Below are 111,475 nucleotides of genomic sequence, written 5' to 3'. Positions count from 1 at the left end.
GTCGACCGCGCCGGTCAGAGCGTCCTGAGCCTCCTCAAGAGCCGCACGGAGCATCTCCTCCTGCTCGCGGATCTCGGCGGCCTCGCGCTCCATGTCCTCGGGGTCGCGGCCGCGCCGCTCCTCCTCGCGCGCCTCGGCGGCGTTGCGGTGCCGCTCCTCGGCGAGGTCGGCGACGCCCCGCAGCCGCTCCTTGAGCGCGGAGAGCTGGAACCAGGTGTCCTGCACCTGGGCGAGCCTCGGCGCCTCGGCGGCCTCCTCGGCCTCCAGGACGCCCTCGCGCTCCTGCGCCCCGGCGAGCGCCCGCTCCGTCTCGGCGCGGCGCTCCCGGATCGCGGCCTCGTCGGCGGCCTCCTGTTCGAGCTTCGTGCGCAGCGTGACCAGGTCGTCGGCGAGCAGCCTGAGCCGCGCGTCGCGCAGGTCGGCCTGGATGACGGCGGCGCGGCGCGCGATCTCGGCCTGCTTGCCGAGCGGCTTGAGCTGGCGCCGCAGCTCGCCGGTGAGGTCCTGGACGCGGGTCAGGTTGCCCTGCATGGCGTCCAGCTTGCGGAGCGCCTTCTCCTTGCGCTTGCGGTGCTTGAGGACGCCCGCCGCCTCCTCGATCACCGCGCGCCGCCCCTCGGGCCCGGCGTGCAGGACGCGGTCGAGCTGCCCCTGCCCGATGATCACGTGCATCTCGCGGCCGATGCCGGAGTCCGACAGCAGCTCCTGGATGTCGAGCAGCCGGCACGGGTCGCCGTTGATCGCGTACTCGCTGGACCCGGACCGGAACATCAGCCGGCTGATCGTGACCTCGGAGTAGTCGATGGGCAGCGCGCCGTCGGCGTTGTCGATCGTCAGCACGACCTCGGCGCGGCCGAGCGGCGCCCGGCTCGCGGTGCCGGCGAAGATGACGTCCTCCATCTTGCCGCCGCGCAGCGACTTCGCGCCCTGCTCGCCCATCACCCAGGCCAGCGCGTCGACCACGTTGGACTTGCCCGACCCGTTCGGCCCGACGACGGCGGTGATGCCCGGCTCGAACTTCAGCGTCGTCGAGGACGCGAAGGACTTGAAGCCGCGCAACGTCAGGTTCTTCAGATACACGCGCTAGCAGCCCCCTCCTCCTCGACACGTCCGACGCACGATACCGGCCGACGCCCCGCGGAGACCGTCACGCAGCCCAAGCAAGGTCACAACCACGCCCCAGAACGGCACAAAAACACCAGAGCGCCATAAACCAAACCCGACCCGAACCTTGCCCAAACCATGACCCGCGAAGCACCAGGGGACGCCAGAAATGGCGACCGTCCCCACTTACCGCCAATCAGGGCCCGGCCAGCAACGACGCCAATCCGCAATGGCTTCTCTCGGACGGAACCTGAGCCGGGGCCACGGCTCGCGCGGCCGGAGGCGCCCCCGGCGCCGGAGGCCGCGCGAGCCGCCGACGCAGGCGACCGCAGCGACGCCCCACCCACCGCAACAGGCACAAGAAACCGCAACGGCGTCGTGAGGATCGCCTGCGTCGCGCGGGGGGTCAGGGGGGTCGCCCCCCCTCGACAAAACAAAGGGACGCCACGTCGCGGCGTCCCTGTTCACACTGGGATTTTCAGGCGCCGATCAGGTCAGCGCCGGTTCACGGTCCTTCACCGCGAGCGACATCACATCGTCGTCCGCCGCCGTCGCAAGCGCGTCGTTCTCCGCCTGGAGCCGTACGAGCTCGGCCTCCAGGTCACGTACGCGCTGCTGAAGGCGCCGCATCTCCGCGACCATCCGGGGGTCGGGACCGCCGACGTGGCCGAGTAGAGCCTTCGCCATGACTAAGGGTCCTCCACGCTGAGTAACCAGCAGGGATCGCGCACGAGAATCAATCGAAGTCGGTGCGCGTATCGTCTAGAGTCGCACCGGCCGCTGTCCTGGTCAAGACGCACATCACAGGCCGGTAACAACCTTCCTCTACTAGTTTAGCAGGTATAAACCAGAACTCCCTACCCGGTCAGCGCTCCACGAAACCCCGGGCCTCGCCGCGGGCCCCGCTCCAGCGCTCCGCGACGCCCGTCACCTTCCCTGGCCGGGCCGTCAGCGCGCCGCTTCCGGAGTCGTCGCCGGTCAGCAGGTCGAGGAGGCGGCGGCAGCGCTCCCGCGGCCCCTCCGCGACGACCTCGACGCGTCCGTCGGACAGGTTGGTGGCGCTGCCGACGAGGCCGAGTTCGAGCGCCCGCGCCCGCACCCACCAGCGGAACCCGACGCCCTGCACGCGGCCCCGCACCCACGCGGTGAGCCGCACGACCTCGTCGCCGCCGTCACTGTGCGCGTCCGTGCCCGCGTCCATGCCCGCGTCCATGGTCTCCCCCGTTCCGCTCATCGGCTCACCGTCCGTCCACGCCCCGCCCTAGTACCGTGCCCGCCGGGGCCGGGGCTGGCACGTCGGGCAGCTGTAGGACGACCGGTTCATGAACTCGTCGCGGCGGATCGGCGTCCCGCAGCGGCGGCACGGCTCGTCGCGCCGCCCGTAGGCGTCGAGGGAGCGCTCGAAGTAGCCGCTCTCGCCGTTCACGTTCACGTACAGGCTGTCGAACGAGGTCCCGCCGACGGCGAGGGCGGCGCCCATGACGTCCTGAGCGGCCGCGAGAAGGCGCGCCGCCTCCGCCCGCGTCATGGTCTCGGTCGGGCGCGCCCAGTGCAGCCTGGCGCGCCACAGGGCCTCGTCGGCGTAGATGTTGCCGACGCCGCTGATCAGTGACTGGTCGAGCAGGGCGCGCTTGACGCCGGTCTTGCGGCGGCGGAGGGCGCGGTAGAACGCGTCGGGGTCGAAGCCCTTCTCCAGCGGGTCGGCGGCGATGTGCGCGATCGGCTCCGGGACGAGCCCCGGGCCGTCCGGGCCGCCGACCGCGTCCGGGACGAGGTCGGCGACCATCAGGTGACCGAACGTCCGCTGGTCGACGAAGCGCAGGTCGTGACCGCCGTCGCCGAACTCGACCCGGACCCGCAGGTGCTTCTCGCGCTCGCGGTCCGGCTCGCCGACGAGGAGCTGCCCGCTCATCCCGAGGTGGGCGAGCAGCGCCTCCCCCGGCTCCGCGCCGTCGGCGTCGGCGCGGAGCGGCAGCCACATGTACTTGCCGCGGCGGCGCGGTGTCAGCACGGTGCGCCCGGCGAGGCGGCCCGCGAAGTCGGCGGGCCCGGCCTCGTGGCGGCGCACCGCGCGCGGGTGCAGCACCTCGGCGGACGCGATCGCGCGACCCGTCGTCCAGCGTTCGAGGCCGCGCCGGACGACCTCGACCTCGGGCAGCTCAGGCACCGGCCTGCGCCGCGTGTCCGGCCTGCTCCTGACCCGCGGGCCCGCGGCCGTCGACAGGCGCCGCCGCGGCGGCGGCCGCGCCGTCCTGCGCCGCGCCGTCCTGGGCCGCCGCCTCCCGCCGCACGACGAGCGCGCGGATCTCGTTCCAGGCGGCCTCGGCGGCGTGCTGCTCGGCCTCCTTCTTGCTGCGCCCCTCGCCGGACCCGTACGTCTGCCCGCCGACCCGCACCGACGCGCGGAACGTCTTCTGGTGGTCGGGGCCGCTCTCGGCGACGTGGTACTCGGGGACGCCGAGCTCCTCCACGGCCGTGAGCTCCTGCAGCGAGGTCTTCCAGTCGAGCCCGGCGCCGAGGCTCGCCGACCGGGTGATCAGCGCGTCGAACAGCCGGTGGACGAGGGCGGACGCCTCGTCCAGCCCCCGGTCGAGGTAGACGGCGCCGATCAGCGCCTCCAGCGTGTCGGCGAGGATGGACGCCTTGTCGCGCCCGCCGGTGCCCTCCTCGCCGCGGCCGAGCCGGATGTGCGCGCCGACGCCGAGGCCGCGCGCGACGCCCGCGAGCGCCCGCATGTTGACGACGGCGGCGCGCAGCTTCGCGAGCTGCCCCTCGGGCAGGTCGGGATGGCCGCGGAACAGGGTGTCGGTGACGACGAGCCCGAGCACCGAGTCGCCGAGGAACTCCAGGCGCTCGTTGGTGGGCAGGCCGCCGTTCTCGTAGGCGTACGAACGGTGCGTCAGCGCCCGTTCGAGCAGTTCGGCGTCCACCTCGACGCCGAGCGCGCCGGTCAGCTCGGCGCGCTCCGGCGCCGGATCGTTCTTCTTGCCGCTCACAAGCCCTCCTCACAGGCTGCGCCGCGCAGTGCGCGGACGCGTCTGCGGCGCGCGGCCGATGGGCCGGACGGCGAGGACGCACGGCGGGGAGGGGTTGTCCGCGAAGACGAGGTGCGCGCCGGTCGGCTGATCCCGGCGTGCACCACGGCTCCGGGCGCTGTGAGCCGCGGTGGACCGCTGCTCGTTCCCGCGCCGGTCACCACGCCGACATCGCGCCGGGGTGGTCGGGTGCCCGTCCTGCCGCATCGGGGGGCGGTCGCGCTGGATCAGTGCGGGGGGCGACCCCCGCACCCCCGAAAGGGTCCTACGCGCGGATCCGCCCCCCGGATGCGAGAAGACTCAGGACGACGGGGCGATGACCTGCCGCCGGTCGTAGGTTCCGCACGTCGCGCACGCGGTGTGCGGCAGCTTCTGGTCGCGGCACGTCGGGCACTCGACCAGCGTCGGCGCCGATGCCTTCCACTGCGCGCGACGGTGCCGCGTGTTGCTGCGCGACTTCTTCCGCTTCGGGACGGCCACGTCAGCCCTCCTGCTTTCGTTCTCGTCGGTCGGCTGTTCCACGGGAGCCGTTGCTCCCGTTCCCCCGGTCGGGCCCGGCGGGCGTGTCGCCCTCAAGGCCCTGCAGCGCCGCCCACCGGGGGTCGACGGCGTCGTCGTGGCGGTGGCCGGGCTCGGCGTCCGCCAGCCGTACACCGCAGTCCGGGCAGAGGCCCGGGCAGTCGTCCCGGCACAGCGGGGACAGCGGCAGCGCGAGGACCACCGCGTCCCGCAGGACGGGTTCGAGGTCGATCAGGTCGCCCTCGAGGCGGAGCTCGTCGTCTGCGGCGTTCCCGCCGGAGCGGGTGTCGTCGTAGACGAAGAGTTCCTGGAAGTCCGCCTCGAAGGTCGAGGCGATCGGGTCGAGGCAGCGCGCGCACTCCCCCTCAAGGGGGACCGTCGCGGTGCCGGTGACGAGCACCCCTTCGAGAACCGCTTCGAGCCGGATGTCCAGCTCGATCGCGGCGCCCGCCGGGACGCCCACCATCTCGACGCCGAAATCCTCCGGTGCCGGCGCGGACAGGCGCTCCTCCCGCGACGACCCGGGTTGCCTGCCCAGAGCTCGGGTGTCGAGCACCAGCGGGGCGTTGGGGTCGAGGCGTGTCAGCGGATTCCTGCTTTCGTGCGGCATGAGAATGACGGCCGTGACTGATGGCCGATGTCCCAGGGTACCGAAGACCCGGGCGAGGTCCCAACTCGCGGCCGTCCGACCAGGGGCGGCGGCGCCGCGCGGCCGCGCCGGGTCAGTCCTCCTTGAGCCGCTTCACGAGCCGCTCGTGGACGGTGTCGGGGACGAGCCCGGAGATGTCCCCGCCGAACTTCACGACCTCTTTCATCAGGCTCGACGACAGGAACGCGTACTCGGGGTTCGTCGCCATGAAGAGGGTCTCCACGCCCGCGATGCGGTGGTTCATCTGGGCCATCTGGAGCTCGTACTCGTAGTCGCTGACGGCCCGCAGCCCGCGGACGATCACCGGGATGTTCTGCTCGCGGCAGTAGTCGACGGTGAGGCCGTAGAACTTGTCGACCTTGACGTTGCCGTACTCCTCCGTGACCTCGGCGATCATGTCGGCGCGCTCGTCCACGGTGAACAGGCTCTTCTTGTTCTTGTTGATCAGCACGGCGACGACCACCTCGTCGTAGAGGCGGGAGGCGCGGCTGATGATGTCGAGATGGCCGTTGGTGACGGGGTCGAACGATCCCGGACAGACGACACGGCGCACGGCGCGAACCCCTTCGGTCCCGGTTTCTGACCTGCGGCGCGAACGTACCAAATCGCGTTCGGCCCGCTTCCACCCGGGCCCTCGAGTCGGTCCCCTCAGGACCCGAGCGCGTCGATGATCTCGGCGGCGACCGGCCCCGACTCGATGCCGTAGCCGGGCGCCTCGGTCATCACCGCGACCGCGTACTCCGGGTCCGAGCGGGGCCCGAACCCGATGAACCAGCGGTCGTTGTAGGAGGCGCCCTCGACGTCGGCGGTGCCGGTCTTGCCGCCGAGGACGGACGTCCCCTTCAGCGACTTCCCGGTGCCGCGCTCGACGACGGCCCGCATCATGTCGCGCATCTGCCGCGCCTGGTCGGCGCTCATCGCCCGGGACAGCTCGGCCGGCGAGAACCTCTCGACCGTCCGGCCGTTCGCCGCGCGGAGCCGGTCGACGAGGCGCGGCTTCATCACGACGCCGTCGTTGAGGATCCCGGCCGCGACCATGGCCATCTGCAGCGGCGAGGCGACCGTGCTGCCCTGCCCGATGGAGCCGAGCGCGCTGAGCGACGGCTCGCCGGTCTCCGGGAACGAGCTCGCGGCGCCGCGCAGCCCCGGCGCGTACCCGATCCGGTCGCCGAACCCGAACCGGGACGCCGCCTCGCGGACGCCGTCGTTGCCGGGCTTCTCCGCGCCCATGAAGGCGAACGTGGTGTTGCACGACTGCGCGTACGCCTCGGCGAGCGGGATCCGGGGCAGGTCGCAGGACCCGCCGATGTCGCCCGCGTCGTTGGCGATCGCCTGCCCGGCGCGCGGCGGCTTGTAGCTGCGCCCGGCCCTGACCTGGGTGTTCTCGCTCGCGCCCGCCTCCAGCGCGGACGCGGCGACGACGGTCTTGAACGTGGAGCCGGGCGGGAACAGCTCGTTCGCCGCCTTGTTGAGCAGCGGCTTCATCGGCTGGTCACCGAGCCGGTCGAACGCCCGCACGGCCTTCTGCCGGTCGAGCGTGGACACCTCGCCCGGGTCGTAGGACGGGGTCGAGGCCATCACCTTGATCGCGCCGGTCTTCGCGTCGAGCACGACCGCCGCCGCGCGCCGCGCGCCCGCGCCGCTCAGCGCGTCGTAGGCCGCCCGCTGCGCCTTCACGTCGACGGTGGACTCGACCGTCCCGCCGGGGACGTGCTTGCCGATGAGCCGGTCGACGAGGTCGGTCGTGGCGAGGCGGGCGTCGCTGCCGTCCAGGAAGTGGTTCTCGGCGTCCTCCAGGCCGGTCTGGGCGAACACGGAGAAGTAGCCGGTGACGGGCGCGAAGACCGGGCCGTCCTTGTAGCGGCGCTGGTAGCGGCCGCCGCCGACCTCGTCCGACCAGGCGAGGCGCTCGCCGTCCGCGACGATCGGGCCGCGGTCGGTCTTGAAGCGGTCCTCGAACTGGCGGGCGTTGAGGGGGTCGTCGCGGAGGTCCTGCGCCTCGAACCCCTGGACGTAGGTGACGTTGGCCATGAGGGCGCCCGCCATCAGGAGCGCGATGATCCAGGTGCGCCCGACGGCACGGTCGATGCCGGGCTTCATGGGGTGGCCTTTACCCGGAGGGCGCCTTCCTCAACGGCCGATCGCGCGTCCGTACCAGAACACCGCCTCTCCGTAACGCCGCTCCCGTTCGGCTTCGTATCCGTCCGGCCATGACAACGACCGGCCGCGGGCCGCGCGTTCCACGACGACCAGCGCGTCCGGCGCCGTCCAGCCGTTGTCGCGGAGGTCGTCCAGGAGGGCGGTGACGGACGCGTCCGCCAGCGCGTAGGGCGGGTCGGCGAAGACCAGGTCGTACGGCTCGTCCGGCGGGCGCCGCACCAGCCGCTCGACCTTCTCCGCGCGCGGGACGGCCCCCGGCAGCCCGAGCGCCGCCGCGTTCCGCCTGATCACCGCCAGCGCGCGCGGATGCGACTCGACCAGCAGCGCGTGCGCCGCGCCCCTGGACAGCGCCTCCAGGCCGACCGCGCCGGACCCGGCGTAGAGGTCGGCGACGCGCAGGCCGTCCAGCGGTCCGAGCAGGGCGAGGACGGTGCCGAACAGCCCCTCCCTGGCGCGGTCGCTGGTCGGCCTGGTGTCGCGCCCCGGCGGGACGTCGAGCCGCCGTCCGCCCGCGCTGCCCGCGATGACCCTGGTCATCCCCCCAGTATCGGGGCGGCGCGGCGGCGGCGCGCCGCGGGCTCCGAACGCGCGTCCCGGCACCCCGATAACGGGCGTTTTCCAAAAAGATCCACAACCTGGGCGGCGCTCTCTTGTGAACCTCCACCCAAATGGGCCGATCGCTGTTCACAACGACTACGGGACGTGTAAACGTGCTCGCAGGTTGTGCAACCAAACCCCTCAGGAGAACCCTGTGCATAACGGTAGGAGACTGGCGGTGACGGCGGGGGCGGCGGTTCTCGGCATCGCGGCCATGAGCGGCGTGTCGCACGCCGAGACCTCCCAGCCCCTCGCCAAGCGGACCGCGCGTCCGCAGACGGCCTCGCCGCTTCTCGGGCTCCGTCTGGACGCGCCGGTCAAGCACGACAAGCGCACGCGCACCACGACCGCCGGGCTGGACCTCGGCGTCGGGGTGAACACGCCCGTGGTCGGCGCGGACGTCCGGCTCAAGGCGCGGGCGTCGGCCGGGCCCGGCGGCGTGAAGGCGGGCGCGCGCGCCGACGCCGGGGTGACCACCCCGGCGGGCGGCGGACAGCGGACGCTCGCCGCCGGCGACCCGAAGCTCCTGGACGTCGGGGCCGGGGCGGGCGCGTCGCTGTCCCCGGGGAGCTCGACGCCGCTGACGGCGAACCTGTCGGCGCACGCCTGCGTCGGCGGCTGCGCCGCCCCGACGCCGCCCACCCCGCCGACTCCCCCGGTCCCGCCGTCGCCGCCGACCCCGCCGGACACGCCCCCGCCGGGCACGCCGACGCCGCCCGGACCGCCGTCCTCGCCGCTGCTGCCGGAGCTGCCGTCCACCCCGGGGATGGGCGCGGGCGCCGTGGCAGCCGAGATCACCCCGCCGAAGGGGCTGCCGTTCACCGGCGCGGACTCGCTGCCGCTGCTGGCGCTCGGCGTCGCCGCCGTCGCCGCGGGCAGCGCGGCGGTCGCCGCGACGCGGCGGCGCACCGTCCGCGAGTCCTGAGCGCTCCGCCCCGAGAAGGGCGCCTTCCCGCGGGGAGGCGCCCTCTCGGCGTCTAGAGGGTCTCGGAGCTGACGACCTTCCAGCCGCCGCCCGCGCGCTGGAGGCCGAGCCGCCGGAACGCGACCCGGTCGGCGTCCGTGCAGCCGTCCTTGCAGGCGCCGAGCGTGACCAGCGCCGTCACCCGGTCGGCCGCGCCGCCCGAGCGGAGGCCGATCTCCACCGGCGTGCCCGCCGCGACGGACGGGTCGCGGGAGACCGCCTCCAGCGCGCCGCGCGCCGCCGTCCCCGGCCACGGCGAGCCCGCCGTGTCGGCGCGGGACGAGCCCGCCTTCAGCGAGAACAGGCTGTCCAGCAGCCAGCCCGCGCCCTGCTTGACCATCGTCGCGCGCATCGGGTCCTGGAGGCGGCTCGGGTCGGCGTTCTCGGCGCGGACCGTCCGCTTCACGTACGCGAGGACGGTGACCCTGCCCGGCGCGGCCGCCACCACCGCCGAGTCGACGACCTCCGTCGCCACCGACCCCTTCTTCTCCTTCAGCTGCTCGCGGTAGTCGCGGGTCGCGAGCTGGCGGTCGTACTCCGTCCCGTACCGGGGCGTGGACGCGCGGTGCGCCGCCGCGACGTCCCGGTCGAGCGTCGCGTGGTCGAGGCTCAGCACCGTCCTGATCGCGTGCGCGGCCGGGGCGACCGCCTCCGCCGCCGCGGCGGGCGGCTCGGCCGGGCCGGTGTCGGCGGTGGCGGGCCTCTCCCCCGAGCCGTCCGACAGCAGCGCCCACGCCGTCGCGCCGACGGCCGCCGCGACCAGCAGCGCGACCCCGGCCGCGGCGAACCCGAGGCCCCGCCGCCGGCGCGGCGGCGGGCCGGTCGGCGGCTGGTACGGCGGGACCGTGCCACCCGAGTCCGTCCCCGTCAGCGTGCCGGGACGGCCGACGGTCGGCGGGTTCGGCGGCGTGCGCTCGTCCCCGGCGAGGTGCGCGCCGGTGCTGAGCGTGTCCTGGACCGGGAGGTCGTCCGGGACGTCGCCGCCGATCAGCCGCAGCAGCACGTGCTGCGCCTCCGGCCGCCGCGCCGGGTCCTTCGCCAGGCACGAGGCGACGACGCCGCGCAGCGAGTCCGGCAGCGCCGACAGGTCGGGCTCGTAGTTCAGGATCCGGTGGAACACGGCGGAGATCGTGTCGTTGCCGAACGGGTGCCGCCCGGTCGCCGCGAACAGCATCGTCGCCGCCCACGTGAACAGGTCGACGCCCGTCCCGAGGTCGGTGTTGGTGACCTGCTCCGGCGCCATGTAGGACGGCGTCCCGACGACCCCGCTGCCCTTCTTCGCCGCCGTGCCGAGGACCCGCGCGATGCCGAAGTCGATGACGCGCGGGCCGTCCGGCCCCATCAGCACGTTGGACGGCTTGAAGTCGCGGTGCAGGATGCCCGCCCGGTGGATCGCCGCGAGCGCCGTGACCGTGCCGATCGCGAGGCGGTCGAGGTTCGTCCCGGTGCGCGGACCCTCGTCGGCGACGAGGCCGCTCAGCGACGGGCCCGGCACGTACTCGCTGACGACGTACGGCAGGTCGCCGGAGATGTCGGCGTCCAGGACCTGCGCCGTGCAGAACCCCGCCACCCGCCCGATCATCGCGAGCTCGCGCTCGAACCGCGCCCGCCACTCCGGGTCGCGGACGTACCGGTCGCGCAGCAGCTTCACCGCCGCGCGGCGGCCGTCGTCCTCGTGGCGTCCGAGGAAGACGATGCTCTGCCCGCCCTCGCCGATCCGTCCGACCAGCTCGTACCGCCCCAGCCTGGCCGGGTCGTTGGGGAGCAGGGGGCCGACCGCCGTCATTGGGAGCTCCTCCGTCGCATGCGAACCCGCGCTACATGTCAGACGTCCGTGATCAACCGTGTGTTCTCAGTATCCAACGGGGGGAACGCCCCAGAGAACCTTCCGGGCGCGCCATTCGGCGCCGGTGTCAGGTCTTTTCGAGGAAGTCGGCGCGCTCCTCGTCCAGGAGGGACGCGAGGACGGTCGCCAGGCCCGGATGGTCGGCGAGCTCGGGATCGGACTCGACCAGCGCGGTCGCCTCGTCGCGGGCGTCGCGGATGACGTCCTCGTCCTTCTGGAGCGTGAGGAGGCGCAGGCTGGACGTGCGGCCCGCCTGCGCCGCGCCGAGCACGTCGCCCTCCCGGCGCTGCTCCAGGTCCAGGCGGGACAGCGCGAAGCCGTCCGTCGTGGACGCGACCGCCGCGAGCCGCTCGCGCGCCTTGCTGCCGGGCTCGGCGTCGGTGACGAGGAGGCACAGGCCGGGGAGGGTGCCGCGCCCCACTCGGCCGCGGAGCTGGTGGAGCTGGGAGACGCCGAACCGGTCGGCGTCCATGATGACCATGACGGTGGCGTTGGGGACGTCCACCCCGACCTCGATCACCGTGGTGGCGAGCAGGACGTCCAGGTCGCGGTCGGTGAACCGGCGCATGACCGCGTCCTTCTCGTCGGGGTGCAGCTTGCCGTGCAGGACGCCGATGCGCAGCCCGGCGAGCAGCTCCTCCAGCTTCGGCAGCACCTCCATGATCCCGAGCGGGGAGCGGCGGCCCTCCTCGTCCGCCGCGACGGCGTCGCCCTCGTCGCCCTCCTGCTCGCCGATGCGCGGGCAGACGATGTAGATCTGGCGGCCCCGCGCGGCCTCCTCCTTGATGCGCTCCCAGGTGCGCGCGAGGAACGCGGGCTTCTCCGGCGGCACCACGTGCGTCCGGATCTCCGACCGGCCCGCCGGGAGCTGCCCGAGGACGGACGTCTCCAGGTCGCCGAACACCGTCATCGCCACCGTGCGCGGGATCGGCGTCGCCGTCATGACGAGGACGTGCGGGCGCCCGCCGCCGGTCTTCTCGCGCAGCGCGTCCCGCTGCTCGACGCCGAAGCGGTGCTGCTCGTCCACGACGACGAGGCCGAGGTCGGCGAACTGGACGGTCTCCTGCAGCAGCGCGTGCGTGCCGACGACGATGCCCGCCGCGCCGGACGCCGCGTCCAGCAGGGCGGCCTTGCGCGCCTTCGCGCCGAGCGACCCGGTGAGCAGCGCGACCCGCGTCGCGTTCTCCGCGCCGCCGATCTGCCCGGCCTCGGCGAGGTCGCCGAGCATCCCGGTGATCGACCGGTAGTGCTGCTGGGCGAGCACCTCGGTCGGCGCGAGCAGCGCCGCCTGCCCGCCGCCGTCCACCACCTGGAGCATCGCCCGCAGCGCGACGACCGTCTTCCCGGCCCCTACGTCGCCTTGGAGGAGGCGGTGCATGGGGTGTTCGACGGCCAGGTCGGCGGCGATCTCGTCGCCCACCTCGCGCTGGCCCTTGGTCAGCTCGAACGGGAGACGCGCGTCGAACTCGGCCAGGAGGCCGCCGAAGGACGGCGGGCGCGGGGTGGCCGGGAGCGCGGCGGCGGCGAGGCGGCGCTGGGCGAGGGCCACCTGGACGACGAACGCCTCGTCCCATTTCAGGCGGGCCCTGGCGCGGCCGAGCTCGTCCCAACTGCGCGGGCGGTGGATGCCCTCGTACGCCTCGCGCAGGCCGATCAGGTGACGGCGGCGCAGCAGCGCCTCGGGCATCGGGTCGGCGGGCAGGGTCAGGTGGTCGAGGACCATGCCGACGGACGTCCCGATCGTCTCGATCGGGAGCGTCTTCGTGGACGGGTAGATCGGGATGATCTCGTCCGCCCACTCCTGCGCGGCCTGCTCGGCGCCCTTCTCGTGGACGACCTTGTACTGCGGGTGGGCGAGCTGCCGCACCGGGCGCCCGCTGCGCGGCCGGTAGGTGCTGATCTTCCCGGCGAACAGGCCGCGGGTGCCGGGCGACAGGTCCTTCTCCGGGCGGTAGGACCCCTTGCGGCCGAAGAAGCTCAGCTTGAGCTCGCCCGTCCCGTCCGTGACGGTGATCTCCAGGACGTAGCCCGGGCTGCGGTTCAGGCTGCGGCCCTGCACCTTCACGACCTCCGCCATGACGGTGACGTGCTCGCCGTCCTCCAGCCCGCTGAGCTGGGTCAGCTCGCCGCGGTGCGCGTAGCGGCGCGGGTAGTGGTGCAGGAGGTCGCCGACGGTGCGCAGGTCGAGGCCCTTCTCCAGGGCCTTGGCCGTCTTGTCGCCGAGGACGTCGCGCAACGGCTCGTCGAGGTTCGCCACGCAGTCTTTTCTAGCCCAAAGCGGCGGCGCGTATCACTCCACGCCGACGAGGAGCGGGTATTTCTCCTGCCCGCCGTCGTAGACCCCGGCCTCCACGTCGGGATGGACGCGGCGCAGATGCCCGTCGAGGACGGCGGCGAGGCCGGGCGGCGCGTCCCGTCCGACGACCAGCGTGACCAGCTCCCCGCCGCCGGACAGCATCCGGTCAAGGACGTGCCGGGCCACGTCTTCGACGTCCGCGCCGATCGTCGCGACGTCGCCCTCGATCAGCCCGAGGACGTCGCCCGGCCGGCACAGCCCGACGCTCGTCACCGCCTCCCGGTCGGCGACCTCCAGGTGACCGAAGCGCGTCGCCCCGGCCGCGCGGGTCATCTCGATCACGTCCTCGCCGAAGCGGCGCAGCGGGTCGTGCACCGCGAGCGCCGCCAGCGCCTGGACGGACGCCTTCGCGGGCACGACCTCGATCCGCGCGCCCGCGTCCCGGGCCCGCTCGGCGGCGGCCTCGGCCAGGGCGAGGACCTCCGGCCCGTCCGGCAGGACGGCCACCTCGCCGCCCGCCGCGAGGATCGCCTCCGCCAGCACCGCGAGCGGCGGCACGGCGTCCGGCGGGCGGCGGACGACCCGCGCGCCGCTCTCCTCGAACAGCGCGGCGAGCCCGGCGGCGGCGGTCACCGCGACGACCGCGCGGCCGGTGCGCGGCGCGTGCGGCCCCCCGGTCGGGGCGTGCAGGCAGGTGACGCGGATCCGGTGCGGACGGCCCGCGCCGAGCCCCGCCTCGACGGCGGCCCCCGCGTCGTCCACGTGGACGTGGACGTTCCACAGCCCGTCCCCGCCGACCACGACGAGGGAGTCGCCGAGGGCGTCGAGCCGTTCGCGCAGCGGGTGGACGGCGTCGTCGGGCGCGTCCAGCAGGTACATGACCTCGTAGCCGGGTCCGGACGGCGCGGCGGGCGCCGGGGCCGGGGCGCCGGGCGCGCGGGCCGGGACCTCGTAGCGCTCCGGGTACTCGTCGGTGAGCACGGCCGCGAGCGCGTCGAGGACGACGCAGAGCCCGGCGGCGCCCGCGTCCACGACGCCCGCGCGGGCGAGGACGTCGAGCTGCCCGGTCGTGGCGCGCAGCGCGCGGCGGGCGCCGCCCGCCGCCGCCCGGGAGACGCCCGCGAGGTCGTCGGCCCCGGCGGCCGCGCCCGCGGCCGCCGCCGCGGCGAGCACGCTCAGGATCGTGCCCTCGACGGGATGCTCGACCGCTCCCCTGGCCAGCGCGGACGCGTGCCCCAGCGCGGCGGCGAGCGCGGCGCCGTCGGGCGGCGCGTCCAGCGGGCCGAGGACGTCGGCGAGCCCGCGGAGCACCTGGCTGAGGATCACCCCGGAGTTGCCCCGCGCGCCGAGCAGCGCGCCCCGCGCCAGCGCCCGCCAGGCATCGGGGGCGCCCGCGCCGGGCGGGAGGGCGTCCAGCGCGTCCGCCGCCGCGCGGACGGTCAGGTGCATGTTGGTGCCGGTGTCGCCGTCCGGGACGGGGAACACGTTCAGCGCGTCGATCTCCGTCCGGGCGCGGGCGAGCGCGTCCGCCGCGACGCCGCACCACCGGCGCACCGCCGCGCCGTCGAGGACCTCGCCCAACGCCCGCCCCCTCACCGCCGCTCCGGCCGCGCGTGCGGCCGCGGCCGATTCGCCTACCCGACGCGCCGTCGGCTACTCTGATCCATGCGCCTCGTCCGGGGCGCTCGTCAGTGAGCACCCATGATGCCCGGTTCGCCCGCCCGCGGCGGCCGGGGCGGCGCTCCGTCAGAGCTTCGACACCACTTGGAGTTTCCCGTGGCTTCCGTCTGCGACGTCTGCGGCAAGGGACCCGGTTTCGGCATGCGCGTCTCCCACTCGCACCGCCGCACCCCGCGCCGCTGGAACCCCAACATCCAGCGCGTGCGCGCCGTCGTGAACGGCGCCACCAAGCGGATCAACGCCTGCACGTCCTGCATCAAGGCCGGCAAGGTCGTCAAGCCGACCGTCTGAGGTCCGGCGCGGCCGGTCCTCCGCAGCCAGTCCATCGGAGCATCCGGTGGACTGGCTTTCGCATGTCCGGGGCCCGGGGACGCCCGGTCAGCCGCGCCAGCGCCAGCCGTGGTCGACCGGGCCGATGCCCGCGCCGAGCGGGAAGCCCGCCGCGATCGCGCCGGTCACGTACTCCTTCGCCGCCGCCACCGCCGCCGGGACGTCGTCGCCGAGCGCCAGCCGGGACGCGATCGCCGAGGCGAGCGTGCAGCCCGTCCCGTGCGTGTGCCGGTTGTCGTGCCGGGGCGCGGTGAAGCGGTGCTCGCGCTCCCCGTCGAACAGCAGGTCGGCGGGCTCGCCCGGCAGGTGCCCGCCCTTGATCAGCACCCAGCGCGGGCCGAGCGCCTTCATCGCCTCGGCGGCCTCGCGAAGGCCCGACTCGTCCACGACCTTGACGCCGGTGAGCTGCTCCACCTCGTAGAGATTGGGCGTGACGACGGTCGCGGCCGGGATCAGCGCCGACCGGACGGCGTGCACGGCGTCCGGCGCGAGCAGCGAGTCGCCGTGCTTGGACACCCCGACCGGGTCGACGACGGCGGGCGCGTCCGACGCCGCCAGCGCCTCAGCGACGATCTCGACCAGGCCGCTCGACGCGAGCATCCCCGTCTTGATCGCGTGCACGCCGATGTCGGACAGGACGGAGTCGAGCTGCGCGCGCACCGCCTCCGGCGGCAGCTCCCAGTACCCCTGGACGCCGAGCGAGTTCTGCGCGGTGACGGCCGCGACGACGCTCATCCCGTGGACGCCGAGGGCGAGCATGGTCTTCAGGTCCGCCTGGATCCCGGCGCCGCCGCCGGAGTCGGACCCCGCGATCGTGAGCACGAGCGGCGGGGCCTGGACGGGCGCGGCGGACGGAACGGGCGAGGTGGACGTCATGGCGTCCACTTTATGGCGTTACGAGTATCCGAACCGCGCCGGGCGATCTCAGATCATGACGCAGGGGCGGCTGTTCATCACGCAGGTCGACGGCTTCGCGGGCGTCCCCCGCGCGGCGAAGACGACCCGCACGGTCGCGCCGGGCGCGATCGCCGCGCGGCCGCGGACGAACGGGACCTTCCCCGTCCGGACGACGGCGGCGCCGCTCACCGCCGTCACCGAAGCGCTGTCGATCTTGAAGGCGAGCGCCCACGCGGCGACCGGCCGCGGGCCCTTGTTCGCGATCGTGGCGGTGAAGGCGAACCCGCCGGGCTTGCGGGACGCGACCCGGAACGCGACGACGAGCCCGTCCGTCCGGCCCGCGCCGCGGCTGGCGCGCTCGCCGGGCCCGCGCTGGGACACCTGGTTGTCGCGCGGGTCGGGCTGCGAGTCGCGGGCCGGGGCGCCGCCCGCGAAGTTGAGGGAGATCTGCTGCGTGCTCAGCGCGTAGGCGACGATCCCGACCGCGATGACGAGCGCGACGATCGGCAGCATCGGGACGGGCAGCACCGAGAGGAGCTTGAGCCGCCCGCGCCCGCCCGGCTTCTCGGACGGGTCGGTCCACGGGTCGGGAGGGTCGGCGGGATGGGCGCCGGAGGCGTCGGGGTAGTCGCCCGGGAGCGGCTCGAACCGGTAGTCGTAGGGCGGGTCGTCCGGGTATCCGGGGTGCTCGGAGTATTCGGGGCCGGGCGCGGGTCCCGTCGAGGTGGTCTCGTGCGGCGACACGTAGAGCCGGTCGTCGGCGGGGCCGGAGTAGGCGTCGAAGGGCGGTGCGGGCGGAGCGCCGTAGTACGGGCCCTGGGACGCGCGGGCGTCCGGTGCGGGCTCGTCATCCGGTTGACCGAGCTTGGTGTGTCGTCCCATCCCATCCCTCTTCGATCACACGGATGTATACCAAACCCTCACCAACCATGCCTACAAGACGCGTCAACGCGCACGTAAGGGCGTGCGCGGCGCGGCGCCTCTCACGTCGGGAAATGATCCCACGCGCCGGGGGGCGGCTCGCGCCCGTCCACACGGACACCTGTCCCTTCGGTGACGGTCCCGATCCGCGTCCAGGACGGGGGCAGGGCGGCCCCGGCGGGGAACGTCGCGGCGAAGGCGTGGTCCTCGCCGCCGGTGAGGGCGTGCCGGAGCCCGTCCGGCCCGAGGACCGCCGGGACGGGCACCGCCGCCGAGTCGACCTCGACGCGGACGCCGCTCGCCGCCGCGATGTGCCCGAGGTCCTGGACGAGACCGTCGCTCACGTCCAGCAGCGCGGTGGCCCCGGCCGCCCGCGCCTCCGCCCCCGCCGCGTACGGGGGGCGCGGCCGCCGGTGCGCCTCGGTCAGCTCGGCGGGGCCGTCGCGTCCGGCGGCGAGCAGCGCGAGGCCGGCCGCGGCGAAGCCGAGCCGCCCGCGCACGGCCACGGCGTCGCCCGGCCGCGCCCCGGCGCGGGTGAGCGGCGCCGCGCCGCCGAGGTCGCCGAGCGCGGTGACGGCGAGGGTGACCTCCGGCGCGCCGACGACGTCCCCGCCCGCGACCGACGCCCCGGCCGCCCGGCACTCGTGCGCGAGCCCGTCGTAGAGCCGCTCCGCCCATTCGACGTCCGTCGCGGGCGGCGCGGCGAAGCCGACGAGCAGCGCGGTCGGGCGGGCGCCCATCGCGACGACGTCGGCGAGGTTCTGCGCGGCGGCCTTGCGGCCGATGTCGTAGGGGCCGGACCAGTCGCGGCGGAAGTGGCGGCCCTCGACCAGGACGTCCGTCGTGGCGACGACACGCCCGTCCGGCGCGGCGATCACGGCCGCGTCGTCGCCCGGTCCGAGCCGCACGTCCGGGCCCTGCGGGAGCCGCCGGGTCAGCCTGGCGATCAGCGCGAACTCCCCCAGGTCACCGATCGTCCCCATCCCGCCGATTTCCCCCTGTTCCACGCGTCCCGGACGCGGCCGTCCGGCCCGCGCGCCCCCCGCCGCCCGCGGCGGCGCGTAACACGATACGGTGAACCGTCCGACGTAGATTCTCCGCCCGGGGAGGACGTGATGGTGCAGGCCTACATCCTCATCCAGACCGAAGTCGGCAAGGCGGCCGAGGTGGCTGGCCACATCTCCGGCATAACGGGCGTCAGGCTGGCGGAGGACGTCACGGGCCCCTATGACGTGATCGTCCGAGCGGAGGCGCGCAATGTGGACGAGCTGGGCAAGCTCGTCGTCGCGCAGATCCAGTCGGTCGAAGGCATCACGCGCACCCTCACCTGCCCGATTGTCCACATCTGAGGCGTCGTCCCGGCGGCTCGCGCCGCACGGGCGCGCGGCGCGGGCGGCGGCCGTCCTCGGCGCGCTGGCGCTGCTGGCCGCGGCGTGCGGCGAGGGCGCCGTGCGGGTGCCCGTCCCCGGGCCGGACGCGGCGACGCGCCGCCTGTGCGAGGGCCTCCGGCTCCCCGAGAAGGTGCGCGGCCTGGAGCGCCGCGACACCTCCCCCGACTCGCCGCTGACCGCCGCCTGGGGCTCCCCCGCGATCGCGCTGCGCTGCGGGGTGCCGCGTCCGGCCGCGCTCCGCCCCGACGCCCAGCTCGTGACGATCAACGGGATCGACTGGTTCGGGCAGCCGACCGACCGCCCGGTGACGTTCACCGCGGTCGCGCGGCAGGCGTACGTCGAGGTGACGGTGCCGCCCAAGTACAACCCGGCCGGGGACGCGCTGATCGAGCTGGGCCCGTCGATCAAGGCGACGATTCCACAGAAGCCCGAAGGCCAGATCTGAGCGTCCGCACCGTCATCCGGTGGGGGCGGGCAGGATGAGTTCCGCCGTCTCGGCGAGACGGTCGGCCATGCGCGCGTAGGACGCGCACCCCATCCCCGCGTGGACGAGCGCCCCGGCGCAGGCCAGTTCCAGCGCGCCGAGGAGGTTCGGGGAGTCGTGCTCGCCCAGCGCGGCCCGCAGCCGCTCGCGGATCGCGGCGCCGATCCGCGTCCGCAGCTCGCGGACGTCGGGGCCCGCGCCGAGCAGCGCGGCGGCGCAGGCGGCGGCGAGTTCGGGCTCGTCCGACACCAGCAGCGCGATCTCCCGCAGCACGCCGGTCACGCGGTCGCGGGGCGCGCCGCCGGGCGCGACGGCGGGCAGCGCGGCGAGCCGCCGCCAGAGCACCTCGGCGATCAGGTGGTCCTTGGACGCGAAGTAGGTGTAGGCGGTGGCGGGCGCGACCCCGGCCCGCCGCGCCACGTTCCGGACGGTGAGCCCCGCGAACCCGGTCTCGCCCACCTCGGCGACGGCGGCGCCGGTGAGCCGCCGGACCGTGTCGGCCCGCCGCCCGGTGAGGCGGCGCCGGGTGGCCTCGACCTCCGGAGACTCGTCCTTGGACACGTGTCCAGACGCTAGTTCGGCGAGGTCGCCGCCGCAAGCGGGTGGGGCGGGTGGGAGTCGAACCCACTCAGCGCGTGGCACCTGGGTTACAGCCAGGCCCGACTCTCCGGCGTCGGCGCCGCCCCATGCGCGGGGCCCCCGGGACCCGCGCCGTACCTCCGGAGGGATTCGAACCCCCACCACACGGCACCTCATGCCGCTGTCTCTGCCATTGGACTACGGAGGCGTGCGTACGGCCCCCGGGATTCGAACCCGGAACAACCACTTCCTGAAAGTGGCCTCTCTGCCAATTGGAGTAGAGCCGCGTGAAAGCGATTCGCATGAGGCGGCGTCACTCGCGGCGGCTCGGCCGGGAACGGCCTCTAGGAGGCGGGATACCGGCCGGGGCGGGCGTGCGACGCCGAGGGCAGTCTAAGTCGGTACTGCTCCAGAGCCATGGCCGGTCCTCCTCTCGGAGCCTCGTGTTTCGGGCTGACGTCGTCCACGATGCCATCGCCGCGCGAATGGCCGCAACGCAATTTCCGGCGGTTCGCGGGAGCGGGCGCGCCGCGCCGCCGGGCGGCGGAACTCCGGGGGCGGTATGGCGGGGAAAGTCGGCCAAGAGAGGATGGCGGCGGTTGTCGGCGGAGGAGAGGCGGACCGTTCATGGCAGTGGGGTTCATCGGGCTGGGGCAGATGGGCGCGCCGATGGCGGCGCGCCTCGCCGGGCGCGGCCTCGTCGTCTACGACGCCCGCGCGGAGGCGATGGCGCCGCTCGCGCGGGCGGGCGCGCGGGCGGCGCGCAGCGTCGCCGACGTCGCCGCGCACGCCGACCTGGTGTCCGTCATGGTCCGGGACGACGCGCAGGTGCGCGAGGTCGGAGACGAGGTGCTGGCGAGCGCGCGTCCTGGAACGGTCCTCGCGATCCACTCGACGATCCGCGCGGCGACGGCCGAGGAGCTCGCCGAACGCGCCCTCCGGTACGCCATCCACGTCGTGGACGCCCCGGTCAGCGGCGGCTCCGCGGGCGCGGACGCGGGCGCCCTCGCGGTCATGGTCGGCGGGACGGACGAGGCGTTCGAGCGCTGCCGCGAGCCGTTCGGCGCGTGGGCGGACCTCGTCCTGCACATGGGCCCGGTCGGCGCGGGCACCCGCGCGAAGATCGCCCGGAACCTGCTGCACTACGTCGCGTACACGGCCGCCGCGGAGTCGCAGCGGCTGGCGGAGGCGGCCGGGGTGCCGCTGCGCGACCTCGGGCGGATCGTCCGGCACACGGACGCGATCACCGGCGGGCCCGGCATGCTCATGCTCCGCGACACGACCGCGCCGCTGAAGCCGGACGGCGACCTCCACGACACGATGCGGCACGTCCGCGACCTCGGTGAGAAGGACCTCGCGCTCGCCCTGGAACTGGCGGACGAACTGGACGTCGACCTCCCGCTCACCCGCCTCGCCAGGGAGAACCTGTCGGCCGGACTCGGCCTGCCAGATACATCCGACTAAATCCACCTAAAGGGGAACCTGGGCGGGTTCGCAGGCGTCCAAGGTCCATGCGTGGACGCACACTCGCATCGTCCGTGACAGCGCTCGCCCTGGCCGGGACGGCCGGATGCGGCGGCTCGCCCGGCGCCGCGCCCCGTCCCACCCCGTCGGCGAAGGAGATCCGGCTCGTCGCCTACGACGGCTGCGACGCGCTCCTCGACGGCCTGCGCCGCGCGACGGCGGACCGGGTCGGCCCGTACGGGCTGGGCGGCGTCCCCGGCCTGGTCCCGCTGGAGGGCGACACCGCGCTGCGCAAGGGCCCGCAGGCTGCGCAGCCGGGCGCCCCGGGCGCGGCGCCGCCGCCGGGCACGCCCGAGCACTCCACCACCAACTCGCACGAGCCGGGCGCGGACGAGCCCGACCTCGTCAAGACCGACGGCCGCCGCATCGTGACCGTGACCGGCGGCGAGCTGCGCGTCATCGACCCGGCGACCCGCAAGGTCGCGCACACCATGGACCTGCCGGGCGCCGGCGGCGCCTTCCGCGGCGGCGACGCGCAGCTCCTGCTCAGCGGCGACCGCGCGCTCGTGACCACCGAGCAGCCGACGATGCTCCCGATGGAGCGCCGTCCCGTCCCCGGCCCGGGCGGGTTCGACGACCTGCCGACGCCGCCCGCCGCGCCGACGACGCGGCTGACGCTCGTCGACCTGTCCGCCGCGCCGAAGGTCGTCGGCACGATGACGACCGACGCCGCCTACGTCGACGCGCGGCAGACCGGCTCGACGGTGCGGGTCGTCATGCGGTCCACGCCGCGGATCGAGTTCCCCGGCGGGACCGGCGGCAAGGGCGAGAAGCACGCGGCCGAGGCGAACCGCGCCGCCGTGCTGAAGGCGCCGCTCGACGCGTGGCTCCCGTCCTTCCGGACCGACGACGGAGGCGGCGGCCACGCCGCGACCTACCGGAGCCCGTGCGACCAGGTGAGCCGTCCGTCCTCCTACGGCGGGTCGTCGCTGCTGTCGGTGCTGACGTTCGACCTGGCGAAGGGGCTCGGCGACCCGAAGGCCATCGCCGTCGCCGCCGACGGGACGACCGTCTACGGCAACGGCAGGAGCCTGTACGTCACCGGCACTCCCCCGACGCCCTACCGGTGGAACGCGCCCCAACGCGTCCCCGAGCCGCGCACCGACGTCTACAAGTTCGACGTCGCCGGGACCGGCCGCCCCCGCTACGTCGCGGCCGGATCGGTGAAGGGCTTCCTGCTCAACCAGTACTCGCTGTCGGAACTGGACGGGAACCTGCGGCTGGCGACGACCACCAGCCGGATCGACGCGCGCGAGCGCACGTCGGAGAGCGCGGTGTACGTGCTCGGGCAGCACGGCGGACGCCTCGACGAGATCGGCCGCGTCGGCGGGCTCGGCAAGGGCGAGCGGATCTACTCCGTCCGGTTCCTCGGGACGACCGCCTACGTCGTGACGTTCCGCCAGGTCGACCCGCTCTACACGGTCGACCTGAAGGACCCGAGGCGGCCCCGGATCGGCGGCGAGCTGAAGATCACCGGCTACTCCGCGTACCTGCACCCGCTGGCGGACGGGCGGCTGCTCGGCGTCGGCCGGGACGCCGACGCGTCCGGCCGGACGCTCGGCCTCCAGGTCTCGCTGTTCGACGTGTCCGGCGCGCGACCTCGCAAGGTCGCGTCCTACCGGCTGGCGGACGCCTCGTCCCAGGCGGAGTTCGAGCCGCACGCGTTCCTGTACTGGCCGCCGTCCGGCCTCACCGTCATCCCGGTGATGAACCCGGGCGGCGGGACGAGCGAGGCCCTCGTCCTCAAGGTCGGCGGGACGTCCATCACCAAGGCCGGGGCCGTCCGGCATCCGGACACCGAGCGGTTCGGCAACGGCGTGCGGCGCTCGCTCATCGTCGGGACCACCCTCTGGACGTTCTCCGACGACGGCGCCCGCGCCACCGACGCCGCCACGCTGAAGGACGCCGCGTGGCTGCCGTTCCGGTGACGGGTCAGCGCAGGCCGGTGGAGCGGCCGAGCGCGGTCTGGATGAGCCGGTCGACGAGCGCCGGGTAGTCGAGCCCGGTCGCCGCCCACATCTGCGGGAACGCCGACGCCGGGGTGAAGCCCGGCATCGTGTTGATCTCGTTGAGGACCCAGCCGCCGTCCGGCGTGTGGAAGAAGTCGACGCGGGCGAGGCCCTCGCAGTCGAGCGCGTCGAACGCCTGCACGGCGATCCGGCGGACCTCCTCGATCGCGGCGGGCGGCAGGTCGGGCGGGATCGCGAGGCTGGTGGACCCGTCGAGGTACTTGGTCTCGAAGTCGTAGAAGTCGTGCGCGTCCGCCATCTTGATCTCGGCGGGCAGGCTCGCCTCGGCCGGGCCGTCGTCCACGCCCTGCAGGACGCCGCACTCGATCTCGCGCCCCTCGACCGCCGCCTCCACGATGACCTTCGGGTCGTGCTCGCGGGCCGCGTCGACCGCGGCCTCCAGGTCGGCCTCGGCGGTGACGCGGCTGATGCCCATGCTCGACCCGGCGCGGGCGGGCTTGACGAACACCGCGCGGCCGTCGGCGAGCCCCAGTTCCTTGATCTCGTCGATCTTGCGCTTGCGCTCGCGCCGCCACTCCCGGTCGCCGACGAGGACGTACGGGCCGACGGGCAGGCCGCGCGCCTGCCAGACGAGCTTCATGAACCCCTTGTCCATGCCGACCGCGCTCGCCAGCACCCCGGCGCCGACGTACCGGACGCCCGCGAGGTCGAGGAGGCCCTGGATGGTGCCGTCCTCGCCGTAGGGGCCGTGCAGCAGCGGCAGGACGACGTCGACGTCGCCGAGCGTCGCGGGGACCTTGCCCTGCTCGACGACGATCAGCCCGCGGCTGTCCGGGTCGAACGGCAGCGCGAGGACGCCGCCGGAGCCCGTCACCTCGGGCAGCCGCCCGTCCTCGATGGCGAGCCGCAGGTCGGCGGGCGGCAGGACCCAGCGGCCGTCGCGGGCGATGCCGATCGGCACCACCTCGTACCGGTCCCGGTCGATGGCGGCCATGACGGCCCCGGCGGTGACGCAGGAGATCGCGTGCTCTGAGCTGCGTCCGCCGAAGACGACGGCCACGCGCGTCTTTGAAACCTGGGACATGAGGCCCGACCCTACCGGTGATCAGTCCGCGACGGCCATGAGCGGGCCGCCCGCGCCCCCGGGCCGCGGCGGCCGTTCACACCCCGTACCGCTCGGGCTTCGGGGAGCGCGAGATCAGCGAGATCGCCGCCTCCTTGATCGGCATGCCGTGGTGCAGGACGGCCGTGACCGCCTCCGTGATCGGCATCTCCACGTTGTGCTTGCGGGCGAGCTCCAGCACCGGCTCGGACGACTTCACGCCCTCCGCCGTCTGCTTGGTGACGGCGATGACCTCCTCCAGCGTCATGCCGCGGCCGAGGTTCACGCCGAACGTCCGGTTGCGGGACAGCGGCGACATGCACGTCCCGACGAGGTCGCCCATCCCGGCGAGGCCCGCGAAGGTGTGCTCGTCCGCGCCGAGCGCCGCGCCCAGCCGGGCGATCTCGGCGAGCCCGCGGGTCATCAGCACCGCCTGCGTGCTCGCGCCGAACCCGAGCCCGGCCGCCATCCCGACGCACAGCGCGACGATGTTCTTCACCGCGCCGCCGAGCTCGCAGCCCACCACGTCCGTGGAGGTGTAGACGCGGAAGTACGGCGTCATCGTCGCGGCCTGGAGCCGCTGGGCGACGGCCTCGTCCGCGCAGCCCGCGACGGCCGCGCCCGGCTCGCCGGTCGCGATCTCGCGCGCCAGGTTCGGCCCGCTGAACAGCGCGACCCGGTCCGCGGGGACGTCGGCGACCTCCCGGATCACCTCCGACATCCGCCGCGTCGTGCCGAGCTCGACGCCCTTCATCAGGCTGACCAGGACGGCGTCCGGCGGCAGCAGCGGCACCCACGCGGCGAGGTTCCGCCGGAGCGTCTGCGCCGGGACGGCCAGCGCGACGAAGTCGGCGCCGCGCAGCGCCTCCGCCGGGTCGAGCGTCGCCCGGACGGCCGCGGGCAGCGGCACGCCGGGCAGGTAGTCGGGGTTCTCGTGCCGCTCGTTGATCGCCTCGACGACCTCCGGGCGGCGGCCCCACAGCACGACCTCGCCGCCCGCGTCGTTGAGGAGCTTCGTGAACGTCGTCCCCCAGGAACCGGCCCCCATCACGGCCGTGCGGAACGTCACGAGCCGTCCGCCTTCCGCTCGGCGGCGGTCTCCCGGCCGGGGGCGGCCTGCTCCGGCACGGGGGGCCTGAACGCCTCGGCGGCCGCGCGGCGCCGCTCCGCGAGGACGCGGTGGTGGTCGTAGCGCTCCTTCGGCGGCTGCTCGCCGCGGATCCCGGCGAGCAGGGCGGTGATCGCGGCCATGACCTCGTCGGTGGCGGCGCGGAGCGTCTCGCGGGTGAGCGGCCGCCCGGCGTACCGCGACAGGTCGACGGGCGGACCGGCGACGACCGTCATCGTCTTGCGGGGGAACGGGTGCGGGCCCTTCCTGAGGCTCCCGGCCAGGCCCGTCTGCTCGCCCTTCTTGTAGGGCAGCAGCTCGTGGGCGCCCCAGGTCGCCACGGGGACGACCTTCGCGCCCGTCGACAGCGCCATCCGCGCCACGCCCGTCTGCCCGGTCATCGGCCACAGCTCGGGGTCGCGGGTGCAGGTGCCCTCCGGGTAGAACACGAGGCACTCGCCGTCCCGCAGGGCCTGCTCGGCGTCCTTCAGGGCGAGCGCCGGGTCGGCGCTGTCGCGGTGGACGGGGATCTGCCCCGTGCCCCGCAGCATGTTCTTGACGACCATCGTGTCGAACAGCGTCGACTTGGCCAGGAACACGGGGAAGCGGCCGGACTCGTACACGAAGTGGGCGAGCGCCAGCGGGTCGGACTCGGAGATGTGGTTGGCGGCGATGATGACGCCGCCCTTCCCGGGCACGTTCTCCCGGCCCCGCCAGTCGCGCTTCAGCAGGCCGAAGAGCAGCGGGCGCAGGATGCCGACCGTGAGCCCGCGCCAGGCGGGCGAATATCCGTGGCTCATGCCCCCTCCTCTTTCACTCCCCGCGTCCCGCGGCGAACGCGGGGTGTCCTCAAGTCTCGCGGTTATGTGCGCATAGTGTCGAGTTGCCATGTCTACCGCAGCGCGCAGCGCGCTTGATCTCCAGTGGTCGCTCGTGGTGCCGGTCAAGGTGCTGGCCAGGGCGAAGACCCGCATGTCCGGAGCGGCGGGGCCGCTCCGCGAGCCGCTCGCGCTCGCCGTGGCGACCGACACGGTCGCGGCGGCGCTGCGCTGCGACCGGGTCCGCACCGTGATCGTCGTCACCGACGACCCCCTTCCCGCCGCGGACCTCGCCGCGCTCGGCGCCCGCGTCGTGCCGGACGTCCCGGACGCCGGGCTGAACCCGGCGCTGGTGCACGGCGCGGGCCGGGGCCGCGAGCTGGCGCCCGGCGCGGGCGTCGGCGCCCTCTCCGCGGATCTGCCCGCTTTGCGCCCTCTTGAACTCGCCCGCGTGCTGGACGCGGCGGCGCGGGCGCCGGAGGCGTTCGTCCCGGACGCGGCCGGAACCGGGACGACCCTGTACACGGCGCGGCCCGGCGTCCCGTTCGCGCCCGCCTTCGGCGCCGACTCGCGCGCCGCGCACCGCGCCCGCGGCGCCCGCGAGATCCTCCTGCCGGGGACCGACAGCGTCCGGCGGGACGTCGACACCCTCGACGACCTGCGCGCCGCGCTCGCGCTCGGCGCGGGGCCGCGCACGTCCGCGGTCGCGGCGCGGCTACCCGCGCTGGCCTAGCATTCGGCTCATGCAGGCGACGGTGAAGGCGTTCGACGCGGACACCCGGTCGGGCAGCGTGCTGCTCGACGACGGGACGGAGCTGCCCTTCGACGCGGACGCGTTCGCGGCGGGCGGGCTGCTGCGGCTGCGGTTCGGGCAGCGGGTGAACCTCGCGGTGGACGGCGGCCGGATCGCGGCCGTCACGCTCTCGACGTTCCCGCTGCCGTCCCACTGAGCCGTCCCGCTGAACGGGGGAGCCGGAAACGCGGCAGCGCCCGGGTCCCGTCAGCACGGGCCCGGGCGCTGGCGCGGCGAGCTACTTCTTGCCGGGCTACTTCTTGCCGGCCACCAGGTTCTTGAAGTCGGCGCCCGCCTTGAACTTCGGCACGGACGTCGCGGGAACCTCGATGGTCTTGCCCGTTGCGGGATTGCGGGCCGTGCGGGCAGGCCGGTCGGCCTTCTCGAACGAACCGAACCCGGTGATCGCGACCTTGTCGCCCTTGGCGACGGCGGTCTGGATCGCCTCCAGGATGGCGTCGACGGCCTCGGCTGCGGCCTTCTTGCTGCCCAGCCGGTCAGAGATGGCGTCGACCAGCTCACGCTTGTTCATGGGTTACTCCTCTAGTTCCCCCCTTGCCCGAACGAAACTAAGGGACCCTCAGCATGGACACAATCACCTGCACGCACGAGTTGGCGTGTCGCTGGCGTTTTTGTCGGCCTCGCCCCCGTCTCGCCGGGTGACCGGACCGGATCCGGCCACTGCGCACGCTAACCGACGTCGGGGGCCTCGTGGAAATCGGCGAGGAACGTCTCCAGCCTCCGGGAGGCCAGTTCGGGGTCCCGTTTCGCCAGATCGGTGATCGCCAGGAGATGGCGGATGAGCCGCCGCCGGTCGTCCGGCGGCAGCGGCGCCACGGCCCGGTGGGCGTCGCGCAGCCGCCGCGCGAGCTCGGTCAGGGCCGGGTCGTCCCACTCGGGCTCGGTCCGTGGGACCGTGCTCAATTCATCCCCCCAAACGGTCGGACGGTGTGTTCGCACTAAGGGAATTCTCCCCGCTCGACATCGCCGATCGTCCACCAGGGGCGGAAACGGGCCCGGCCCGCCGTCGCGGAGGACGGCGGGCCAGGCGGAACGCGCTACGGCGGAGGCGCTAGAGCGTGACCGGAAGCCAGGGGGTGCGCCCGGCCTCGTAGTCGTTGATCGCGTCGGCGTGGCGGAGGGTGAGGCCGATGTCGTCCAGGCCCTCCATGAGCCGCCAGCGGGTGTAGTCGTCGATCTCGAAGGCGGCGGTGCGGCCGTCCCAGCGGACCTCGCGCTTCTCCAGGTCGACGGTGACCTCCAGCGCCGGGTCCTTCTCGACGGCGGCCTGGAGCTCCTCGACCTGCTCGCCGGCGAGCACGACGGGCAGCAGCCCCATCTTCGTGGAGTTGTTGCGGAAGATGTCGCCGAAGCGCGGCGCGATCACGACGCGGAACCCGTACTGCTGGAGCGCCCAGACGGCGTGCTCGCGGGACGACCCCGTCCCGAAGTCGGGCCCGGCCACCAGGATCCCCGCGCCCTCGTACTGGGGCTGGTTGAGGACGAACTCCGGGTCCTCGCGCCAGGCGGAGAACAGGCCCTTGTCGAACCCGGTGCGGCTGACCTGCTTCAGCCAGACGGCCGGGATGATCTGGTCGGTGTCGACGTTGCTGCGGCGCAGCGGCACCGCGCGCCCGGTGTAGGTGGTGAAGGCTTCCATGGCTCGTGTCCTCAGAGGTCGGCGGGGGCGGTCAGGCGGCCGGTGACGGCCGTCGCGGCGGCGACGGCCGGGGACACCAGGTGGGTGCGCCCGCCGGGGCCCTGCCGTCCCTCGAAGTTGCGGTTGGACGTGGAGGCGCTGCGCTCCCCCGGGGTCAGCTTGTCCGGGTTCATCGCGAGGCACATCGAGCAGCCCGCCTCCCGCCACTCGGCGCCGGACGCGGAGATGACCTCGTCCAGGCCCTCCTCCTCGGCCTGCTTCTTGACCCGCATGGAACCGGGGACGACCAGCATGCGGACGCCGTCGGCGACCGTGCGCCCCTTCAGCACCCCGGCGACGGCGCGCAGGTCCTCGATGCGGCCGTTGGTGCAGGAGCCGACGAAGACGGTGTCGACGGCGATGTCGCGCAGCGGCGTCCCGGCGGTGAGGCCCATGTACTCCAGGGCCCGCTCGGCGGACTGGCGCTCGACCGGGTCGTCGAACGACGCCGGGTCGGGCACGGACTCGCCGAGCGGCAGGCCCTGGCCCGGGTTCGTGCCCCAGGTGACGAACGGCGTCAGCTCGGCCGCGTCGATCACGACCTCCTTGTCGAAGACGGCGTCGTCGTCGGTGCGCAGGGACGTCCAGTACTCGACGGCCTTGTCCCAGTCCTCGCCCTGCGGGGCGTGCGGGCGGCCCTTGAGGTACTCGAAGGTCGTCTCGTCCGGGGCGATCATCCCGGCGCGGGCCCCGGCCTCGATGGACATGTTGCAGACCGTCATGCGGCCCTCCATCGACAGCGACCGGACGGCCTCGCCCCGGTACTCGATGATGTGCCCCTGGCCGCCGCCGGTGCCGATCTTCGCGATGATCGCGAGGATCAGGTCCTTGGCGGTCACGCCCTCGGGCAGCGCGCCGTCCACCGTGACGGCCATGGTCTTCGGCTTGATCTGCGGCAGCGTCTGCGTCGCGAGGACGTGCTCGACCTCGCTCGTGCCGATGCCGAACGCGAGCGCGCCGAACGCGCCGTGCGTGGACGTGTGCGAGTCGCCGCACACGACGGTCATGCCCGGCTGGGTCAGCCCGAGCTGCGGCCCGATGACGTGGACGATGCCCTGCCCGTCGTCGCCCATCGGGTGCAGCCGGACGCCGAAGTCCGAGCAGTTCTTGCGCAGCGTCTCGACCTGGGTGCGCGACACCGGGTCGGCGATCGGCTTGAGCAGGTCCGTGGTCGGGACGTTGTGGTCCTCGGTGGCGATCGTCAGGTCGGGGCGGCGCACCGGGCGGCCCGCCATCCGCAGCCCGTCGAACGCCTGCGGGCTCGTCACCTCGTGGACGAGGTGAAGGTCGATGTAGAGGAGGTCGGGCTCGCCCTCGGCTCGCCGTACGACGTGCGCGTCGTACACCTTCTCGGCCAGTGTTCGGCCCATCGCTCCCACCTCGTCCTCGATCGTCGCGTGCGTCGTCGCCCGCTGCGGCACGGGCGCTCCGGCGCGCCCGCGGTTCCGGTCTCCTCGACTTGCATCTCAAATTACGAGACGGCAATATCAAGACATGGACAACTCTAGCGGAGTCGGCGTACTTGACAAAGCCGTTCTCGTGCTGAACGCGCTGGAAGCCGGGCCCGCGTCGCTCGCGCAGCTCGTCCAGACGACCGGGCTGGCCCGCCCCACCGCCCACCGGCTGGCCGTCGCGCTGGAGCACCACCGCCTCGTCCACCGCGACACGCAGGGGCGGTTCATCCTCGGCCCCCGGCTCGCCGAGCTCGCCGTCGCCGCCGGGGAGGACCGGCTGCTCGCCATCGCCCAGCCCGTGCTCGCCCAGCTCCGCGACGCCACCGGGGAGAGCGCGTCGCTGTTCCGCAGGCAGGGGGACGTCCGGGTCTGCGTCGCCGCGGCGGAGCGCACGAGCGGCCTGCGCGACACGATCCCGGTCGGCGCGGCGCTGCCGATGACCGCCGGGTCCGCCGCCCAGATCCTGCTCGCCTGGGAGGAGCCCGACCGGCTGCACCGGGGGCTGCGCGGCGCGAAGTTCGAGGCGGCGACGCTCGCCTCCGTCCGCCGCCGGGGCTGGGCGCAGAGCGTCGGGGAGCGCGAGCAGGGCGTCGGCTCGGTGTCCGCCCCGATCCGCGGCGCGGGCGGCCGGGTGGTCGCCGCCGTCTCGGTGTCCGGGCCGCTCGAACGGCTGACCCGCTCGCCCGGACGGCTGCACGCCGCGCCCGTCGCGGCCGCCGCCGAGCGGATCTCCGAGGGGATGCGCCGCACCGCCTCCTGACCGCCGCCTCCGGACCGCCCGGGCGCGAATTCCGCCGGTTGCCGACGTTCCACCGCAAGTCGGACGCCCGAGCGAAAGCCCAGGTATCGGCACAGCAGGTGCCGATAGCGTTGACCTCCGGCAAAGGGGGTGCGGCGGTGCAGATCTCCGAGCTCAGCGATCGGAGCGGCCTCACGGTGCAGACGATCAAGTTCTACATCCGGGAGGGCCTCCTCCCGAAGGGCTCGGCGGTGAGCGCCACGCGGTCCGAGTACGACCGCCGCCATCTGGAGCGGCTGCGGCTGATCAGCGCGCTGCGCGACGTCGGCGACCTGCCGGTGTCGGCGATCCAGCAGATCATCGCCGCCATCGAGGACGACGGGACCAGCCTGCACGCGCTGTTCGCCACCACCCAGCACGCGATCGGCCCGCACGTCGCCGCCCCGCACGACCCGCACTGGCGGGCCGCCCGCGAGGACGTCGACGCCCTCGTGCGCGAGCTCGGCTGGCACGTCGGCGAGCGCGCCCCGGCCCGCGACCTGCTCGCGCACACCTTCGTCGCGCTGCGCCGGCTCGGCTTCCCGATCACCCTGCGCGACCTGCGGCCGTATGTGAACGCCGCGAGCGAGGTCGCCGAGCACGAGATCGGCCGGGTCGCGGACGGGACGCCCCGCGCCCGCGCCGTCCATTCCCTGGTGGTGTCGACCGTGCTCTACGAGCAGGTGCTGACGGCATTGCACAGGCTCGCCCAGGAAGACGCGTCCGCGCGGCGGTTCGGCCCGTCCTGACCTGGGACGTCCCCCCAATTCCGGGATGATAGATCGGAATTGGCCATTCATATCCCGGTAATTGAGGATTTGCATCGGGCGCCTAATATGAATGTATGAGACAGCGTTCGGCCCTGCCGCAGGGATTTCGCAGAGTGATATGCCGGTGACCGCCACGCAGCGTCCGGAGGCCGCGGGCGACCGGTGGACCGACCGCCTGCTCGCCGAGGGCGAGGACCCCGACCCCCGTTTCTCGCTGGCCAACGAGCGCACGTTCCTCGCCTGGATCAGGACCGCGCTCGCGCTCATCGCGGGCGGGATCGGAATAGCGCTCGCCGACAGCCTGATCGAGACGCCGCTGCGGGCCGTGCTCGCGGTCGGCTTCAGTTCGGCCGGGGCGCTGGTCGCGGTGCTCGCGTTCCGCCGCTGGCTGCGCACCGAGCGGGCGCTGCGCCGTGCCGAGACGCTGCCGCTGCCCGTGCTCGCCCCGGTGATGGCCTACGGCCTCGCGGGCACGGCGCTCGCCCTGCTGATCGCCGTCCTGCTGACCCGGTGAAGCTCGCCGACCCGGGCGCGCAGCCGGAGCGGACGGCGCTCGCCTGGTCCCGCACCACGCTGGCGCTGATCGTCGCCGGGTTCCTGTGCGTGCGGCTCGCGCCGACGTCGGCGGGCGCGGCGCTGGCGGGCGCCGTCGTCTGCGGCGGCGCGGCGCTCCAGATCCGGCGCGCCAGGGCGAACCTGCGCGCCCGGCGGCGCGGGGTGGCGCGGGGCGAGGGCGCGGCCGACCCCGGGTCCGTGCTGTTCGCGACCGGGCTGACGGTGCTGCTCGCGGTCGCCGCGGTGCTCCTCGCGCTGCACTGAGGTATGCGCGCCGCGCATGCCGGGCGTGCGAAGTCTTCGCTGGTGGCATGGCCGCCGGGCGCCTAGCGTCGGTCGCGCCATGACACGGATCGCTTCTCTCGGACTCGGGCGCATGGGCGCCCCCATGGCCGGACGGCTCCTCGCCGCCGGTCACGACCTGGCCGTCTGGAACCGCACGCCCGCGTCCGGCACGGCGGCCGCGACCTCACCGCACTGCCCGACCACGTCAGGAGGACCGCGCCGATGCGCGTCACGTTCGACAATCCCGCGACCGTCCCCGCCCCGCCGAACCCCGCCTACTCGCACACCGCGCGCGTGACCGCTGGCCCGATGCTGTACGTGTCGGGGCAGATCGCCCTGGACGAGAACGGCGAGGTGGACGCGCCCGGCGACATGACCCGCCAGTCCGAGGTGGTCATGTCGCTGCTGGAGCGGATCCTCGCCGCGCACGGCGCGGGCTTCGCCGACGTCGTCACGATCCGGACGTTCCTCACCGACCTCGACCGGCGCGCCGAGTACGGGGCCGTCCGCGCCCGGTACTTCACCGGCCCGCCGCCGACGAGCACGACCGTCGAGGTGCCGCGCCTGTTCCACCCGGACGCGCTGCTGGAGGTGGAGGTCGTCGCCGCCCTCCCCTAAACCCGCCGGGTCCTCTAACCCGCCAGGTCTCCGGCCACGTCGCGCAGGACGGCGAGGAACGCGGCGACGGGCGGCGACCTGCGGGCGTGCCGCCCGACCGCCGCGTACACGGCGCGGCGGGCGGGCGCGGGGGACGCGACCGGGCGCAGCACGACATCGTCCCTGGACATGGCGGCGGCCGCGAGCGCGGGCACCAGCGTCACCCCGAACCCCGCCGCGACCAGGCCCAGCTTGGACACCCACTCGGCGGCCCGCAGCGGCGTCCGCGGGACGAACCCGGCCGCCTCGCAGCGGGCGCGGAGCGCGGCGAGCGCGTCGGGCTGGTCGGCGACGATCCACGGCTCGTCGGCCAGCTCGCCGAGCGGGACGCGGTCGCGCCCGGCGAGCCGGTGCCCGCCCGGCAGCGCGACGAGCAGCGCGTCGTCGAGCAGTTCGACGAGGTCCCCGGCGGGGATCGACGGCAGCTTGTGCGTGCTGACGACGGCGAGGTCGAGGTCGCCCGCCTCCAGCATCGGCAGCAGGCGCTCGGTCGTCCCCTCCCGCAGCTGCGGCCGGACGCCCGGGTGCCGCTCCCGGAACCGGGCGAGGGCGCGCGGCACCAGCGCGGCGTTGGCGGTGGGGAACGAGCCGAGCCGCAGCGTCCCGGTGTCGAGGCGGCGCAGCCCCTCCAGCGCGCGGGCGGTGTCGGCGAGCCGGTCGAGCAGGCCGCGCGCGTGCGGGAGGAGGTGCTCCCCGGCCGGGGTCGGGCGGACGCCGCGCGCGCCGCGCGCGAACAGCTCCACGCCGCACACGTCCTCCAGGGCCGCGATCTGCCGGGACACGGCCGACTGGGTGTAGCCCCCGGCGGCCGCGGCGGCGGTGAACGAGCCGAGGTCGGCGACGGCGACGAACGTCCGCAGGAGCACGGGGTCGAGGGCCTCTGCGCGCATCCCCGCAGGATACGGCCGCCTCGCCGGAGCCCCGGACACGCCGCCGGATAGGGTCGCCGCATGCCCGACAGCCGCGCTTTCGTCAGCCTCGCCACCGACTTCGGCGCCGCGTACACGGGGATCTGCGCGGGCGTCGTGCACCGGATCGCCCCGGCGGCGACCGTGCTGGTGCTGACCGACGAGATCACGCCGTTCGACGTCCGGGAGGGCGCGATGCTGCTGCGGCAGGCGCTCCCGTACCTGCCGGTCGGCGTGCACACCGGGATCGTCGACCCGGGCGTCGGCACGCCGCGCCGCCCGGTCGCGATCGAGACGGGGCGCGGGGACGTGCTGGTCGGCCCCGACAACGGCCTGCTGGTCCCGGCGGCGGAGGCGCTCGGCGGGATCGTGCGGGCGCACGTCCTGGCGGAACCGGCGTACCGGCTGCCCGAGGTGTCGGCGTCCTTCCACGGGCGGGACGTCTTCGCCCCCGCCGCCGCGCACCTCGCCACCGGCGTGGACGTGGCCGCCCTCGGCGCGCCGGTCGAGCCGCTGCCGCTGGACGTCCCGCCCCCGGCGGTGCGCGACGGCGCGCTGGCGGCGCCCGTCCTGTACACCGACCGCTACGGCAGCCTGGTCCTCGGCGCGAACCCCGACGACCTCGCCGCCGCGTTCGGCTCCCTGCCGCACGGCGCCGTCCTCGCCCTGGCCTGGACCGACCCGGACGGACGCGAGCACTCCGCCCGCGTCCCGTTCGTGGAGACGTTCGGCAGCGTCGCGGTCGGCGAGCCGCTTCTCTGGGTGGACTCGTCCGGCTGGCTCGGCCTCGCCGTCAACCAGGGCTCGGCGGCCGCCGCCTTCCGCGTCGCCGGGACGCTCACCCTGCGTGTAGCAGACTGACCGCCATGACCGATCTCGACGTGGTCGCCTGGGTCCAGGTGTCGGACGGCCGGATGCTCGCCGTCCGCTCCCGGGGCCGGGATCTCCTCTACCTTCCCGGCGGCAAGCGCGAGCGGGGCGAGGACGACTGGACGGCCCTGTCCCGCGAGGTCCGCGAGGAGCTCGGCCTCGAACTGGACGAGGCGTCGTTCCGCGAGCTGGGCGTGGTCCGGGCCCCCGCGCACGACCAGCCCGACTACGCGCACGTGCGGATGGCCTGCTTCACGGCGTCCTACCGGGGCGCGATGTCCGCGGTCGGGGAGGTGGACGAGTACGTCTACATCGCCCCCGCCGACCGCCGCCTCCTGGCCCCGGCCTCCCAGGCGGCCCTGGACCTCGCGCACCGGAACGGCCTGCTTGACTGAGCCTTCCTCCGTTTCAACGGTGGATCAGACGCGCGTACCCCCGAAGCGGACGACCGGATCGCCGATAATGGCCGCATCCGGCGCTGATTCGCCGTTTGAGCAGGTCATCCGGCTAAGATCCCCTCGACCGCGTCGCGTGAGAAGCCGGGGGATCCGATGGCGGAGGTTGACCATTTCTCCTACGGGGTGCTGACGCCCGTCCTGGCCTACCTCATGTCCGTCACCGGCTCGCTGCTCGGGCTGCTGTGCACGGCACGGGCGCGGGTCTCGGCCGGACGCGCCCGCGCCGCGTGGCTGGCGCTCGCGGCGCTCGCCATCGGCTGGACCGGGATCTGGGTGATGCACTTCATCGCCATGCTCGGCTTCAGCGTGGGGGGCGCCGAGATCCGCTACGACGTCCCGCGGACCATCCTGAGCTGCGTCATCGCCGTCGTGGTGGTGGCGGCCGGGCTGTTCCTCGTCGGCTTCCGCGAGGCCGGGCCCCGCCACATCGTCACCGGCGGCGTCGTCATGGGGATCGGCGTGGCGAGCATGCACTACCTCGGCATGGCGGCGATGAACATGTCCGGGCACATCGGCTACCGGCCGGAACTCGTCGCGCTGTCGGTGGTGATCGCCGTGGTGGCGGCGTCGGCGGCGCTCTGGTTCGCGCTGCGCGTCCGGGGCGCGTGGGCGACCGCCGGGGCCGCGCTGATCATGGGCGTCGCGGTGACCGGCATGCACTACACGGGCATGGCGGCGATGCGCGTCACCATGCACCACGACATGGCGCCCCCGACCGGGGCGACCGCGACCGACTTCCTCGTGCCGCTGATCGGCGCGATCGGCGTCGTGTCGATCATCCTGCTGGCGATCGTCGCGATGGCCCCGAGCGAGGACGAGATGCGCATCGAGGCCGAGCTGCGGGAACGGATCCGGGCGCGGCAGGAGATCCGGCCGCCCTACCCGCGCCGGCCGCCGACGGAACCGTCGCCGACCCGCTCCCCCGCCGAGTGGTTCGACGGCTGACCGCGCGGCCGCCCGGTCAGGCGGCGAGCGCGATCCCGCTGCCGACGCCGAGCGCCAGCGAGCAGGACGCGGCCACGACCGCGACCGCCAGCGTGGCCCGCGCCGGCGGCGGGCGGCCGTCCGACCGTCCGAACAGCGGGACGATCCACCGCAGGTAGTAGAAGACGCTAGCGACCGTGTTGACGGCGGCGACGGCCGCGAGCCAGGCGTAGCCGCCCTGCAGCGCCGCGCCGAACATCAGCACCTTCCCCACGAAGACGGCGGTGGGCGGCGTCCCGACGAGGCCGAGCAGGCAGACGACCAGCGCCAGCCCCGCCGCCGGGGACCGGTGCAGCAGCCCGGTGTACCCGGCGAGGTCGTCCCGGCCGCAGGCGAGGACGACGGCGAACGCGCCCGCGTTCGTCACCGCGTACGCCGCGACGTAAAACAGCAGGGCGGGACGGGCGAGGTCGGCGCGTCCGGCCATGGCGACCGGGACGAGCAGGTACCCCGCCTGGCTGACGGTCGAGTACGCGAGCAGCCGCCGGACGTTGTCCTGCCCGAACGCGGCGAGGTTCCCGAGCGTCATCGTCGCCGCCGCCACCACGGCGACGAGCGGCGCCCAGCCGCCGGGCGCCGCCTCCGCGCCGAACCGGAACAGCGCCGCGAACGCGCCGATCTTCGGGACGGTGGTGACGTAGGCCGCGATGGCGGGCGGCGCGCCCTCGGTCACGTCCGGGACCCAGAAGTGCCCGGGGACCGCCCCCGCCTTGAACAGCAGCCCGGCGAGCAGCGCGACGACGCCGGCGGCCATCGCGGCGGGCGGGGCGTCCGCCAGCCCGGCGCGCAGCACGTCGTAGGCGGTGCCGCGCCCGACGCCGTAGAGCAGCGTGACCCCGGCGAGCATCACGACGCCGAGGAACGCCCCCATCAGGTAGTACTTCAGCGCGGCCTCGGTGCCGGGCGCGTCCTTGCCGAACCCGGCGAGCGCGTACGCGGGGATGCTCGCCAGCAGGTACGCGCCGACGAGCACCAGCAGGTCGGACGTCGCGCCCAGCACCACCGCGCCGAGCGCCGACAGCAGGATCAGCGCGTAGTGCTCGCTCTCGCGCGGGTGGCCGCGCACCTCCCCGGCGGCGAGCGCGAGGACGAGCAGCGTCGAGCCGAGGACGGCGATCCGGGTGACGTGGGTGACCGGGTCGACGGCGAACGACCCGAACGCCACGAGGTCCGGCCGCGACGCCGCGACCCCGGCGGCGGCCAGCCCGAACACGAGCCCCGCGGCGCAGACGACGGCGACGCGCCACTGCTTCGTCCGGGGCAGGAACAGGCCGTTCACCAGGCCGAGCACGGCGGCGAGCAGCACGCACAACTCGGGCGCGAGATCCGCCGGGTTCTCGTTCATCCCCGGCATCAGCGGCCCACCAGCGCGACGACGGCGGCCGACAGCGGCTCGATCGTGTCGAGCAGCGCCCGCGGCGCGACGCCGATCAGCAGCGACAGCGCGAGCAGCGGGACGAGCGCCGCCCGCTCGGGCCGCCGCACGTCGGTGACCAGCGGCGTCAGCTCACCGGGCGGACCGAGCACGACCTTGTGCAGGACGCGCAGGAACAGCGCCGCCGTGATGAGGATGCCGGTCACGGCGAGCGCGCCGGCGACGGCGGTGGCGGCGGCGCCGGTCCCGATCGTCCCGGCGAAGATCTGGAACTCGGCGATGAACCCGGACAGCCCGGGCAGCCCCAGCGCGGCGAACGACGCGACCGCGAGCAGGCCCGCGAACACGGGCGCGCCCCGCGCGACGCCGCCGAACCGTCCGATGTCGTAGCTCCCGGCGCGGTCGCGCAGCACCCCGCAGAGCAGGAACAGCGCGCCGGTGACGAGGCCGTGGCTGACCATCTGCGTCACCGCGCCGGTCACGGCGAGCCGCCGCGCGTCGGCGCCGCCCGCCGCGTACCCGGCCGCGCCGAGCGCGAGGACGATGTACCCCATGTGGTTCACCGAGGAGTACGCCACGAGCCGCTTCACGTTGTCCTGCGCGAGCGCGACCAGCGCCCCGTACAGCACGCTGACCAGCCCCACGACGAGGAACACGAGGGCGTAGCGGCGCCAGGCGTCCGGGAGCATCGGCATCGCGATCCGGACCAGCCCGTACGCGCCCATCTTCAGCATGACGCCCGCGAGGATCGCGGACCCGGCGGCGGGCGCGTCGGTGTGCGCGGGCGGCAGCCAGGTGTGGAACGGGACGACCGGCGTCTTGATCCCGAGCCCGGTCCCGACGGCGAGCAGCGTCAGCCCGGCGAGCCCCGGCGACCCGGACAGCGGCGGCGTCCGGGTCAGGTCCGCCATGTCGAACGTGTGCGGGTCCGCGCCGAGGTAGAGGCCGATGAACCCGAGCAGCAGGACGAGCGACCCGAGGAAGGTGTAGAGGAAGAACTTCAGCGCCGACCGCGCCGGATCGCCGTGCCCCCACACCAGGATCACGAAGTACATGCCGACGATCGACAGGTCGAAGAACACGAAGAACAGGAGCAGGTCGAGCGCGGCGAACAAGCCGAGGCACACCGTCTCCAGGAAGAGGAACAGCCCGGCGAACTCCCGCACGCGGTGCGTCTGCCGCAGCGAGTACACCGCGCACGCCGCGAACAGGACGGCGGTGAGCGCGAGGAGCGGGAGCGAGAGCCCGTCCACGCCGACGTGGTATCCGGCCCGGACGGACGGGATCCACCGCGCGTCCGTCTCGAACGAGACGCCGCCGCCCGTCCCGTGGACGGCCCACATCCCGGCGACGAGCGCGACCTCGGCGAGGGCGGCGGCGGTCCACGTCCAGGGCACGGCGCGGCGCGGGACGGCCGGGAGCACGGCCGCGACCGCCAGCGGCAGGAAGATCACCAGGGTCAGCACGGCGTCACCCGGCGGCCAGGACGGCGACGGCGACGAGCACCGCGAGCACCACCGCGGCCTGCGCGTAGTACAGGTGGAGCTGCCCGGTCTGCGGGCGCCGCGCCAGCGCGGCGAGCCACCGGGCGGCCCGCGCGACCAGGCCGACGGCGCCGTCGAGGCGGATCTCGACGCGGCGCCCGGCGAGCGCGGCCGTTCCGCGTCCGGCGCGGGCGACGCCGCGGACGGCGCCGTCCACGACCCGGTCGTCGAACCGGTCCAGCGCCCGCGCGAGCGCGAGCACGGGACGGACGACGCCCGCCGTCGCCGCCCGCTCCAGCAGCAGCCAGTCCAGCGCCCACCCCGGCTCCGGTACCCGCCGCGCCAGCACGACCGCGCCCACGGTGACCACGGCGACCACCCCGGACAGGACGAGCATCCAGGCGTCGGGCGTGACGTCGCCGGTCGCGCCGAGCAGTCGCCGCCACTCCCCCGCGACGCCCGGCAGCCCGAGCGCGCCGAGCCCGCAGGCCGCCACCGCGAGCCCCGCGAGCGGAACCCGCTGCGACAGCGCCACCGGCGCGGACCCGGCCGGACGCAACACGCGCAACAGCGCCTTCCCGGCGTAGCCGCCCGACAGCGCCGACGCCGCGAACGCCACCGCGAGCAGCGCCGGGTCGCCGACGCCCGCGAGCACCTCGTCCTTGGTCACCCACAGCGACAGCGGCGGGACGCCCGCCAGCGCGAGCGCGCCCGCGCCGAACGCGGCGTCGACGAGACGGCGGCTGCCGTCCCTGGTCAGCCACACCCCGGCGCACAGGAAGAGCAGGCTCTTCACCGCCGCGTGGGCGACCAGGTGGGCCGTGCCGCCGCCGACCGTCCCGGCGCCCGCCGCGAGCACCATGAACCCGATCTGCGCGCAGGTGGACGCCGCGAGGAGCTGCTTGAGATCCCGCTGCGCGAGCGCGACCGCGCCCATCAGCAGCGCGGTCAGCGCGCCCGCCCACGCCACGAGCGTGCTCGCCCAGCCGGTCGCGTCCAGCAGGGGATGGAGGCGCATGAGCAGGTACGCGCCCGCGACGACCATCGTGGCCGAGTGCAGCAGCGCCGACACCGGGCTCGGGCCCGCCATCGCCCTCGACAGCCAGAACGAGAACGGCAACTGCGCCGACTTGCCCAGCGCGGACACCACGACCCCCGCCGCGATCAGGTCCCGCCAGGGGGCGTCCGCGTGCGCGAGCGCGTCCAGCCGGAGCGAGTGCGCCCCGGCGACCGCGAAGCCCGCCGCAGCGTAGAGGCCGAGGTCGGCCGCCCGGGTGGTGAGGAACGCGGTGTCGGCGGCCCGGACCCGGTCGGCGTCCCGCCAGAAGTAGCCGATGAGCGCGTACGACATCGCGCCCATGACCTCCCAGCCCATCAGCAACAGCAGCAGGTCGGACGCGGTGACCGTGACGGCCATCGCCGCCGCGAACAGCAGCATCAGGACGAAGAACCGCGGCCCGTACCCCTCGCGCGCCGAGTAGGCGAGGACGGCGGCCAGCACGACCGCCAGGGTCGCCAGCAGGACGGCGCACAGCCCGTCCACCGCGAGCCCGCCCGGCCACCCCGGCAGCATCATCCGCGCAGATCCCCCGCGTCGTCGGTCATGTCCACGTCGCGGGCCCGGAACAGCGCGGTGACGACGGCGAAGCCCATCGCCATCTCCAGCGCCATCACCGTGATCGCCACGAGGACGAGCACCTGCCCGTCCGCCGACCCCGGCGACACCCAGTGCCAGAACCCGGCCGCCGCGACCACCACGCCGTTGACCATCAGCTCGATGCCCATCATCAGCATCACGACCGACTGCTGGGACAGCGCGCCGTACAGCCCGACGCAGAACAGCGCGGCGGCGAGGAGCAGGAACGTCTCAAGCGTCATAGCGCCCCCGGTGCGTCGCGAGCACCACGGTCGCGATCATGGTGGCCAGGATGGCGACGCCGATCACCATCATGACCAGCATGGACGACCCCATCACCGCGTCGCCGAGCGCGACCGTCGGGTCGCGCGGCGGGCGGCCCCGCCGCTCCGGCCACGGCACCGCGAGGATCCCGGCGGCGAGCGCGGCGAACGCGCCGCCCGCGACGGCGAGCGCGCCGCGCCGGTTGTGCGTCATCGACATCGGCATCAGCCCGGCCGGGTTCATCATGTACATGACCATGAAGACGGCCATCACCAGCATCTCCATGATCATCATCAGCACCACCAGGACACCGAGGTAGCGCAGCCCGACGAGCAGCAGCTCACCGCCCGCGCACAGGAAGGACGCGAGCAGCGAGAACGTCGCCCGCGCCATGGAGTCGACGACGAACACGGCGGCGCCCGTCCCGACCGCGCCCGCCGCGAGCACCCAGAACACGACCGCTTCCACCCGCACCCACCTCCTCCTCAGACGACGACGATCGCGACGACGAACATCTGCAGCAGCACGGCGGGGATGAGGACCGTCCACGCCGCCGTCATGAACCTGTCCATGCGCAGGACCGGCAGGCCGTGCCTCGTCCACACCAGCAGGGACAGGACGGCGCACGTCTTCACCAGCGACCACAGCCAGCCCGGCAGCAGCGGCCCGGCGCCCCCGCCGAGGAACAGCGGGACGGCGGCGCCCGCCGCCACGGCCAGCAGCCCGTACCGCCCGGCGAGGAGGACCAGGCGGTCGGGGCCGGACAGCTCCAGCGCCGCGCCCCCGGCGAGGTCCGCGCCGAGCGGATGCCCGAACGGCCCCCAGAACGCCATCGCCAGCGCGGAGACCAGGTAGACGGCGAACGCGACCGGCATCCACACCGCGTACCAGAGGCCGCCTTGCGCGCCGCCGATCACCCGCAGGTCGAGCGAGTGCGCGGCGAGCGACGCCGTGATCAGCGCGAACATGTGCGGCAGCTCGTAGGCGAGCCCCTGCGCGACGAACCTGTACCCGCCGACCAGCGCGTACGCGGAGTTGACGCCCCACCCGACCAGCCACACCGAGGCCCAGGCCACGACCTCCATCGCGTTGAACCAGACGACGCCGACCGACGTCGACAGCGCGGCGCGCCCGCCGAACGGGACGACCAGGGCGGCGAGCGCCGCCGCCAGCGGCAGCGTGACCACGCCGATCCTGGTCAGCGGGACGTCCGCCCGGACGGTCCGGCGGCGCTGCGCGGTCAGCAGCCGCGCGGCCTCCCGGAGCGGCGCGGCGGCCGGGCGCCCGGCGAGCGTCCCGCTCAGCGACGCCGCCGCCACCGCGAGGGCGCCGAGGACGAGCACCTCAACCATCGGCGGCCGTCCCGAGGTCGGGGTCGAGGCTCGCCACGATGAGCCGCGCCTCGCCCAGTTCCCTTCCGGCGAGGGACGCCGGGAGGGCGTCGAGCGCCGCGCGCCACGGCGGGCGCGGCGGGACGTCCCGTCCTTCGAGCGCCGCCCCGACGTCGCGCAGCCAGGTGTCGAGCGTTTCGCGGACGCCGCCGACGTCGCGCGTCATCCAGCGCAGGAGGCGCGAACGCCCGACCCCGCGCGCGAACGGGCGGAAGCGCCGCGCGAGCGTCCGGTCCGGGACGGCGCCCGACAGCGCGTCGTCGCGCAGCACCGCCGCCCGCTCGGCCGCCGCGTCCCAGCCCGCGACGCGCAGCAGCCGGGCGAGGCCGTCGAGCCGGGACGCGGCCGGGCGCCCGCGCCAGAACGAGCCGTCCGCCGTGTCGACCGCCGTGGCCTCCGCGTCCTGGACGACGTCGCCCTGCAACACCAGGTCGACCCGCAACCCGGCTGGCCAGTCCGCGAGGACGGGGCCGAGCGGCACGTGCAGGACGTCCAGCCGCAGCCCGTCGCGGTCGTCGGCGCGGTCGGCCATCGGGACGTCGTCCAACTCCAGCGGAGCCCTGGGCGGACCTTCCACGCCTTCGAGATCGGCGGAGGCGCGGACGCGCGGCTCCGGCATGTCCCGCCACACGGTCTCGACGGCCTCGGCCAGCGCCGCCCCCGGCGTGCCGCACACCACGAGCGTCCCCGTCTCCGCCGGGGAGAGGGCCGGGCGCCAGCCGCGCCGCCGCAGCTCGGCCTCCACCGCGAGCCGGTCGGCCGTCCCGTCCGCCGCCGACACGACGAACGGGCGCGGCGCCGCGAACCCCCTCGCGACCTCCCTCGCGACCCCCCTCAGGCCCATCGCAGCGCCCCCTCGCGCCACGCGTACAGGACGCCGACCATGATCAGCCCGAGGAAGAGGAACATCTCGACGACCGCCTTCACCCCCACGGACGCGACGACGAGCGCCCACGGGTACATGAAGACCATCTCCATGTCGAAGGCCAGGAAGACCATCGACACCGCGTACCACCGCACGTGGTACCGCGACACCGCGTGCTCGGCCGGACGCCCCCCGGACAGGTACGGCCCGGCCTCCGCCCCCGGCGGCGTCAGGGCGTACGAGACGGCGTAGACGGCCGCGACGAGCGCCGCGACCAGCCCCACGACCGAGAGGACGACCAGGTACGGCGCCATTGCCCCTCCGGGGTACGGGTCACCTGTTCCACCCGTCCTCTACCTGATCAGGCACCCCGGAAACCTGGGGGACGGCGGCCGGGCTAGCCGTCCAGGCGGTTCCGGCGCCGGTCGGCCGCGGCGGCGGACAGGATCATCTCGTCCACGACCCAGCGGGCCTCCGGCGACAGGTCGACGAGGGCGCGCAGCACCTCGGGCCGGATGACGCCGCTCTCGACGTCCCGGCGGATCGCCTTCAGCGTGAGGTCCTCGCCGATCGGCTCGGCCTCGCTCGGGAAGCCGAAGAACCCGATCGGCACACCGAAGAAGGTGGCGAGCGCGGTGAGGGTCTTAAGCTGCGGGTTCTCCTGCCGTCCGGTGCGCAGCTTCCACACGGTGGTGGACGAGATGTCCTCCCCGGTGGCGCGCGCGACGGCGGCGGCGGCGTCCACGTTGTTGCGCGGCGGCTCCGCGTCCGCGGGCCACAGGTTCTGGATCAGCCATTCGACCTTCTCCGCGAGCGACGCTCCCGGAGACACCTCGTGCAAGCGCTCCCGCATCATGCCCCTCTCTGAGTGATTTTAGTTGACCACATACGCCGTGCTCAGCCAACCGACGCGCGCCCCCTCCGAAAGTCGCGCCGTGCCCGCGACCTTCGGCGGCGGGCCCGTCCGTTGTGCGCTGCCGCGCGCGCCGCCCCGTCCGCTGCAATCGAGTACGACGAATGAGAGGGGCACGGACGTGACAGAGTTCGCAGCGCGCGCCGAGGACGTGCGCAAGACCTACGGGACGGGCGACACCCGCGTCACCGCGCTGGACGCGGTGACCGTCGCCATCCCCCGCGAGCGCTTCGTCGCCGTGATGGGGCCGTCCGGCTCGGGCAAGTCGACGCTGATGCACGTCATGGCGGGGCTGGACGCCGCCGACTCCGGCCGCGTCCACGTCGGCGGCATAGAGATCACGGAGCTCGGCGACCGGGCCCTCACCAAGGTCCGCCGCGACCGGATCGGCTTCGTGTTCCAGTCGTTCAACCTCGTCCCGACGCTGACCGCGCTGGAGAACATCACGCTTCCCGCCGACATCGCCGGGCGCTCGCTCGACCGCGCCCGGCTGGACGAGGTGATCGACGCAATCGGGCTCCGGGACCGGCTCGGGCACCGCCCGGCCGAGCTGTCCGGCGGGCAGCGGCAGCGGGTGGCCTGCGCCCGCGCCCTCGCCGGCCGGCCCGAGCTGATCTTCGCGGACGAGCCGACCGGCAACCTCGACTCCCGCTCCGGCGCCGGGGTGCTCGCCCTGCTGCGCCGCGCCGTGGACGAGATGGGCCAGACGATCGTCATGGTCACCCACGACCCGTCCGCCGCCGACCACGCCGACGAGGTGATCACGCTGAGCGACGGCCGCGTCCTGTCCCGCTGAGCGGCCGCGACGTCAAGCGCAGGCGGCGCTGCCGGTGGACGCGTCCTCCGTCCGGTGCGTCAGCGTCCCCGCTCCGGCCCGGGACGCGGGGCCTCGGTCGTGGTGGCCCGCGCGGCGCTCGGCAGCGGAGCCGCGAGAGGTCGGCGCCGCTCGAACGGAGCCGCCGCGACCAGCCACGCCAGCAGGACGGGTCCGAGCGCGAGGCTGAACAGGACGTCGGTCAGCCAGTGCTGGTCCGACACCGTGAGCGCCGCCGCCGTGACGACGCCCGCGACCAGGGCGGCGCGGTGGCGGCGGCGTGCCGGGAGGACGCCGTCCACCGCGGGCAGGGCGGCGGCGAGCAGTTCGAGGACGACCCACACCAGCAGAAAACCGTTGAGCGTGTGACCGGACGGGTACGCGTCGCCGTACCGTCCGACGACGTCCACGTCCCCGTACGGGAACGAGCGCGGGATGACCGACTTCAGCCCCGTCTGCGACAGCGACAGCGCGTACGCGATCGCGATGCTCAGCACGGGGTAGCGCGGCGAGCGCCGACGGACCGCCGCCAGCACCGACAGCGGGACGATGACCCGCACCAGGTACCCGCGCTGGCCGAGCTTGCTGACGCCGCGCGTGAACTCCAGCGCGCGGCCCCGCACGTGCGCGTCGCAGAACCCGTGGACGGCGTGGTCGAGCTGCCGCAGCGGGCCGTCGGCCATGACGTCGAGCGTGACCAGCACCATGACGGCGGCCAGTGAGCCGTACGATCTCCACCCCACGACCGGACCATTCCCCGCCGGGCGGCGTTCACCGGGACAGGACGTGAACGAGAATGGGCCTCCGCCGGACGGGGGGACCCGGAGATGCGACTCGCCCTGATCACGATCGTCGTGGACGACTACGACCGCGCCATCGACTTCCTCACCGGTGCCCTGGGGTTCGAGCTGGTCGAGGATTCGCCCTCGCTGACCAACGACGGCCGTCCGAAGCGGTGGGTCGTCGTCCGGCCGCCGGGCGCCGAGACGGGGATCCTGCTGGCCCGCGCGGACGGCGACCGGCAGGCCGCCGCCGTCGGCGCCCAGGTCGCCGGGCGCGTCGGCTTCTTCCTCGACGTCGACGACTTCGAGGCCGCGCACCGGCGCATGGCGGCGGCGGGCGTCGAGTTCGTCACCGCGCCGCGCACCGAGCCCTACGGCGAGGTCGCCGTCTTCCTCGACATCGCCGGGAACCGCTGGGACCTGCGCGGCCCGGCGTCCGGTCCATGAAAGCGTTCGGGCCAGGGTTCCAGGAGGGCTAGGGGTTCCAGGAGACGGTGACGTCGGTCTGGTCGAAGCGGCGGGCGGCGAGGTCGGACCGGCGGACGGCCCAGTGGACGGTCGCGCCCTCCCGTCCCTTGATGTCGGTGTACCAGTCGGCGAGCAGGACCCAGTCGTCGGCCTGGCGCGCTTCGTCCGCCGGGAGGACGGGGTCGATGTCGGCGCACTCGTCGGAGGCGTATCCGCCGATCTGCAGTGCGCCCCGTCCGGCGATCTCGTCGGCCGTGTCGAGCCACGCGTCGCGCAGTTCCTCGGAACGGGGATGGCCGGGGAGGGGCTCGACGTAGGGAGGGTCGGGGACCTCCACCCAGCAGTGGTACGGAAGCGACACGTCGACGGACAGGTGCAGCGGGCCCTGCGGGAAAGCGGCGGTGACGTCCGCGTACGCCTCGGCCTCGAAGTAGGGGTTGCGCTTCCGTTCCTCGACGGCCGTTCCCGCCGGGACGTACACGGCGCTGCCGCCCGACTCCGTATCGGGATAGGCGAACAGGAGCAGCCGTCCGTCGGGCGGGAGCGGCAGGTCCGTCGCGTCGGCGGGCAGGGCGGCGAGGTCGATCGCGGCGACGAGGGGGTACCAGGGGTCGGGGGCCTCGGGCGGGAGCGATAACGGCCCGCCGAGGACGCCGACGACCGGACCGTCGCCGTGCCGGGCCAGTGTCGCGCACGGCCGGGCGGTGCCGATCCACCGCTCCACGTCGGCGGGCGGGATGCCGCGCGCGAGCGCGGCGGCACGGAACGGGGCGAGCCTCTCCACCATTTCGATCTTCATGCGGGCACCCTAATGCGGGGCCATGACGATGGAGGGGGAAAAGGAATGTGTACCCCCGAGCGGATTCGAACCGCCGTTACCGCCTTGAGAGGGCGGCGTCCTAGGCCACTAGACGACGGGGGCCGGACTGTGCGCGCCTTCGCGGTCTCCCGCTCCGGCTTCCACCACTGTACTGGACGGTCTTTCTCCGCCTCGACCCATTTCCCACTCCCCGGGCCCGCCAGGGGCCACCGGGAGGAAGGTCATGGGCGTACCCCCGAGCGGATTCGAACCGCCGTTACCGCCTTGAGAGGGCGGCGTCCTAGGCCACTAGACGACGGGGGCGTGTGTCCGTGGTGAGCGGACGCAGCTGGGGTACCAGGACTCGAACCTAGACTAAGTGAACCAGAATCACTCGTGCTGCCGATTACACCATACCCCAGGGAGGTACGGACGACCTCGCCGTTTCCAGCGGGTCGCTCGCGCCTCGATGAGCTTACAGGACGCCGGGACCGCGACCAAAACGGTTCCCGCGACCGCGTCCCGCCGTCTCGAACCGGGCGGCCGGGAGGCGGCCCGGACGGCGTCAGCGGGTGAAGTCGGGCGGGCCGAGGTGCCGCCGCCCCCACTCGACCAGCGGGCGCAGCCGCCGCCACGACTCGCGGACCCGTGCCACCGCCTCCGGCGTCGCCATCCACGGGTCGGCCGGCCACCCCTCGCGGGCGTAGAGCGACCGGTGCCGCAGCAGGTCGAGCCGGGGATGGTCCTCGGGGGTGCCGCGCGGACGGGTCTTGAGCCGGTCGCCCGCGATCTCCATCCCGGCGGAGCGGAGGTCGTCCACGATGGCCTGGAGCTCGCCGCCGAACGTCTCGGACCCGGCGGCCTCGCGGTAGGCGCGCAGCTGGTCGGGCGTCGGCGCGTACATGCCGCCCGCCGCCATCAGCCCGTCGGCGTCGATCTGGAGGTAGAAGCCCTCGCTCGTGTGCCCGCCCTGGTGCGTCTTGTAGGGCGTCTTGTCCTTGCTGAAGCGGACGTCGCGGTACGGGCGGAAGAGCCTGACGGCGCCGAACTCGTCCTCGAGCTCGGCGCACAGCTCCATGAGGGGCTCGCGCACGTGGCGTTCGTAGACGTCCTTGTGGGCCGTCCAGTACGACTTGGTGTTGTCGGCCTGGAGCCCCTCGTAGAACGCGAACGCCTCGTCGGTGAAGCCGCTGAACGCCATGGCGCGTCCCCCCTCGGTCGTCGGCGCGGTCGTCGGCGCGGTCGTCAGTCGCGGGCGATGACGCGGTTGGTCAGGCTCCCGACGTTCTCGATCGTGACGGTCACCTCGTCACCGATCTCCAGCGGGCCGACCCCGGCCGGGGTGCCGGTGAGGATCACGTCGCCGGGCAGCAGCGTCATGACCTGGCTGACGTACTCGACCAGCGCCGGGACGTCGTGCAGCAGCAGGGACGTGCGGGCGTCCTGCTTGACCTCGCCGTTCACGGACGTCGTGATCGCCAGGTCGGCGGGGTCGGCCTCCGTCTCGATCCACGGGCCGAGGGGGCAGAAGGTGTCGAAGCCCTTGGCGCGCGTCCACTGGGCGTCCTTCGCCTGGAGGTCGCGGGCCGTGACGTCGTTCGCGCACGTGTACCCGAGGATGACCTCGGCGGCGCGGGACGCGGGCACCTCGCGGCACATCCGGCCGATGACGACCGCCAGCTCGCCCTCGTAGTCGACCCGCTCGGACAGCTTCTGCGGGTAGGCGACCGCCTCCCCCGGCCCGATCACGGCGGTGGACGGCTTGGCGAACAGCACCGGCTCGGCGGGCGGCGCCGCGTGGCCCATCTCGCGGACGTGGTCCGCGTAGTTCTTCCCGATCGCGATGACCTTGCTGGGCAGGATCGGCGCGAGCAGCCGGACGTCGGCGAGCGGCAGCCGCACCCCGGTGAACGTCAAGTCACCGAACGGGTGGGCCGCGATGGCCGCGACGGTGTTCTCCTCCACCACGCCGAAGGACATGCCGTCGTCGGTGGCGAACCTGGCGATACGCATGGTCGAGAGCCTAGCCCTTGCCCCGGACACGCCCGGGACGCGCCCGGCACGGTGCAGGCTCAGCGCGGGGCGAGGGTCAGAAGCCGCAGGGCTTCCCGTTCAGCTTGCAGCCCTTCGGCGTGGCCGTCGCGCCCGCCGCGCCGAACTGGACGTCCCAGGTGCCGCCCGGCGGGATCGCGGGCGCGCCGTCCAGGTTCCTGATCTCCGCGGTCGCGCCGCCGTGCACGAGCCGCGCGCCCCAGATGTTCTTCACGTCCGCGCCGGGGGTGCGGAACGTCAGCCGCCACGCCTTCATGGGCTTGTCCGTGCGGTTGGTGATGACCAACCGGCCCTCGAAGTAGCCCTCGTCCCGCTGGACGAGCTGGTAGGTGATGCCGTCGCCGTCCATGACCGGGCCGATCGGCGCGGTCGAGGCGGGCGGCGCCGGGGACGCGGGCTGCCCCTGCGGCGGCGCCCCGGACGGCTGCGGCGTCGCGGGCGCCCCGCCCGGCGACGGCTCGCCGGACGCCGTCGGCGCCGCACCGCCCGGCGGCGCCTGCGACGCGGGCGCGGTCGGCGCCGGGGACGCCTCGTCCCCGCCCTTGGAGTCCGATCCGCCCGCGAGCAGGAACACCACGGCGGCGGCGGCGAGGAGCAGGACCACGCCGATCACCGCGCCGAACAGCAGCGGGCGCCGCGACCGGCCCGTCCCGGACGGCGGCGGGCCGGGCGGCACGGGCGACGCGGCGGGCTGGGGCGGCGGTGGCGGGGACGGCGTGTACACGGGCGCGCCCGCGCCCGGCCGCGTCGACTCGGCTCCGGCGCCGAACTGCTCCGTCCAGGGCGCCTCCCCGACGACCGGCCCGGCGGCGGGCGGCGGCGCCTGTTCCCGCATGGCCGCCTGCTCGACCACGGAAGCCTCGGAAGCCACGGGAGCCTCGGCGGCTTCAGCAGGCGCGGGCATTTCGAACCGCACGGCCTTCGGCCGGACGGGAATGTCCGAGACGGTCACCGACGCGCGGTCGTCGTCCGCGGCGTCCATGACGGTCGCGTCCGCCAGGTCGCCGGCCTCGTCCTCGGGATCGTCCTCGACGTCGTCTTCGGGGTCGTCGACCGGAGCGTCCTGGAAGGTGACGCCCGGCGCGTCGTCCTGCGGGACGTCCTGGAGCGTCGCGGCCGGATCGAGGGGCTCGGCCAGGTCGTCCGAGGGCTGGTCCACGATGGTCGCCTCGGGGCCGGGCACGGTGTCCGCGGGCTCCGCGCGCCTGCGCGGGGCGCGGAACTCGGCGGTCGTCTTGTGGTCCGGGGGAACGTACCCGGGCTCCTCGCCGCTCAACTCGCCCACCTTCCAACGTCGTCGTTCTCATGGAGTCCGACGACGAAGGGCGCGAATCGGTTCATAACGAACCGGGTGGGGGCGGCGCGCCGCGTCAGCCCGCGGAGGCGGGCTCCAGGCCGCGGCGCGCCGCCTGCCGGAGCTGCCGGTTGAGCATGTCGGTGATCAGCTCGATGGCGTCCGGGGTGGTGGTGGCGTGGGCGCCGCTGAGCCAGCGGGTCGCCTCGGCGAGCAGTTCCTCGGCGGAGTCGGCGGCGGAGCCCTCGTCCGCCATCCGGCCGAGCAGGGCGCCGAGCCGCAGCGCCGCGTCGGCGCGGCCCGACTCGGCCGCCCGCCGGTACCAGTCGGCGGCCCGCTCCAGGTCGCCTTCGTGCTCGTACAGCTCGCCCAGGCCGAAGGCCATGTCCGCCCACGTGCCGTCCGTCGGACGCCCGAGGTCCGCGGGGCTCCAGGGTCGGACGAGCATGCGATCACTCCGGTGGGTCAGTGCGCTGAGAACGAAGGCGCGCGGATGCCTCACGCGCGCCGTGCCGCCCTCATAGTGGACGCCCCACCCCAAATCCGCCACCGGTTTCGGGGTTTTCGACGAAATTTCTCCATGACCGAGCCGATGCGGGCGGAAGGACGCCCGTTACGCAGCCGTGCCGGACGGGGCCGTGCCGGACGGGGCCGTGCCCGACGGAGTCGCACCGGACGGGGCCACACCCGAAGAAGCCGTGCCGGACGGAGTCGCACCGGGCGAAGGCGCGCTCGCGGGGGGCGGCGTCGGGCGCGGGCGGTCGGTGGGGACCGCCACGTTGATCAGCGCGCCCCGCCGTCCGACCGCCGACGTGGGCGTGGGCATCCGGCTGCGGAACTGGAGGTCCCTCGTGCGGTAGCCGAGCAGGACGACATAGAGCGACAGGAACAGGAACAGTGCCGCGGGACCGAGGATCCACAGGTACAGGGTGAGCTCGCCGGTCATTCCAACGCTCCTCTCCGCGGGGTGCAGAGGGTGAACCCGATCAGGCCGCTCATCTGAGCCGATCTCTGGAAACTCCCATGATCCGCCCGGTACCATCGGGCTGTTCAAGCCGTCTGGTTCAGCTCTCTCGGCTTCGGTCCTACTAAAGGTGTAACCCATATCAAGTAGGTCAAAACCCGATCGTTGGAACCAAGCAATCTGATTGCAATGAGAGGTCGCGATGGCGGACCGGATCCCGAAGTACGTCGAGATCGCGCAGGACCTCCGTGCCCGGATCGAGGACGGGACCCTCCCGCCCGCCGCCCAGCTGCCGACGGAGAAGGACCTCGTCGAGCACTGGGGCGTCTCGGCCAACACGATCAAGAAGGCCGTCAACGAGCTGCGCCAGCAGGGTCTCGTCGAGACCGTCCCCCAGAAGGGGAGCTTCGTCGCCGAGCCGACCGCGCCGTTCGTCATCACGCTGAACCACATGGACCTGGGCGAGGAGAACCCGCCCGGGCGCGGCTTCGGCGGCGGCGAGGGCAAGGCGTTCATGGCCGAGGCGCGGCGCCAGAACCACGCGGCGCACTCCTCGAAACCCGAGGTGAAGGTCGAGGACGCCGAGGAGCCGCAGATGAAGGCGCTCGGCATCGCGCCGGTCGCGCCCGGGCAGCCGCGGCCCCAGGTCGTCCGCCGCTCCCAGCAGCGGTTCGTCGACGGCAAGGCGAACTCGCTCCAGCACTCCTACTTCAAGCTGGAGCTGGCCATCGAGGCGCAGGCCCTCCTCAAGTCGGCCGACATCGAGGAGGGGACGGTCGCCTACCTGCAGAGCTGCGGCCACGTCCAGACCGGCTACGAGGACGTGTTCGACGCCAGGCAGCCGTCGGAGGAGGAGCTCAAGTTCTTCGGCCTCTCCCGCGGCAGCCTCGCCGTGATCGAGCACCGGCGGACCGCCTACGACCAGAACGGCGAGCCGTTCCGCCTCACGGTCACCATTTACAAGCCGGGCACCAATAGGATCCGTTTCATCGCCGGAGAGGTGCCCGTCGAGGTGTGGGAACGCGGTTCCTGACGCACCAGCGCATCTTCGCCATCAACGACACCATTAACCGTAAAAGGACCGAGATGTCCATTTCTCGTATGCGCGCGCACACGCCCGCGCACCACCCGGACCCCGAAGTCGACGCCGCGCACGGCTACATCACCGCCGTGGTGGAGGCGCTCAGCGGCCGCGGCATCCAGGTGGACCGGAGCTGGCTCGACCCCAAGGGCCCCGTCGACGCGACCATCGTCACCGGCGACAACGCCCTGGTGTGGGACGAGTGGACCGGCTGCACGTTCGGCCTCTACGTCTCAGGCCGCCAGGGCGAGCGGACCGTCCTCAAGGACGAGCGGCCGCTCGGCGGCGGCGTGCTGGTGCCGCCGGCCGTCCTCGCCCGGCTGGTCGAGACCGGCTCGTCCCTGCCGCCCGCCACCCGCGAGCCCGGCGCACGCGACGGGCTGTTCGACGCCCTGCGCGACCGCTGAGCCGCTGACCCGCCAAGCCGCCGACCCGCTGAGCCGCCGACCCGCCGCGCCGCCCGGTCGTGGCCGACGACGAACGGCCACGACCGGCCCGGCGGGCGGCGCGACACGCCCGGGCGGCTACGGCGCCACCACGTCGCGGTAGTCGGGGTGGCGCTGGATCCAGCCCTTGATGAACGGGCAGAGCGGGAGGACCGTCCGGTTCTGGGCGCGCACGTCGTCCAGGACGCCGCGGGCCAGCGTCCCGCCGACCCCCTTGCCCTCGAAGGCGGGATCGACCTCGGTGTGGGTGAGGACGAGCATGCCGCCCTCGGCCGGCTCGTAGTCGGCGAAGCCGGCCAGCTCGCCGTCCAGCCTGATCTCGTAGCGCTTCCGCTCGGCGTTGTCGGTGATCTCGGTGCTCATGCCCCCGATAATGCCCAGCGGGCCGCGCCCATTCCCCGCCGGGGCGCCCGCCGGGTCAGCCCGGCTCGTGGCCCGCGCGGAGCAGGCAGTAGGAGACGGCCTCCTCCAGGGCCTGCCAGGACGCGGCGATGACGTTGTCCTCGACGCCGACCGTGCCCCACTCGCGCTCGCCGTCCCCGGACTCGACGAGCACCCGCGTCCGGGCGTCGGTGCCGTGCGCGCCCTCCAGGATGCGGACCTTGTAGTCGACGAGCTCCAGCCGCGCGAGCTCCGGGTAGAGCCGTTCGAGCGCGAGGCGCAGGGCGTTGTCCAGCGCGTTGACCGGGCCGTTGCCCTCGCCGGTCGCGATGATCCGCTCGCCCTTGGCGTGCAGCTTGACGGTCGCCTCGCTGACCATGGAGCCGTCCGGGCGCCGCTCCACGATCGACCGCCACGACTCGACCTCGAAGTGCCGCTGCCGGACGCCGGTCAGCTCCTCGCGCAGCAGCAGCTCGAACGAGGCGTCCGCGGCCTCGAAGGTGTAGCCGGTGGACTCCAGCTCCTTGACCTTGTCCACGACGGCCTTGGCCTTGTCGCCGGACAGGTCGTAGCCCAGTTCGCGCCCCTTCAGCTCGATGGACGCGCGTCCCGCCATGCTCGACACCAGCATCCGCATGTCGTTGCCCACGCGGGCCGGGTCGATGTGCTGGTACAGGTCGGGGTCGACCTTGACGGCGGACGCGTGCAGCCCCGCCTTGTGCGCGAACGCCGACAGCCCGACGTAGGGCTGCTGCGAGCTGGGCGCGACGTTCGTGACCTCGGACACGGCGTGCGCGATCCGGGTCATCTCGGCGAGCTGCGCGTCCGAGACGAGGCTCATCCCGCGCTTGAGCTGCAGGTTGCCGACGACCGTGAACAGGTTGGCGTTGCCGCTGCGCTCGCCGTACCCGTTCGCGCACCCCTGCACGTGGGTCGCGCCCGCCTTCACCGCGGCGAGCGAGTTCGCCACCGCGCAGCCGGAGTCGTCGTGGCAGTGGATCCCGACGCGGACCCCCAGGGAGGCCACCTCGTGGACGACGTCGGCCAGCTCGTCCGGGAGCATGCCGCCGTTGGTGTCGCAGAGCGCGACGACGTCGGCGCCCGCCTCGGCGGCGGTGCGGACCGCCTCCAGCGCGTACGCGCGGTTGGCCTTGAAGCCGTCGAAGAAGTGCTCGGCGTCGAGGAAGATTCGTTGGCCCTCCGCACGCAGGTGGGAGACCGTGTCGCGGATCATCGCGAGGTTCTCCTCAAGGGTGGTGCGGAGGGCCAGCTCGACATGCCTGTCATGACTCTTGGCGACAAGGGTCACGACGGGCGCGCCGGACTCGCGCAGCGCGGCGACCTGGGGGTCGTCGGCCGCCCGCACACCGGCCCGGCGGGTCGCGCCGAACGCGGTGAGCTGCGCGTGCCTCAGGTCGAGCTCTGTTCGAGCCCGCCTGAAGAACTCGGTGTCCTTCGGATTGGCGCCGGGCCAGCCGCCCTCGATGAAGCCGACGCCGAGATCGTCGAGGTGCCGCGCGATGGCGAGCTTGTCGGGCACGGAGAGGTTGAGCCCCTCCTGCTGCGAACCGTCGCGCAGGGTGGTGTCGTAGACGTGGAACGCGTCGCCTTGCGTAGATGGGCCGTGCATTGGTGTAACCCCCAAGGGGCTGCGCCAGGACACAAAAAAGACCCCTCACGGACGTGAGAGGTCTGCGCGCCGGCGCTGTCCCGTTAGCTGCTGCCGGCGCGCCTGCCGATAATCACGAGGCTGTGGCGCATGACGCGGACCAGTCTGCCACATGGTCCGCAACGATGGGACATCCGTCTCAGATGGCGAGACGCCACCGCCCCGGCGGTCCCGCCGCCGGGGCCCGACGACGCCGCGGAACGCCCAGGTCGGACGCGGCGGCCAGGATCACCCCGGTCAGACGATCTTGTGAACCCAGCCGTAGGGGTCGGGACGCGTCCCGTACTGGATGCCGACCAGCTCCTGGCGCAGCCGCATCGAGACCTCGCCGGGCTCGCCGTCGCCGATCGTCCAGGCGCGGTCGGCGCCCTTGACCGAGCCGACCGGGCTGATGATCGCGGCGGTGCCGCAGCCGAACACCTCGGTGATCTCGCCGGACCGGCAGCCCTCCTCCCACTCCTCGATGCTGATCTTGCCCTCCTCGGCGGGGATGCCGAGGTCGGGGGCGAGCTTCAGCATGGAGTCGCGGGTGACGCCGGCGAGCAGCGTCCCGGTCAGCGCGGGGGTGAGCAGGCGCGCCCGCGAGCCGGACCCGTAGACGAACATCAGGTTCATCGAGCCCACCTCCTCGACCCAGCGGTGCTCGACCGCGTCGAGCCAGACGACCTGGTCGCAGCCCTCCGCGACGGCCTGCTTCTGCCCGGCGAAGGACGCCGCGTAGTTGCCGCCGAACTTGGCCTCGCCGGTGCCGCCCGGCGCCGCGCGCGTGTAGTCCTGCGACAGCCAGACCGAGACGGGCTTGATCCCGCGCGGGTAGTACAGCCCGGACGGGGACGCGATGACCATGAACAGGAACTCGCTCGCCGGGCTGTTCACGCCGAGCGCGCGGGTCGTGGCGAACATGAACGGGCGCAGGTAGAGGCTGTGGCCCTCGGTGTCGGGCACCCAGTCCTTGTCGGTGCGGACGAGGAGCTCGACGGCGTCGACGAAGAGCTGCTCGGGGATCTCGGGCATCGCCATCCGGCGGGCGGACCGGTTCATCCGGGCCGCGTTCATGAACGGGCGGAACGTGACGACCGAGCCGTCCGGCTGCTTGTACGCCTTGAGCCCCTCGAACAGCTCCTGGGCGTAGTGGAACACCTGGCTGGCCGGGTCCATGGGCAGCGGCCCGTACGGTTCGAGCTTGGCGTCGTGCCAGCCCCGCTCCTGCGAGTACCGGATCGTGATCATGTGATCGGTGAAGTACCGCCCGAAGCCGGGGTCGGCCAGGACGCGCGCGCGGTCCGCAGCGGTCGCCGGTCGCTCGGTGCGGGTGATCTCGAAGTCCAGGGTGTCGCTCATCGCGGTTCGTCCTCTCGCCGGATCGCCGGGGCGGCCCCATCGCCACCACGGCTTCCTTAGTCCCTATTGTCGTACTTCGTCCAGACCTACTCCTCCGGGAGGACGCGGCGCACGCGGAAAACCGGGCGCGCCGCGCGGGCACGCCCGGAGTTCCCTGTACTGGCCAGAGAGGCGTGCCCCTAGCCGGATACTCGCTTCGCGATCGCGTCGCCGACCTGGGACGTGGACCGCTCGCCGACGGCGGCGCGCTCGGCGAGGTCGTCGGAGACGGCCCGCTCGACGCGGCGGGCGGCCTCGCCCTCGCCGATGTGGTCGAGCAGCATGGCGACGGACAGGATCGTGGCGGTCGGGTCGGCCTTGCCCTGCCCGGCGATGTCGGGCGCGCTGCCGTGCACCGGCTCGAACATCGACGGCGCGGTGCGGTCGGGGTTGACGTTCCCGGACGCGGCGAGCCCGATGCCCCCGGCGATCGCCGCGCCGAGGTCGGTGATGATGTCGCCGAACAGGTTGTCGGTGACGATCACGTCGAACCGGCCGGGGTTGCCGACGAAGAACATCGTGGCCGCGTCGACATGGCAGTAGGCGGTCGTGACCTGCGGGTACTCCTCGGCGACGCGCTTCAGCACGCGCTGGTAGAGGTCGCCCGCGAAGGTGAGCACGTTGTCCTTGTGGACGAGCGTCAGGTGCCTGCGCGGCCGCGCCGCCGCGACCTCGAACGCGTACCGGACGACGCGCTCGACGCCGAACGCGGTGTTCACGCTCTCCTGAGTGGCGACCTCGTGCCGGGTGCCCTTGCGCAGGACGCCGCCGACGCCCGTGTACGGGCCCTCGGTGCCCTCCCGGACGACGACCATGTCGACGTCGTCCGGAGTGACGCCCGCCAGCGCGGTCGGGACGCCGGGGAACAGCTTCACCGGGCGCAGGTTGACGTAGTGGTCGAGCTCGAAGCGGGTGCGCAGGAGGAGGCCGCGTTCGAGCGTCCCGCTCGGGACGCTCGGATCGCCGACGGCGCCGAGCAGGATGACGTCCTGCTCGCGCAGCTCGGCGAGGACCGAGTCGGGCAGGACCTCCCCGGTGCGGTGCCAGCGGGCGGCGCCGAGGTCGTAGGACGTCCGCTCGAACGTGAGATCACCGGACACGGCGTCGAGGACCTTGAGGCCCTCGGCGACCACCTCGGGGCCGATCCCGTCGCCCGGGATCACGGCCAGACGAACACTGCGCGATGCCATGCGCGCACTCTACTGCAAACGTCTCATTGATTGGGCATTCGTCTCACGTCTCGGGACGGCCGTCTCGTTCCCGCAGGCCGCAGTCGCCGCACAGCCCGCCGCCCGGCACGCGGTAGTACAGGCAGCAGTTGCGCCGGCGGAAGCCGCCGGGGCCGGGCGCCCACGTCCCGGCGAGCGGCGGGCGGCCGAGCAGCTCCCGGACGACCGCGCGCCGCGCCGGGTCGGGCGGGCCGACGTTCAGGCTCCCGGCGAGCGCGGACGCGGCGTTGCCCCAGAGCAGGCCGTCGGCGAGGGAGACGAAGGTCAGCATCGCCGCGCGCAGCGGCCGGAGCCGGTCGGCCACCACCATCGGGAAGATCAGGTCGGCGGCCCGGACCGCGTCGGCGACGCGATGCCCGCGCGGCTCGGTGAGGCGGAGGGCGATCGGCTCGCCGGGCGCGCCACGCCACCGCAGGCCGGACAGGTCGGGGACGATCCCGCGCGCCGCCGCCGCGACGACCGGGGACCACAGCCGCGCCGCGAGCCCCTGGAACAGCAGCGACGCGGCCACCCTGCGCTCGCCGGCGCCGAGCCGTTCGGCGTGGTCGGCGGTCAGCGCGGCGAGCGCGGCGGCGTCGCCGGGGAACGGGCGCCATCCGCCGTCCCCGGCCGGGCCGGTGCCGATCTCGAAGTACGGCCCGAGCCGGGCCGTGTCGGCGAGGAGCGCGGCGACCTCGCCGGGCGGGACGTCGGGCGGCATGCGCCCCAGTCTCGCACCGCCCGGTTACGGGAGTGGGTCAGGACCGTCCGCCGTTGTCGCGGCGGTCCAGCGCGGTCTGCAGGGCGCGGGCCGCCTCTTCCTGGGCGTCGTCGGCGGGTGCGTTGTCGCGGGTGTCGTCCATGATGGTTCGCTCCGATCGCTGTGTTCTGGCCGGTGGGGCCGCCGGGGAAGGCCGTGGTTCGCACGGTCCGGCAAGAGAGGATCGGACTCACGGCCAGGCAGAGCCTCCGCAGCGGGTGCCGGCCTGCCGATGATCAGGCCCCGCTGCGGCAGCGAAGGATTACCACGAAGCGCCGCATGACTACCTGGGAGATTACCTCTGGTCAAGGGGAGTTGTCCCGACCCGTGGCGGAAAATCTCAGCATATGAGATGGCAAGGGTCCGCCACGGGCACGGGACGGACGGCCTCGGCCGTCCGGGACGGGCTCAGCCGTCCAGGTCGACCCGGCGGCCCATGTCGGCGCCCACCTCGGCGGTGATCGCGTCGACGAGCTGCGGCGGGATGGCGGAGTCGACGGTCAGCGCGATCAGCGCGCGGCCGCCCTTGGCGTCCCGGCCGACCTGCATCCCGGCGATGTTGACCTCCGCGTCGCCGAGCAGCTTGCCGACCGCGCCGACGATCCCCGGACGGTCGACGTAGGAGAAGAACGCCATGTGCTCGGTCGGGACGAGCTCCATGTTGTAGCCGTTGATCTCGATGAGCCGCTCGGCGTGCTTCGGGCCGGTGAGCGTGCCGGACACCGACACGACCTCGCCGCCCGCCATCGTCCCGCGGACCTGCACGACGTTGCGCCAGTCGGGGCTGTCCTCGCTGGTGGTGAGGGTGACCTCGACGCCGCGGTCGCGGGCCAGCAGCGGGGCGTTGACGAACGTCACGGCCTCCTCGGTCACGTCCACGAACACGCCCTTGAGCGCGGCGAGCTCCAGCACCTTGACGTCGTGCTCGGCGATCTCGCCGCGGACGACGACGTCCAGCCGGACGGGGACGCCGCCCGCGAGCGCGGTGAAGATGCGGCCGAGCTTCTCGGTGAGCGGCAGGCCGGGCTTCACGTCCTCGGCGACGGCGCCGCCCTGCACGTTGACCGCGTCCGGCACGAACTCGCCGGACAGCGCGAGCTTCACCGACCGGGCCACCTGCGTGCCCGCCTTCTCCTGCGCCTCGTGGGTGCTGGCGCCGAGGTGCGGGGTGACCACGACGTTGTCGTGGTGGAACAGCGGGCTGTCGGTCATCGGCTCGGAGGTGAACACGTCGAGCCCGGCGCCGGCGACGCGGCCGTCCTTCAGCGCGAGGTCGAGGGCCTCCTCGTCGACGATCCCGCCGCGGGCGGCGTTGACGATCCGCACCTCGGGCTTGACCAGGCGCAGCTCGCGGTCGCCGATGAGGCCGAGCGTCTCCGGCGTCTTCGGCAGGTGGACGGTGATGAAGTCGCTGTCGGCGAGCAGCTCGTCGAGCGTGACGAGTTTCACGCCGAGCTGCGCGGCGCGGGCCGCCTGCACGTACGGGTCGTAGGCGATCACGTTCATGTCGAAGGCGGCGAGGCGCTGCGCGACGAGGACGCCGATGCGCCCGAGGCCGAGCACGCCGACCGTCTTGCCCTGCAGCTCGACGCCGGTGTACTTGGACCGCTTCCACTCGCCCTTCTTCAGCGCGCCGTGCCCCTGCGGCACGTTCCGGGCGGTGGCGAGCAGCAGCGCGATCGCGTGCTCGGCGGCGGTGACGATGTTGGACGTGGGCGCGTTGACGACCATGACGCCGGCCTTGGTGGCGGCCTCCACGTCGACGTTGTCGAGGCCGACGCCCGCGCGGGCGACGACCCGCAGCTTCGCGGCGTGCTGGAACACCTCGGCGGTGACCTTGGTGGCGCTGCGGACGATCAGCGCGTCGACGTCGGCCACGGCGGGCAGCAGCTGGGCTTTGTCGCTGCCGTCGACGTGGCGGACCTCGAAGTCGGCCTCCAGCACGGCGATGCCGGCCGGGGAGAGTTCTTCAGCGACGAGGACGACGGGCATGCTCAAGGAAGACAGTCCTTCGGGATGTGGATGGTGTGTGATCTGTGCAGGTGAAGTCGCGGGTCACCTCGTCGTGCCCTCGCCCCTCCGCGAGTCTATCTCCCGCGGGGTGGAGCGGTTCGCGGCAGGGAGACACCCACCGGTAAGTCCCGCTTCGTCCGCCTCATGGCCCCTCCGCACGTCCTGGGGCAGCGCGTCCCGCGACGGGTTCAGGCCGCGTTGGGCTCCGGCACCGCCGCCAGCACGGAGGCGACCCGCTCGGCGTCGGCGACGTGGACGTGCGGGACGTCCACGTACACGCGCAGCGGACCGGCGGGCAGCCCCAGCGCCTCGGCGACCTGGACCTGCACGTCGCGCAGCGGGATGTAGGTCAGGTACCCGCGGTGGACGTCCTGCGACCGGAACATCGCCGTCATGATCAGCCGGTAGCCGCGGATGCGGAAGGACAGCGCCGTTAGGCACGGCAGCCCCTCCGCCGGCTCGCCGGGGACCGTGAGCGAGATCCACGCGCTGGTCGTCCACGGGCGGGCGCGCAGCAGGTCCACGACCCAGCGGATCTGGTCGTTGCCCTGGAGGTCGTGCAGCCGCGGCCAGTACCGCCCGCGGACCGGGCGGCGGGTGCGCTCCTGCGCCCGCCGGACGAGCCGCGCGCGGTCGCCGTGCTCGTGCAGGATCGGGTCCTCCCAACTGAGCGAGGCGACCTCGAACAGCAGCGGCGGGCCCTCGATGATGGGGCCGCCGTCCTCAAGCCCGGCCTCCCCGGCGGCCCAGACGTGCCGCAGGACGCCGATCCACGCGTGCCCGCACGTCTCATAGCGCCGGACGTCCTTCTCCTCCGCCGCCGGCACGTCACGGCTCCCGGCCGTTATTTCGGCGGCCATCGCGATTTCGCCCGCGGCAATTGCCCGGCCGCGCGTGCGCCGCGCGGGAGGCGAATTCCGCCGTGCCGCCGGCTCTCGGCTCTCCGTCGTTCCCGACCTTCATCACACCAGTCATGCGCCGCGCCCCTTTGCCGCTCCGGCGGCGGTCACACGAGTTCAGCGCGGGGAGTCCCGCATCGGCCGCGGCCGTCACGGCTTTCCTCAAGTATCAGGCAAAGTGCGCCAAAACTACAGGGGATTTTGTTCAAATCGTGCCTTCACCTGCATTCTGACGGGTGGCGTGATGATCGGTCACCTGGCCAATCCGTCCAAAAATGCGCGATCAGGGCTCACCACGGCGGGGCTCACCACGGGTCGGGGCCCGGCCGGTACAGCACGACGTACCCCGCCCGCCGGAACACCTCCCGGTACCCCTCGGCGGCGAGTTCCTCGACCCGGCGGCGCTGGTCGGCCACGCCCGCGAAGGGGAACTCCTGCCGCCCGACGTAGGCGAGGACCCACGGGGCGCCGCGGGAGCGCTCGTCCCACAGCAGGACGCGGGCGCGGGTCGTGAGCGCGGGGCCGACGCCGTTCGCCGCCTCGACCAGCGCGCCGTCCGGGATCCGCGCCGCCGCCGCGGCCGCAGCGCGGGCCCGCTCGTTCGGCCGCCACAGCGCCGGGTCGGCGAGGTGCCGGTAGGTGAAGAACGGGACGCAGGCCAGCATCGCGGCCAGGATCGCGGCCCCCGGCAGGGCGGGCGGCCACCCGCGCGACCTCCGGACCCTGCCGCGCAGCCGGGCCGCCCCGTCCACCGCCGCGAGGACGAGCACGGCGATGATGAACGCGTTGTAGTGGTAGTGCGGCTCCCACCAGTTGTCGAAGCGGCTGTTCAGCATCCGCTCGGCGAGCAGCGGCAGGGCCGTGAGGGTCAGCGGCGAGGCCAGCGGCAGCAGCAGGAGCGGCAGGACGACCAGCGCCATCGTCAGGATCTTCTGCGGCGGGGTGGCGAGGACGGCGGCGGCGTCCCACGGATGGGTCAGCGCGTGCACGGCGGCGTGCGGCAGGTCGGGGCCGAGCGAGCCGTACGCCCAGTAGTAGTCCTTGTCGCCGCCGAACGCGGCGGTGACGACGCGGGAGCAGACCCAGGTCGCGACGAGCCCGACGACGATGTAGGCGAGCCCCGCGCGGCGGTCGTCCCGCGACCCGCGGCGGGTGGCGAGGAACATGCCGAAGCCCACGAGCAGCAGGCCCATGTCCTCCTTGACCAGGAGCAGGGCGAACGCCGCCAGGGCGGCCTGGCCGCGCCGTCCCGCGTCGTGCCGCTCGACCATGAGCGCCGACAGCAGCGGGACGAACGCCACCTCGTGGAAGTCGAACGCGAGCGCCTCCGCGACCGGCCACGACAGCGCGTAGCCGCCAGCCGCGCAGTACGCCGCCGCCGCGCCGAACCGCCGCTCGGTGAACCGCCACACCGGGACGATCGCGAGCGCGAGCAGCACCGCCTGCGCGAGCAGCAGCGTCGCGGGCCCGTCGTGGATCCAGTACAGCGGGGCCAGCAGGGCGAGGATCGGCGAGAAGTGGTCGCCGAGGATGGAGAACCCGGGCCCGAACCCGTTGTGGACGCCCTTCACCATCGAGACCGGCGGCTCGAACCGGCTGTAGGAGCGGATCGCCTGGTCGAAGATGACGAGGTCGTAGCTGCCCGCCCGGAACGCGCGCAGCCGCAGCAGCGAGTACGCGCCGTAGAGCGCCGCGCCGCCCGCGACCAGCGCCGCGAGCGCGGCGCGCCGCCGCCGGGACGGCCGCGCGGTCGGCGCGGCGCCGGCGCGTCCGCCAACCGCCACCGCCTCAGCCACGCGCCGGACGCTACCACCGGCTCCGGCGCGCGGCTGAACCGGCGCGGCCGGTCCGGCGGGGCCGGACCGGCGCACCGCTACCCGGCCGCGCGGCGGGTCATCGGCAGCCGCCCGGCGGTGAACGCCCCGGCGGCGAGCGCCGCGACGAGCGGGACGACGACCCCGACGGCGATCAGCAGCAGCCACGGGACGTCCAGGATCGCCCCGTGCGGTGGCACGCTCTCGTCGGACGCCTCAAGCTGCCCGGTGAGCGGGCGCGTCACCGCGAAGCCGGGGACGAGCCCGCCCGCGATGCCGAGCCAGCAGCCGATCCCCGCGACGACCACGGCCTGGGCCATCGTCAGCACCCGCCGGGTCCGGGGCCGCGCGCCGACCGCGGCGAGGGTGGCGAGGTCGGGCCTGGCGTCGGCGGCGGCCAGCCCGGTCGAGATCAGCGCGCCGCCGAGGACCAGCGCGGCGGCGACACCGGCGAGCAGGAGCAGGACGCCGTCGAGCGATTCGGTGAAGCCCCGCTCGACGTAGACCAGTTCGCTCTCCTGGGTGAACCGGGAGATCGCCGTCTTCAGCCGGGACTCCTCGGCCTTGGTGACCCGGTGGTCGGCCCGGTCGACGCCGTACGCCTCGGTGCGCGGGGGCAGCCCGGTCCGCGCGGCGACGGCGGGCGGGATGATCGTCCGCACGTGCGGGTCCCCGGCGGCGGCGACGGCCGGGACGTCCCTGATGACGCGGCCCTTCCCCTGCCCTTCCCGGAAGGAGATCCTCAGGGTCGTCTTCCCGCTCGCGGGCGGCCGCGACCGGAACAGGACGACCTTGCCCGCGCTCAGCGCGGCGGAGACGGCCGGGTCGTCGCGGCCGAGCAGCAGGCGCGCCTCGCGGGGCCCGCCGACCACGTTGTCCAGGAGGACGAGCCGCATGCCGTCGTCGTCCTTGCCCGCGACGCGCACCGAGGGGCATCCGGGAGTGGCCGCGCTGTCGCAGGCCCCCTCCACGTAGGGCAGGACCTTCAGGGCCTGGACGGGCACGCCGGGCAGGGCGTCGCGGACGGCCCGGTCGACCTTGTCCGCGTGCTCCATCGGCAGGCGGACGAGGGTCGTCCCCATCGGCAGCTGCGGCCGGTACTCGATCTCCCGCTGGCGGAAGTCGCTGGCGCCCCCGATGGCCAGCGCGGTGACGGCGGCGACGGCGGCGGTGATCGCCGCGACGGCCGGGGCGGTGCGGGCGCGGTTGCGGGCGGCGTCCCGGACGGCGAGCCGCAGCGGCAGCGGGAGCCGGGACGCGGCGCGGCCGGACGCGCCGACGACCGCCGGGCAGACCATCACCAGCCCGATGATGATCGCCGCCGCGCCGAGCGCCGCGCCGAACTCGCGCATGACCCGCACGCCGACCAGCGAGATCACGACGCCCGCGACGATCAGCGCGGCGCCGAGCAGCGGCAGCCCGCGGCGGGCCCGGCCGGGCGGGTCGCGGCGCCCGGCGAGGGCGGACACGACGTCCATCCGGGCGGCCTGCCGGGCGGGGATGAGCGCGGCGAGGACGCCGCTGCCCGCCGCGACGAGCATCGTGACGAGGACGAGGGTCCACGGCACCCGGAACGGGCCGAGCCTGTCGTCGCCCACGGCCTCGATGACCGGCTTCGCGACCGCCGCTCCGGCGATCCCGAGCGCCGCCCCGCCGAGCGCGGCGGCCCCGCCGATGACCAGCCCGCTCGCGAGGACGACGGCGCGCAGGTGCCGGGCCTCGCCGCCCGCCGCCGCGACGAGCGCGAGGTCGCGGCGGCGCCTGCGGACGTCCACGACGAACGACGGCCCGGCCAGCAGCACGACCTGCAGCACGATCATCGTGACGACCAGCGCGCCGATGGCGGTCTCGGCGGCGGCCGCGCCCTCGGAGACGGCCTCGCCCTCCCCCGCGGCCTGCGTGGGCTCGGCCGTCTTCACCAGGACGGCCAGCATGACGATCAGCGTGGTGGGGAGCCCGATCATCGCCAGGACCAGCGCGGTGCGCCCCTTGGCGCGCGCCGCGTCCCGCGCCGCCATCCGCAGCGCGCAGAGATACCCGCTCACGGGGCCTCCTGGAGAAGGCTCTCCGGACCGGACGCGGCGGGGGTGGCGTCGACGACGAGGCCGTCGCGGAGGAAGACGACGCGGTCGGCCCAGGCGGCGTGCCGGGACTCGTGCGTCACCATCAGGCAGGACGCGCCCGCGTCGCAGCGTCCCCGCAGGACGCGCATGATGTCCTCGCCGGTGTTGCTGTCGAGCGCGCCGGTCGGCTCGTCGGCGAGGACGAGCCGCCGGTCGCCGACGAGCGCGCGGGCGATCGCGACGCGCTGCTGCTGGCCGCCGGACATCTCGTCCGGGTAGCGGTCGGCGAGTTCGGCGACGCCGACCTCGGTGAGCGCGTGCGCCGCCTCGCGGCGGGCCTGCCGGGCGCGGACGCCGTCCAGCTCGCGGGGCAGCATGACGTTCTCGGCGGCGGTCAGGCTCGGGATGAGGTTGAGGTCCTGGAAGATGTAGCCGACGCTGCGGCGGCGCAGCGCGGACCGTCCGGCCGCGCCGAGCGCGCCGAGGTCGGCGCCGTCCACGACGACCTGCCCGGACGAGGGCGTGTCGAGCCCGCCCGCGAGCGTCAGCAGGGTCGACTTGCCGGAGCCGGACGGCCCCATCACGGCGACGAACTCGCCGGGCGCGACGTCCAGCGTCACGTGCCGGAGGGCGTGGACGAGACCGGCGCCGCTGCCGTGGTCGCGGCAGACGTCGCGGAGCGCGAGCAGGCTCATCGCCGCGCCTCCTCGTCGGCCTCCGCCGGCGCGCCCGCCGGGTCGGACGCGGGAGCGCTCGGCGCCGGCGGCCCGGCCTGCGCGATGAACGTCTCGCAGTGGTCCAGCCAGCGCACCTCGGCCTCCGCCTGGAAGACCATCGACTCCAGGACGAGCCGCCACGCGCGGTCGCCCTGCTCGGCCGGCGCGGCGGGCGCCGCCATCTTCAGCCGGGTGAGCTCCTGGAGGCCGCGCAGCGTGGCGGTGCGCTGGGCCTGGACGACCCGCGCGACGTCCACCCCCGGCGTCGTCACGGCCATCGCCAGCTTGATCGCGAGCTCGTCGCGGGGCCGGTCGGTGCGGGTGATCGGCGTGCCGAACCAGCGCCGGACCTCCGCCTCCCCCGCCGGGGTGATCCGGTAGACGAAGCGGCCCTCGTCGTCGGCGCCGACGCGGGCGACGAGGTCGTCGCGTTCGAGCCGGGACAGCGTGGAGTACACCTGCCCGATGTTGAGGGGCCATGTCGCGCCGGTGGACGACTCGAACTCGGCGCGGAGCTGGTAGCCGTAGCGGGGGCCCTGCGACAGCAGGGCCAGCAGGCCGTGACGTATGGACATGCCTACCAAGTATGCATACCGAGTATGCTCATGGCAATGCCGGGCCCGCACCCGCCGTCCGGAAACGACTGCGGCGTGTCACCCCCCGCCGGGGGCGACACGCCGCAGGGTGCTGCTCAGTCGTTGAGCCAGCTCATCATCGGGCGCAGCTCCGCGCCCGTCTTCTCGATCGGGTGCCCGGCGAGCTCCTCGCGGTACCGGCCGAACTCCTTCTGGCCGCCCTCGAACTCGTCCACCAGCTCCTTGGCGTACTGCCCGGACTGGATCTCGCCGAGGATCTTCTTCATCGCGGCCTTGGTCTCCGGCGTGATCACGCGCGGGCCGCGGGTGTAGCCGCCGTACTCGGCGTTGTCCGACACCGACCAGTACATCTTCGAGATGCCGCCCTCGTAGATCAGGTCGATGATCAGCTTCAGCTCGTGCAGCACCTCGAAGTAGGCGACCTCGGGCTGGTAGCCCGCCTCGGTCAGCACCTCGAACCCGGTCTTGATCAGCTCGGAGACGCCGCCGCACAGCACCGTCTGCTCGCCGAACAGGTCGGTCTCGGTCTCCTCGGTGAACGTCGTCTTGATGCCGCCCGCGCGGAGCCCGCCGATCGCCTTCGCGTAGGACAGGGCCAGCGGCCAGGCGTTCCCGGACGCGTCCTTCTCCACCGCCACGATCACCGGCACGCCGCGCCCGGCGACGAACTGGCGCCGCACGAGGTGCCCTGGGCCCTTCGGCGCGACCATCGCCACGTCCACGCCCTCCGGCGGCTGGACGAGGTCGTACCGGATGCTGAACCCGTGGCCGAAGAACAGCGCGTCGCCCTCGACCAGCGCGGGCCTGATGTCCTTCTCGAAGATCTCCCGGTGGTGGTGGTCCGGGGCGAGGAGCATGATCAGGTCGGCCTCCTCGGCGGCCTCCGCCGGGGTGACGACGCGCAGCCCCTCGGCCTCCGCCAGCTCCCGGCTGGCCGACCCCTCGCGGAGCCCGACCCGCACGTCGACGCCGGAGTCGCGCAGCGACAGCGCGTGCGCGTGCCCCTGGCTCCCGTACCCGATGACCGCCACGTGCCGGCCCTGGATCACGCTCAGGTCGGCGGCGTCGTCGTAGAACATCTCAGCCACAGTGCTTGTTGCCTTTCGTAATTGTCACTGGATGGAAGGCCGTCCCCGCCGCGGGGCGGGGACGGCCGGAAGTCACGCGCTGCGCTCGATGGCCCGCAGCGAGCGGTCGGTGATGGACCGGGCGCCGCGGCCGATGGCCACCAGCCCCGACTGCACCAGCTCCTTGATGCCGAAGGGCTCCAGGACCTTGATGAGCGCGTCCAGCTTGTCGCGGTTGCCGGTGGCCTCGATCGTGACGGCGTCGGGCGCGACGTCCACCACCTTGGCCCGGAAGAGCTGGACGGTCTCCAGCACCTGGGACCGGGTCTCGGCGTCCGCGCGCACCTTGACCAGCACCAGCTCCCGCTGGACGCTCGCCGTCCGGTCCAGCTCGACGATCTTCAGCACGTTGATCAGCTTGTTCAGCTGCTTCGTGACCTGTTCGAGCGGCAGTTCCTCGACGTTGACCACGATCGTCATCCGGGAGATGTCCGGATGCTCGGTGGTGCCGACCGCGAGCGACTCGATGTTGAAGCCGCGCCGGGAGAACAGGGCCGCGACCCGGGCCAGGATGCCGGGCTTGTTCTCCACGAGCACCGACAGGGTGTGCAGGCTCATCGGGGTCAGTCTCCGTTCTCCCACTCGGGCGCCATGTCCCGCGCGATCTTGATGTCGTCGTTGGTGGTGCCCGCCGCGACCATCGGCCAGACCATGGCGTCCTTGTGCACGACGAAGTCGATCACGACCGGAGCGTCGTTGATCTCCATGGCCTTGGCGATGACCTCGTCGACGTCCTCGGCCTTCTCGCAGCGCAGGCCGACACAACCGTACGCCTCGGCGAGCTTGACGAAGTCGGGGATCCGCTTCGCGGCGTGCCCGGCCTGCGGCTGGAGCCCGGTGTTGGAGTAGCGCTCGTTGTAGAAGAGCGTCTGCCACTGCCTGACCATGCCGAGGTTGCCGTTGTTGATGATGGCGATCTTGACGGGGACGCCCTCGATCGCGCAGGTGGCGAGCTCCTGGTTGGTCATCTGGAAGCAGCCGTCGCCGTCGATCGCCCAGACCGTCGTGTCCGGCGCGCCGACCTTCGCGCCCATCGCCGCCGGGACGGCGTAGCCCATCGTCCCCGCGCCGCCCGAGTTCAGGAACGCGCCCGGGCGCTCGTACTTGATGAACTGCGCGGCCCACATCTGGTGCTGGCCGACGCCCGCGACGTAGTAGGCGTCCGGGCCCGCGAGGCGCCCGATCCGCTCGATCACGTACTGCGGGGACAGCGAGCCGTCCGACGGCGTGTCGTAGCCGAGCGGGTAGGTGTCGCGCCACGCCTGGAGCTGCCGCCACCAGCCGCTGTAGTCGCCCTTGCGGCCCGCCTCGTGCTCCTTCTGCACGGCGACGATCAGGTCGGCGAGGACCTCGCGGGCGTCGCCGACGATCGGGACGTCCGCGTGCCGGTTCTTGGAGATCTCCGCCGGGTCGATGTCGGCGTGCACGACCTTGGCGTGCGGGGCGAAGCCGTCCAGCTTGCCGGTGACCCGGTCGTCGAACCGGGCGCCGAGCGCGACCAGCAGGTCGGACCGCTGCAGCGCGCCGACCGCGCCGACGCCGCCGTGCATGCCCGGCATGCCCATGTGCAGCGGATGGCTGTCCGGCAGCGCGCCCTTCGCCATCAGCGTGGTGACGACCGGCGCGCCGGTCAGCTCCGCCAGCACCTTCAGCTCGGCGGACGCGCCCGCCTTCAGCACCCCGCCGCCGACGTACAGGACCGGCCGCTCCGCCGCGACGATCAGCCGCGCCGCCTCCCTGACCTGCTTGGAGTGCGGCCGGGTGACGGGCCGGTAGCCGGGCAGCTGGAGCGCGACGGGCCACTCGAACGCGACCGTGGCCTGCAGGGCGTCCTTGGCGATGTCGACGAGGACCGGTCCAGGACGCCCGGTAGAGGCGATGTGGAACGCCTCGGCGACCGTCCGGGCGATGTCCGCGCCGTTCGTCACCAGGAAGTTGTGCTTGGTGATCGGCATCGTGATGCCGGCGATGTCGGCCTCCTGGAAGCCGTCGGTCCCGATGAGGGACGAGGCGACCTGGCCGGTGATCGCCACGATCGGCACCGAGTCCATGTAGGCGTCGGAGATCGCCGTGACGAGGTTGGTCGCGCCCGGCCCGCTGGTGGCCATGCACACGCCCACCTTGCCGGTCACCATCGCGTAGCCCTGGGCCGCGTGCCCCGCGCCCTGCTCGTGCCTGACGAGGATGTGCCGCAGTTTCGCGGAGTCGAAGATCGGGTCGTAGGCCGGGAGGATCGCGCCCCCCGGGATGCCGAACACGGTGTCGACGCCGACGTTCTCCAGTGCGCGGACCAGCGCCTGGGCTCCCGTCATCTGTTCGGTCGTCATGATCTGGGTTTCCCTTGGGGAGATGTGTCTCTTGGCTCGCCGGGCAACAAAAAACCCCCGCCGCCGTGAGGCGGTCGAGGGGAGGCGCGCAGGACGAGGTGCTTGGTCAGCCTGCGCGCCGACCAAGTACTACGAGAATGGTGATGGTGCTCTGCACGGGCCCCACTTTCGCCGATGTCCGGCCCGCGGTCAAATTCTTGAACACTTTGTCCCACTATCTGAGACGCCGGGACCGGTCGCCGGGCACCGCGCGGGCGTCGCCGATCATCGGTCGGTGTCGGGGTCGGGGTCGGGGGCCGCCGGTCAGCCCGGCAGGGGCAGTGGGACATCGCCGGACCTGCCGTGCTCCTCCAGGTTCGTCCGGACGAGCGACTCCACCCGCCCGGCCGCCATCGGACGCGCCACGAGGAACCCCTGCCCGCGCGGGCAGCCCATCTCGCGCAGCGCCTGGAGCTGCTCGGGCCGCTCGATGCCCTCCGCCACGACGGTCAGCCCGAGGTCGCTGCCGAGCCGGACGATCGTCCGGGTGAGGAGGGTCAGGGTCTCATCCGAGCCGAGGCCCGCCACGAACGACGGGTCGATCTTGATGATGTCGACGGGGAGCTGCCCGAGGTAGGCCAGCGAGGCGTACCCGGTGCCGAAGTCGTCGATGGCGAGCCGGACGCCCAGCTCGCGCAGCTCCGACAGGCGCGCGACGTTCTGGCCCGCGTCCTCGACGAGGACCTCCTCGCGCACCTCCAGCGTCAGCGCGTGCGGCGGCAGGCCCGTCTCCTCCAGCGCCGCCGCGACCGACTCGACGAACCGGGGCGCGGCGATCTGCCGCCCGGTGAAGTTGACCGAGAGGCCGATGTCCCACGAGTCGCGGCGCCACCGGGCGACCTCCCGGCACGCCTCCCGCAGCACCCAGCCGCCGAGCGGGATCATCAGGCCGGACTCCTCCGCCGGGCCGATGAACTCCTCCGGCGGCACCGCGTCGCTCCCCCGCCACCAGCGCAGCAGCGCCTCCACGCCGCAGACCCGGGACGTCGCGAGCTCCACCACCGGCTGGAACTCGATCGAGAACTGCTCCTCGGCGAGCGCGCGCTGCAGGTCGCTGCCGAGTTCGAGCCGCCGGACGACGTCGGCGTGCATGTGCGGGGCGTACACCTCGACGCGCCCGCCGCCGAGCTCCTTCGCCCGCGCCATCGCGAGGTCGCCGTTGCGCAGCAGGTCGGCGGCGGTGCGGCGGAGGCGGCGCTCGGCGTCCGAGCCGCCGCCGTCCGGGGGGCGCTCGTCGTCGCCCGCGAACGCGATGCCGACACTCGCCGTCAGCACGATGTGCTTGTCGCCGACCTGGTATGGGTCGACCGAAAGCACCCTCAGGAGGCGTCCGGCCAGCTCGACGGTGGCGCGCGTCTCACGGTCGTCGGGCGGGAGCTGGACGAGCACCGCGAACTCGTCGCCGCCCCAGCGCGCCACCGTGTCGTCGGACTGGACGTTCGCCCGCAGCCGCCGCGCCGCCTGCGACAGCACCTGGTCGCCCGCCGCGTGGCCCTCGGAGTCGTTCACGGCGGTGAAGCCGTCGAGGTCGACGAACACGACCGCGACCGTCCCGGCGGACGGCCGCCGCGACAGCACCTCGCGGGTGCGCTCCTCGAAGTAGGACCGGTTCGGCAGGCCCGTCAGGCCGTCGTGGAACGTCAGGTGCGCGACCTGCCGCTGGAGCGCCGCCTGCTCGCTCAGGTCGCGGGTCGTGACCAGCAGGCGGGCGGGCCCGCCGTCGGAGCCGCTGAACCAGGAGACCGTGGACTCGGTGGGCAGCCACGTCCCGTCGGCGGCGCGGACCCGGCAGGAGACGCGCAGCGCGTCCCGGGGGTCGGCGAGGCGGCCCGCAGCCGTCCCGGCCTGGTCGTCGAGGAACTCGGTGAACACGTCCTGGACGCGGGGCAGGTCCTCCGGGTGGACGATCTCGTTCAGCGGGCGGCCGAGCAGCTCGTCCGGGGCGTAGTGGTAGGTGCGCAGGGCGCCCGCGCTGGCGTACCGGACGGTCGCGTCCAGGTCGCAGATAAGGACCGCGTCGTCGATGCTCTCCGACAGCGCGCGGAAGTGCTCCTCGCCGGTCTCCACCGCGCGGCGCAGCCGGTCGTTCTCCCGCAGCAGCCCGGCGAGCCGCGCGATCAGCACCAGCGCGGCCGAGCCCGCGGTGATCGACACGCCGGGTTCGAGGCCGTTCTCCCCGGTGAGCGAGTGGCCCGCGATGAACAGCCCGGCCGCGGCGGCGATCGCGGCCGGGGCGAGGCCGGGGCCGATCATCCGGCCGCGCCGCTCGCCCGCCGGGTCGGCGGCGTCCGGCTCGGCGCCGGAGCCCGCCACGTCGGCGGGGATGTCGTCGACCGGGGGGTCGGGTTCGGGGGCCGGGCCCGTCCACGGGACGAGCAGCAGGAGCAGCAGCCCGGCGAGCCGCAGGATGTCGGACGGGTCGTCGGCCGCCCGCCCGCCGTCCAGCCGGACGTAGGTCGTCACGATGTCGGCGACCGCGACCGCCGTCAGCGCGCCGTACCCCATCCAGGCGAGCCGCCGCCTGCCGCGCGCCGCGCCGAGGACGAACGGCAGCGCCCCGCAGATGAACACGATGTCGATCAGCGGGTAGAGCAGTTCGAGCAGGAACTCCGACGGCGACTCCCCCGACTGGTGGTAGAGCCTGCTGAACAGCGCGACCCAGCCGAGCACGAACAGCGCGCACGCGCAGACGTAGGTGTCGGCCGTGTAGCGGAGCCAGGCGCCCGCGTCCCGCGGCAGCCTGATCGGCACGACCAGGCCGACCACCAGCGACGTCAGCGCCACCAGGTAGAACAGGTCGGGGACGGACAGCGACAGCGCGCTGCGCCCGCCCGGGTCGCCCGCGCCCGACAGGGCGCTGCCGAGCGCGCCCGCGAACCAGGCCGCGGCGGCGATCCCGTACCAGCGCCAGGACGCGCGCCACAGCCCGCCGGGCGCGGCGTCGGCGGGCGGCCCGGCCGGGCGGCGGGCCGACAGCAGCAGCGACACGGCGGCGGCGCCCGCGGCGGCGGCCTCGGTCCACGCGATGAACGCGCGGCCGCCCCAGCCGAGCAGCGAGCCCGTGGCGTACAGCGCGCCCGCGATGACGGCCACGGCCACGGGCAGCGCACGCGGCGGTACCCGCCTGGTGTGGTCGCCGCTCATCGCGCCGTGCCCCTTCCCGCCCCGGTGGGCGTCGGTCCCTGGAGGCGCAGCGCCGCGCCAGGGGAGATGGTGGGTCTTCAAACCACTCGTCCCGCCCGGATAACGGGCGGGAGGCCATGAATCGTGCCCCGCGCGGAGTCCGCGCGGACCGGCCTGCGAGCGCGTCCGCCTCGCCCGCCGGAGATCAGCGACGTTGCTGCATTGGTTGCTGCACTACGGGATCACCGTGACGCTCAATGTACGTTCGGTAGGTCACGGAGCGATTGAGGCTGGGCGTCCTCCCGGCGACGAACGCCCTAGTCGGATCACGGTTTGGGACGACCGAAACCGGAACGTCCCTCATGATCCGACCTGCCCGAGATCACCCTGTGTGACCGCGTTCGGGAGCCGCGCCACGGGCCGGAACCGCCGGACGCGCACGGTCCGCGCTTCCTCCGGAGGCACCCATGCGCAAGCATACGATCATGCGACAGCAGACGATCGTCCTCGCCGCGGCCGCGCTGCTCCTCGCCGCCTCCGCCGCGGCCTGCTCCTCGGGCGGCTCCTCGGGCTCCGGCGGCGGCGAGGCGAGCACCCCGCCGCCCGCCACGGCCGGGACGCCGTCCCCGTCCGCGAACCCGGGCGGGGCGCGCGTCATCGCGTCCGGGCTGGCGGTGCCGTGGGCCGTCGCGTTCCTGCCCGGCGGCGACGCGCTGGTCACCGAGCGCGACACCGCGGACCTGCTGCGGGTGTCGCCGTCCGGGCAACGGCAGCGGATCGGGAAGGTGCCAGGAGTGCAGCCGGAAGGCGAGGGAGGTCTGCTGGGCGTCGCCGTGTCGCCGTCCTACGCCACCGACCACCTCGTCTATCTGTACTTCACCTCCGCGTCCGACAACCGTGTCGTCCGCGCCACCCTCGACGGGTCGCTCGGCGCGCCGCAGCCGATCGTCACCGGCATCCCGAAGGGGCCCAACCACAACGGCGGGCGCCTCCAGTTCGGCCCCGACAAGATGCTCTACATCACGACCGGCGAGACCGGGGACGGCCCCCTCGCGCAGGACAAGAACTCCCTCGGCGGCAAGATCCTGCGCGTCACGCCCGACGGGAAGCCCGCCCCCGGCAACCCGTTCGGCAACCGCGTCTGGACGTACGGGCACCGCAACGTCCAGGGCATCGCCTGGGACGACCAGGGCCGCATGTTCGCCACCGAGTTCGGCCAGAACACCTTCGACGAGATCAACCGGATCGAGAAGGGCAAGAACTACGGCTGGCCCGAGGTGGAGGGCGTCGGCCACCGGAAGGGCTTCACCGACCCGCTGCTGACCTGGTCGACGGACGAGGCGTCGCCGTCCGGCCTCGCCTACGCGGACGGGTCGCTGTGGGCCGCCGCGCTCGCCGGACGGCGCCTCTGGCAGGTGCCCCTCCACAACGGCAGGGCGGGGCGGCCCGTCGCGCACTTCGAGTCCGTGTACGGACGCCTCCGGGCCGTCGTCGCCGCCCCCGGCGGCACGCTGTGGATCACCACGAGCAACCGGGACGGACGCGGCGACCCCGCCAAGGACGACGACCGCATCGTCAGCGTCCCCGTCCGCTGACGCCGGAGCGCGGCGCCAGCGGACGGCGGAGGTCAGGACGCGCCGAGCTTCTCCAGGATCAGCTCGCGCGCGCGCCCGGCGTCGGCCTGCCCCCGGGTCGCCTTCATGACCGCGCCGACCAGCGCGCCCGCCGCGGCGACCTTGCCCGCGCGGACCTTGTCGGCCACGGCCGCGTTGTCGGCGATCACCTGGTCGACGACCGAGGCCAGCTCGCCCTCGTCGCTGACGACCTTGAGCCCGCGGGCGGCGACGACCTCGTCCGGCCCGCCCTCGCCCGCGAGGACGCCCTCGAACACCTTGCGGGCCAGCTTGTCGTTCAGCTCCCCGGCGGTGATCATCGCCTGGACGCGGGCGACCTGCTCCGGCGTGATCGGCAGGTCGGCCAGCTCGACGCCCTGCTCGGTCGCGCGGCGGGACAGCTCGTTCATCCACCACTTGCGCGCGGCCCCGGCGTCGGCGCCCCGCGCGACGGTGGCCTCGATGAGGTCGACGGCGCCCGCGTTGACGACGTCCCGCAGCTCCAGGTCGGACAGCTTCCACTCCCGCTGGATGCGGCGGCGGCGCGCGGCCGGGAGCTCCGGCAGCGACGCGCGCAGCTCGTCCACCCACTCCCGGGACGGCGCCATCGGCACCAGGTCGGGCTCGGGGAAGTAGCGGTAGTCCTGCGCCTCCTCCTTGCTGCGCCCGCTCGTGGTGCGGCCGGTGTCCTCGTGGAAGTGGCGGGTCTCCTGGACCACCCGGCCCCCGGCGGACAGCACGCCCGCCTGCCGCTCGATCTCCGACCGGACCGCCCGCTCCACCGACCGCAGCGAGTTGACGTTCTTCGTCTCCGAGCGCGTGCCCCACTCGGACGCGCCGCGCGGCATCAGCGACACGTTCACGTCGCAGCGCATCGAGCCCTGCTCCATGCGCACGTCCGACACCCCGAGGGACCGGACGAGCTCGCGCAGCTCCGTCGCGTACGCGCGGGCGACGAGCGGCGCCTTGTCGCCGGTCGCGACGATCGGCTTCGTCACGATCTCGACCAGCGGGATGCCCGCCCGGTTGTAGTCGACCAGCGAGTACTCGGCGCCGTGGATGCGCCCGGTGGCGCCGCCGACGTGCAGGGACTTGCCGGTGTCCTCCTCCATGTGGACGCGCTCGATCTCGATCCGGTACGTGTCGCCGTCGACCTCGACGTCCAGGTGGCCGTCCACGCAGAGCGGCTCGTCGTACTGGGAGATCTGGAAGTTCTTCGGCATGTCCGGATAGAAGTAGTTCTTCCGGGCGAACCTGCACCACTCGACGATCTCGCAGTTCAGCGCGAGGCCGATCTTGATGATGCCCTCGATCGCGGCGCGGTTGGTGACCGGCAGCGACCCCGGCAGCCCGAGGCACACCGGGCACACCTGCGTGTTCGGCTCGGCCCCGAACCCCGTCGGGCAGCCGCAGAACATCTTGGACGCGGTGCCCAGCTCGATGTGCGTCTCGATCCCGAGCACCGGCTCGAACCGCGCGAGCGCCTCGTCGTAGTCCATCAGCGTCGGAGTGCTCACTTCGCCTCCACCAGTTCCGGGGCCTGCGCCAGCAGCGGGCCGCCCCAGCGGTCTTCCAGGGCGCGTTCGACGGCGGCGCCGACGCGGTAGACGCGGTCGTCGCCGAGGACGGGCGCCATGATCTGCAGGCCGACCGGGAGGCCGTCGGCGAGGCCGCACGGGACGGAGATCGCGGCGTTGCCGGTCAGGTTCGCCGGGATCGTGCAGAGGTCGGCCAGGTACATCGCGACCGGGTCGTCGGCGCGCTCGCCGATCGGGAACGCGGTGGTCGGCGTGGTCGGCGAGACCAGCACGTCCACCTGCTCGAACGCGGACTCGAAGTCGCGCTTGATCAGCGTGCGGACCTGCTGCGCCTTGCCGTAGTAGGCGTCGTAGTAGCCGGACGAGAGCGCGTAGGTGCCGAGCATGATCCGCCGCTTCACCTCGGGCCCGAAGCCCTCCGCGCGGGTCAGCGCCATGACCTCCTCGGCGCTGCGCGAGCCGTCGTCGCCGACGCGCAGCCCGTAGCGCATCGCGTCGAAGCGGGCCAGGTTGGACGACGCCTCCGACGGCGCGATCAGGTAGTAGGCGGGCAGCGCGTAGGTGAAGTGCGGGCAGGAGACCTCGACGACCTTCGCGCCGAGCGACTCCAGCACCTCGACCGCCTCGTCGAACCGCGCGGACACGCCGGGCTGGTAGCCCTCGCCCGCGAACTCCTTGACGACGCCGATCCGCAGCCCGTTCACGTCGGCGCGGCGCGCGGCGTCCACGACCGGCGGGACGGCCTCGGCGACGGACGTGGAGTCCATCGGGTCGTGGCCGCTGAACGCCTCGTGCAGCAGCGCCGCGTCGAGCACGGTCCGCGCGAACGGCCCCGGCGTGTCCAGCGACGACGCGAACGCGATCACGCCGTAGCGGGACGACCCGCCGTAGGTCGGCTTCATCCCGACGATGCCGGTGACGGCGGCGGGCTGCCGGATCGACCCGCCGGTGTCGGTCCCGGTGGACAGCGGCGCCTCGTACGCCGCGACCGCCGCCGACGACCCGCCGGACGACCCGCCCGGCACGCGCTCCAGGTCCCACGGGTTGCGCGAGGTGAAGTAGGCGCTGTTCTCGGTGGACGAGCCCATCGCGAACTCGTCCATGTTCGTCTTGCCGAGGATCACGAGCCCGGCGGCGCGCAGCCGCGCCGTCACGGTCGCGTCGTAGGGCGGGCGCCACCCCTCCAGGATCTTGGACCCGGCGGTGGTGGGCATGTCTGCGGTGGTGAACACGTCCTTGTGCGCGACGGGGACGCCCGCCAGCGGGCCGAGCTCCTCCCCGGCCGCGCGGCGCTCGTCGACCCGGCGGGCCTGCGCGAGCGCCGTCTCCCGGTCGACGTGCAGGAACGCGTTGACCTGCCCGTCCACTTCGGCGATCCGGTCCAGGTGGGCTTCCGCGACCTCGACGGCCGACACCTCACCGGCGGCGAGCAGCTCTCCGAGCTCCGCCGCGGTCTTCTTGACCAGCACCCGTCACGCCTCCTCGTCCAGGATCCGCGGGACGCGGAACCGCTGCTCCTCGGCGGCGGGCGCGCCGGCGAGGGCCTGCTCGGGGGTGAGGCACTGTCGCAGCTCGTCCGTCCGGTAGACGTTGGTCAGCGGGAGCGCGTGCGAGGTGGGCGGGATGTCCTGCGCCGCGACCTCCTGCACCCGCGCGACCGCGGAGATGATCTGGTCGAGCTGGGCGGCGAGGTGGTCGAGCTCGTCGTCGCCGAGCGCCAGCCTGGACAGGCGGGCGAGATGCGACACCTCGTCGCGGGTGATGGCGGACATGAGAGAAACCGTTCCTGGGATGAGTTGGGTTCAGGGGCCATCCTATTGGCCGCGCCCGGTTCCGCCCGACCGGTTTACCGGCCCCCCGCCCGGCGCGCCGTTTCAGATCCTGGTGGCGGGAACCATTCCCCTCGTTCACCCCCGGGACGAGAGGAGGGTCGCCGTGACCATCGGCGGCAGCATCGCCCTCATCATCATCGGCGCGATCCTGGCCTATGCGGTCGACGTCGACCTCAGCGGTGTCGACATCCGGCTGGTCGGCCTGATCCTGATGCTCGGCGGCCTGATCGGCCTCGTCATCGGCGTCGTCCGCATCGCCTCGGCGCGCCGCGCGGTCGACCGCCGGCCGCCTCCCCCGCGCGACGAGTACTACTACGAGGACGAGTACACCCACCGCCGCCCCTACTAGGGCGGCCCCTCGGGTCAGGCGGCGGGCTCGGGGGCCCGCTGCATGTGGCGGCGGAGCCAGTCGGTGGCGGTGTCGGCGTCCATCGGCCGGCCGAAGTGCCAGCCCTGCGCCGCGTCGCAGCCCATCTCGCGGAGCAGCCGCGCGGTGACCGGGTCCTCGACGCCCTCGGCGACCGAGCGCAGGCCGAGGGTGCGGACGAGGTCGACGATCGAGCGGACGATCACCGCGTCCTCGGGCGAGTCGGCGAGCCGCCCGACGAACGAGGAGTCGATCTTGATCTCCTCGACCGGGAGCCGGTTCAGCCGGACGAGCGAGGAGTAGCCGGTGCCGAAGTCGTCCAGGCTGAGCGGGATGCCGAGCTCCGCGAGCGCGCCGACGGTGTCGGACGCGTAGGCGGGCTCGTTCATCAGGATGCGCTCAGTGATCTCTAGTTGGAGGGCGGCGGCGGGCAGGCCGCGGGCGAGCAGGCCCTCCTCGATCGTCTCGGTGAGGCCGGTGTCGAGCAGGTCGCGGCCGGAGGCGTTCACGGCGACCTGGACGGTGAGGTCCTCCCGCCACCAGGCGGCGGCCTGCGTGAGCGCGGCCTCGACGACGTGGTGGGTGATCGAGCGCATCAGGTAGGTCTGCTCGGCGACCGACAGGAACTCCGCGGGTTCGAGGACGCCGTCCACCGGGTGCCGCCAGCGCAGCAGCGCCTCCATGCCGACGAGCTGGCCGTCCCGCAGCGACACCTTCGGCTGGTAGAACAGTTCGAGCTCGGAGCGGTCGAGGGCGCGGCGCAGGTCGCCGAGCATGCTGAGCCGGGCCGGGGAGTTGCGGTCCTTGCCGGAGGTGTAGATCTCGACGCCGGAGCGGGTCTCCTTGGCGTGGTACATGGCGACGTCGGCGCGCTGGAGCAGCAGCTCGAAGTCGGGCGCGTGGTCGGGGAACAGCGCGATGCCGACGCTCGCCTCCAGGTCGAACGACATGCCGTCCAGCCGGACGGGCTCGCTGAGCGCGGCGCGCAGCCGGGCGGCGACCTCGCGGGCGGCGGCCTCGTCCCGGACGGACGGCAGCAGCACCGCGAACTCGTCGCCGCCGAGCCGCGCGACGAGGTCGCCCGGCCGGACGCTGTGCGTCAGCCGGTGCGCGACGAGCTGGAGGAGCCGGTCCCCGGTGGGGTGCCCGAGCGTGTCGTTGACCTCCTTGAACCGGTCGAGGTCGAGCAGGAACAGCCCGGCGCGGTGCGTCGGCGGGTCGGCGGCCCTGCGGCGGCGGGCGGCGAGGCCGGCGCGCGGCCCGCGCATCCCGGCGCCCCGCTCCCCCGCCCAGGGTCTCCAGCGTCTCCCCGGCCGGTCGGCGCCCCGCCGCTCGGCCTCGCGCTTCTCCGTCTCACGCTTCTCGGCGGCGCGGGCCTCGGCGAGCGCCTCGTCGGTCCGCGTGATGAGCAGCTTGCGGTTCGGGAGCCCGGTCAGCCCGTCGTGCAGGGCCTGGTGCTCGCGCCGGACGGACACCGACGCGTTCAGGTACACGGCGATGAACGGCAGGACGATCAGCGGCACGAACACCGCGGACCGATCCATGGCGATCACCATCAGCGGCGCGAGCCCGAGCAGCGCCAGATGGACGAGGACCTGGTACCCGAGGTCCCAGCGGAGGGCCTTGAGCAGCGAGACCCGCTCGTGCAGGGCGACGGCGGAGCCGACGAGGGTGTCGTTGCAGAGGAAGTAGACGGTCCCGGCGAGGGCGACGGCGGGGAGGTCGGCGCCGTCCGGGACCCACCGGTCGGTGGGCGTCGCGAGGTCGCCGAACAGCGCGAGGACGAGCTGCGCCGCGCCCAGGCTGAGCGTGTACTGCGCGGCGTTGAACGCGATGCGGTGCGGGCTGCGGCCGCGGAAGACGCCGCAGGTGATCACGGCGACGCCCTGCAGCGCGGCGGCGATCGGCAGCCCGGCGTACAGGAGCGCGGCGAACGAGAACGTGGTGGACATGGTCGCGCCGTTGTTCTCGGTGGACCCGGGCGTGATGATCGGGCGCAGCTCGCCGAAGATGATGAAGCAGCCGAGGATCCAGAACACCGGCGAGCGGACGAGCGCGTCGAGGTCGGCGCCGGTCACCCCGGAGAACGCGAGGGCGCAGACGGCGACGCCGAGCAGGACGACCACGACGAAGTAGATCCACAACGGGGACCCCCGGCGTGGCGCCGTGTTCCGCGTGTTGTTCGGGTCCTTCATCACATCCTCGGGGGGGTTGGGGGGTCGTCCCCCGGCACCGGGCGTCCCCGACCTCGGGGGACGCCCCCCGGGTGTTACGTCCGGAGATTCAGGTGTAGGTCGTGATGAGTGGGAGGGTACGGCCTTTGCTCAACTTCGCGAAACCGTTTGGGTACGTTGCGTTATGCCCATTCCGTACCGGCCGCTCACCGTTCGGTAGTGGAAGTGTACCCCTGAGTAACGCAAACCTGGTGAAACCCCCCGCGACCACACCGCGTTATCCGTCGGCGCTCAGGGTTACACCTTTGGCCGCATCCGGCCCGTCGGACAGCAGGACGCGGAACCCCTCCTCCGCCAGGACCGGCACACCTAGTTTGACCGCTTTGTCATACTTCGACCCCGGACTGTCGCCGACGATCACGAAGCCCGTTTTCTTGGACACCGAGCCCGACACCTTGCCGCCGAGCCGCTGCACCGCCTCCGTCGCCGAGTCGCGGCTGAACCCCTCCAGCGACCCGGTGATCACCACCGTGACGCCCTCCAGCGGGCGCGGGCCCGCGGCGGCCTCGTCCTCCATCCGGACCCCGGCGGCCCGCCACTTGTCGACGATCTCGCGGTGCCAGTCGACCTCGAACCAGGCCTTGATGGACTTCGCGATCGTCGGGCCCACGCCGTCGACCGCGGCGAGCTCCTCCTCGGTGGCGGCGGCGATCGCGTCCATCGAGCGCATCTCGCGGGCGAGGTCGCGCGCCGCGGACGGCCCGACGTGCCGGATCGACAGCGCGACCAGCACCCGCCACAGCGGCTGCCGCTTCGCCTTCTCCAGCTCCTCGAAGAGGATCTCGACGGTCTTCTTCGGCTCGCCCTCCTTGTTGGCGAAGAACGACACGACCTTCGGCTCGCCCGTCTTCGGGTCGGTCTTCGGGGTGCCGGTCCGCATGTCGAGCACCGGGCTCTTGATCGGCAGCAGCCGCTCGACGGTCAGGTGGAACAGGTCGCCCTCGTTGCGCACCGGCGGGTCGGACGGCTCCAGCGGCTGCGTCAGCGCCGTCGCGCCGACGTAGCCGAGCGCCTCGATGTCGAGCGCGTTGCGGCTCGCGACGAAGTACAGCCGCTCGCGGAGCTGGCCCGGGCAGAACCGCGCGTTCGGGCAGCGGATGTCGGCGTCGCCCTCCTTCTCGTAGGCCAGTTCGGTGCCGCACTCGGGGCAGTGCGCGGGCATCTCGAACTCGCGCTCGGAGCCGTCGCGCAGGTCGGCCACCGGCGCCACGATCTCGGGGATCACGTCGCCCGCCTTGCGCAGCACGACCGTGTCGCCGATCAGCACGCCCTTGCGCTTGACCTCCCCCGCGTTGTGCAGCGTCGCGCGCTCGACGGTCGACCCGGCGACCTTGACCGGCTCCATCACGCCGTAGGGGGTGATGCGGCCCGTCCGGCCGACGCCGACCTTGATGTCGAGCAGCTTGGTGTTGACCTCCTCCGGCGGGTACTTCCACGCGATCGCCCAGCGCGGCGCGCGGCTCGTCGACCCGAGCCTGCGCTGCAGCGCGAACTGGTCGACCTTCACGACCACGCCGTCGATCTCATACGCGGTGCCGTGCCGGTCCTCGCCGTACGCGGCGATGTACTCGCGGACGGCGTCCAGCCCGCCGACGACCTTGTAGCGGTCGCTGACCGGCAGCCCCCAGCCGCGCATCAGCTCGTACGCGCCGGACTGGCTCTCGGGCAGCGTCCCGCCCCGCCACGCGCCGAACCCGTGGACGAGCATGCCGAGCGGGCGGTGCGCGGTGACCCTCGGGTCCTTCTGCCGCAGCGACCCGGCCGCCGCGTTGCGCGGGTTGGCGAACGGCTCCCGGCCCGCCTCGACCTGGGCGGCGTTCACCTGCTCGAAGCCCTCGACCGGCAGGAAGACCTCGCCGCGCACCTCCAGGACGTCGGGCCAGCCGTCGCCTTCCAGCCGGTGCGGGATGTCGTCGATCGTGCGGACGTTGTTGGTGACGTCCTCGCCGGTGCGGCCGTCGCCCCGGGTCACGCCGCGGACCAGCCGCCCCTTCTCGTACGTCAGCGCGATCGCCAGCCCGTCGATCTTCAGCTCGCACAGGTAGCCGGCGACCTCGCCGACCTCCTTGACGACGCGCTCGTCCCACGCGAGCAGCTCGTCGGCGTTCATCGCGTTGTCGAGGCTCTGCATCCGCTCCAGGTGCTGGACGGTCGCGAAGTCGGTGACGATCGGCGCGCCCACCCGCTGCGTCGGCGAGTCGGGCGTGACGAGCTCGGGATGCCGCTCCTCCAGCGCGCGGATCTCGCGCATCATCCGGTCGTAGTCGGCGTCGCTGAGCGTCGGGCGGTCGAGGACGTAGTAGCGGTAGTTGGCCTCGTCGATCTCCCGGGTCAGCTCCAGGTGCCGCTGCCTGGCCTCGCTCGGAACCGCGTCGCTCATGGTCATGCCCCTATTGTCGCCGTCGCCTCCGACAATACGAGCCCGCCGCGCCCCAGGTCAGTCGGCGGCCTCGTAGATCATCCGGGCGGTGTCGCGGCACCGTTTCAGGGCCTCGCGCACGTACCGCGGGGACGCCCCCGCCATCCCGCACGCCGGGGTGATCACCACCTGCCGGGCCAGTTGCGCGGCCGGGAAGCCGAGCCGCCGCCACAGCTCCCTCACCGGCTCCGCGGTCGCCTGGAGCGCGGGCAGGGCGGCGTCGGTCGCGGGCACCGCGCCGAGGAACAGGGCCGTGCCCGTGTCGATCGCCTCCCCCACCGCGTCGTCGTCGCGCTTCGGGACGCGCCGCAGGTCGACCGAGACGGCCTTCGCGCCCGCGCCGCGCAGCAGCGCGTACGGGACGTCCCTGGCGCAGCAGTGCACGACCGTGAACACGCCCGCCGCGTCGATCACGGAGCGGAGCGTCTCCTCGGCGACGGCCTCCTCGATGGCGCGCAGCCGGGAGAAGCCGCTCGCGGTCGGGACCGTCCCGGCGAGCGCGGCGGGCAGGCCCGGCTCGTCCAGCTGCAGCAGGACCTCCGCCGCGGGCAGCCGCCGCCGCACGTCCGCGACGTGCGCCGCGACGCCCTCGGCGAGCGAGGCGGCGAGGTCGCGGACGGCGCCCGCGTCCTTCAGCGCCCGGTCGCCGTGCCGCAGCTCGATCGTCGCGGCGAGCGTCCACGGCCCGCACACCTGGATCTTGAACGGGCCGTCGTGGCCGCCCGCGACCTCCTCCAGGACGTCCAGGTCGCGGGCGAGGTGGTCGCGCGAGCGCAGCGTGTCGCGGCCCGGCCGGTCGGAGAACCGCCACCCGGACGGCTCCAGGTGGACGGGCATGTCGACGAGCAGCCCGGCGGTCCGGCCGGTGAGGTCGGCGCCGGGGCCGCGCGCGGGCAGCTCGGGCAGGTGCGGCAGCTCGGGCGTCTCGCCGAGGACGATCCGCAGCGCCTCGGCCGGGTCGTCGCCCGGGTACGACCCGATCCCGGTCGCCGTCCCGGGTCCCCAGGGGTAGGTCGTGGTCACGTCCGGCACCCTATCGACGCCGCTACCGCGTCAGCGCGGCGAGCCGGTCGAGGTCGCGCAGCGTGTCGGCCTCGGGCTCGGTGTCCAGGTGGAAGAGGACCTCGTCGACGCCCGCGGCCGCCAGCTCGTCGACGGCCTCGGGGCGGCCCGGCGTCGCGAACACCGTCACCGGCAGCGGGCGGCCCGCCCGCTGCCACAGGTCGGCGATCTTCGCGCCGAGGCCGTCGGTGCCGCGCCCGTAGAGCGGCATCCAGCCGTCGCCGAACTCCACGACCCGGTCGGACGTCGTCGGCCCCGCCCCGCCGATCAGCACGGGCGGGTGCGGGTCCTGGACGGGCTTCGGGTAGGAGAACACGGGGTCGAAGTCGACGAACTCGCCGTGGAACTCGGCCTCGGCCTTCGTCCACAGCTCCTTGACGGCGAGGACGCGCTCGCGCAGCAGCCGCATCCGGGTCGCCGGGTCGGTGCCGTGGTTGCGCATCTCCTCCCGGTTCCAGCCCGCGCCGACGCCGAGCACGGCCCGCCCGCCGGACACGAGGTCGAGCGAGGCGACCTCCTTCGCCAGCGTGATCGGGTCGCGCTGGACGATCAGCGCGACGCCGGTGCCGAGCCGCAGCCGCTCCGTCACGGCCGCGACCGCGGACAGGACGACGAACGGGTCGAGCGTCCGGTAGTAGATCCGCGGCAGGTCGCCGCCGCCCGGCCACGGCGACTCCCGCTTCACCGGGATGTGGGTGTGCTCGGTGACGTACAGCGAGGCGAACCCGCGTTCCTCCAGCGCCCGGCCGAGCGCGACGGGACCGATCCCGTCGTCGGCCACGAACGTCGAGACACCGAACCGCATGCGAACCTCCTGGATCGTCCCGGCGGCAGCACCCTAGTCGGGCCGCGCGGCCCGGCTCTCAGGCGGGGACGCGCGCCGCCGCCGCGATCGTGGCGGACGCGAGCACCCGGTCGCCGTCGTACAGCACGGCCGCCTGCCCCGGCGCGACGCCCCGCGCGGGCGCGGCCAGCCGGACGCGCAGCACGCCGCCGTCCTGCTCGGCCGTCGACGCGTGCACCTCGCCGTGCGCGCGGAGCTGGACCTGGCACTCGAACGACCCGGCGCGCGGCTCGCTCAGCCAGACCGGGCGCTCGCCGGTGATCTCGTGGACGTCCAGCGCCTCGCGCGGCCCCACGGTCACCGTGTTCGTCACCGGGGAGATGTCGAGGACGTAGCGCGGCCGCCCGTCCGGCGCGGGGGTGCCGAGCCGCAGGCCCTTGCGCTGCCCGATCGTGTAGGCGTACGCGCCGTCGTGCTCCCCGACCTCGTTGCCGTCGGTGTCGACGATCGGCCCGCGCGCCGCGCCGAGCCGCTCGGCGAGGAAGCCGCGGGTGTCGCCGTCCGCGATGAAGCAGATGTCGTGGCTGTCGGGCTTGTCGGCGACCCGCAGCCCGCGCCGCTCCGCCTCCAGCCGGATGTCGGCCTTCGTCGTGTCGCCGAGCGGGAACAGCGCGTGCGCGAGCTGCTCGGGCGTGCACACGGCGAGGACGTAGGACTGGTCCTTGCCCTGGTCGACGGCCCGGCGCAGGACGCCGCCGTCCAGCCGGGCGTAGTGGCCCGTGCAGACGGCGTCGAACCCGAGCGCCATGGCGCGGTCCAGCAGCGCGGCGAACTTGATCTTCTCGTTGCAGCGCAGGCACGGGTTCGGGGTGCGGCCCGCCGCGTACTCGCTGACGAAGTCCTCGACGACGTCCTCGTGGAAGCGCTCGGCGAGGTCCCAGACGTAGAACGGGATGCCGATCACGTCGGCGGCGCGGCGGGCGTCGCGGGAGTCCTCCAGGGTGCAGCAGCCGCGGGCGCCCGTCCGGTACGACTTCGGGTTGCTGGACAGGGCCATGTGGACGCCGGTGACGTCGTGCCCGGCCTCGGCGGCGCGGGCGGCGGCCACGGCGGAGTCGACACCGCCGGACATGGCGGCAAGGACGCGCAGAGTCATAATGCCTTCGAGCGTACGCGCCGCCCGCGGTCGGCCCGACATGTATTTCCCGCGCGCGACCGGCGCGGCGGCTCGCGTAGGGTCTACGGAAAGGGCACGGCCTCGGGGGATTTCCGGGGGCGCCGTGCCGGCGCTCGACCACGACAAGGAAGAGACGACTGGTGGGAATCTTCCGCCGTCCGCGCGAGACCTCCGCCGTCACGCCGCCCGCGATCGGCGAGTTCTGGGAGTGGTGGGCGCAGGCCCGCCCGACGATCGAGGCGTCCCTCGCCGCCGGTCCCGACCGGCCCGAGCCGGAGACGCCCGGCGAGGGGCTGTCCGCGGACGCGATCGCCGAGCTGTCCCGCCGCGTCCACCGGATCCACTCCGCCCTGCAGTGGGAGATCGGCGGCGACGAGTCCGCGCCGGTCCTCACCGTGACCGGCGGCGGCGACCCCGAGCTGCGCGGCGTGACCGAGCGGTGGGCGCGGGCCGCGCCGACCGGGGCGGCGGCGGGCGGGTGGAGCTTCCACCCGGCGCGCCGCGCCGACCCCGAGATGCTCACGCAGGACCTCCTGCTCGGCGACCACGAGTTCGACCTGGAGTACGTCCGGCTCGGCATGCGCGCGGACGCCGACCGGGCCCGCGTGCACGTCACCGCCTACCACCCCGACTTCCTGTTCGTCGCGGAGGAGCAGCGGATCCAGGTCGCGGTGAACGTCCTGCACTGGGCCCTCGGCGAGGACGACGTCGCCCGCTGGATCGGCCGGGTCTCGATCGCGACGGAGGCGCCGATCGACGCGCTGCCGCCGTCGATGCTGCCCGCCGTGGTCGAGCAGGTCGCCGAGCCGTTCGCCGAGCCCGCGTGGCTGACCGGCGAGGGCCGCACCCCGCGCGGCCACCCGAGCCGCCTCGGCGCCCGGTTCCCGCTCCACCGGCAGGACTACCCGCTCTGCGACCTGCACGTGGCGATCAGCGTCCCGTACGCCAACAGCAACCCCGACCGGCTGCCGGTCGAGCCGTCCGCGGGGGCGCTGCGCGCCTTCGAGCGGAAGCTCGCGAAGCTCGGCTCCCGCGCGGTGCTGGCCGTCCACGAGACGGGCGACGGCCTGCGGGTCTTCCACCTGTACGCCGACCCCGACTCGGGCGTCATCTCCGAGCTCGACCAGCTCGCCGCCACCTGGTCGGAGGGGAAGGCGAAAGTCGCCTCAACCAGCGACCCGGGGTGGAAGGCGCTGGCCCCGTACCAGCCCTGACGCCCGCCGCCGGGCGGGTCGGGTCGACCTTGCGGTAGCGGGTCTCGCAGAGCGAGTACAGGCCGAACGTCACGACGCCGAGCGCGACCGCGGCGAGGCCCCACGGCCCGGCGGGCGTGCCCGCGAACTCGCGGAGGGCGCCGTCCAGGCCCTGGGCCTTGTCCGGCTGGAAGGTGACGGCCGCGTGCGCCAGGAAGGCGCCGACGGCGGCGGTGACGAGCCCGCGGGCCGTGTTGCCGACGATGGCGAGGGGCTGGACGATCCGCCGGACGGCCGGGCCCATCCGGCCCGTCTCCAGCTCGTCCAGGAACGAGCGGCGCGCCGCGCCGACGATCACCGCGACGCCCCACGCCACGAACGCGGCCGCCGCCGCGAGCACGGCCCAGCGCCCGCCCGGCTCGGCCATCAGCCGCGCGGTGGCCGTCTTGGACTGCTGGTCGCTGGACGAGCCGTGGTGCCCGAGCAGGAACGCGACGCCCGTCGCGAACCCGGCCGTGTAGACGACGCCGCGGAAGGCCGACGCCGCCCGCTTGGTGGGCTTGTCGCCGTCCGGGACGGGACGCCCGTACAGCGCTTCCGCGAACTGCCAGAGGGCGAGCGCGGCGAACCCGGCCACGATCAGCCAGAGGACGACCGGGCCGCCCGGCTTGCCCGCGACCTCCTCCAGCGCGCCCTTCTTGTCGGCCTCCCGCCCGCCGTCGCCGAACGCGATCTGCAGGGCGAGCCAGCCGATGAGGAGGTAGAGGAACGCCCGCGCCCCCAGTCCCACGCGGGACATGCCGTGAAACCACGGGTGTCCCGCCGCCTGTTCGAGTCCCGTGCTCACATCCGTCGCCACGGGCGGTTCGGTCCCCGTTCAAGGGACGGTCAAACCTGGACAGACCGCTACGATCCGGCCCGGCGGGCGCGTTCCACGGCGGCGGGCAGGGCGTCGGCGAGGGCCTTGACGTCGGCCTCGGTCGAGGTGTGGCCGAGCGTGAACCGCAGCGACCCGCGCGCGCGGTCGGGGGCCGAGCCCATCGCGGTCAGGACGTGGCTCGGCTGCGAGACCCCGGCCGAGCAGGCGGAGCCGGTGGAGCAGGCGATGCCGCGCGCGTCCAGCAGCATGAGCAGCGCGTCGCCCTCGCAGCCGGGGAAGGAGAAGTGCGCGTTGCCGGGCAGCCGGTCCACCGGGTCGCCGTTCAGGACCGCGTCCGGCACGGCCGCGCGGACGGCCTCGACCAGCCGGTCGCGCAGCTCGGTGAGGCGGCGCGCCTCGGCGTCCCGGCGGGCGGCGGCGACCTGGACGGCGGCGGCGAACCCGGCGATCGCGGGGGCGTCGAGCGTCCCGGACCGGACGTCGCGCTCCTGCCCGCCGCCGTGCAGCAGCGGCACCGGGTCGAGGAAGACGGGCTCCTTCGGCTTCGCCAGCAGCAGCGCGCCGACGCCGATCGGGCCGCCGAGCTTGTGGCCGGTGACGGTCAGCGCCTGCGCGCCGCTCCTCGCGAACGCGACGGGCAGCGTCCCGGCGGCCTGGACGGCGTCGGTGTGCAGCGGGACGCCGCGCTCGCGCGCCACCGCCGCGAGCTCCGGCACCGGCTGGACCGTCCCGACCTCGTTGTTGGCCCACATCACGCTGGCGAGCGCCACGTCGTCGCCGGAGCCGAGCGCCTCGCGCAGCGCCTCGGGGCGGACGCGCCCGGCCGCGTCGACCGGGATCCAGTCGACCCGGGCGCCCTCGTGGTCGGCGAGCCAGTGCACCGCGTCCAGCACGGCGTGGTGCTCGACCGCGCTGGCCAGCACCCGTGTGCGCGCGGGGTCGGCGGCGCGGCGGGCCCAGAACACGCCCTTCACGGCGAGGTTGTCGGCCTCGGTGCCGCCGGAGGTGAACACGACCTCGCTCGGCCGGGCGTCGAACGCCTCCGCGATGATCTCGCGGGACTCCTCCACCACCCGGCGGGCGCGGCGGCCGACGGCGTGCAGCGAGGACGGGTTCCCGAGCTCGCGCAGCTCCGCCGTCATCGCCTCGACGGCCTCGGGAAGCATCGGGGTGGTCGCCGCATGGTCGAGGTAGGTCACCACGCCGACAACAGTAGCCGCGCCCCGGATGTTCCCCCGCGCGGGCGGGCCCGGAGGGCGCGGGAATACCGCCGCGCGAGGGCGGGTTATCGCCTGTACCGTCCAGCCGGTACAGTGAAATGGTCATGAAACGCGAAGCACTCCTCGACGCCGCCGAGGCCGTCCTCTCCGAGCAGGGGACGCAGGCGCTGACGCTCACCGCGGTCGCCGACCGCGCGGGCGTCAGCAAGGGCGGGCTGCTCTACCACTTCCCGACCAAGGAGGCGCTCGTGCGCGCCATGGTCGCGCGGGTGATCGACGAGTTCGACGAGCTGATCGCGTCCTACATCGACTCCTACGGGGACGGCGCGCCGAGCGCCTACACCCGCGCCTACGTCGAGGCCACGTTCGAGATCCTCACCGGCGAGGCCCGCGCCTACCGGCGGTGGTCGGCGATCACGGCCGCCGCCGCCGACCCGGAGCAGGCCGAGCCGCTGAACGAGGCCATGCGGCGCTGGCACGGCCGCGACCCGGCCGACGACCCCGACCCGGACGCGGCGATGATCGTCCGCCTGGCGGCCGAGGGGCTCTGGGAAGTGGTGAGCCACGATCCCGAGCTGTACGACGCCGAGCGGCTCGACGCGCTGAAACGCCGGCTCCTGGGCCTGCTGGAGCGGTGAGCCCGGGGGCGCGCCCGCGTCCCGTCCGAACCATCCCGAACGCTCCGGACCCGGCTGTCTGGAGCGTTCCACCACGTCCGGGGCCGTGCCCCGCCGAGCCGAGAAAGAGGTGAACCATGCTGTTCCGCGCCCGTACGGGGACGTTCCTGACCTTCGCGCTGGCAGGGCTGCTGACCGGAGTGTGGGTGGCGCGCATGCCCGCGCTGGCCGCGAAGTTCGGGACGAACGAGGGCGAGATCGGCATCGTCGTCCTCGTCTGGGGGCTCGGCGCGATCGCCGCGATGCAGGCGCTGCGCGGCGTGATGGCCCGCGCGGGCAGCCGCGCGGCGCTGCGGGTAGCGCTGCCGCTGACGGGGGTGTCCTACGCGGCGGTGGCGCTCGCCCCGTCCTACGGCGTGCTGCTCGCCGCCGTCGTGCTGTTCGGCATGACGTTCGGGATCACCGACATCGCGATGAACGCGCAGGGCAGCGTGGTCGAGCGCGCCTACCGCCGGTCAATCATGAGCGGCATGCACGCGGGGTGGTGCGTCGGCGCGATGAGCGGCGGGCTGTTCGGCGTCGCCACCGCCGCCGCCGGGCTCGGGTTCACCGAGACCGTGCTGGCCGCCGCGCTGCTGACGCTGCCCGCGGGCCTCGCGCTCGGCCGCACCTACCTGCCCGACCCGCCCGCGCCCGCCGCGTCCGGGACGGGCCGCCGCGCCCGCCGCCTGCCGCCCGCCGTGTACCTGATCGGCGTCCTCGGGTTCATCGCGTTCATGACCGAGGGCTCCATCGCCGACTGGAGCGGGCTGCTCCTGCACGACGAGATGGGCGCGACCGAGGCCGTCGCCGCGTTCGGCTACCCGATGTTCGAGCTGGCGATGCTGCTCGGACGGCTCGCGGGCGACCGCGTCAGGATGCGGGTCGGCACCCGGCGACTGCTGGTCGGCGCGGGGCTCGGCACCGCCGTCGGGATGACGGTCGTCGTGCTGGCCCCGGCGGCGCCCGTCGCCATCGCCGGGTTCTTCTTCACCGGCCTGGTGGTGTGCACGGTCGTGCCGACGACGATCTCGCTGGCCGGGGCCGTCGCGCCGGACCGGCCGGCCGCGGCCGTGGCGCAGGTCGGCGCGATGGGCTACGGCGGGCTGCTGCTCGGCCCGGTCGTCGTCGGCTTCCTGTCGGACGCCACGTCGCTGCGGGTCGGCGTCGGGACGGTCGTCGTGCTCGCGCTGCTCATCGCGGCGGGGGCCCGGTTCGTCCCGCTGCGGGCGCCCGGCGACGTCGCCGCCGTCCCCGCGCAGGGATCGCCGAGCGACACCCGGCCCGAGCCGATCGCCGCCTGATCCACCGCTCAACGCTCTATTTCCGGTATAACCCGTTCTGGCTTCACGGGAATTGGGGGCGGTGCATGGGCGGGTGGCGGGTCCCGGGGTACAGCGAGCTGCGGGTGCTCGGCGAGGGCGCGCAGGGCCGCGTCGTGCTCGCCCGGCACGACGCGACCGGGCGCCCGGCCGCGATCAAGTACCTGGCGGACGCGCTGGCCGGGGACGCCGGGTTCCGCGAGCGGTTCCGCCGCGAGGCGGACCTGCTGCGGCGGCTGCGCAACCCGTTCGTCGCGCAGATGTTCGGGCTGGTCGAGACGGCGGACGGCGCCGCCATCGTCATGGAGGCGGTGGACGGCGCGTCCCTCAAGGCGGTGCTCGCCGAGGGCGGGCCGCTGCCGCCGGAGGCGGCGCTGACCCTGCTCAAGGGGTCGCTGCTGGGGCTGGCGTCCGCGCACGACGTCGGCATCGTGCACCGCGACTACAAGCCCGCGAACGTGATCGTCCGGGGCGACGGGCTGAGCAAGCTGATCGACTTCGGGATCGCCGTGGACGCGGGCGCCGCCGGCCGCTCCGGGACGCCCGTCTACATGGCGCCCGAGCAGTGGCGGGACGAGCCCGCGTCCCCGTCCACCGACGTGTACGCGGCGGCCTGCGTGTTCTTCGAGTGCGTGACCGGCCGCCGCCCCTACGCCGCCGAGGACCAGGCCGGGCTGATGGGCCGCCATCTGACCGCGCCGGTGCCGGTGGAGGACGTCCCCGAGCCGCTCCGCCCGCTGATCGAGCGCGGCATGGCGAAAAATCCGTGGGACCGCCCGCTCGGCGCGGCGGCGTTCGTCGCCGAGCTGGAGGCGGTCGCCTCCGGCGCGTACGGCGCCGACTGGGAGGGACGCGGCGTCCGGGCGCTCGCCGGGGCCGCCGCCGCGCTGTCGGTCCTGTTCCCGCTGACCGCGCTCGGCCTCGGCTCCGGCGGCGCGGCGTCCGGCGCGGCCGGGGCCGCGGGGGCCGCCGGGGCGGCTGGCGCCGCCGGGAGCGGCGGCGGTGCCGGGGCCGGGGCGCTCGGCGCGCTGGGGGCGAAGGGCACGGTGGCGATCGCGGGCGGGGCCGCCGCGCTCGCCGTGGGCGGCGGCGCGGCCGTCTACGTCGCGACCGCCGACGAGGCCCCGAAGCCGATCGTGCCGCGGCTCGCCGCGCTCAGCGAGCCGAGCCGGGACCTCGGCGACGGGAAGACGTTCCAGGCGCAGGGCCGGATCGTCCGGGTCGCGGGCGGCGACGACGCCCTCAACCGCAGGATCAACCAGGCGCTGCGGGCGCCGCTCGAACAGCGCTGGGCGAAGATCCGCAAGGGCCTGGACGGCATCGGCCGGGGCGCGTACACCGACGTCGTGACGCCGCGGATCCTGATGCGCACCGACCGGCTGCTGTCGGTCTGGTACGGCGTCGAGCTGCGCGGCGAGCGCGGGACGGGCTGGGACCAGTCGCAGGCCGCGACCGTCGACCTGCGGACCGGCGCGTCCTACCGGCCGCTCGACCTGTTCCGCGTCCCGTCCGACCAGGGGCTCAGGCCGCTGGACGGCAAGGTCAAGGCGCACCTGCCGCGCGGGGTCTACTGCTACAGCGACCAGAACTCCACGAGCGGGCCGATCCAGCCGGAGGGGACGGACGACCCGTCCAGGTTCGTCCGGACGGGCGACGTCACGATGGCGCTCACGCCGCAGGGCGTGCGCGTCGCGTTCTACGGGTCGATCCTCGGCTACGCCTCGGCGTGCGGGCTGCTCGACGTGGTCGTCCCGTACGCGGAGATCGGACCGATGCTCAAGCCGTCACTGCTCGCCGCCGTGCCGTACCCGTCGCCCGCCCGCTCCTGAGCGGACGGGCGACGGGGCCTCACTTGCGCTTGGTGATCTCCTCGGTGAGCTGCGGCGCGACCTGGAACAGGTCGCCCACGACGCCGAAGTCGACCAGCTCGAAGATCGGCGCCTCGGGGTCCTTGTTGATGGCGACGATGGTCTTCGAGGTCTGCATGCCGGCCCGGTGCTGGATGGCGCCGGAGATGCCGACCGCGATGTAGAGCTGCGGCGACACGGTCTTGCCGGTCTGCCCGACCTGGAACGAGTGCGGGTACCAGCCCGCGTCCGTCGCGGCCCGGGACGCGCCGACCGCCCCGCCGAGCGAGTCGGCCAGGCCCTCGATGATCGAGAAGTTCTCGGCGCCGCCGACGCCGCGCCCGCCGGACACGACGATCGCGGCCTCGGTGAGGTCCGGGCGCTCGCCCTTCTCCTGGACGACCTTCTCCACGATCTTCGCGGCCTTGTCGGCGTCCGACAGCGCGACCGTCACCTGCTCCTCCGCCGGGGTGGCGGCGTTCGGCTCCGGCGCGACCGAGTTCGGCCGGACGGCGATGATCGGCGTACCGGTCTTCACCTTCGCGTGCGCGATGATCCCGCCGCCGAAGATGGAGTGCTCGGCGACGAAGCCGTCGGTGACGTCCACGACGTCGGTGAGGACGCCGGAGCCGGTCTTCACCGCGAGGCGTCCGGCGATCTCCTTGCCCTCGGCGGTCGCGGCCACCAGCACCGCCGCCGGGGACTTCTCGTTCACGAGCTGCGCGAGCAGCGCGGCCTTCGGCGCGACGACGTACGAGGTCAGCTCCTCGTCGGCGGCCACGTAGACCTTGCCCGCGCCGTACTCGCCGAGCCGGTCCCTCGCGTTCTCGTAGCCGGGGCCCACCCACACCGCCGCGGCCTCGCCGAGCCGGTTCGCCAGCGTCAGCAGTTCGAGCGTGACCTTCTTGACCTCACCGTCGACGTGGTCGACGAGGACGAGAATCTCCGCCATTGTTCGCTAATCCCCTTCCTCGGTCAGACGAACTTCTTCGACGCGAGGAACTCGGCGATCTTCGCGCCGCCGTCGCCCTCGTCGGTGACGATCTGACCCTTCGCGCGGGGCGGCGCCTCGGCGAAGTCGACCACCTCGGTGGCCGCGTTCGCGAGGCCCACCAGCGACGCGTCGATCCCGGCGTCGCCCAGCCCGAGCGTCTCGACCGGCTTCTTCTTGGCCGCCATGATCCCCTTGAAGGAGGGGTAGCGCGGCTCGTTGATCTTCTCCACCACGCTGACCACCGCGGGCAGGGTCGCCTCGACGCGGTCGAACCCGTAGTCGGTCTGCCGCTGGATCTTGATGGACGTCCCGTCGATCTCGACCTTGTTGGCGAGCGAGAGCTGCGGGACGCCGAGCCGCTCGGCGAGCATCGCGGCGAGCACGCCGGTCCGCGCGTCGGTGGACTCCGAGCCGAGGATCACGAGGTCGAACTCGCTCCGGCCGAGCGCCTGCTGGATCGCGTACGAGGTCTGCAGCGCGTCGGAGCCGGCGAGGCCGTCGTCGAGGAGGTGCACGGCCTTGTCGGCGCCCATGGCGAGGGACTTGCGGATGGAGTCGGTGGCCTTGTCGGGGCCCATGCTCAGGACGGTCACCTCGCCGCCCTGGGCCTCCTTGATGCGCAGCGCCTCTTCGATCGCGTACTCATCGAGCTCGTTGATGACACCGTCCGCTGCGGCACGGTCGAGCGTGCTGTCATCGGACTTCAGCTTGCGCGGGCTCTCCGTATCGGGAACCTGCTTCACCAGGACGACGATGTTCATGGCCGGTGGCCGACCTCCCCTGCACTCAGTTGGCCGCTGAGGTCAGCGGCAGAGGTGCGCGGCCCTGGCGGGCCGACGCGGACGTGCGCTTTCGAAGTCACAGCCTGCCAAACACCCGAACGGGCTTCGGACCCGGGTCCCTGATTCGGCCGTGTCGGAATAATGTTACCCGCCAGTAGCGTACTTGCGAACTCAGAACCGGTTCACGGCGTTCTGCAACCGGTCCATCGTGCTCTCCAGGGACCGCTGGAGCCCGTACATCGGCGAGAAGCTCGGCGTGAGGGTCAGCGCGCCGAGCGCCGCGAGCAGCGCCAGCGCGCCGAGGAGCGCGCCCGCCGCCGCGATCCGGCGGGGCCGCCGCGCGACCGACAGGAACATCCGCTCCAGCTGCCGCCGCGGGGCGCTGACGCCGGGCGCCGTCCACAGCACGGCCGCGCCCGCCCCGGCGCCGAACGCGCACGCGCCGAGCGAGTCGATCTCGCCGCCGACCGCCGTGGCCGCGACCAGCCCGAGCGGCACGGCGACCGCGACCGCCGCCGCGTACGGGACGGTCAGCAGCGTCCGGCCGAACGCCCACGCCCGGCCGCGGGCCGTCGTCCCGGCGAGGCGGAGCAGCGTCACGGCGCAGAGCGACAGCAGGAGCCCGGCGATCGGCGCCATCACCACGACGGCGACCGCGATCACCATGACCAGGGCCGTGAGGAGCCGCGCCCATCCGCGCGCCACGGCCAGCTCCGGCGCGGGCCCCGCCGGGGCGGGGGCGGGCGGGCGCGAGACGGGCGAGGGGGCCGGGCGCGGCGGCGGCGCGAGCGGCGGCGGGGTGCTCGTCCGCGCGCCGCCGGGCAGGACGAGTCCGGACACGGCCTCCACCAGCTCGGCCGCCGACGGGCGGGCGCCCGGATCGGCGTCCATGGCCGCCTCGACGAGCGGGCGCAGCGCCTCGGGCAGGACGGCGGCGGGCGCGTCCGGCGTCCCGGTCGCGGCGAAGGCCACGGTCGCGGCCCAGGCCCGGACGTCCCCGGCCGGGCCGTCGGCGGAGCCGCCGTCCGGGGTGAGCGCGAAGTCGACGACGACGGGCGCGCCGTCCACGACGAGGACGGTCGCCGGGCCCAGGTCGCCGTGCGCGAGGCCCGCCCGGTGGACGGCCGCGAGCGCCTTGGCCAGCCCGGACGCCAGGCGGCGCAGCGCGTCCCCGGACATCGGGCCGTGCTCGGCGACGGTCTCGGCGAGCGGCCGCCCGGGGACGAACCGCGACACGACGTAGGGCGGGGACGCGGCCGGGTCGCCGTCCAGGACGTCCACCACGTAGGGGCTGAGGACCTCGCGCATGCGGGCGATGTCGGGGACGGCGCCCGGCGGCAGCAGCCGGATCGCGACGTCGCGCCCGTCCGGCCCGGCCGCCCGGTGGACGGCCCCCGCGTCGCCGCCCAGCGGGGACAGCAGGCGGTAGGGGCCGATGTGCGCCTGGTGGCTCGTCTCGCCGCTCATATGTGTCGCCACCCTACCGACCCCGGCGCGCCGCGCCGGGGACGTCCGACTCACACGCCGGGGATGCCGGGGATGTCGGCGACGAAGTCGTGGACGTCGGAGCGCAGGCCCTCCAGGTCCTGGCTCATGCCGTCCAGCGGCGCCGTGTCGGGCTGCTGGTTCTGCGCGACGACGACCAGCACGGTCGCGAAGACCCCGAGGATCAGCGCGCCCGCGAGCGCGGCCTCGGCGCGCGGGAACACCGCGCCCCAGATCCGGGCGAGCTGCCGCCGCGGCGCGCCGCTGCCCGGCGCGAGGCAGAGCAGCCCGATCACCGCCATGGCGGAGTAGGCGATGGCGGTCGAGGCCGTCATCGCCGACCTCGCGAAGATCAGCACGCCGAGCATGATCAGCCCGGCGGCGAGGCTCAGCGACGTCCACAGCAGCGTGGACATGAGGGCGCCCGGCAGGTGCAGCGGCGTCCGGAACGCGGCGGCGACGGCGTCGCCCGAGCGCGGGCCGCGCCGGGTCTGCCGTCCCTCCATGCCCTTGGCGGCCTTGTCGGCCATCCGCAGGACGAGCACGCCCGCCACGGTGACGCCGACCGCGAACAGCGGCGCGAGGTGGGCGAAACCGAGCAGTCCCACCAGGACGAGGAAGCTCAGCACCCGGTACCAGCCGTAGGGCTTCGGGCGGTCGCGCTCGGCGCGGGCGCGGTCCTCGACGCGGCGCTGCGCGTCCTGCGTCCGCGCGTCGTAGGGGCCGGCGGGCGGCTGGGGCGGCGGCGGCTGGCTGGGCGGCGGCTGGTTCGGCGGCGCGTACTGCGGCGGGTACCCGCCCTGGTCGTAGGGGTTCGGCGGGGGGTTGACCCGGGCGTAGCCGTGCTGCTGGTACCGCTCCCCCGCCCGGGTCGGGGCGGGCCCCGGCGGCGGGACGGGCGGCGGCGCGGCGGGCGGCAGCTGGCCGACGAAGTCCTTCGGCTGGGCCGGGGGCGGCGCGGGCGCGGGCGGCGGCGTCACCGCGGCGGCCGGGATCGCGGTCGATCCCGGCGTGGTCGGCCGCGCCTGGACCTCGGGCGGCGGCGGCGCCGGCAGCGGCATGGAGAACTGCCGCGAGTGGTCGGGCGCGGTCTCGTCGATCGGCTGCGACGTACTCGACGCGGACGGCGCGGACGACGAGGACGGCGGGGACGGCGCCGGGTAGTGGCGGTCGACCCGCGTCTGGTCGGTGATGGTCGCTTCGATGTGGATGCGCCGGGTGAGCTGCACCAGGTTCACCGCGGTCGGGCGCTCGGCCGGGTGCCGGGCCATCGCCGAGCGCAGCACGGGCAGCATGGCGTCCGGCACGCCGTCCAGGTCCGGTGTGCCCTGCATGATCTTGTAGAAGATCGACTCGAAGGTGCCGGAGCCGAACGGCGGGCGGCCGGTCGCGGCGTAGGCGACCGTCCCGGCCCAGGCGTGCACGTCGGACGGCGGCCCCGCGTCCTCGCCCTCGATGATCTCCGGGGCGAGGTAGCCGGGGGTGCCGATGACCATGCCGGTCGCGGTGAGCCGGGTCGCGTCGGCGGCCTGCGCGATGCCGAAGTCGATCACGACGGGCTCGCCGTCCACGAGCATGACGTTGCCGGGCTTCAGGTCGCGGTGGACGATCCCGGCCCCGTGGATCGCCGACAGCGCCGACGCCAGCCCGACGCCGAGCCGCTGCAGCCCCGGCCCGTAGATCGGCCCGCCCTCCTCGACGATCTCCTCAAGGGTGCGGCCGGGCACGTACTGGGTGACGATGTAGGGCTGGTCGGCGGTCACGTCGGCGTCGAGGATCTCCGCGACGTGCGGGCTGTGCACCCGGCGCATGGAGTCGACCTCGCGGGCGAGGCGGCGGCGCGCCGTGGCGTCCCCCGCGACCGCGGGCCGCAGCACCTTGATGGCCACGTTGCGCCCCTCGGGGTCGGCGCCGAGGTAGACGACGCCCATGCCCCCTTCCCCCAGGGTCTGGAGCACGCTGTAGTGGCCGATTCGGTCCCCGGACGTGACAACTCCCCTCATCGTTTCGAAAACCCTACCCTCCGCGAATCGCGTCCCCGCGGATCCGGCGCCCGTCACGCGGCGGACGCGCCGCCGCGTCCCTCGGCCAGGGCGCCCGCGAGCCGGCGCGCCGTCGGCCGCCGGGCCGGATCGCGCCGGAACGCGCCGCGCAGCAGCCCGGCCAGCGGCTCGGGGACGCCGTCGAGATCGGCCTGCCCGCGCAGGATGCGGAAGCACACCCCGTGCAGCGAGCCCCGTCCGAAAGGCGGCCGCCCGGTCGCGGCGCAGGCGACCGTCGCGGCCCAGGAGAACACGTCGGAGGCGGGGGTGGCGCGCTCGCCCTCGATCAGCTCGGGGGCGAGGTAGGCGGGCGTCCCGACGACCATGCCGCGCTTGGTGAGCTGCTCGGCGCCCGCCTCGTGCGCGATGCCGAAGTCGATCAGCGTGGGCCGGTCGCCCATCACGATCACGTTGCCGGGGGCCACGTCGCGGTGCAGCACGCCCGCGTCGTGGACGTCGGCGAGCCCGAGCGCGAGCCGCCGCGCGAACCGGGCGAGCCGGTCGCGGCGCAGCGGCCCGTACGCCGAGATGAGGTCGTTCAGCGGGCAGCCCGGCACGTACTGCATGACCACGTACGGCCGTTCGGCGGTGACCCGCCCGTCGAGCAGGCGCGCGACGTACTCGCTGCGCACCCGCCCCTGCGCGGACAGCTCCCGCGCCAGCCGCGCGATCGCCTCCGGCTCCCCCCTGAACTCGGGCCTGAGCTCCTTCACCGCGACCTCGCGGCCGCAGGGATCCATGGCGAGGTGCACCACGGCGGTGCTGCCCCGTCCGATCTCGTCCAGCAACCGATAGCCGCCCAGTCGCCGATGCGTCCCCATGGTTCCTTAGACGCCGGAAACCGGGCCGACGTTCCGGACATATCGGGCTGATCGCCCGAGCCGGTGGCCCGAGCCGGTCAGCCCCGGCGGGCGGCCTGGCGGGCGCGCCGCTCCTCGCGTCGCGTCTCGAACCTCGTGGCGGCGGCGTCGAGGCCCTCCAGGAACTCGCCGAGCTCCTCCAGCGCCTTCGCCCCGTCGCCGGACAGGTCGGTGCGGTCGAACACGTTCCACTTGCGCAGCACCGGGACGAGCACGTCGTCGTGGTGGAGCCGCAGGTCGTAGATCCCGGCGTTGGCGATGATCACCGACTTGCGCATGAAGCCGTCGATGCTGTGGCCCGGCATCTGGAACTCGGTGACGACGTCGGTGATCGCCCGCATCGTCGCGTTCGGCTCGGCCTCCAGCGCGGCGGCCATCAGGTTCCGGTAGAAGATCATGTGCAGGTTCTCGTCGGCCGCGATCCGGGTCATCATCTGCTCGCAGAGCGGGTCGCCGGACGCCCGGCCGGTGTTGCGGTGCGAGACGCGGGTGGCGAGCTCCTGGAACGACACGTACGCCGCGCCGTGCAGGAACGAGTCGCCGTGGTCGGCCTCGTAGCCCGCCTCCATGTGGTGCATACGGGCGCGCTCCAGCGCGACCGGGTCGACCGCGCGGGTCACGGTGAGGTAGTCGCGCAGGGCGATGCCGTGCCGGTTCTCCTCCGCCGTCCAGCGGTTGACCCAGGTGCCCCAGGCGCCGTCGCGGCCGAACACCGTGGCGATCGCGCGGTGGTAGCCGGGGAGGTTGTCCTCGGTGAGGAGGTTGACGATGAGCGACTCGCGCGCCTCGACGCTCAGCTTCGACTGCTCGATCGACCAGGGCTCGCCGTCCAGCGGACCGTCGAAGTCGCGGCCCTCGCTCCACGGCACGTACTGGTGGGGAAACCATTCCTTGGCCATCGACAGGTGCCGGTTCAGCTCCTTCTCGACCACCGGCTCCAGGTCGAGCAGGAGGCCGGTCTGGAGCTTCTCTTCGGGGGTCACGGACATGCGTTTCCTTCGCTGGACGACGTTGACGTACCGGACGGTGCCGCCGGGCGCGCGGCACGTGACAGGGGCTGCCAGCAGGCCATACTCACGAACCTACTCAACCGTAGGTTCGATCGTCGCCAGTGCGCGCGACCCGCGTCAAGTCGCCTCCGCGACAATCAGCGCGCGCCGAGTTTTGTAGGTCCGAGCAAAGTGGGGCGTGTGCGATCCGTCACCGCGATCCGTCACCGCGTGCCGGCGGCCTGCTGCCACACGCGGTTCACCGCCGCGCGCAGCAGCGGCCTCGGGACGAGCCGCAACGCGGGGAACGCCGCCTTGTACTGCACGCCGGGGATGCAGAGGGCGCGCCCGGCGGACACGGCCTCCAGCCCGGCCCGCGCCACGTCGTCGCGGCGCAGCCACAGGATGTTGGACGGGACGTCGTCCTCCGTCCGGGTGAAGCCGGGGCACAGCGCCGTCACGTGGACGCCCTTGCCCGCCACCTCGGAGTGCAGGCTCTCGGAGAACGACGCCACGTACGCCTTCGTCGCCCCGTACGTCGCGCTCCCCGGCGACGGCGCGAAGCCCGACATCGACGCGACGTTCAGCACCCCGCCCCGGCGCCGCTCGACCATCCCCGGAAGGGCCGCGTGGGTGAGCCGCACCAGCGCGGTGACGTTCAACTCCACCTGCGCAAGGTGGTCGTTCAGCGGCGTGTCCGCGAACGCTCCAAAAGCGCCGTGGCCCGCGTTGTTGACGAGCAGTTCGACGGGGTCGGCGCGGAGCCGTCCCTCCACCTCGGCGCGCTGGGCGAGGTCGGTGAGGTCGGCCGCGAGCACCTCGACCGCGACCCGGTACCGCTCGACCAGCTCGCGGGCGAGGTCGTCCAGCAGGCCGGTCCGGCGCGCCACGATCACGAGGTCGGTGCCGCGGGCGGCGAGGACGCGGGCGAAGCTCTCCCCGATCCCGCTGGACGCCCCGGTCACGAGCGCCGTGCGATACGCGTGCCGCATGGCGGCCGATGCTAGCGGCCCGTGTTGGCGCGGCCACGCGGCTCGCCGAAGAAACGAATAACGTTTTAGGCGGTCATGTCGGACGTGCGGACGGGCTCGCCCACGGCCCGCTCCGGCGGCGGCAGCATGGCCCGCGGGTCCTCGCCCGCGACCCACAGCCCGACGACGAACGCGGTGGCCGCCTCCAGCAGGCCCGCCCGGTCCAGGCCGCCGCCGTCCATCGGGACGCAGCCGAGGTCGGCGACCAGGGTCCGGACGGCCGCGAGCGCGTCCGCGTCGTCCCCGCACAGCGGCACGCCCAGCGGACGCCCGCCGAACACCGGCGGCGCCATCCGCCACACGCTCTCGTGGCACAGGTTGAACGCCTTCACGACCCGCGCCCCGGTCGCGTCGGCGATCCGCCGCGCGGCGGACGGGCCGCCGTCGGTCTTCAGCCCCGCGAACGGCGGCTCCATCGGGTTGGTGCAGTCGATCAGCACGCGCCCGGCGAGCGGCCCGGCCTGCCGCAGGACGTCCGGGACGCCCTCGTGCCACACGGCGAGCAGCACGACGTCGCCGAACTCCGCCGCCTCCCGCAGCGTGCCGCCGGTCGCCCCGGCGCCGATCCGCTCCGCCAGCGCGACCGCCTTCGCGGGCGTCCGCGCGCCGATCCGCACCTCGTGCCCCTTGCCCGCCCACTGCGTGGCGAGCGCCTCCGCCATGTTGCCCGCGCCCAGCACACCGATCCGCATGACGTCCTCCCGTCTCGACTACCGTCGGACGGGACGCTAGGCGGTCCGTTCCGCACCGCCCGGTGCCTATCGGACGCGGCAGAATCGCGCCGGGGGGAGACATGGACGACACCGAGTTCACCGCCGACTGCCAGACGCGGCTCGCGCTCGACCTGCTGTCCGGCACCTGGACGGGCGTCGTGCTGTGGACGCTGCGCGACGGCCCGCTGCGTCCGGGCGAGCTGCGCGCCCGGATCGGCGGCATCAGCCACAAGGTCCTGACGGAGACGCTCCGCCGCCTCGAACACGACGGCCTCGTCACCCGCCGCCGCTACGCCGAGGCGCCGCCGCGCGTCGAGTACGCGCTGACCGCGCCGGGGCGCGGCTTGCTCGTCCCGCTCTCCGCCCTCGGCCGGTGGACCGAGCGCTACGCCGACGACGTCCTCGACGCCCGGGATCTCGCTGGTGAGGTCAGCGGCCGGTGAACGTCGCCTTGCCGGGGCCCTCCTCCATGAAGCTCTTCATCCCGGCGGCCTGGTCCTCGGTGGCGAACAGGGCGGCGAACTGCGTCCGCTCGATCTCAAGACCCGTCTCCAGGTCGACCTCCAGGCCCGCGTCGATGGCCTGCTTGGCGGCGCGCAGCGCGATCGCCGGGCCGCCGACGAACGTCGCCGCCCACTCCTTCGCCGCCGCGTAGACCTGGTCGTCCGGGACGACCCGGTCGACCAGGCCGAGCGCGAGGGCCTCGGCGGCGGCGACGTGCCGTCCGGAGAAGACCAGGTCCTTGGCCCGCGACGGGCCGATCAGCCGGGACAGCCGCTGCGTCCCGCCCGCGCCCGGGATGATGCCGAGCTGGATCTCCGGCTGCCCCACCTTCGCGCCCTCGCCCGCGACGCGGAAGTCGGCGGTCAGCGCCACTTCGAGGCCGCCGCCGAGCGCGTACCCGGTGATCGCGGCGATGACCGGCTTCGGGATCCCGGCGAGCGCCTTCGCGAAGTCCTGCAGCAGGCGCGAGTGGCCCGCCGACATCTGCGCGTACGACATCGGGGCCATCTCCTTGATGTCCGCGCCCGCCGCGAACACCTTCTCCCCGCCGTACAGGACGACGGCGGCGACCGCGTCGTCCTGCGTGACCTGGCGCGCCGCGTCGATCAGCTCAAGCTGCATCTGGGCGTTCAGGGCGTTCATCTTCGGACGGTCGAGCCTGATCGTCGCGACCCCGTCCTCGACCTCGACCCGTACGAACTCGCCCACGGCGACCCTCCTGGAATGAAACGGCGGCAAACGCCACGAGCCTAACGCGACGGTCCGCGGCCACCGTGACGGCGGTCGGCCGCGCGACGCCGGGCACGAAACGAAACGTCAGAGGCTGCTGGTAGCTTCGGTGACCATGCTCGTCGCCCACGCCACCTGGCATGGCGGTGCGCTGTGCCTGTGGGCCGAGCGCTCCGGCCCGGTTCCCGGAACGGAGCGCCAGCGGAGTGGAGGGAACCGGGCCGGAGCGCCACCCCGGGGGGTGTGGGGGGTCGACCCCCCACAAGAAACAGGGCGGTATGGGCTTTCTTCTGACGACATGCATCCCTTCGCCACTCGTGACTTCGCGGGGACGTCGTATGAGGCGTTCGTCCGGAACGCGATCCGGGTGGAGTTGGCGATGGCGCTGCCGACGTCCGGGGGGCGTCCGCTGCCGTCCGCCGAGCTCGGGTCCGAGCCGGTGGCGGACGAGCCCGAGCTGCGCATGTGGCGCGTCCCGGCGCTCGTGCTTGAGCCGTTCCCCGCGATGGCGCTGCTCCAGGCCGCCGAGGAGAGCGCCGACGTGGTCCCCGGCGGCGACCTGCGCTTCCTGTGCCTGGTCGCGGGCGAGGCCGTCCGGCTGACGGAGCGGGGGCAGGTGCTGCCCGCACTGCTGCGCGAGGACGGCGACCTCGTCGCCCGCTGGCGGCCCGTGCTGGACGAACCGGCCCGCTTCCGGGCGCTGGCCCGCGCGATGCCCGCCGCCTGCCGCGCGGCCGACGGCGGGCGGCCCGCCGCCGAGGTGCTGCGCGAGGCGCTGTCCGGGCTGGTCGACACGGCGGTCCGCGGGGTGGTGCCGCATCCGCTGCTCGCGCCCCGGCGCGGCAAGGTCCCCGAGCGGCTGCCGCTCGCCGAGCGCTGGGCCGCCGCGCTCACCGGGCCGTCCGCGGCGGTCGCCCGGGAGCCGCGCGACGACCCGGACGACCTGATCGCCGAGCTGGACGCCTGGGCCGCCGCCGCGCGCCGCCCGTCCGGCCCGCTGCGGGTGTGCTTCCGGCTCGCCGAGCCCGGCCCCGACGACGACGAGAAGAAGGGCGACGAGAAGAAGGCCGCGTGGCGCGTCGAGTTCGCGCTCCAGGGCACCGACGACCCGAGCCTCTACGTCCCGGCGGCGACGGTCTGGGAGGGCGAGGCCGCCTCGATCCCGCGCGCCGAGGAGACGCTGCTCACCGGCCTCGGCCGCGCGCTGCGGCTGTTCCCCGACCTGTCCCCGGCGCTGGACGGCCCGTCCCCCGCCGAGCTGCCGCTCGACACGGCGGGCGCGTTCCGCTTCCTGCGGCAGGCGGCGCCGATGCTCGCCGCCGCCGGGTTCGGCGTGCTGCTGCCGCAGTGGGCGGGCAAGGCGAAGCTCGGCATGAAGCTGACGGCGCGCAACGACGACCCCGAGGCGTCGTCCGGGTCGGCGGCGTCGTCGGGCTTCGACCTGAAGGCCATGGTCGACTTCCGCTGGGACCTCGCCATCGGCGACGAGAGCATCGACGAGGAGGAGCTCGCGGAGCTGGCCCGGTTGAAGACGCCGCTCGTCCGGCTGCGCGGCCAGTGGGTCGAGCTGGACGAGCACCAGCTCGAAGCCGCCCTCGACTTCCTGCGCCATCCCCGGCGCGGCCGGATGACGGCGGCGGAGGCGGTCCGCGCCGTCATCCACGCGGGTGCCGACGCGCTCCCGCTGACCAGCGTCGAGGCGGGCGGGGCGCTCGGCGACCTGCTGTCCGGGGAGGCCGACCGGCGGCTCGTCCCGATGCGCACGCCCGACGAGCTCGACGCCGAGCTGCGCCCCTACCAGGAGCGCGGCCTCGCCTGGCTCGCCTTCATGGACGGCCTCGGCCTCGGCGCCCTGCTCGCCGACGACATGGGGCTCGGCAAGACGATCTCCGTCCTGTCGCTGCTCGCGCACGAGCGGGAGGGCGGCGCCGCGCCCGGCCCGACGCTGGCGATCCTGCCGATGTCGCTGGTCGGGAACTGGCAGCGGGAGGCGGCGCGGTTCACGCCGAAGCTGCGCGTCTACGTCCACCACGGGACGGGACGGCACCGCGGCGACGACCTCGTCCAGGCCGCGGCGGGCGCCGACCTCGTCCTCACCACCTACGGGACGGCGACCCGCGACGCCGAGTCCCTCGCCGAGATCGCCTGGGAGCGGGTCGTCTGCGACGAGGCGCAGGCGCTCAAGAACAGCGGGACGCGCCAGGCCAGGGCGGTCCGCAGCATCCCGGCGCGCACCCGCATCGCGCTCACCGGCACCCCGGTCGAGAACCACCTCACCGAGCTGTGGTCGATCATGGAGTTCGCGAACCCGGGGCTGCTCGGCCCGCGCGCCGCGTTCCGGCGGCGGTTCGCGATCCCGATCGAGCGGGACGGCGACGAGCAGGCCGCGCTCGCGCTGAAGCGGGCCACCCAGCCGTTCGTCCTGCGCCGCCTGAAGACCGACACCTCGATCATCTCCGACCTGCCGGAGAAGCAGGAGATCAAGGTCTACTGCAACCTGACCGCCGAGCAGGCGTCGCTCTACCGGGCGACCGTCGACGACATGCTCCAGCAGATCGCCGAGGCCGACGAGACGCAGCGGCGCGGGCTCGTCCTCGCGACGATGGCGAAGCTCAAGCAGGTCTGCAACCATCCGGCGCAGCTCCTCAAGGACGGCTCGCGGCTGCCCGGCCGGTCCGGCAAGCTCGAACGGCTGGAGGAGATCTGCGCCGAGGTGCTCGGCCGGGGCGAGAAGGCGCTGGTGTTCACCCAGTACGCCGAGTTCGGCTCGATGCTCCAGCCGTATCTCGCGGGGCGGCTCGAACGCCCGGTGCTGTGGCTGCACGGCGGGACGTCCAAGCAGGCGCGCGACGACCTCGTCCAGCGGTTCCAGGGCGACGCCGAGCCGTCCGTCTTCCTGCTGTCGCTGAAGGCGGCCGGGACGGGCCTGACGCTGACGGCCGCGAACCACGTCGTCCACGTCGACCGCTGGTGGAACCCCGCCGTCGAGGACCAGGCGACCGACCGCGCGTTCCGCATCGGGCAGACCCGCAACGTCCAGGTCCGCAAGTTCATCTGCGTCGGGACGATGGAGGAGCGCGTCGACGAGATGATCGAGCGCAAGAAGGCCCTCGCCGACTCGATCGTCGGCACCGGCGAGGACTGGCTGACCGAGCTGTCGGTCGCCGAGCTGCGCGACGTCCTGCGCCTGTCCCCCGACGCGGTGAGCGGCTGATGTCCGAGGAGCCGGAGGGCCTCCGGGCCCGCACGAGGCGCGGCTCGATCGGCGCGCGGTGGTGGTCGCGCCGCTTCATCGACCTGGTCGAGTCGTTCGCCGACGCCGGACGCCTCCAGCGCGGCCGGACGTACGCGCGCAAGGGCAACGTGTTCGACCTGAAGGTGTCCCCCTACGAGGTGACGGCGCGGGTGCGCGGCACGGCGCCCGACCCGTACGAGGTGGCGCTCGGCATCGACGCCATCGACCCGGACGGCTGGCGCGCGGTGGAGCGCGAGCTCGCGTCCCGCGCGGTGTTCAAGGCGCGGCTGCTCGCCGGGGAGATGCCGCCGGAGATCGAGTGGGTGTTCGCCGAGCTGGGGCTGTCGCTGTTCCCCGGCGAGGCGTCCGACCTGCACCTGATGTGCGACTGCCCCGACTGGGGCGACCCGTGCAAGCACGCCGCCGCCGTCCTGTACCTGCTGGCGGAGAAGTTCGACGACGACCCCTTCCTGATCCTGCTGTGGAACGGGCGGGGCCGCGAGAGCCTGCTCTCGTCGCTGCGCCGCGACTCCGCCGTGGAGCCCGACCCGCTCGACATGGCCGACGAGCCGCTCACCGCCGCCGGGTTCTGGACGCCGCCGTCCGGGCTCGCGGGGCTGCGCGACCGGCCGGCCGTCCCGCCCGCGCCGCCGGGCCTCGTGCTCCAGGTCGTCCCTCCGCCGCCGGTGAAGATCCGCCGCCGCGGTCTGGCGGAGGTCCTCGCCCCCGCCTACGAGGCCCTGGCCGGAGAGCCCGCCGACACCGACTGACCGCGGGGCGCTCCCGTCCAGCGGCTTGCACGTCTGCGATGAGATGTAGTACTTCTACTATCAAGAGCCGCAGTGATACGGCGAATGATCCAAGTACCCGTACGGGGGTGTCCATGAGCGAACCGGTGGCCCAGAGGCGGGCCACATGATCCGCAAGGCCGACAAGGCCCCCGCCGACAAGGAGGCCGCCGACCCGTCCGCCGACAAGGAGGCCGTCCACAACCGGATCACGGTGCTGCGGGCCGAGCGCGGCGTGTCGCGCCGCGACCTCGCCGCCGCGCTGGGCGTCCACTACCAGACGGTCGGCTACCTGGAGCGGGGCGAGTACAGCCCCAGCCTCCACCTCGCGCTGCGCATCGCCGACTACTTCGAGGTGCCGGTCGAGGTCGTCTTCTCGCTGAAACCCTTCCCGAGGATCGGAGACCCGTCATGACGAACCGCGCCGCCGGGCGGCTGGAGCGGTCCCGGCGCAGGCGCGCCGCCCGCCTCGCCGCCCTCGACGAGGAGCTGGCGCGGCGGATGCCCGCCCGCTACGCCCGCCGCCGTCCCCGCCGCGTCCTCGCCGGAGCCGCCGCCGTCACGCTGAGCCTGCTCTGGGTGGACGCCGCCGTCTCCTGGGCGCTGGCCCCGAGCGACACCGCGGTGATCGTGAACTTCGTGGTCCTCGGCGTGCTGGTGGTGGCCGGGTTCCCGCTCGGCGGCCAGCTCATCGCGCTGACCGGCGGCGTGACGTCCAGGCGGGAGCGCGAGCTGGACGAACGGCAGCTCACCGCGCGGCTCCGCGCGTTCGCCTCGGCGCACCGGGCCACCACCGCCGTGATGGTCGCCGTCCTGCTGGCGACCACCGTCGCCGACCGGGACGGCCGCGAGTCCCAGATCCCCGGCGCCGCCCTCTTCCTGATCCTGATCGCCCTGCTCGCGACGCACCTCGTCCTGCCGCTGGTCGTCGCGGCCTGGCAGCTCCCCGACCCGCCCGCCGAGGACGACGAGCCCCTGCCGGTCTAGCGCAGGTCGCCGTTCGTCATGCCGGGCGGGGCGGGCGGCAGGGCGACCAGGCCGAGCTCGGCGCGGCCCGACAGCAGCGGGTGGTTCGGGACCACGCGGACGCTGTAGCCGAACGCGCCGCTGCGCCCGAGCGGGACCTCGCCCGCGTACCGGCGGCGCCCGTTCCCGGCGGGCTCCCCCTCCGCGAGCTCCAGGTAGGACGGCGCGACGAGGGCGTCGGAGTCGTCGACGCGGCCGTACACGACCTCCACGGCGACGTCGTCGGGGTCGAGTCCGCCGAGCGCGACGACGGCCCGCACGGTGAGGCGGGCGCCGACCTGCGGGCTGTCCGCCCCGTCCGACTCGACGTGCTCGACGGCGACGTCCGGCCACGCCCGGCGGACCCGCTGCTTCCACGCCGCGAGCGCGCGGGCGCCCGCGAACTTGTCGGCGGTCATCGCCCGCGCCGCGGCGGCGGCCGGGGTGTACAGCTCGTCGACGTAGTCGCGCAGCATCCGGGACGCGAGCACCTTCGGGCCGAGCGTCGCGATCGTGTGCTTCACCATCTCCAGCCAGCGCCGCGGCAGGCCGCTCGCGTCGCGGTCGTAGAAGGTGACGGCGACGTGGTCCTCGATCAGCTCGTAGAGGGCGGCTGCCTCCAGCTCGTCCCGCCGGTCGGGGCTCGCGAGGCCGTCGGCGGACGGGATCGCCCAGCCGTTCTGGCCGTCGTACCACTCGTCCCACCAGCCGTCGAGGATCGACAGGTTCAGCCCGCCGTTCAGCGCCGACTTCATCCCGGACGTGCCGCACGCCTCCAGCGGCCGCAGCGGGTTGTTCATCCACACGTCGCAGCCCTGCACCATGAGCTGCCCGAGCGCCATGTCGTAGTCGGGCAGGAACACGATCCGGTGCCGGACGTCCTCGCGCCCGCTGAACCGCACGATCTCCTGGATGAGCCGCTTGCCGCCCTCGTCCGCCGGGTGCGCCTTGCCCGCGACGACGATCTGCACGGGGCGCTCCTCGTCCAGCAGGAGGGCGCGGAGCCGGTCCGGGTCGCTCATCATCAGCGTCAGCCGCTTGTAGGACGGGACGCGCCGGGCGAACCCGATCGTCAGCACGTCCGGGTCGAGCGCGTGGTCGGTCCACGCCACCTCGGCCTCGCTCGCGCCGCGCTGCCGCCACGACTCGCGCAGCCGCCGCCGCGCCTCCAGCACGAGGCGGCGGCGCAGCACGCCGCGGATCCGCCACAGCTCGGTGCCGGGCCGGGTGCGGACCTCCTCCCAGCCCTGCCCGGACTCGACGATCGACGGCAGCTCCCGCGCGGCCAGCTCCAGGATCTCCCTGGCCACCCACGTGCCCGCGTGGACGCCGTTGGTGATCGACCCGACCGGGACCTCGTCGGTGTCGAAGCCGCCCCACAGCCCGCCGAACATCTCGCGGCTGACCCGCCCGTGCAGCTCGCTGACGCCGTTGACGCGCTGCGCCAGCCGCATGCCCATCACGGCCATGTTGAACACGGTGCGGTCGCCGCCCGGGTAGTCCTCCGCGCCGAGCGCGAGGATCCGGTCGACGGGGACGCGCTCCTCCTCGTTCGAGCCGCCGAAGTAGCGGCCGATCAGGTCGCGCGGGAACCGGTCGATCCCGGCCGGGACGGGCGTGTGCGTCGTGAACACCGTGCCCGCGCGGACCGCCTCCAGGGCCTCGTCGAAGCTCAGGCCGTCCTCGTCCGCCAGTTCGCGGATGCGCTCCAGGCCGAGGAACCCGGCGTGCCCCTCGTTGGTGTGGAACACCTCCGGCGCCGGATGCCCGGTGACGCGGCAGTACGCGCGGATCGCGCGGACGCCGCCGATGCCGAGCAGCATCTCCTGCAGCAGCCGGTGGTCGCCGCCGCCCCCGTACAGGCGGTCGGTGACGTCCCGCGCCGACCGGTCGTTCTCCTCGACGTCGGAGTCGAGCAGCAGTTGCGGGACGCGCCCGACCCGCGCGACCCACACCTGCGCGTGCAGGCCCTTGCCCTTCGGCAGCCCGACGGCGACGCGGACGGGCGCGCCGTCCGGCTCGCGCAGCAGCGTCAGCGGCAGGCCGTTCGGGTCGATCGGCGGGTAGCGCTCCAGCTGCCAGCCGTCCGGGGACAGCGACTGCGAGAAGTAACCGTGCCGATAGAGAAGTCCTACCCCAATGATCGGGACGCCCATGTCGCTCGCGGTCTTCAGATGGTCGCCCGCGAGGATGCCGAGGCCGCCGGAGTACTGCGGCAGCGCGGCCGTGATCCCGTACTCGGGCGAGAAGTAGGCGATGGCCTTCGGCGTGTCCCGCCTGGCCTGGTACCAGCGGGGGGCGGTCAGGTATTCGTGCAGGTCCTCGGCGGTGTCCTGGAGCCGGCGCAGGAACCGACGGTCGTCCGCCAGCCGCGCGAGCCGCTCCGGCGCGACCTCGCCGAGCAGCCGCACCGGGTCGTGGTGGACGGCCTTCCACAGCGCCGGGTCCACCGCGCGGAACAGGTCGAGCGTCTCGTGGTGCCAGGACCAGCGCAGGTTGAGGACCAGCTCCTCCAGTTGCCGGAGCGGCTCCGGGAGGACGGTCCGGACCGTGAATCGTCGGATTGCCTTCACGCAACGTCACGCTATGCGGTGCCCGGCGCGGACGCGACAGCCGGGGTTGCGTGAACGGCGCGTCGCACACAGTTATCGGTGGTTTGGAGGGGGTATCCGCCGGTTCGCGGGCATGGACGTTTCGGAATTCCCGCACGGGTAGAGGAGGCCATATGCACGACGAGTCCGGGACGTCCAGCGGGACCGGGATTCCGAGGCTCGGTCGCGTCCCGATCCTCGATGTGGCGCCGGTGGTGGGGTGTGGGCGGTGGCCCGCCAAGGCGGTGGCGGGGGAGACGGTCGAGGTGTCGGCGACGGTGTTCCGGGAGGGGCACGAGCGGTTGGGCGCGGCGGTGGTGCTGCGGACGCCGGAGGGCGAGGAGCTGCCGGGTGTGCCGATGGCCGAAGTGGCCCCGGGGTCGGACCGGTGGGCGGGTCGGGTGACCCCGACCGCGGTGGGGTCGTGGTCCTTTCGGGTGGAGGCGTGGGGCGACCCGATCGCGCACTGGCGGCATGACGCGCAGATCAAGGTGCCGCGCGGCCAGGACGTCGAACTCATGCTCACCGAAGGGTCACTGCTGTTCGCGCGGGCGGCCAAGGCGGTGCCGGGCAAGGACCGCCCGACCGTGGAGCGGCTCGCCCGGCGCCTCGCGGACGAGACCGTCCCGGTCGCCGACCGGATGGACGCCCTCGA

General features: G+C 74.0%; 109 protein-coding genes and 6 tRNA genes (1 of these 115 cut by a window edge). 33 read left to right on the top strand and 82 right to left on the bottom strand.

Annotated elements, in window-relative coordinates:
• The 10 genes from smc to rsmD all read right to left on the bottom strand — a co-directional run.
• Window positions 1-1,080, bottom strand: partial view of a chromosome segregation protein SMC gene (gene smc, locus ACH01S_RS00565; protein WP_067883926.1) — the 5' end (the start) only. 2,583 nt of this gene lie to the left of the window's left edge; 1,080 of the gene's 3,663 nt are visible here — the first part of the coding sequence; it begins with the start codon at window positions 1,078-1,080; the stop codon falls past the left edge of the window.
• Window positions 1,081-1,593: 513 nt separating this feature from the next.
• Complete coding sequence (locus ACH01S_RS00560) at window positions 1,594-1,791, bottom strand: hypothetical protein (protein ID WP_067883924.1); 198 nt, start codon at window positions 1,789-1,791, stop codon at window positions 1,594-1,596.
• Between the two features lie 178 nt (window positions 1,792-1,969).
• Window positions 1,970-2,305: an acylphosphatase gene (locus ACH01S_RS00555; RefSeq protein WP_067884055.1), complete on the bottom strand. Its 336-nt coding sequence runs from the start codon at window positions 2,303-2,305 to the stop codon at window positions 1,970-1,972.
• A 60-nt stretch (window positions 2,306-2,365) separates the two neighbouring features.
• On the bottom strand, window positions 2,366-3,271 hold the full coding sequence (gene mutM / locus ACH01S_RS00550) for a bifunctional DNA-formamidopyrimidine glycosylase/DNA-(apurinic or apyrimidinic site) lyase (RefSeq protein ID WP_067883921.1): 906 nt from the start codon (window positions 3,269-3,271) through the stop codon (window positions 2,366-2,368).
• Complete coding sequence (rnc, locus tag ACH01S_RS00545; RefSeq protein ID WP_083980089.1) at window positions 3,264-4,100, bottom strand: ribonuclease III; 837 nt, start codon at window positions 4,098-4,100, stop codon at window positions 3,264-3,266. The genes mutM and rnc overlap by 8 nt, the downstream gene beginning before the upstream one ends.
• Window positions 4,101-4,439: 339 nt before the next feature.
• On the bottom strand, window positions 4,440-4,619 hold the full coding sequence (gene rpmF, locus ACH01S_RS00540; protein ID WP_067883919.1) for a 50S ribosomal protein L32: 180 nt from the start codon (window positions 4,617-4,619) through the stop codon (window positions 4,440-4,442).
• 1 nt (window position 4,620) lies between these two features.
• Entirely contained in the window at window positions 4,621-5,268 is a 648-nt protein-coding gene (locus ACH01S_RS00535; protein WP_067883916.1) for a YceD family protein, read from the bottom strand.
• 112 nt (window positions 5,269-5,380) lie between these two features.
• Window positions 5,381-5,860, bottom strand: coding sequence for a pantetheine-phosphate adenylyltransferase (gene coaD, locus ACH01S_RS00530; protein ID WP_067883914.1), 480 nt, complete (start codon window positions 5,858-5,860; stop codon window positions 5,381-5,383).
• Between the two features lie 95 nt (window positions 5,861-5,955).
• Window positions 5,956-7,407, bottom strand: coding sequence for a penicillin-binding transpeptidase domain-containing protein (locus tag ACH01S_RS00525; RefSeq protein WP_083980085.1), 1,452 nt, complete (start codon window positions 7,405-7,407; stop codon window positions 5,956-5,958).
• A gap of 30 nt (window positions 7,408-7,437) precedes the next feature.
• Complete coding sequence (gene rsmD / locus ACH01S_RS00520) at window positions 7,438-8,004, bottom strand: 16S rRNA (guanine(966)-N(2))-methyltransferase RsmD (RefSeq protein WP_067883912.1); 567 nt, start codon at window positions 8,002-8,004, stop codon at window positions 7,438-7,440.
• 238 nt (window positions 8,005-8,242) lie between these two features.
• Between rsmD and ACH01S_RS00515 the strand changes: the two genes are divergently transcribed.
• Window positions 8,243-8,989 (top strand): hypothetical protein, encoded by a 747-nt coding sequence (locus ACH01S_RS00515; RefSeq protein ID WP_067883910.1) that lies wholly within the window; start codon window positions 8,243-8,245, stop codon window positions 8,987-8,989.
• A gap of 52 nt (window positions 8,990-9,041) precedes the next feature.
• Here ACH01S_RS00515 and ACH01S_RS44980 read toward each other — a convergent pair whose 3' ends face one another.
• The 3 genes from ACH01S_RS44980 to ACH01S_RS00500 all read right to left on the bottom strand — a co-directional run bounded on the left by ACH01S_RS44980 (window position 9,042) and on the right by ACH01S_RS00500 (window position 14,751).
• Window positions 9,042-10,814: a serine/threonine protein kinase gene (locus tag ACH01S_RS44980; RefSeq protein ID WP_067883907.1), complete on the bottom strand. Its 1,773-nt coding sequence runs from the start codon at window positions 10,812-10,814 to the stop codon at window positions 9,042-9,044.
• Window positions 10,815-10,941: 127 nt separating this feature from the next.
• A complete protein-coding gene (recG, locus tag ACH01S_RS00505) occupies window positions 10,942-13,131 on the bottom strand; it encodes an ATP-dependent DNA helicase RecG (protein ID WP_067883905.1) in 2,190 nt (729 codons plus the stop codon).
• 33 nt (window positions 13,132-13,164) lie between these two features.
• On the bottom strand, window positions 13,165-14,751 hold the full coding sequence (locus ACH01S_RS00500) for a DAK2 domain-containing protein (protein WP_067883903.1): 1,587 nt from the start codon (window positions 14,749-14,751) through the stop codon (window positions 13,165-13,167).
• A 195-nt stretch (window positions 14,752-14,946) separates the two neighbouring features.
• On the opposite strand from ACH01S_RS00500, the gene rpmB reads away from it, so the two are divergent.
• Complete coding sequence (rpmB, locus tag ACH01S_RS00495) at window positions 14,947-15,141, top strand: 50S ribosomal protein L28 (RefSeq protein ID WP_067883900.1); 195 nt, start codon at window positions 14,947-14,949, stop codon at window positions 15,139-15,141.
• An 87-nt stretch (window positions 15,142-15,228) separates the two neighbouring features.
• Here rpmB and thiD read toward each other — a convergent pair whose 3' ends face one another.
• The 3 genes from thiD to ACH01S_RS00480 all read right to left on the bottom strand — a co-directional run bounded on the left by thiD (window position 15,229) and on the right by ACH01S_RS00480 (window position 17,981).
• A complete protein-coding gene (gene thiD, locus ACH01S_RS00490; RefSeq protein ID WP_067883898.1) occupies window positions 15,229-16,056 on the bottom strand; it encodes a bifunctional hydroxymethylpyrimidine kinase/phosphomethylpyrimidine kinase in 828 nt (275 codons plus the stop codon).
• A 48-nt stretch (window positions 16,057-16,104) separates the two neighbouring features.
• Window positions 16,105-16,959 (bottom strand): cellulose binding domain-containing protein, encoded by an 855-nt coding sequence (locus ACH01S_RS00485; protein WP_067883896.1) that lies wholly within the window; start codon window positions 16,957-16,959, stop codon window positions 16,105-16,107.
• 101 nt (window positions 16,960-17,060) lie between these two features.
• Complete coding sequence (locus ACH01S_RS00480) at window positions 17,061-17,981, bottom strand: thiamine-phosphate kinase (RefSeq protein WP_067883894.1); 921 nt, start codon at window positions 17,979-17,981, stop codon at window positions 17,061-17,063.
• A gap of 132 nt (window positions 17,982-18,113) precedes the next feature.
• Here ACH01S_RS00480 and ACH01S_RS00475 point away from each other — a divergent pair, with 132 nt between their 5' ends.
• Window positions 18,114-18,347, top strand: coding sequence for an Lrp/AsnC ligand binding domain-containing protein (locus ACH01S_RS00475; RefSeq protein WP_067883891.1), 234 nt, complete (start codon window positions 18,114-18,116; stop codon window positions 18,345-18,347).
• On the top strand, window positions 18,334-18,834 hold the full coding sequence (locus tag ACH01S_RS00470) for a DUF3515 domain-containing protein (RefSeq protein WP_246236875.1): 501 nt from the start codon (window positions 18,334-18,336) through the stop codon (window positions 18,832-18,834). Before ACH01S_RS00475 ends, ACH01S_RS00470 begins: the two co-directional genes overlap by 14 nt.
• Window positions 18,835-18,846: 12 nt before the next feature.
• Here ACH01S_RS00470 and ACH01S_RS00465 read toward each other — a convergent pair whose 3' ends face one another.
• The 4 genes from ACH01S_RS00465 to ACH01S_RS00455 form a co-directional block, all read right to left on the bottom strand.
• On the bottom strand, window positions 18,847-19,434 hold the full coding sequence (locus ACH01S_RS00465; RefSeq protein WP_067883889.1) for a TetR/AcrR family transcriptional regulator: 588 nt from the start codon (window positions 19,432-19,434) through the stop codon (window positions 18,847-18,849).
• A 42-nt stretch (window positions 19,435-19,476) separates the two neighbouring features.
• Window positions 19,477-19,559 (bottom strand) — tRNA-Tyr (locus tag ACH01S_RS43145).
• A gap of 28 nt (window positions 19,560-19,587) precedes the next feature.
• Window positions 19,588-19,660, bottom strand: a tRNA-Leu gene (locus ACH01S_RS00460).
• A 5-nt stretch (window positions 19,661-19,665) separates the two neighbouring features.
• Window positions 19,666-19,739: transfer RNA gene (locus tag ACH01S_RS00455), tRNA-Leu, on the bottom strand.
• A 340-nt stretch (window positions 19,740-20,079) separates the two neighbouring features.
• Here ACH01S_RS00455 and ACH01S_RS00450 point away from each other — a divergent pair.
• Together ACH01S_RS00450 and ACH01S_RS00445 are read left to right on the top strand one after the other, a co-directional pair.
• Entirely contained in the window at window positions 20,080-20,916 is an 837-nt protein-coding gene (locus ACH01S_RS00450) for an NAD(P)-dependent oxidoreductase (protein ID WP_067883887.1), read from the top strand.
• A gap of 74 nt (window positions 20,917-20,990) precedes the next feature.
• Entirely contained in the window at window positions 20,991-22,904 is a 1,914-nt protein-coding gene (locus tag ACH01S_RS00445) for a beta-propeller domain-containing protein (protein WP_246236873.1), read from the top strand.
• Window positions 22,905-22,908: 4 nt separating this feature from the next.
• Here the strand turns inward: ACH01S_RS00445 and ACH01S_RS00440 are convergent, their stop codons facing one another.
• From ACH01S_RS00440 to ACH01S_RS00430, 3 genes are all read right to left on the bottom strand, one after another.
• Complete coding sequence (locus tag ACH01S_RS00440) at window positions 22,909-24,030, bottom strand: D-alanine--D-alanine ligase family protein (protein ID WP_067883883.1); 1,122 nt, start codon at window positions 24,028-24,030, stop codon at window positions 22,909-22,911.
• A gap of 76 nt (window positions 24,031-24,106) precedes the next feature.
• Entirely contained in the window at window positions 24,107-25,096 is a 990-nt protein-coding gene (locus tag ACH01S_RS00435; protein ID WP_067884048.1) for an NAD(P)H-dependent glycerol-3-phosphate dehydrogenase, read from the bottom strand.
• A gap of 17 nt (window positions 25,097-25,113) precedes the next feature.
• Window positions 25,114-25,956: a lysophospholipid acyltransferase family protein gene (locus ACH01S_RS00430; protein WP_083980079.1), complete on the bottom strand. Its 843-nt coding sequence runs from the start codon at window positions 25,954-25,956 to the stop codon at window positions 25,114-25,116.
• An 88-nt stretch (window positions 25,957-26,044) separates the two neighbouring features.
• On the opposite strand from ACH01S_RS00430, the gene cofC reads away from it, so the two are divergent.
• On the top strand, window positions 26,045-26,707 hold the full coding sequence (cofC, locus tag ACH01S_RS00425; protein ID WP_067883880.1) for a 2-phospho-L-lactate guanylyltransferase: 663 nt from the start codon (window positions 26,045-26,047) through the stop codon (window positions 26,705-26,707).
• Window positions 26,708-26,717: 10 nt separating this feature from the next.
• Entirely contained in the window at window positions 26,718-26,924 is a 207-nt protein-coding gene (locus ACH01S_RS00420; protein ID WP_067883877.1) for a hypothetical protein, read from the top strand.
• Window positions 26,925-27,020: 96 nt separating this feature from the next.
• On the opposite strand, the gene ACH01S_RS00415 is transcribed toward ACH01S_RS00420, so the two are convergent.
• The 4 genes from ACH01S_RS00415 to leuC all read right to left on the bottom strand — a co-directional run bounded on the left by ACH01S_RS00415 (window position 27,021) and on the right by leuC (window position 29,836).
• Window positions 27,021-27,299: an HU family DNA-binding protein gene (locus ACH01S_RS00415; protein ID WP_026403810.1), complete on the bottom strand. Its 279-nt coding sequence runs from the start codon at window positions 27,297-27,299 to the stop codon at window positions 27,021-27,023.
• A 158-nt stretch (window positions 27,300-27,457) separates the two neighbouring features.
• Window positions 27,458-27,691 carry an SCO5555 family protein gene (locus ACH01S_RS00410; protein WP_067883875.1) on the bottom strand — a complete coding sequence of 78 codons (234 nt, stop codon included), beginning with the start codon at window positions 27,689-27,691 and terminating at the stop codon, window positions 27,458-27,460.
• A gap of 148 nt (window positions 27,692-27,839) precedes the next feature.
• On the bottom strand, window positions 27,840-28,427 hold the full coding sequence (gene leuD, locus ACH01S_RS00405) for a 3-isopropylmalate dehydratase small subunit (RefSeq protein WP_067883873.1): 588 nt from the start codon (window positions 28,425-28,427) through the stop codon (window positions 27,840-27,842).
• Between the two features lie 11 nt (window positions 28,428-28,438).
• A complete protein-coding gene (gene leuC / locus ACH01S_RS00400; RefSeq protein WP_067884046.1) occupies window positions 28,439-29,836 on the bottom strand; it encodes a 3-isopropylmalate dehydratase large subunit in 1,398 nt (465 codons plus the stop codon).
• 124 nt (window positions 29,837-29,960) lie between these two features.
• Here leuC and ACH01S_RS00395 point away from each other — a divergent pair, with 124 nt between their 5' ends.
• The 6 genes from ACH01S_RS00395 to ACH01S_RS00375 all read left to right on the top strand — a co-directional run bounded on the left by ACH01S_RS00395 (window position 29,961) and on the right by ACH01S_RS00375 (window position 32,926).
• Window positions 29,961-30,680, top strand: a complete 720-nt coding sequence (locus tag ACH01S_RS00395) for an IclR family transcriptional regulator (RefSeq protein WP_067883871.1) — start codon at window positions 29,961-29,963, stop codon at window positions 30,678-30,680.
• A gap of 137 nt (window positions 30,681-30,817) precedes the next feature.
• Window positions 30,818-31,447 (top strand): MerR family transcriptional regulator, encoded by a 630-nt coding sequence (locus tag ACH01S_RS00390; protein ID WP_067883869.1) that lies wholly within the window; start codon window positions 30,818-30,820, stop codon window positions 31,445-31,447.
• Window positions 31,448-31,592: 145 nt separating this feature from the next.
• Window positions 31,593-31,982: a YidH family protein gene (locus ACH01S_RS00385; protein ID WP_246236871.1), complete on the top strand. Its 390-nt coding sequence runs from the start codon at window positions 31,593-31,595 to the stop codon at window positions 31,980-31,982.
• The gene (locus ACH01S_RS00380) at window positions 31,979-32,287 is read left to right on the top strand and encodes a DUF202 domain-containing protein (RefSeq protein ID WP_067883864.1); all 309 of its coding nucleotides are present in this window, start codon (window positions 31,979-31,981) and stop codon (window positions 32,285-32,287) included. Before ACH01S_RS00385 ends, ACH01S_RS00380 begins: the two co-directional genes overlap by 4 nt.
• Window positions 32,288-32,303: 16 nt before the next feature.
• Window positions 32,304-32,606 (top strand): NAD(P)-binding domain-containing protein, encoded by a 303-nt coding sequence (locus tag ACH01S_RS45065; protein WP_306303224.1) that lies wholly within the window; start codon window positions 32,304-32,306, stop codon window positions 32,604-32,606.
• On the top strand, window positions 32,531-32,926 hold the full coding sequence (locus ACH01S_RS00375; protein WP_067883862.1) for a RidA family protein: 396 nt from the start codon (window positions 32,531-32,533) through the stop codon (window positions 32,924-32,926). Before ACH01S_RS45065 ends, ACH01S_RS00375 begins: the two co-directional genes overlap by 76 nt.
• 14 nt (window positions 32,927-32,940) lie before the next feature.
• On the opposite strand, the gene ACH01S_RS00370 is transcribed toward ACH01S_RS00375, so the two are convergent.
• On the bottom strand, window positions 32,941-33,855 hold the full coding sequence (locus ACH01S_RS00370; protein WP_067883860.1) for a LysR family transcriptional regulator: 915 nt from the start codon (window positions 33,853-33,855) through the stop codon (window positions 32,941-32,943).
• A gap of 60 nt (window positions 33,856-33,915) precedes the next feature.
• On the opposite strand from ACH01S_RS00370, the gene ACH01S_RS00365 reads away from it, so the two are divergent.
• From ACH01S_RS00365 to ACH01S_RS00355, 3 genes are all read left to right on the top strand, one after another.
• Entirely contained in the window at window positions 33,916-34,734 is an 819-nt protein-coding gene (locus ACH01S_RS00365; protein ID WP_067883858.1) for an SAM hydrolase/SAM-dependent halogenase family protein, read from the top strand.
• A 5-nt stretch (window positions 34,735-34,739) separates the two neighbouring features.
• Window positions 34,740-35,138, top strand: coding sequence for an NUDIX hydrolase (locus tag ACH01S_RS00360; protein WP_067883855.1), 399 nt, complete (start codon window positions 34,740-34,742; stop codon window positions 35,136-35,138).
• Window positions 35,139-35,294: 156 nt separating this feature from the next.
• Window positions 35,295-36,146 (top strand): MHYT domain-containing protein, encoded by an 852-nt coding sequence (locus ACH01S_RS00355; protein WP_067883853.1) that lies wholly within the window; start codon window positions 35,295-35,297, stop codon window positions 36,144-36,146.
• Window positions 36,147-36,162: 16 nt separating this feature from the next.
• Here ACH01S_RS00355 and ACH01S_RS00350 read toward each other — a convergent pair whose 3' ends face one another.
• The 9 genes from ACH01S_RS00350 to ACH01S_RS00310 form a co-directional block, all read right to left on the bottom strand.
• Window positions 36,163-37,530: an NADH-quinone oxidoreductase subunit N gene (locus ACH01S_RS00350; RefSeq protein ID WP_148344544.1), complete on the bottom strand. Its 1,368-nt coding sequence runs from the start codon at window positions 37,528-37,530 to the stop codon at window positions 36,163-36,165.
• 8 nt (window positions 37,531-37,538) lie between these two features.
• Window positions 37,539-39,026 carry a complex I subunit 4 family protein gene (locus tag ACH01S_RS00345; protein WP_067883848.1) on the bottom strand — a complete coding sequence of 496 codons (1,488 nt, stop codon included), beginning with the start codon at window positions 39,024-39,026 and terminating at the stop codon, window positions 37,539-37,541.
• 4 nt (window positions 39,027-39,030) lie between these two features.
• The gene (locus ACH01S_RS00340; RefSeq protein ID WP_083980077.1) at window positions 39,031-40,620 is read right to left on the bottom strand and encodes a proton-conducting transporter transmembrane domain-containing protein; all 1,590 of its coding nucleotides are present in this window, start codon (window positions 40,618-40,620) and stop codon (window positions 39,031-39,033) included.
• Window positions 40,617-40,922: an NADH-quinone oxidoreductase subunit NuoK gene (gene nuoK, locus ACH01S_RS00335; protein WP_067883844.1), complete on the bottom strand. Its 306-nt coding sequence runs from the start codon at window positions 40,920-40,922 to the stop codon at window positions 40,617-40,619. Before nuoK ends, ACH01S_RS00340 begins: the two co-directional genes overlap by 4 nt.
• Window positions 40,912-41,418 carry an NADH-quinone oxidoreductase subunit J gene (locus tag ACH01S_RS00330; protein ID WP_246236869.1) on the bottom strand — a complete coding sequence of 169 codons (507 nt, stop codon included), beginning with the start codon at window positions 41,416-41,418 and terminating at the stop codon, window positions 40,912-40,914. Before ACH01S_RS00330 ends, nuoK begins: the two co-directional genes overlap by 11 nt.
• A gap of 11 nt (window positions 41,419-41,429) precedes the next feature.
• Window positions 41,430-42,296 carry an NADH-quinone oxidoreductase subunit H gene (locus tag ACH01S_RS00325; protein ID WP_067883838.1) on the bottom strand — a complete coding sequence of 289 codons (867 nt, stop codon included), beginning with the start codon at window positions 42,294-42,296 and terminating at the stop codon, window positions 41,430-41,432.
• A complete protein-coding gene (locus ACH01S_RS00320; RefSeq protein WP_067883836.1) occupies window positions 42,289-43,179 on the bottom strand; it encodes a hypothetical protein in 891 nt (296 codons plus the stop codon). The genes ACH01S_RS00325 and ACH01S_RS00320 overlap by 8 nt, the downstream gene beginning before the upstream one ends.
• Window positions 43,170-43,514 (bottom strand): NADH-quinone oxidoreductase subunit A, encoded by a 345-nt coding sequence (locus tag ACH01S_RS00315; protein ID WP_067883833.1) that lies wholly within the window; start codon window positions 43,512-43,514, stop codon window positions 43,170-43,172. Before ACH01S_RS00315 ends, ACH01S_RS00320 begins: the two co-directional genes overlap by 10 nt.
• A gap of 83 nt (window positions 43,515-43,597) precedes the next feature.
• Entirely contained in the window at window positions 43,598-44,041 is a 444-nt protein-coding gene (locus tag ACH01S_RS00310; RefSeq protein WP_148344543.1) for an XRE family transcriptional regulator, read from the bottom strand.
• Between the two features lie 193 nt (window positions 44,042-44,234).
• On the opposite strand from ACH01S_RS00310, the gene ACH01S_RS00305 reads away from it, so the two are divergent.
• Entirely contained in the window at window positions 44,235-44,909 is a 675-nt protein-coding gene (locus tag ACH01S_RS00305) for an ABC transporter ATP-binding protein (RefSeq protein ID WP_083980074.1), read from the top strand.
• Window positions 44,910-44,968: 59 nt separating this feature from the next.
• On the opposite strand, the gene ACH01S_RS00300 is transcribed toward ACH01S_RS00305, so the two are convergent.
• Window positions 44,969-45,670: a phosphatase PAP2 family protein gene (locus ACH01S_RS00300; protein WP_148344542.1), complete on the bottom strand. Its 702-nt coding sequence runs from the start codon at window positions 45,668-45,670 to the stop codon at window positions 44,969-44,971.
• A gap of 84 nt (window positions 45,671-45,754) precedes the next feature.
• On the opposite strand from ACH01S_RS00300, the gene ACH01S_RS00295 reads away from it, so the two are divergent.
• The gene (locus ACH01S_RS00295) at window positions 45,755-46,156 is read left to right on the top strand and encodes a VOC family protein (RefSeq protein WP_067883828.1); all 402 of its coding nucleotides are present in this window, start codon (window positions 45,755-45,757) and stop codon (window positions 46,154-46,156) included.
• A 28-nt stretch (window positions 46,157-46,184) separates the two neighbouring features.
• On the opposite strand, the gene ACH01S_RS00290 is transcribed toward ACH01S_RS00295, so the two are convergent.
• From ACH01S_RS00290 to ACH01S_RS00250, 9 genes are all read right to left on the bottom strand, one after another.
• On the bottom strand, window positions 46,185-46,976 hold the full coding sequence (locus ACH01S_RS00290) for a DUF1963 domain-containing protein (protein ID WP_218010116.1): 792 nt from the start codon (window positions 46,974-46,976) through the stop codon (window positions 46,185-46,187).
• 50 nt (window positions 46,977-47,026) lie between these two features.
• Window positions 47,027-47,099, bottom strand: a tRNA-Glu gene (locus ACH01S_RS00285).
• A gap of 128 nt (window positions 47,100-47,227) precedes the next feature.
• Window positions 47,228-47,300: transfer RNA gene (locus tag ACH01S_RS00280), tRNA-Glu, on the bottom strand.
• A 25-nt stretch (window positions 47,301-47,325) separates the two neighbouring features.
• A tRNA-Gln gene (locus ACH01S_RS00275) sits at window positions 47,326-47,397 on the bottom strand.
• A 144-nt stretch (window positions 47,398-47,541) separates the two neighbouring features.
• On the bottom strand, window positions 47,542-48,177 hold the full coding sequence (locus tag ACH01S_RS00270) for a DUF2461 domain-containing protein (RefSeq protein WP_067883823.1): 636 nt from the start codon (window positions 48,175-48,177) through the stop codon (window positions 47,542-47,544).
• Between the two features lie 44 nt (window positions 48,178-48,221).
• Entirely contained in the window at window positions 48,222-48,989 is a 768-nt protein-coding gene (locus tag ACH01S_RS00265; protein WP_067883821.1) for a fumarylacetoacetate hydrolase family protein, read from the bottom strand.
• A gap of 76 nt (window positions 48,990-49,065) precedes the next feature.
• Window positions 49,066-50,304 (bottom strand): cellulose binding domain-containing protein, encoded by a 1,239-nt coding sequence (locus tag ACH01S_RS00260; protein ID WP_148344541.1) that lies wholly within the window; start codon window positions 50,302-50,304, stop codon window positions 49,066-49,068.
• A gap of 94 nt (window positions 50,305-50,398) precedes the next feature.
• Window positions 50,399-50,770 carry a tetratricopeptide repeat protein gene (locus ACH01S_RS00255; protein ID WP_067883817.1) on the bottom strand — a complete coding sequence of 124 codons (372 nt, stop codon included), beginning with the start codon at window positions 50,768-50,770 and terminating at the stop codon, window positions 50,399-50,401.
• 165 nt (window positions 50,771-50,935) lie between these two features.
• Window positions 50,936-51,268, bottom strand: a complete 333-nt coding sequence (locus ACH01S_RS00250; protein ID WP_067883815.1) for a hypothetical protein — start codon at window positions 51,266-51,268, stop codon at window positions 50,936-50,938.
• Between the two features lie 220 nt (window positions 51,269-51,488).
• Between ACH01S_RS00250 and ACH01S_RS00245 the strand changes: the two genes are divergently transcribed.
• Both ACH01S_RS00245 and ACH01S_RS00240 read left to right on the top strand, forming a co-directional pair.
• Window positions 51,489-52,319 carry a GntR family transcriptional regulator gene (locus ACH01S_RS00245; RefSeq protein ID WP_067883812.1) on the top strand — a complete coding sequence of 277 codons (831 nt, stop codon included), beginning with the start codon at window positions 51,489-51,491 and terminating at the stop codon, window positions 52,317-52,319.
• A gap of 53 nt (window positions 52,320-52,372) precedes the next feature.
• Window positions 52,373-52,774 (top strand): DUF6292 family protein, encoded by a 402-nt coding sequence (locus tag ACH01S_RS00240; protein WP_148344540.1) that lies wholly within the window; start codon window positions 52,373-52,375, stop codon window positions 52,772-52,774.
• Between the two features lie 117 nt (window positions 52,775-52,891).
• Here the strand turns inward: ACH01S_RS00240 and ACH01S_RS00235 are convergent, their stop codons facing one another.
• From ACH01S_RS00235 to ACH01S_RS00165, 15 genes are all read right to left on the bottom strand, one after another.
• Window positions 52,892-53,176 carry a GNAT family N-acetyltransferase gene (locus tag ACH01S_RS00235; RefSeq protein ID WP_067883807.1) on the bottom strand — a complete coding sequence of 95 codons (285 nt, stop codon included), beginning with the start codon at window positions 53,174-53,176 and terminating at the stop codon, window positions 52,892-52,894.
• A 55-nt stretch (window positions 53,177-53,231) separates the two neighbouring features.
• Entirely contained in the window at window positions 53,232-54,824 is a 1,593-nt protein-coding gene (gene cimA, locus ACH01S_RS00230) for a citramalate synthase (protein ID WP_067883805.1), read from the bottom strand.
• A gap of 276 nt (window positions 54,825-55,100) precedes the next feature.
• A complete protein-coding gene (locus ACH01S_RS00225; RefSeq protein ID WP_067883803.1) occupies window positions 55,101-56,204 on the bottom strand; it encodes a branched-chain amino acid aminotransferase in 1,104 nt (367 codons plus the stop codon).
• A 179-nt stretch (window positions 56,205-56,383) separates the two neighbouring features.
• Window positions 56,384-57,433, bottom strand: a complete 1,050-nt coding sequence (locus tag ACH01S_RS00220) for a 3-isopropylmalate dehydrogenase (RefSeq protein WP_067883801.1) — start codon at window positions 57,431-57,433, stop codon at window positions 56,384-56,386.
• A 43-nt stretch (window positions 57,434-57,476) separates the two neighbouring features.
• Entirely contained in the window at window positions 57,477-58,172 is a 696-nt protein-coding gene (locus ACH01S_RS00215; RefSeq protein WP_067883798.1) for a (2Fe-2S)-binding protein, read from the bottom strand.
• Window positions 58,173-58,619: 447 nt separating this feature from the next.
• Window positions 58,620-60,209 carry a phosphoglycerate dehydrogenase gene (gene serA, locus ACH01S_RS00210; RefSeq protein ID WP_148344539.1) on the bottom strand — a complete coding sequence of 530 codons (1,590 nt, stop codon included), beginning with the start codon at window positions 60,207-60,209 and terminating at the stop codon, window positions 58,620-58,622.
• A gap of 203 nt (window positions 60,210-60,412) precedes the next feature.
• Window positions 60,413-61,051, bottom strand: coding sequence for a thymidylate synthase family protein (locus ACH01S_RS00205; RefSeq protein WP_246236867.1), 639 nt, complete (start codon window positions 61,049-61,051; stop codon window positions 60,413-60,415).
• 377 nt (window positions 61,052-61,428) lie between these two features.
• Window positions 61,429-62,919, bottom strand: coding sequence for a DUF2079 domain-containing protein (locus ACH01S_RS00200; RefSeq protein ID WP_169809182.1), 1,491 nt, complete (start codon window positions 62,917-62,919; stop codon window positions 61,429-61,431).
• Between the two features lie 77 nt (window positions 62,920-62,996).
• Entirely contained in the window at window positions 62,997-64,982 is a 1,986-nt protein-coding gene (locus ACH01S_RS00195; RefSeq protein WP_067883792.1) for an FtsX-like permease family protein, read from the bottom strand.
• Entirely contained in the window at window positions 64,979-65,695 is a 717-nt protein-coding gene (locus ACH01S_RS00190) for an ABC transporter ATP-binding protein (protein ID WP_067883791.1), read from the bottom strand. Before ACH01S_RS00190 ends, ACH01S_RS00195 begins: the two co-directional genes overlap by 4 nt.
• On the bottom strand, window positions 65,692-66,291 hold the full coding sequence (locus ACH01S_RS00185; protein WP_067883789.1) for a PadR family transcriptional regulator: 600 nt from the start codon (window positions 66,289-66,291) through the stop codon (window positions 65,692-65,694). The genes ACH01S_RS00190 and ACH01S_RS00185 overlap by 4 nt, the downstream gene beginning before the upstream one ends.
• Window positions 66,292-66,407: 116 nt before the next feature.
• Window positions 66,408-67,391, bottom strand: coding sequence for a ketol-acid reductoisomerase (gene ilvC / locus ACH01S_RS00180; RefSeq protein WP_067883788.1), 984 nt, complete (start codon window positions 67,389-67,391; stop codon window positions 66,408-66,410).
• 81 nt (window positions 67,392-67,472) lie between these two features.
• Entirely contained in the window at window positions 67,473-67,997 is a 525-nt protein-coding gene (gene ilvN / locus ACH01S_RS00175) for an acetolactate synthase small subunit (RefSeq protein ID WP_067883787.1), read from the bottom strand.
• 5 nt (window positions 67,998-68,002) lie between these two features.
• A complete protein-coding gene (locus ACH01S_RS00170) occupies window positions 68,003-69,790 on the bottom strand; it encodes an acetolactate synthase large subunit (protein ID WP_255220022.1) in 1,788 nt (595 codons plus the stop codon).
• Between the two features lie 279 nt (window positions 69,791-70,069).
• On the bottom strand, window positions 70,070-72,949 hold the full coding sequence (locus ACH01S_RS00165; RefSeq protein WP_067883785.1) for a putative bifunctional diguanylate cyclase/phosphodiesterase: 2,880 nt from the start codon (window positions 72,947-72,949) through the stop codon (window positions 70,070-70,072).
• A 464-nt stretch (window positions 72,950-73,413) separates the two neighbouring features.
• Between ACH01S_RS00165 and ACH01S_RS00160 the strand changes: the two genes are divergently transcribed.
• The gene (locus ACH01S_RS00160; RefSeq protein WP_067884036.1) at window positions 73,414-74,523 is read left to right on the top strand and encodes a PQQ-dependent sugar dehydrogenase; all 1,110 of its coding nucleotides are present in this window, start codon (window positions 73,414-73,416) and stop codon (window positions 74,521-74,523) included.
• A 32-nt stretch (window positions 74,524-74,555) separates the two neighbouring features.
• Here ACH01S_RS00160 and gatB read toward each other — a convergent pair whose 3' ends face one another.
• From gatB to gatC, 3 genes are read right to left on the bottom strand one after another with little or no spacing between them, the layout of a single operon-like run.
• Window positions 74,556-76,040: an Asp-tRNA(Asn)/Glu-tRNA(Gln) amidotransferase subunit GatB gene (gene gatB, locus ACH01S_RS00155; RefSeq protein ID WP_067884034.1), complete on the bottom strand. Its 1,485-nt coding sequence runs from the start codon at window positions 76,038-76,040 to the stop codon at window positions 74,556-74,558.
• Window positions 76,041-76,054: 14 nt separating this feature from the next.
• Window positions 76,055-77,548: an Asp-tRNA(Asn)/Glu-tRNA(Gln) amidotransferase subunit GatA gene (gatA, locus tag ACH01S_RS00150; RefSeq protein ID WP_067883784.1), complete on the bottom strand. Its 1,494-nt coding sequence runs from the start codon at window positions 77,546-77,548 to the stop codon at window positions 76,055-76,057.
• A gap of 3 nt (window positions 77,549-77,551) precedes the next feature.
• Window positions 77,552-77,851 (bottom strand): Asp-tRNA(Asn)/Glu-tRNA(Gln) amidotransferase subunit GatC, encoded by a 300-nt coding sequence (gene gatC, locus ACH01S_RS00145; protein ID WP_067883783.1) that lies wholly within the window; start codon window positions 77,849-77,851, stop codon window positions 77,552-77,554.
• 163 nt (window positions 77,852-78,014) lie between these two features.
• On the opposite strand from gatC, the gene ACH01S_RS00140 reads away from it, so the two are divergent.
• Window positions 78,015-78,260 carry a DUF6458 family protein gene (locus tag ACH01S_RS00140; protein WP_067883779.1) on the top strand — a complete coding sequence of 82 codons (246 nt, stop codon included), beginning with the start codon at window positions 78,015-78,017 and terminating at the stop codon, window positions 78,258-78,260.
• 14 nt (window positions 78,261-78,274) lie between these two features.
• Here the strand turns inward: ACH01S_RS00140 and ACH01S_RS00135 are convergent, their stop codons facing one another.
• From ACH01S_RS00135 to mnmA, 5 genes are all read right to left on the bottom strand, one after another.
• Window positions 78,275-80,473, bottom strand: a complete 2,199-nt coding sequence (locus ACH01S_RS00135; protein ID WP_067883778.1) for a putative bifunctional diguanylate cyclase/phosphodiesterase — start codon at window positions 80,471-80,473, stop codon at window positions 78,275-78,277.
• A gap of 256 nt (window positions 80,474-80,729) precedes the next feature.
• A complete protein-coding gene (ligA, locus tag ACH01S_RS00130; protein ID WP_067883776.1) occupies window positions 80,730-82,898 on the bottom strand; it encodes an NAD-dependent DNA ligase LigA in 2,169 nt (722 codons plus the stop codon).
• Between the two features lie 51 nt (window positions 82,899-82,949).
• Window positions 82,950-83,954 (bottom strand): methionine synthase, encoded by a 1,005-nt coding sequence (locus ACH01S_RS00125; RefSeq protein ID WP_246236865.1) that lies wholly within the window; start codon window positions 83,952-83,954, stop codon window positions 82,950-82,952.
• 22 nt (window positions 83,955-83,976) lie between these two features.
• The gene (locus ACH01S_RS00120) at window positions 83,977-84,798 is read right to left on the bottom strand and encodes an LLM class F420-dependent oxidoreductase (protein WP_067883772.1); all 822 of its coding nucleotides are present in this window, start codon (window positions 84,796-84,798) and stop codon (window positions 83,977-83,979) included.
• Between the two features lie 58 nt (window positions 84,799-84,856).
• Window positions 84,857-85,933 (bottom strand): tRNA 2-thiouridine(34) synthase MnmA, encoded by a 1,077-nt coding sequence (mnmA, locus tag ACH01S_RS00115; protein ID WP_148344537.1) that lies wholly within the window; start codon window positions 85,931-85,933, stop codon window positions 84,857-84,859.
• 161 nt (window positions 85,934-86,094) lie between these two features.
• Here mnmA and ACH01S_RS00110 point away from each other — a divergent pair, with 161 nt between their 5' ends.
• Window positions 86,095-87,168, top strand: coding sequence for a DUF695 domain-containing protein (locus ACH01S_RS00110; RefSeq protein WP_067883769.1), 1,074 nt, complete (start codon window positions 86,095-86,097; stop codon window positions 87,166-87,168).
• Here ACH01S_RS00110 and ACH01S_RS00105 read toward each other — a convergent pair.
• Both ACH01S_RS00105 and ACH01S_RS00100 read right to left on the bottom strand, forming a co-directional pair.
• Entirely contained in the window at window positions 87,062-87,946 is an 885-nt protein-coding gene (locus ACH01S_RS00105; protein WP_067883768.1) for a DUF1206 domain-containing protein, read from the bottom strand. The genes ACH01S_RS00110 and ACH01S_RS00105 overlap by 107 nt on opposite strands.
• Window positions 87,947-88,053: 107 nt before the next feature.
• Window positions 88,054-89,226 (bottom strand): cysteine desulfurase family protein, encoded by a 1,173-nt coding sequence (locus tag ACH01S_RS00100; protein WP_067884032.1) that lies wholly within the window; start codon window positions 89,224-89,226, stop codon window positions 88,054-88,056.
• Window positions 89,227-89,351: 125 nt separating this feature from the next.
• On the opposite strand from ACH01S_RS00100, the gene ACH01S_RS00095 reads away from it, so the two are divergent.
• The 3 genes from ACH01S_RS00095 to ACH01S_RS45060 all read left to right on the top strand — a co-directional run bounded on the left by ACH01S_RS00095 (window position 89,352) and on the right by ACH01S_RS45060 (window position 93,054).
• Window positions 89,352-89,885 carry a TetR/AcrR family transcriptional regulator gene (locus ACH01S_RS00095; RefSeq protein ID WP_067884030.1) on the top strand — a complete coding sequence of 178 codons (534 nt, stop codon included), beginning with the start codon at window positions 89,352-89,354 and terminating at the stop codon, window positions 89,883-89,885.
• A gap of 116 nt (window positions 89,886-90,001) precedes the next feature.
• On the top strand, window positions 90,002-91,207 hold the full coding sequence (locus ACH01S_RS00090) for an MFS transporter (RefSeq protein WP_067883766.1): 1,206 nt from the start codon (window positions 90,002-90,004) through the stop codon (window positions 91,205-91,207).
• A 65-nt stretch (window positions 91,208-91,272) separates the two neighbouring features.
• Window positions 91,273-93,054: a serine/threonine-protein kinase gene (locus ACH01S_RS45060; RefSeq protein ID WP_067883765.1), complete on the top strand. Its 1,782-nt coding sequence runs from the start codon at window positions 91,273-91,275 to the stop codon at window positions 93,052-93,054.
• A 19-nt stretch (window positions 93,055-93,073) separates the two neighbouring features.
• On the opposite strand, the gene ACH01S_RS00080 is transcribed toward ACH01S_RS45060, so the two are convergent.
• The 8 genes from ACH01S_RS00080 to ACH01S_RS00045 form a co-directional block, all read right to left on the bottom strand.
• Window positions 93,074-94,024: an electron transfer flavoprotein subunit alpha/FixB family protein gene (locus ACH01S_RS00080; protein ID WP_067883763.1), complete on the bottom strand. Its 951-nt coding sequence runs from the start codon at window positions 94,022-94,024 to the stop codon at window positions 93,074-93,076.
• Between the two features lie 23 nt (window positions 94,025-94,047).
• On the bottom strand, window positions 94,048-94,827 hold the full coding sequence (locus tag ACH01S_RS00075) for an electron transfer flavoprotein subunit beta/FixA family protein (protein WP_067883761.1): 780 nt from the start codon (window positions 94,825-94,827) through the stop codon (window positions 94,048-94,050).
• Between the two features lie 192 nt (window positions 94,828-95,019).
• A complete protein-coding gene (locus tag ACH01S_RS00070; protein WP_067883759.1) occupies window positions 95,020-96,315 on the bottom strand; it encodes a protein kinase family protein in 1,296 nt (431 codons plus the stop codon).
• Between the two features lie 50 nt (window positions 96,316-96,365).
• A complete protein-coding gene (locus tag ACH01S_RS45055; RefSeq protein WP_218010115.1) occupies window positions 96,366-98,336 on the bottom strand; it encodes a serine/threonine-protein kinase in 1,971 nt (656 codons plus the stop codon).
• Window positions 98,337-98,389: 53 nt separating this feature from the next.
• Entirely contained in the window at window positions 98,390-99,196 is an 807-nt protein-coding gene (locus ACH01S_RS00060; RefSeq protein ID WP_083980055.1) for a serine/threonine-protein kinase, read from the bottom strand.
• Between the two features lie 77 nt (window positions 99,197-99,273).
• On the bottom strand, window positions 99,274-100,224 hold the full coding sequence (locus ACH01S_RS00055) for an acyl-ACP desaturase (protein WP_067883752.1): 951 nt from the start codon (window positions 100,222-100,224) through the stop codon (window positions 99,274-99,276).
• Between the two features lie 224 nt (window positions 100,225-100,448).
• On the bottom strand, window positions 100,449-101,216 hold the full coding sequence (locus ACH01S_RS00050) for an SDR family NAD(P)-dependent oxidoreductase (RefSeq protein WP_067883750.1): 768 nt from the start codon (window positions 101,214-101,216) through the stop codon (window positions 100,449-100,451).
• 65 nt (window positions 101,217-101,281) lie between these two features.
• Window positions 101,282-101,947, bottom strand: a complete 666-nt coding sequence (locus tag ACH01S_RS00045) for an NADPH-dependent F420 reductase (protein ID WP_067883748.1) — start codon at window positions 101,945-101,947, stop codon at window positions 101,282-101,284.
• Between the two features lie 101 nt (window positions 101,948-102,048).
• Here ACH01S_RS00045 and ACH01S_RS00040 point away from each other — a divergent pair, with 101 nt between their 5' ends.
• Window positions 102,049-102,411 (top strand): winged helix-turn-helix transcriptional regulator, encoded by a 363-nt coding sequence (locus ACH01S_RS00040; protein WP_067883746.1) that lies wholly within the window; start codon window positions 102,049-102,051, stop codon window positions 102,409-102,411.
• On the opposite strand, the gene ACH01S_RS00035 is transcribed toward ACH01S_RS00040, so the two are convergent.
• Window positions 102,398-103,180, bottom strand: coding sequence for an enoyl-CoA hydratase/isomerase family protein (locus ACH01S_RS00035; RefSeq protein WP_067883745.1), 783 nt, complete (start codon window positions 103,178-103,180; stop codon window positions 102,398-102,400). The genes ACH01S_RS00040 and ACH01S_RS00035 overlap by 14 nt on opposite strands.
• A gap of 136 nt (window positions 103,181-103,316) precedes the next feature.
• Between ACH01S_RS00035 and ACH01S_RS00030 the strand changes: the two genes are divergently transcribed.
• From ACH01S_RS00030 to ACH01S_RS00015, 4 genes are all read left to right on the top strand, one after another.
• Entirely contained in the window at window positions 103,317-106,415 is a 3,099-nt protein-coding gene (locus tag ACH01S_RS00030) for a DEAD/DEAH box helicase (RefSeq protein WP_067883743.1), read from the top strand.
• Window positions 106,415-107,206 carry an SWIM zinc finger family protein gene (locus ACH01S_RS00025; RefSeq protein ID WP_067883742.1) on the top strand — a complete coding sequence of 264 codons (792 nt, stop codon included), beginning with the start codon at window positions 106,415-106,417 and terminating at the stop codon, window positions 107,204-107,206. The genes ACH01S_RS00030 and ACH01S_RS00025 overlap by 1 nt, the downstream gene beginning before the upstream one ends.
• 145 nt (window positions 107,207-107,351) lie before the next feature.
• A complete protein-coding gene (locus ACH01S_RS00020; protein WP_083980053.1) occupies window positions 107,352-107,639 on the top strand; it encodes a helix-turn-helix transcriptional regulator in 288 nt (95 codons plus the stop codon).
• On the top strand, window positions 107,636-108,211 hold the full coding sequence (locus tag ACH01S_RS00015) for a hypothetical protein (RefSeq protein ID WP_067883740.1): 576 nt from the start codon (window positions 107,636-107,638) through the stop codon (window positions 108,209-108,211). Before ACH01S_RS00020 ends, ACH01S_RS00015 begins: the two co-directional genes overlap by 4 nt.
• On the opposite strand, the gene glgP is transcribed toward ACH01S_RS00015, so the two are convergent.
• Window positions 108,208-110,802 carry an alpha-glucan family phosphorylase gene (glgP, locus tag ACH01S_RS00010; RefSeq protein ID WP_067883738.1) on the bottom strand — a complete coding sequence of 865 codons (2,595 nt, stop codon included), beginning with the start codon at window positions 110,800-110,802 and terminating at the stop codon, window positions 108,208-108,210. The two genes, ACH01S_RS00015 and glgP, sit on opposite strands and share 4 nt — an antisense overlap.
• Window positions 110,803-110,954: 152 nt before the next feature.
• Between glgP and ACH01S_RS00005 the strand changes: the two genes are divergently transcribed.
• Window positions 110,955-111,475: maltotransferase domain-containing protein (locus ACH01S_RS00005; protein WP_157406262.1), on the top strand; the 521-nt coding region annotated here is incomplete at its 3' end.

The organism is Actinomadura chibensis NBRC 106107 (assembly GCF_001552135.1).
Lineage (GTDB): Bacteria > Actinomycetota > Actinomycetes > Streptosporangiales > Streptosporangiaceae > Spirillospora > Spirillospora chibensis.
Note: the sequence above shows the minus strand (reverse complement) of the source record. Positions and strands in the feature narration are given on the sequence as shown.

Coding starts and splice junctions, on each gene's coding strand:
- leuD (WP_067883873.1), bottom strand. CDS start 28,427: ATGGAAGCCTTCACCACCTACACCGGGCGCGCGGTGCCGCTGCGCCGC.
- ACH01S_RS00315 (WP_067883833.1), bottom strand. CDS start 43,514: ATGGCGCCGTACCTGGTCGTCCTCTCGGTCGTGGGGCTGGTCGCGGCG.
- ACH01S_RS00535 (WP_067883916.1), bottom strand. CDS start 5,268: ATGCCGCACGAAAGCAGGAATCCGCTGACACGCCTCGACCCCAACGCC.
- ACH01S_RS00060 (WP_083980055.1), bottom strand. CDS start 99,196: ATGGGGACGCATCGGCGACTGGGCGGCTATCGGTTGCTGGACGAGATC.
- ACH01S_RS00160 (WP_067884036.1), top strand. CDS start 73,414: ATGCGACAGCAGACGATCGTCCTCGCCGCGGCCGCGCTGCTCCTCGCC.
- ACH01S_RS00105 (WP_067883768.1), bottom strand. CDS start 87,946: ATGTCCCGCGTGGGACTGGGGGCGCGGGCGTTCCTCTACCTCCTCATC.
- rsmD (WP_067883912.1), bottom strand. CDS start 8,004: ATGACCAGGGTCATCGCGGGCAGCGCGGGCGGACGGCGGCTCGACGTC.
- ACH01S_RS00360 (WP_067883855.1), top strand. CDS start 34,740: ATGACCGATCTCGACGTGGTCGCCTGGGTCCAGGTGTCGGACGGCCGG.
- ACH01S_RS44980 (WP_067883907.1), bottom strand. CDS start 10,814: ATGACGGCGGTCGGCCCCCTGCTCCCCAACGACCCGGCCAGGCTGGGG.
- ACH01S_RS00120 (WP_067883772.1), bottom strand. CDS start 84,798: ATGCGGTTCGGTGTCTCGACGTTCGTGGCCGACGACGGGATCGGTCCC.
- ACH01S_RS00055 (WP_067883752.1), bottom strand. CDS start 100,224: ATGTCCGTGACCCCCGAAGAGAAGCTCCAGACCGGCCTCCTGCTCGAC.
- ACH01S_RS45065 (WP_306303224.1), top strand. CDS start 32,304: ATGCCGGGCGTGCGAAGTCTTCGCTGGTGGCATGGCCGCCGGGCGCCT.
- ACH01S_RS00450 (WP_067883887.1), top strand. CDS start 20,080: ATGGCAGTGGGGTTCATCGGGCTGGGGCAGATGGGCGCGCCGATGGCG.
- ACH01S_RS00015 (WP_067883740.1), top strand. CDS start 107,636: ATGACGAACCGCGCCGCCGGGCGGCTGGAGCGGTCCCGGCGCAGGCGC.
- ACH01S_RS00075 (WP_067883761.1), bottom strand. CDS start 94,827: ATGAACATCGTCGTCCTGGTGAAGCAGGTTCCCGATACGGAGAGCCCG.
- ACH01S_RS00095 (WP_067884030.1), top strand. CDS start 89,352: ATGAAACGCGAAGCACTCCTCGACGCCGCCGAGGCCGTCCTCTCCGAG.
- ACH01S_RS00560 (WP_067883924.1), bottom strand. CDS start 1,791: ATGGCGAAGGCTCTACTCGGCCACGTCGGCGGTCCCGACCCCCGGATG.
- ACH01S_RS00290 (WP_218010116.1), bottom strand. CDS start 46,976: ATGAAGATCGAAATGGTGGAGAGGCTCGCCCCGTTCCGTGCCGCCGCG.
- cofC (WP_067883880.1), top strand. CDS start 26,045: ATGTCTACCGCAGCGCGCAGCGCGCTTGATCTCCAGTGGTCGCTCGTG.
- ACH01S_RS00475 (WP_067883891.1), top strand. CDS start 18,114: ATGGTGCAGGCCTACATCCTCATCCAGACCGAAGTCGGCAAGGCGGCC.
- ACH01S_RS00050 (WP_067883750.1), bottom strand. CDS start 101,216: ATGCGGCACGCGTATCGCACGGCGCTCGTGACCGGGGCGTCCAGCGGG.
- ACH01S_RS00030 (WP_067883743.1), top strand. CDS start 103,317: ATGCTCGTCGCCCACGCCACCTGGCATGGCGGTGCGCTGTGCCTGTGG.
- ACH01S_RS00190 (WP_067883791.1), bottom strand. CDS start 65,695: ATGAGCCTGCTCGCGCTCCGCGACGTCTGCCGCGACCACGGCAGCGGC.
- ACH01S_RS00185 (WP_067883789.1), bottom strand. CDS start 66,291: ATGTCCATACGTCACGGCCTGCTGGCCCTGCTGTCGCAGGGCCCCCGC.
- ACH01S_RS00225 (WP_067883803.1), bottom strand. CDS start 56,204: ATGAGCGACACCCTGGACTTCGAGATCACCCGCACCGAGCGACCGGCG.
- ACH01S_RS00370 (WP_067883860.1), bottom strand. CDS start 33,855: ATGCGCGCAGAGGCCCTCGACCCCGTGCTCCTGCGGACGTTCGTCGCC.
- ilvN (WP_067883787.1), bottom strand. CDS start 67,997: ATGAGCCTGCACACCCTGTCGGTGCTCGTGGAGAACAAGCCCGGCATC.
- ACH01S_RS00040 (WP_067883746.1), top strand. CDS start 102,049: ATGGACGACACCGAGTTCACCGCCGACTGCCAGACGCGGCTCGCGCTC.
- ACH01S_RS00255 (WP_067883817.1), bottom strand. CDS start 50,770: ATGCTCGTCCGACCCTGGAGCCCCGCGGACCTCGGGCGTCCGACGGAC.
- ACH01S_RS45060 (WP_067883765.1), top strand. CDS start 91,273: ATGGGCGGGTGGCGGGTCCCGGGGTACAGCGAGCTGCGGGTGCTCGGC.
- ACH01S_RS00480 (WP_067883894.1), bottom strand. CDS start 17,981: ATGGGGACGATCGGTGACCTGGGGGAGTTCGCGCTGATCGCCAGGCTG.
- ACH01S_RS00355 (WP_067883853.1), top strand. CDS start 35,295: ATGGCGGAGGTTGACCATTTCTCCTACGGGGTGCTGACGCCCGTCCTG.
- ACH01S_RS00430 (WP_083980079.1), bottom strand. CDS start 25,956: ATGAGCCACGGATATTCGCCCGCCTGGCGCGGGCTCACGGTCGGCATC.
- mnmA (WP_148344537.1), bottom strand. CDS start 85,933: ATGACTCTGCGCGTCCTTGCCGCCATGTCCGGCGGTGTCGACTCCGCC.
- ACH01S_RS00440 (WP_067883883.1), bottom strand. CDS start 24,030: ATGTCCCAGGTTTCAAAGACGCGCGTGGCCGTCGTCTTCGGCGGACGC.
- ACH01S_RS00070 (WP_067883759.1), bottom strand. CDS start 96,315: ATGAGCGGCGAGACGAGCCACCAGGCGCACATCGGCCCCTACCGCCTG.
- ACH01S_RS00420 (WP_067883877.1), top strand. CDS start 26,718: ATGCAGGCGACGGTGAAGGCGTTCGACGCGGACACCCGGTCGGGCAGC.
- ACH01S_RS00320 (WP_067883836.1), bottom strand. CDS start 43,179: ATGGGCCTGAGGGGGGTCGCGAGGGAGGTCGCGAGGGGGTTCGCGGCG.
- leuC (WP_067884046.1), bottom strand. CDS start 29,836: ATGGGCCGAACACTGGCCGAGAAGGTGTACGACGCGCACGTCGTACGG.
- ACH01S_RS00415 (WP_026403810.1), bottom strand. CDS start 27,299: ATGAACAAGCGTGAGCTGGTCGACGCCATCTCTGACCGGCTGGGCAGC.
- gatC (WP_067883783.1), bottom strand. CDS start 77,851: ATGTCCGCCATCACCCGCGACGAGGTGTCGCATCTCGCCCGCCTGTCC.
- ACH01S_RS00350 (WP_148344544.1), bottom strand. CDS start 37,530: ATGAACGAGAACCCGGCGGATCTCGCGCCCGAGTTGTGCGTGCTGCTC.
- ACH01S_RS00090 (WP_067883766.1), top strand. CDS start 90,002: ATGCTGTTCCGCGCCCGTACGGGGACGTTCCTGACCTTCGCGCTGGCA.
- ACH01S_RS00235 (WP_067883807.1), bottom strand. CDS start 53,176: ATGAGCACCGAGATCACCGACAACGCCGAGCGGAAGCGCTACGAGATC.
- ACH01S_RS00525 (WP_083980085.1), bottom strand. CDS start 7,407: ATGAAGCCCGGCATCGACCGTGCCGTCGGGCGCACCTGGATCATCGCG.
- ACH01S_RS00215 (WP_067883798.1), bottom strand. CDS start 58,172: ATGCCGCCCGACGTCCCGCCCGGCGAGGTCGCCGCGCTCCTCGCCGAC.
- ACH01S_RS00265 (WP_067883821.1), bottom strand. CDS start 48,989: ATGCGTATCGCCAGGTTCGCCACCGACGACGGCATGTCCTTCGGCGTG.
- ACH01S_RS00250 (WP_067883815.1), bottom strand. CDS start 51,268: ATGACCGGCGAGCTCACCCTGTACCTGTGGATCCTCGGTCCCGCGGCA.
- cimA (WP_067883805.1), bottom strand. CDS start 54,824: ATGCACGGCCCATCTACGCAAGGCGACGCGTTCCACGTCTACGACACC.
- ACH01S_RS00045 (WP_067883748.1), bottom strand. CDS start 101,947: ATGCGGATCGGTGTGCTGGGCGCGGGCAACATGGCGGAGGCGCTCGCC.
- ACH01S_RS00220 (WP_067883801.1), bottom strand. CDS start 57,433: ATGGCATCGCGCAGTGTTCGTCTGGCCGTGATCCCGGGCGACGGGATC.
- ACH01S_RS00270 (WP_067883823.1), bottom strand. CDS start 48,177: ATGGCGTTCAGCGGCTTCACCGACGAGGCGTTCGCGTTCTACGAGGGG.
- ACH01S_RS00340 (WP_083980077.1), bottom strand. CDS start 40,620: ATGATGCTGCCGGGGTGGCCGGGCGGGCTCGCGGTGGACGGGCTGTGC.
- ACH01S_RS00395 (WP_067883871.1), top strand. CDS start 29,961: ATGGACAACTCTAGCGGAGTCGGCGTACTTGACAAAGCCGTTCTCGTG.
- ACH01S_RS00375 (WP_067883862.1), top strand. CDS start 32,531: ATGCGCGTCACGTTCGACAATCCCGCGACCGTCCCCGCCCCGCCGAAC.
- ACH01S_RS00080 (WP_067883763.1), bottom strand. CDS start 94,024: ATGGCGGAGATTCTCGTCCTCGTCGACCACGTCGACGGTGAGGTCAAG.
- ACH01S_RS00165 (WP_067883785.1), bottom strand. CDS start 72,949: ATGAGCGGCGACCACACCAGGCGGGTACCGCCGCGTGCGCTGCCCGTG.
- ACH01S_RS00435 (WP_067884048.1), bottom strand. CDS start 25,096: ATGGGGGCCGGTTCCTGGGGGACGACGTTCACGAAGCTCCTCAACGAC.
- ACH01S_RS00025 (WP_067883742.1), top strand. CDS start 106,415: ATGTCCGAGGAGCCGGAGGGCCTCCGGGCCCGCACGAGGCGCGGCTCG.
- ACH01S_RS00365 (WP_067883858.1), top strand. CDS start 33,916: ATGCCCGACAGCCGCGCTTTCGTCAGCCTCGCCACCGACTTCGGCGCC.
- ACH01S_RS00485 (WP_067883896.1), bottom strand. CDS start 16,959: ATGGGACGACACACCAAGCTCGGTCAACCGGATGACGAGCCCGCACCG.
- ACH01S_RS00295 (WP_067883828.1), top strand. CDS start 45,755: ATGCGACTCGCCCTGATCACGATCGTCGTGGACGACTACGACCGCGCC.
- ACH01S_RS00245 (WP_067883812.1), top strand. CDS start 51,489: ATGGCGGACCGGATCCCGAAGTACGTCGAGATCGCGCAGGACCTCCGT.
- thiD (WP_067883898.1), bottom strand. CDS start 16,056: ATGACGTCCACCTCGCCCGTTCCGTCCGCCGCGCCCGTCCAGGCCCCG.
- ligA (WP_067883776.1), bottom strand. CDS start 82,898: ATGACCATGAGCGACGCGGTTCCGAGCGAGGCCAGGCAGCGGCACCTG.
- ACH01S_RS00135 (WP_067883778.1), bottom strand. CDS start 80,473: ATGAAGGACCCGAACAACACGCGGAACACGGCGCCACGCCGGGGGTCC.
- ACH01S_RS00240 (WP_148344540.1), top strand. CDS start 52,373: ATGTCCATTTCTCGTATGCGCGCGCACACGCCCGCGCACCACCCGGAC.
- ACH01S_RS45055 (WP_218010115.1), bottom strand. CDS start 98,336: ATGAGGGGAGTTGTCACGTCCGGGGACCGAATCGGCCACTACAGCGTG.
- ACH01S_RS00020 (WP_083980053.1), top strand. CDS start 107,352: ATGATCCGCAAGGCCGACAAGGCCCCCGCCGACAAGGAGGCCGCCGAC.
- gatB (WP_067884034.1), bottom strand. CDS start 76,040: ATGGACTACGACGAGGCGCTCGCGCGGTTCGAGCCGGTGCTCGGGATC.
- ACH01S_RS00555 (WP_067884055.1), bottom strand. CDS start 2,305: ATGGACGCGGGCACGGACGCGCACAGTGACGGCGGCGACGAGGTCGTG.
- nuoK (WP_067883844.1), bottom strand. CDS start 40,922: ATGACGCTTGAGACGTTCCTGCTCCTCGCCGCCGCGCTGTTCTGCGTC.
- ilvC (WP_067883788.1), bottom strand. CDS start 67,391: ATGTTCTACGACGACGCCGCCGACCTGAGCGTGATCCAGGGCCGGCAC.
- ACH01S_RS00325 (WP_067883838.1), bottom strand. CDS start 42,296: ATGGTTGAGGTGCTCGTCCTCGGCGCCCTCGCGGTGGCGGCGGCGTCG.